Source organism: Citrobacter sp. CK194 (genome assembly GCF_030333395.1).
GTDB classification, from domain to species: Bacteria; Pseudomonadota; Gammaproteobacteria; order Enterobacterales; family Enterobacteriaceae; genus Citrobacter_B; species Citrobacter_B koseri.
Map to the genome: position 1 here is coordinate 1 of NZ_JAOWGA010000018.1, position 115343 is coordinate 115343.

Annotated in this window: 100 protein-coding genes, 1 rRNA gene and 2 pseudogenes (1 of these 103 running past the window's edge); 52 read left to right on the forward strand and 51 right to left on the reverse strand. The window is 55.6% G+C overall.

Annotation, left to right across the window (positions count from 1 at the left end):
* The first annotated feature begins 269 nt into the window (after positions 1–269).
* A 5S ribosomal RNA gene (rrf, locus tag OGX80_RS11790) occupies positions 270–385 on the forward strand.
* 258 nt (positions 386–643) lie between these two features.
* Here rrf and OGX80_RS11795 read toward each other — a convergent pair.
* Positions 644–1081, reverse strand: a complete 438-nt coding sequence (locus OGX80_RS11795; RefSeq protein WP_058668401.1) for an acetyltransferase — start codon at positions 1079–1081, stop codon at positions 644–646.
* Positions 1082–1237: 156 nt separating this feature from the next.
* On the opposite strand from OGX80_RS11795, the gene metA reads away from it, so the two are divergent.
* From metA to aceK, 4 genes are all read left to right on the forward strand, one after another.
* Complete coding sequence (gene metA, locus OGX80_RS11800; protein WP_012134677.1) at positions 1238–2167, forward strand: homoserine O-acetyltransferase MetA; 930 nt, start codon at positions 1238–1240, stop codon at positions 2165–2167.
* A gap of 268 nt (positions 2168–2435) precedes the next feature.
* Positions 2436–4037: a malate synthase A gene (gene aceB, locus OGX80_RS11805; RefSeq protein ID WP_115182237.1), complete on the forward strand. Its 1602-nt coding sequence runs from the start codon at positions 2436–2438 to the stop codon at positions 4035–4037.
* Between the two features lie 31 nt (positions 4038–4068).
* Positions 4069–5373, forward strand: a complete 1305-nt coding sequence (aceA, locus tag OGX80_RS11810) for an isocitrate lyase (protein WP_024130843.1) — start codon at positions 4069–4071, stop codon at positions 5371–5373.
* 97 nt (positions 5374–5470) lie between these two features.
* Positions 5471–7198, forward strand: a complete 1728-nt coding sequence (aceK, locus tag OGX80_RS11815) for a bifunctional isocitrate dehydrogenase kinase/phosphatase (protein ID WP_115182236.1) — start codon at positions 5471–5473, stop codon at positions 7196–7198.
* A gap of 83 nt (positions 7199–7281) precedes the next feature.
* Here the strand turns inward: aceK and iclR are convergent, their stop codons facing one another.
* Positions 7282–8106, reverse strand: a complete 825-nt coding sequence (gene iclR / locus OGX80_RS11820) for a glyoxylate bypass operon transcriptional repressor IclR (protein ID WP_047459716.1) — start codon at positions 8104–8106, stop codon at positions 7282–7284.
* Between the two features lie 197 nt (positions 8107–8303).
* On the opposite strand from iclR, the gene metH reads away from it, so the two are divergent.
* A complete protein-coding gene (metH, locus tag OGX80_RS11825) occupies positions 8304–11987 on the forward strand; it encodes a methionine synthase (protein ID WP_112001367.1) in 3684 nt (1227 codons plus the stop codon).
* 226 nt (positions 11988–12213) lie between these two features.
* Positions 12214–13845: a Na/Pi cotransporter family protein gene (locus OGX80_RS11830; RefSeq protein ID WP_115182235.1), complete on the forward strand. Its 1632-nt coding sequence runs from the start codon at positions 12214–12216 to the stop codon at positions 13843–13845.
* 116 nt (positions 13846–13961) lie between these two features.
* Here the strand turns inward: OGX80_RS11830 and pepE are convergent, their stop codons facing one another.
* A complete protein-coding gene (pepE, locus tag OGX80_RS11835) occupies positions 13962–14651 on the reverse strand; it encodes a dipeptidase PepE (protein WP_012134669.1) in 690 nt (229 codons plus the stop codon).
* Between the two features lie 227 nt (positions 14652–14878).
* On the opposite strand from pepE, the gene rluF reads away from it, so the two are divergent.
* Positions 14879–15754 carry a 23S rRNA pseudouridine(2604) synthase RluF gene (rluF, locus tag OGX80_RS11840; protein WP_012134668.1) on the forward strand — a complete coding sequence of 292 codons (876 nt, stop codon included), beginning with the start codon at positions 14879–14881 and terminating at the stop codon, positions 15752–15754.
* Here the strand turns inward: rluF and OGX80_RS11845 are convergent.
* The 3 genes from OGX80_RS11845 to lysC form a co-directional block, all read right to left on the reverse strand.
* Positions 15751–16023, reverse strand: coding sequence for a YjbD family protein (locus OGX80_RS11845; protein ID WP_012134667.1), 273 nt, complete (start codon positions 16021–16023; stop codon positions 15751–15753). The genes rluF and OGX80_RS11845 overlap by 4 nt on opposite strands.
* 130 nt (positions 16024–16153) lie before the next feature.
* Positions 16154–17092, reverse strand: a complete 939-nt coding sequence (gene panS / locus OGX80_RS11850) for a ketopantoate/pantoate/pantothenate transporter PanS (RefSeq protein ID WP_101744391.1) — start codon at positions 17090–17092, stop codon at positions 16154–16156.
* 92 nt (positions 17093–17184) lie between these two features.
* Positions 17185–18546, reverse strand: coding sequence for a lysine-sensitive aspartokinase 3 (gene lysC / locus OGX80_RS11855; protein WP_047459700.1), 1362 nt, complete (start codon positions 18544–18546; stop codon positions 17185–17187).
* 430 nt (positions 18547–18976) lie between these two features.
* Here lysC and pgi point away from each other — a divergent pair, with 430 nt between their 5' ends.
* From pgi to psiE, 7 genes and pseudogenes are all read left to right on the forward strand, one after another.
* A complete protein-coding gene (gene pgi / locus OGX80_RS11860) occupies positions 18977–20626 on the forward strand; it encodes a glucose-6-phosphate isomerase (protein WP_012134663.1) in 1650 nt (549 codons plus the stop codon).
* A gap of 459 nt (positions 20627–21085) precedes the next feature.
* Positions 21086–21328, forward strand: coding sequence for an exopolysaccharide production protein YjbE (gene yjbE / locus OGX80_RS11865; protein ID WP_012134661.1), 243 nt, complete (start codon positions 21086–21088; stop codon positions 21326–21328).
* Positions 21329–21435: 107 nt separating this feature from the next.
* Positions 21436–22074, forward strand: coding sequence for a YjbF family lipoprotein (locus OGX80_RS11870; RefSeq protein WP_049012005.1), 639 nt, complete (start codon positions 21436–21438; stop codon positions 22072–22074).
* The gene (locus OGX80_RS11875; protein ID WP_115182234.1) at positions 22071–22808 is read left to right on the forward strand and encodes a capsule biosynthesis GfcC family protein; all 738 of its coding nucleotides are present in this window, start codon (positions 22071–22073) and stop codon (positions 22806–22808) included. The genes OGX80_RS11870 and OGX80_RS11875 overlap by 4 nt, the downstream gene beginning before the upstream one ends.
* Positions 22808–24904 carry a YjbH domain-containing protein gene (locus tag OGX80_RS11880; protein WP_071257660.1) on the forward strand — a complete coding sequence of 699 codons (2097 nt, stop codon included), beginning with the start codon at positions 22808–22810 and terminating at the stop codon, positions 24902–24904. Before OGX80_RS11875 ends, OGX80_RS11880 begins: the two co-directional genes overlap by 1 nt.
* Before the next feature lie 15 nt (positions 24905–24919).
* A pseudogene (locus OGX80_RS22415) lies at positions 24920–25162 on the forward strand (hypothetical protein); the annotation flags it as partial.
* A gap of 16 nt (positions 25163–25178) precedes the next feature.
* The gene (psiE, locus tag OGX80_RS11885; RefSeq protein ID WP_012907714.1) at positions 25179–25589 is read left to right on the forward strand and encodes a phosphate-starvation-inducible protein PsiE; all 411 of its coding nucleotides are present in this window, start codon (positions 25179–25181) and stop codon (positions 25587–25589) included.
* Between the two features lie 105 nt (positions 25590–25694).
* Here the strand turns inward: psiE and malG are convergent, their stop codons facing one another.
* From malG to malE, 3 genes are all read right to left on the reverse strand, one after another.
* Entirely contained in the window at positions 25695–26585 is an 891-nt protein-coding gene (gene malG / locus OGX80_RS11890; RefSeq protein WP_012134654.1) for a maltose ABC transporter permease MalG, read from the reverse strand.
* A 14-nt stretch (positions 26586–26599) separates the two neighbouring features.
* A complete protein-coding gene (gene malF, locus OGX80_RS11895; protein ID WP_115182233.1) occupies positions 26600–28144 on the reverse strand; it encodes a maltose ABC transporter permease MalF in 1545 nt (514 codons plus the stop codon).
* A 128-nt stretch (positions 28145–28272) separates the two neighbouring features.
* Positions 28273–29463 (reverse strand): maltose/maltodextrin ABC transporter substrate-binding protein MalE, encoded by a 1191-nt coding sequence (gene malE, locus OGX80_RS11900; RefSeq protein WP_049012001.1) that lies wholly within the window; start codon positions 29461–29463, stop codon positions 28273–28275.
* A 371-nt stretch (positions 29464–29834) separates the two neighbouring features.
* Between malE and malK the strand changes: the two genes are divergently transcribed.
* The 5 genes from malK to ubiA all read left to right on the forward strand — a co-directional run bounded on the left by malK (position 29835) and on the right by ubiA (position 35086).
* Positions 29835–30944, forward strand: a complete 1110-nt coding sequence (gene malK / locus OGX80_RS11905) for a maltose/maltodextrin ABC transporter ATP-binding protein MalK (protein WP_012134650.1) — start codon at positions 29835–29837, stop codon at positions 30942–30944.
* A gap of 132 nt (positions 30945–31076) precedes the next feature.
* Positions 31077–32429 (forward strand): maltoporin, encoded by a 1353-nt coding sequence (locus tag OGX80_RS11910; protein WP_024130837.1) that lies wholly within the window; start codon positions 31077–31079, stop codon positions 32427–32429.
* A gap of 154 nt (positions 32430–32583) precedes the next feature.
* Complete coding sequence (gene malM / locus OGX80_RS11915) at positions 32584–33525, forward strand: maltose operon protein MalM (RefSeq protein ID WP_115182232.1); 942 nt, start codon at positions 32584–32586, stop codon at positions 33523–33525.
* 181 nt (positions 33526–33706) lie between these two features.
* Complete coding sequence (gene ubiC / locus OGX80_RS11920) at positions 33707–34204, forward strand: chorismate lyase (protein ID WP_012134646.1); 498 nt, start codon at positions 33707–33709, stop codon at positions 34202–34204.
* A 12-nt stretch (positions 34205–34216) separates the two neighbouring features.
* The gene (gene ubiA, locus OGX80_RS11925) at positions 34217–35086 is read left to right on the forward strand and encodes a 4-hydroxybenzoate octaprenyltransferase (RefSeq protein WP_049011994.1); all 870 of its coding nucleotides are present in this window, start codon (positions 34217–34219) and stop codon (positions 35084–35086) included.
* A gap of 91 nt (positions 35087–35177) precedes the next feature.
* Here ubiA and plsB read toward each other — a convergent pair whose 3' ends face one another.
* A complete protein-coding gene (gene plsB, locus OGX80_RS11930) occupies positions 35178–37598 on the reverse strand; it encodes a glycerol-3-phosphate 1-O-acyltransferase PlsB (protein ID WP_115182231.1) in 2421 nt (806 codons plus the stop codon).
* Positions 37599–37768: 170 nt separating this feature from the next.
* On the opposite strand from plsB, the gene OGX80_RS11935 reads away from it, so the two are divergent.
* The 4 genes from OGX80_RS11935 to OGX80_RS11950 all read left to right on the forward strand — a co-directional run bounded on the left by OGX80_RS11935 (position 37769) and on the right by OGX80_RS11950 (position 40831).
* Complete coding sequence (locus OGX80_RS11935) at positions 37769–38137, forward strand: diacylglycerol kinase (protein WP_012134643.1); 369 nt, start codon at positions 37769–37771, stop codon at positions 38135–38137.
* A gap of 123 nt (positions 38138–38260) precedes the next feature.
* Positions 38261–38869, forward strand: a complete 609-nt coding sequence (gene lexA / locus OGX80_RS11940) for a transcriptional repressor LexA (protein WP_012134642.1) — start codon at positions 38261–38263, stop codon at positions 38867–38869.
* Positions 38870–39164: 295 nt separating this feature from the next.
* Complete coding sequence (gene dinF / locus OGX80_RS11945) at positions 39165–40484, forward strand: MATE family efflux transporter DinF (RefSeq protein ID WP_115182230.1); 1320 nt, start codon at positions 39165–39167, stop codon at positions 40482–40484.
* 137 nt (positions 40485–40621) lie between these two features.
* Positions 40622–40831: a CsbD family protein gene (locus OGX80_RS11950; protein ID WP_024130835.1), complete on the forward strand. Its 210-nt coding sequence runs from the start codon at positions 40622–40624 to the stop codon at positions 40829–40831.
* Positions 40832–40924: 93 nt separating this feature from the next.
* Here OGX80_RS11950 and zur read toward each other — a convergent pair whose 3' ends face one another.
* Positions 40925–41440 (reverse strand): zinc uptake transcriptional repressor Zur, encoded by a 516-nt coding sequence (gene zur, locus OGX80_RS11955; RefSeq protein WP_012134638.1) that lies wholly within the window; start codon positions 41438–41440, stop codon positions 40925–40927.
* Positions 41441–41595: 155 nt separating this feature from the next.
* Here zur and dusA point away from each other — a divergent pair, with 155 nt between their 5' ends.
* The gene (dusA, locus tag OGX80_RS11960) at positions 41596–42591 is read left to right on the forward strand and encodes a tRNA dihydrouridine(20/20a) synthase DusA (RefSeq protein ID WP_047459672.1); all 996 of its coding nucleotides are present in this window, start codon (positions 41596–41598) and stop codon (positions 42589–42591) included.
* 162 nt (positions 42592–42753) lie between these two features.
* Positions 42754–42996, forward strand: a complete 243-nt coding sequence (gene pspG, locus OGX80_RS11965; protein WP_012134631.1) for an envelope stress response protein PspG — start codon at positions 42754–42756, stop codon at positions 42994–42996.
* 176 nt (positions 42997–43172) lie between these two features.
* Here pspG and OGX80_RS11970 read toward each other — a convergent pair whose 3' ends face one another.
* The gene (locus tag OGX80_RS11970; protein ID WP_115182211.1) at positions 43173–44156 is read right to left on the reverse strand and encodes a quinone oxidoreductase; all 984 of its coding nucleotides are present in this window, start codon (positions 44154–44156) and stop codon (positions 43173–43175) included.
* A gap of 81 nt (positions 44157–44237) precedes the next feature.
* Between OGX80_RS11970 and dnaB the strand changes: the two genes are divergently transcribed.
* The 5 genes from dnaB (at position 44238) to OGX80_RS11995 (ending at position 49756) form a co-directional block, all read left to right on the forward strand.
* Positions 44238–45653, forward strand: a complete 1416-nt coding sequence (dnaB, locus tag OGX80_RS11975; RefSeq protein WP_012134629.1) for a replicative DNA helicase — start codon at positions 44238–44240, stop codon at positions 45651–45653.
* A 118-nt stretch (positions 45654–45771) separates the two neighbouring features.
* Entirely contained in the window at positions 45772–46851 is a 1080-nt protein-coding gene (alr, locus tag OGX80_RS11980; RefSeq protein WP_115182210.1) for an alanine racemase, read from the forward strand.
* Positions 46852–46999: 148 nt separating this feature from the next.
* Positions 47000–48193 (forward strand): aromatic amino acid transaminase, encoded by a 1194-nt coding sequence (tyrB, locus tag OGX80_RS11985; RefSeq protein ID WP_115182209.1) that lies wholly within the window; start codon positions 47000–47002, stop codon positions 48191–48193.
* Positions 48194–48483: 290 nt separating this feature from the next.
* Positions 48484–49197 (forward strand): acid phosphatase AphA, encoded by a 714-nt coding sequence (aphA, locus tag OGX80_RS11990; RefSeq protein WP_012134616.1) that lies wholly within the window; start codon positions 48484–48486, stop codon positions 49195–49197.
* Between the two features lie 202 nt (positions 49198–49399).
* Positions 49400–49756 carry an MmcQ/YjbR family DNA-binding protein gene (locus OGX80_RS11995; protein ID WP_012134615.1) on the forward strand — a complete coding sequence of 119 codons (357 nt, stop codon included), beginning with the start codon at positions 49400–49402 and terminating at the stop codon, positions 49754–49756.
* 95 nt (positions 49757–49851) lie between these two features.
* Here the strand turns inward: OGX80_RS11995 and uvrA are convergent, their stop codons facing one another.
* A complete protein-coding gene (gene uvrA / locus OGX80_RS12000; protein ID WP_012134614.1) occupies positions 49852–52674 on the reverse strand; it encodes an excinuclease ABC subunit UvrA in 2823 nt (940 codons plus the stop codon).
* Positions 52675–52924: 250 nt separating this feature from the next.
* Between uvrA and ssb1 the strand changes: the two genes are divergently transcribed.
* Positions 52925–53461 (forward strand): single-stranded DNA-binding protein SSB1, encoded by a 537-nt coding sequence (gene ssb1, locus OGX80_RS12005; RefSeq protein WP_047459655.1) that lies wholly within the window; start codon positions 52925–52927, stop codon positions 53459–53461.
* Positions 53462–53722: 261 nt separating this feature from the next.
* Positions 53723–54154, forward strand: coding sequence for a universal stress protein (locus OGX80_RS12010; protein ID WP_012134612.1), 432 nt, complete (start codon positions 53723–53725; stop codon positions 54152–54154).
* On the opposite strand, the gene OGX80_RS12015 is transcribed toward OGX80_RS12010, so the two are convergent.
* From OGX80_RS12015 to OGX80_RS12060, 10 genes are all read right to left on the reverse strand, one after another.
* Positions 54144–54452 (reverse strand): hypothetical protein, encoded by a 309-nt coding sequence (locus OGX80_RS12015; RefSeq protein ID WP_142757168.1) that lies wholly within the window; start codon positions 54450–54452, stop codon positions 54144–54146. The genes OGX80_RS12010 and OGX80_RS12015 overlap by 11 nt on opposite strands.
* A 397-nt stretch (positions 54453–54849) precedes the next feature.
* Positions 54850–57558 carry a cation-transporting P-type ATPase gene (locus tag OGX80_RS12020; protein WP_115182207.1) on the reverse strand — a complete coding sequence of 903 codons (2709 nt, stop codon included), beginning with the start codon at positions 57556–57558 and terminating at the stop codon, positions 54850–54852.
* A 464-nt stretch (positions 57559–58022) separates the two neighbouring features.
* On the reverse strand, positions 58023–58790 hold the full coding sequence (gene fecE, locus OGX80_RS12025) for a Fe(3+) dicitrate ABC transporter ATP-binding protein FecE (protein ID WP_012134609.1): 768 nt from the start codon (positions 58788–58790) through the stop codon (positions 58023–58025).
* Positions 58791–59747, reverse strand: a complete 957-nt coding sequence (gene fecD / locus OGX80_RS12030) for a Fe(3+) dicitrate ABC transporter permease subunit FecD (RefSeq protein ID WP_115182206.1) — start codon at positions 59745–59747, stop codon at positions 58791–58793.
* Positions 59744–60730 carry an iron-dicitrate ABC transporter permease FecC gene (fecC, locus tag OGX80_RS12035; protein WP_114848701.1) on the reverse strand — a complete coding sequence of 329 codons (987 nt, stop codon included), beginning with the start codon at positions 60728–60730 and terminating at the stop codon, positions 59744–59746. The genes fecD and fecC overlap by 4 nt, the downstream gene beginning before the upstream one ends.
* Positions 60727–61629, reverse strand: a complete 903-nt coding sequence (locus OGX80_RS12040; RefSeq protein ID WP_114647569.1) for a Fe(3+) dicitrate ABC transporter substrate-binding protein FecB — start codon at positions 61627–61629, stop codon at positions 60727–60729. Before OGX80_RS12040 ends, fecC begins: the two co-directional genes overlap by 4 nt.
* A gap of 100 nt (positions 61630–61729) precedes the next feature.
* Complete coding sequence (gene fecA, locus OGX80_RS12045; RefSeq protein WP_071257682.1) at positions 61730–64045, reverse strand: TonB-dependent Fe(3+) dicitrate receptor FecA; 2316 nt, start codon at positions 64043–64045, stop codon at positions 61730–61732.
* 97 nt (positions 64046–64142) lie between these two features.
* On the reverse strand, positions 64143–65099 hold the full coding sequence (gene fecR, locus OGX80_RS12050; RefSeq protein WP_115182205.1) for a ferric citrate uptake sigma factor regulator FecR: 957 nt from the start codon (positions 65097–65099) through the stop codon (positions 64143–64145).
* On the reverse strand, positions 65096–65614 hold the full coding sequence (gene fecI / locus OGX80_RS12055) for a ferric citrate uptake sigma factor FecI (protein ID WP_114848698.1): 519 nt from the start codon (positions 65612–65614) through the stop codon (positions 65096–65098). The genes fecR and fecI overlap by 4 nt, the downstream gene beginning before the upstream one ends.
* Positions 65615–65770: 156 nt before the next feature.
* Entirely contained in the window at positions 65771–66052 is a 282-nt protein-coding gene (locus tag OGX80_RS12060) for a YjcB family protein (protein ID WP_012134601.1), read from the reverse strand.
* Positions 66053–66627: 575 nt separating this feature from the next.
* On the opposite strand from OGX80_RS12060, the gene pdeC reads away from it, so the two are divergent.
* Positions 66628–68214, forward strand: a complete 1587-nt coding sequence (pdeC, locus tag OGX80_RS12065) for a cyclic di-3',5'-guanosine monophosphate phosphodiesterase PdeC (RefSeq protein WP_012134600.1) — start codon at positions 66628–66630, stop codon at positions 68212–68214.
* Between the two features lie 2 nt (positions 68215–68216).
* Here pdeC and soxS read toward each other — a convergent pair whose 3' ends face one another.
* Positions 68217–68540, reverse strand: a complete 324-nt coding sequence (soxS, locus tag OGX80_RS12070) for a superoxide response transcriptional regulator SoxS (protein ID WP_012134599.1) — start codon at positions 68538–68540, stop codon at positions 68217–68219.
* 86 nt (positions 68541–68626) lie between these two features.
* Here soxS and soxR point away from each other — a divergent pair, with 86 nt between their 5' ends.
* From soxR to OGX80_RS12090, 4 genes are all read left to right on the forward strand, one after another.
* Positions 68627–69085: a redox-sensitive transcriptional activator SoxR gene (soxR, locus tag OGX80_RS12075; protein WP_115182204.1), complete on the forward strand. Its 459-nt coding sequence runs from the start codon at positions 68627–68629 to the stop codon at positions 69083–69085.
* Between the two features lie 318 nt (positions 69086–69403).
* Positions 69404–70072 (forward strand): glutathione S-transferase family protein, encoded by a 669-nt coding sequence (locus OGX80_RS12080; protein ID WP_012134597.1) that lies wholly within the window; start codon positions 69404–69406, stop codon positions 70070–70072.
* 324 nt (positions 70073–70396) lie between these two features.
* Positions 70397–71746 (forward strand): guanine/hypoxanthine transporter GhxP, encoded by a 1350-nt coding sequence (gene ghxP / locus OGX80_RS12085; protein ID WP_024130830.1) that lies wholly within the window; start codon positions 70397–70399, stop codon positions 71744–71746.
* A gap of 152 nt (positions 71747–71898) precedes the next feature.
* Positions 71899–73545, forward strand: coding sequence for a Na+/H+ antiporter (locus tag OGX80_RS12090; protein WP_049011571.1), 1647 nt, complete (start codon positions 71899–71901; stop codon positions 73543–73545).
* On the opposite strand, the gene OGX80_RS12095 is transcribed toward OGX80_RS12090, so the two are convergent.
* Positions 73539–73697, reverse strand: coding sequence for a hypothetical protein (locus tag OGX80_RS12095; RefSeq protein ID WP_155645612.1), 159 nt, complete (start codon positions 73695–73697; stop codon positions 73539–73541). The two genes, OGX80_RS12090 and OGX80_RS12095, sit on opposite strands and share 7 nt — an antisense overlap.
* Before the next feature lie 47 nt (positions 73698–73744).
* On the opposite strand from OGX80_RS12095, the gene OGX80_RS12100 reads away from it, so the two are divergent.
* Positions 73745–74239, forward strand: a complete 495-nt coding sequence (locus OGX80_RS12100; RefSeq protein ID WP_049011572.1) for an REP-associated tyrosine transposase — start codon at positions 73745–73747, stop codon at positions 74237–74239.
* A 122-nt stretch (positions 74240–74361) separates the two neighbouring features.
* Here OGX80_RS12100 and OGX80_RS12105 read toward each other — a convergent pair whose 3' ends face one another.
* Positions 74362–75249, reverse strand: a complete 888-nt coding sequence (locus tag OGX80_RS12105) for a LysR family transcriptional regulator (protein WP_012134592.1) — start codon at positions 75247–75249, stop codon at positions 74362–74364.
* Between the two features lie 103 nt (positions 75250–75352).
* Between OGX80_RS12105 and OGX80_RS12110 the strand changes: the two genes are divergently transcribed.
* Both OGX80_RS12110 and OGX80_RS12115 read left to right on the forward strand, forming a co-directional pair.
* A complete protein-coding gene (locus OGX80_RS12110; RefSeq protein ID WP_012134591.1) occupies positions 75353–75763 on the forward strand; it encodes a CidA/LrgA family protein in 411 nt (136 codons plus the stop codon).
* Positions 75756–76445 (forward strand): LrgB family protein, encoded by a 690-nt coding sequence (locus tag OGX80_RS12115; protein ID WP_012134590.1) that lies wholly within the window; start codon positions 75756–75758, stop codon positions 76443–76445. Before OGX80_RS12110 ends, OGX80_RS12115 begins: the two co-directional genes overlap by 8 nt.
* 39 nt (positions 76446–76484) lie before the next feature.
* Here the strand turns inward: OGX80_RS12115 and actP are convergent, their stop codons facing one another.
* From actP to acs, 3 genes are all read right to left on the reverse strand, one after another.
* A complete protein-coding gene (actP, locus tag OGX80_RS12120) occupies positions 76485–78134 on the reverse strand; it encodes a cation/acetate symporter ActP (RefSeq protein ID WP_012134589.1) in 1650 nt (549 codons plus the stop codon).
* Positions 78131–78445, reverse strand: a complete 315-nt coding sequence (locus OGX80_RS12125; RefSeq protein WP_024130828.1) for a DUF485 domain-containing protein — start codon at positions 78443–78445, stop codon at positions 78131–78133. Before OGX80_RS12125 ends, actP begins: the two co-directional genes overlap by 4 nt.
* 136 nt (positions 78446–78581) lie before the next feature.
* Positions 78582–80540, reverse strand: coding sequence for an acetate--CoA ligase (gene acs, locus OGX80_RS12130; RefSeq protein WP_012134587.1), 1959 nt, complete (start codon positions 80538–80540; stop codon positions 78582–78584).
* A 435-nt stretch (positions 80541–80975) separates the two neighbouring features.
* On the opposite strand from acs, the gene nrfA reads away from it, so the two are divergent.
* From nrfA to gltP, 7 genes and pseudogenes are all read left to right on the forward strand, one after another.
* Positions 80976–82412, forward strand: coding sequence for an ammonia-forming nitrite reductase cytochrome c552 subunit (gene nrfA, locus OGX80_RS12135; protein WP_012134584.1), 1437 nt, complete (start codon positions 80976–80978; stop codon positions 82410–82412).
* Positions 82413–82524: 112 nt separating this feature from the next.
* Positions 82525–83091, forward strand: coding sequence for a cytochrome c nitrite reductase pentaheme subunit (gene nrfB / locus OGX80_RS12140; RefSeq protein ID WP_024130827.1), 567 nt, complete (start codon positions 82525–82527; stop codon positions 83089–83091).
* Entirely contained in the window at positions 83088–83759 is a 672-nt protein-coding gene (gene nrfC, locus OGX80_RS12145; protein WP_012134582.1) for a cytochrome c nitrite reductase Fe-S protein, read from the forward strand. The genes nrfB and nrfC overlap by 4 nt, the downstream gene beginning before the upstream one ends.
* Positions 83756–84712, forward strand: a complete 957-nt coding sequence (gene nrfD / locus OGX80_RS12150; RefSeq protein WP_012134581.1) for a cytochrome c nitrite reductase subunit NrfD — start codon at positions 83756–83758, stop codon at positions 84710–84712. The genes nrfC and nrfD overlap by 4 nt, the downstream gene beginning before the upstream one ends.
* Before the next feature lie 18 nt (positions 84713–84730).
* Positions 84731–86942 (forward strand): annotated as a pseudogene (gene nrfF, locus OGX80_RS12155) (heme lyase NrfEFG subunit NrfF).
* Positions 86943–87674 carry a heme lyase NrfEFG subunit NrfG gene (gene nrfG, locus OGX80_RS12160; protein WP_370662153.1) on the forward strand — a complete coding sequence of 244 codons (732 nt, stop codon included), beginning with the start codon at positions 86943–86945 and terminating at the stop codon, positions 87672–87674. It begins immediately after the preceding pseudogene.
* Between the two features lie 346 nt (positions 87675–88020).
* Positions 88021–89334 (forward strand): glutamate/aspartate:proton symporter GltP, encoded by a 1314-nt coding sequence (gltP, locus tag OGX80_RS12165; protein ID WP_024130825.1) that lies wholly within the window; start codon positions 88021–88023, stop codon positions 89332–89334.
* Between the two features lie 103 nt (positions 89335–89437).
* Here the strand turns inward: gltP and yjcO are convergent, their stop codons facing one another.
* Positions 89438–90127, reverse strand: coding sequence for a Sel1 family TPR-like repeat protein YjcO (gene yjcO / locus OGX80_RS12170; protein ID WP_012134575.1), 690 nt, complete (start codon positions 90125–90127; stop codon positions 89438–89440).
* Positions 90128–90309: 182 nt separating this feature from the next.
* Entirely contained in the window at positions 90310–92457 is a 2148-nt protein-coding gene (fdhF, locus tag OGX80_RS12175; protein WP_077956844.1) for a formate dehydrogenase subunit alpha, read from the reverse strand.
* A 289-nt stretch (positions 92458–92746) separates the two neighbouring features.
* Between fdhF and OGX80_RS12180 the strand changes: the two genes are divergently transcribed.
* Positions 92747–93478 (forward strand): response regulator transcription factor, encoded by a 732-nt coding sequence (locus tag OGX80_RS12180; RefSeq protein WP_012134571.1) that lies wholly within the window; start codon positions 92747–92749, stop codon positions 93476–93478.
* Between the two features lie 68 nt (positions 93479–93546).
* On the opposite strand, the gene OGX80_RS12185 is transcribed toward OGX80_RS12180, so the two are convergent.
* The 6 genes from OGX80_RS12185 to OGX80_RS12210 all read right to left on the reverse strand — a co-directional run bounded on the left by OGX80_RS12185 (position 93547) and on the right by OGX80_RS12210 (position 99775).
* Positions 93547–94542, reverse strand: a complete 996-nt coding sequence (locus OGX80_RS12185; RefSeq protein WP_286471336.1) for a carbohydrate kinase family protein — start codon at positions 94540–94542, stop codon at positions 93547–93549.
* The gene (locus OGX80_RS12190) at positions 94539–95399 is read right to left on the reverse strand and encodes a ketose 1,6-bisphosphate aldolase (RefSeq protein WP_012134569.1); all 861 of its coding nucleotides are present in this window, start codon (positions 95397–95399) and stop codon (positions 94539–94541) included. Before OGX80_RS12190 ends, OGX80_RS12185 begins: the two co-directional genes overlap by 4 nt.
* A gap of 14 nt (positions 95400–95413) precedes the next feature.
* On the reverse strand, positions 95414–96094 hold the full coding sequence (locus OGX80_RS12195) for a D-lyxose/D-mannose isomerase (RefSeq protein ID WP_024130824.1): 681 nt from the start codon (positions 96092–96094) through the stop codon (positions 95414–95416).
* A gap of 125 nt (positions 96095–96219) precedes the next feature.
* Positions 96220–97161: an ABC transporter substrate-binding protein gene (locus OGX80_RS12200; RefSeq protein WP_012134567.1), complete on the reverse strand. Its 942-nt coding sequence runs from the start codon at positions 97159–97161 to the stop codon at positions 96220–96222.
* A 101-nt stretch (positions 97162–97262) separates the two neighbouring features.
* Positions 97263–98258, reverse strand: coding sequence for an ABC transporter permease subunit (locus tag OGX80_RS12205; RefSeq protein ID WP_047459617.1), 996 nt, complete (start codon positions 98256–98258; stop codon positions 97263–97265).
* The gene (locus tag OGX80_RS12210; protein WP_012134564.1) at positions 98255–99775 is read right to left on the reverse strand and encodes a sugar ABC transporter ATP-binding protein; all 1521 of its coding nucleotides are present in this window, start codon (positions 99773–99775) and stop codon (positions 98255–98257) included. Before OGX80_RS12210 ends, OGX80_RS12205 begins: the two co-directional genes overlap by 4 nt.
* Before the next feature lie 114 nt (positions 99776–99889).
* Between OGX80_RS12210 and OGX80_RS12215 the strand changes: the two genes are divergently transcribed.
* Positions 99890–102160 (forward strand): hybrid sensor histidine kinase/response regulator, encoded by a 2271-nt coding sequence (locus OGX80_RS12215; RefSeq protein WP_114848694.1) that lies wholly within the window; start codon positions 99890–99892, stop codon positions 102158–102160.
* A gap of 14 nt (positions 102161–102174) precedes the next feature.
* On the opposite strand, the gene alsK is transcribed toward OGX80_RS12215, so the two are convergent.
* The 6 genes from alsK to OGX80_RS12245 form a co-directional block, all read right to left on the reverse strand.
* On the reverse strand, positions 102175–103089 hold the full coding sequence (gene alsK, locus OGX80_RS12220) for an allose kinase (RefSeq protein ID WP_049011255.1): 915 nt from the start codon (positions 103087–103089) through the stop codon (positions 102175–102177).
* Positions 103073–103768, reverse strand: coding sequence for a D-allulose-6-phosphate 3-epimerase (gene alsE, locus OGX80_RS12225; protein ID WP_114848693.1), 696 nt, complete (start codon positions 103766–103768; stop codon positions 103073–103075). Before alsE ends, alsK begins: the two co-directional genes overlap by 17 nt.
* Positions 103769–103778: 10 nt before the next feature.
* Positions 103779–104759 carry a D-allose ABC transporter permease gene (gene alsC / locus OGX80_RS12230; RefSeq protein ID WP_012134559.1) on the reverse strand — a complete coding sequence of 327 codons (981 nt, stop codon included), beginning with the start codon at positions 104757–104759 and terminating at the stop codon, positions 103779–103781.
* Complete coding sequence (gene alsA, locus OGX80_RS12235; protein WP_012134558.1) at positions 104738–106270, reverse strand: D-allose ABC transporter ATP-binding protein AlsA; 1533 nt, start codon at positions 106268–106270, stop codon at positions 104738–104740. The genes alsC and alsA overlap by 22 nt, the downstream gene beginning before the upstream one ends.
* A gap of 250 nt (positions 106271–106520) precedes the next feature.
* Positions 106521–107456 (reverse strand): D-allose transporter substrate-binding protein, encoded by a 936-nt coding sequence (alsB, locus tag OGX80_RS12240; protein ID WP_012134557.1) that lies wholly within the window; start codon positions 107454–107456, stop codon positions 106521–106523.
* A gap of 53 nt (positions 107457–107509) precedes the next feature.
* Positions 107510–108400, reverse strand: a complete 891-nt coding sequence (locus OGX80_RS12245) for a MurR/RpiR family transcriptional regulator (protein ID WP_012134556.1) — start codon at positions 108398–108400, stop codon at positions 107510–107512.
* Between the two features lie 359 nt (positions 108401–108759).
* On the opposite strand from OGX80_RS12245, the gene rpiB reads away from it, so the two are divergent.
* Positions 108760–109209 (forward strand): bifunctional allose-6-phosphate isomerase/ribose-5-phosphate isomerase RpiB, encoded by a 450-nt coding sequence (gene rpiB / locus OGX80_RS12250; RefSeq protein ID WP_024130821.1) that lies wholly within the window; start codon positions 108760–108762, stop codon positions 109207–109209.
* Between the two features lie 69 nt (positions 109210–109278).
* The gene (gene yjdP, locus OGX80_RS12255; protein WP_012134552.1) at positions 109279–109611 is read left to right on the forward strand and encodes a DDRRRQL repeat protein YjdP; all 333 of its coding nucleotides are present in this window, start codon (positions 109279–109281) and stop codon (positions 109609–109611) included.
* A gap of 55 nt (positions 109612–109666) precedes the next feature.
* Here the strand turns inward: yjdP and phnP are convergent, their stop codons facing one another.
* The 8 genes from phnP to OGX80_RS12295 form a co-directional block, all read right to left on the reverse strand.
* Complete coding sequence (gene phnP, locus OGX80_RS12260) at positions 109667–110425, reverse strand: phosphonate metabolism protein PhnP (protein WP_049011829.1); 759 nt, start codon at positions 110423–110425, stop codon at positions 109667–109669.
* An 8-nt stretch (positions 110426–110433) separates the two neighbouring features.
* Positions 110434–110868, reverse strand: a complete 435-nt coding sequence (phnO, locus tag OGX80_RS12265; RefSeq protein WP_012134549.1) for an aminoalkylphosphonate N-acetyltransferase — start codon at positions 110866–110868, stop codon at positions 110434–110436.
* A complete protein-coding gene (phnN, locus tag OGX80_RS12270; protein ID WP_012134548.1) occupies positions 110855–111409 on the reverse strand; it encodes a ribose 1,5-bisphosphokinase in 555 nt (184 codons plus the stop codon). The genes phnO and phnN overlap by 14 nt, the downstream gene beginning before the upstream one ends.
* A 2-nt stretch (positions 111410–111411) precedes the next feature.
* Positions 111412–112548 carry an alpha-D-ribose 1-methylphosphonate 5-triphosphate diphosphatase gene (phnM, locus tag OGX80_RS12275; RefSeq protein WP_233644219.1) on the reverse strand — a complete coding sequence of 379 codons (1137 nt, stop codon included), beginning with the start codon at positions 112546–112548 and terminating at the stop codon, positions 111412–111414.
* The gene (gene phnL / locus OGX80_RS12280) at positions 112545–113225 is read right to left on the reverse strand and encodes a phosphonate C-P lyase system protein PhnL (protein WP_047459594.1); all 681 of its coding nucleotides are present in this window, start codon (positions 113223–113225) and stop codon (positions 112545–112547) included. Before phnL ends, phnM begins: the two co-directional genes overlap by 4 nt.
* Positions 113226–113332: 107 nt before the next feature.
* Positions 113333–114091, reverse strand: coding sequence for a phosphonate C-P lyase system protein PhnK (gene phnK / locus OGX80_RS12285; RefSeq protein ID WP_047459591.1), 759 nt, complete (start codon positions 114089–114091; stop codon positions 113333–113335).
* Complete coding sequence (phnJ, locus tag OGX80_RS12290; RefSeq protein ID WP_174234025.1) at positions 114088–114879, reverse strand: alpha-D-ribose 1-methylphosphonate 5-phosphate C-P-lyase PhnJ; 792 nt, start codon at positions 114877–114879, stop codon at positions 114088–114090. Before phnJ ends, phnK begins: the two co-directional genes overlap by 4 nt.
* Positions 114880–114925: 46 nt before the next feature.
* Positions 114926–115343 carry the end of a carbon-phosphorus lyase complex subunit gene (locus tag OGX80_RS12295; protein ID WP_115182200.1) on the reverse strand. It continues 650 nt past the right edge of the window, so only the last 418 of its 1068 coding nucleotides appear in the window; its start codon lies off the right edge, out of view — the gene reads right to left on this strand; it ends in the stop codon at positions 114926–114928.

Below are 115343 nucleotides of genomic sequence, written 5' to 3' on the forward strand. Positions count from 1 at the left end.
AGGCCGGGTGTGTAAGCGCAGCGATGCGTTGAGCTAACCGGTACTAATGAACCGTGAGGCTTAACCTTACAACGCCGAAGGTGTTTTGGCGGACTGAGAGACGATTTTCAGCTTTGATTACAGATTTTGCGAAAACGAAAGATTTTACGCTGAGACAAGGCGGCAAGCGAAGGAAAGGAAGGAGCATACACAGGTATGTGACTGAGTTTACGAGCGCAGCCAACGCAGTATCAGGGTAAAAGATTCGTTTTAAGGGCACAAAGAATTTGCCTGGCGGCCGTAGCGCGGTGGTCCCACCTGACCCCATGCCGAACTCAGAAGTGAAACGCCGTAGCGCCGATGGTAGTGTGGGGTCTCCCCATGCGAGAGTAGGGAACTGCCAGGCATCAAATAAAGCAAAGGGCTCAGTCGGAAGACTGGGCCCTTTGCTTTATCTGTTGTTTGTCGGTGAGCGCTCTCCTGAGCAGGACAAATCCGCCGGGAGCGGATTTGAACGTTGCGGAGCAACGGCCCGGAGGGTGGCGGGCAGGACGCCCGCCATAAACTGCCAGGCATTAATTAAGTGAAGAGGCCATCCTGAGGGATGGCCTTTTTGCGTTTATGCGTCCGGGCGCAGCCGGATGGCGGCTGCGCCTTATCCGGCCTACGTATGAACCAGATTCAATAACGGATACGGTCTGCCAAGATCGTCTACCTCTGAACGTCCTGTCACTTTAAATCCCATCTTTTTGTAGAACCCAACCGCTTGTTCATTCTGTTCGTTAACGTTGGTTGTTAACTCGGGGGCCAGCGTAAACGCATGCTCAACCAGCAATTTCCCTACGCCGCAGCCACGAACGTCGGGATCGACAAACAGGGCATCCATGTGCTGCCCGGTCAGCAGCATAAACGCGACAGGCTCATCCTGCTCTGTCACTGCCACCCATAACGGCGCTTCTGGTAAAAAAGAACGCACCAGCTCTTCCAGCTCGCTCCGATAGGATGCAGACAGAAAATGGTGCGTAGCATCAACAGAACGACACCAGATAGCAATCAGTTTTTCCCCTTCATCCTGCCGCGATCGGCGAATGCTAATAACCATATTATCTCCTTTTCTTTGTGCTTATATTCTATCGTAAACACCGCCGTGAAACTTTCTCACCTTCAACATGCAGGCTCGACATTAGAAGAATTTCTGGGTATCTTCAGCTATCTGGATGTCTAAACGTTTAAACGTATGTAGTGAGGTTATCAGGTTATGCCAATTCGCGTGCTGGACGAGCTACCCGCCGTCAATTTCTTACGTGAGGAAAACGTCTTTGTTATGACGACATCCCGCGCTTCTGGCCAGGAAATTCGTCCGCTGAAGGTGCTTATCCTCAACCTGATGCCGAAGAAGATCGAAACGGAAAACCAGTTCCTGCGCCTGTTGTCAAACTCACCGCTTCAGGTCGATGTTCAGCTCTTGCGGATTGATGCCCGTGAATCGCGTAATACACCGGCAGAGCATCTGAACAACTTCTACTGTAACTTCGAGGATATCTGCGATCAGAATTTCGATGGGCTGATTGTCACCGGCGCGCCTCTGGGTCTGGTGGAGTTTAATGATGTTGCGTATTGGCCGCAGATTAAGCAGGTGCTGGAGTGGGCGAAAGATCACGTCACCTCAACGCTGTTTGTCTGTTGGGCGGTACAGGCCGCGCTTAATATTCTCTATGGCATTCCGAAGCAAACCCGCACAGATAAACTTTCCGGCGTCTACGAACATCACATCCTTCATCCTCATGCTTTACTGACTCGTGGTTTTGATGATTCATTCCTTGCTCCGCACTCACGCTATGCCGACTTCCCGGCGGCGCTGATTCGGGACTATACCGACCTTGAGATCCTCGCGGAAACCGAAGATGGAGATGCCTACCTGTTCGCCAGCAAAGATAAACGAATCGCGTTTGTAACCGGTCACCCGGAGTACGATGCCCATACGCTGGCCAGTGAATATTTCCGGGATGTTGAAGCAGGTTTAAGTCCGAATGTACCGTACAACTATTTCCCGAAAAACGATCCGCAAAACAAACCTCGCGCGACCTGGCGCAGCCACGGTAATTTGCTGTTTACCAACTGGCTCAACTATTACGTCTACCAGATCACGCCATATGATCTGCGTCACATGAATCCAACGCTGGATTAATCTTCTGTAGCGCACGATCCTAAAGCGTTTCAGCATGTTGAAACAGGCACCTTCGGGTGCCTTTTTTATTTCTGAAATGCCGCTCATCTTGTAATTAAACTTTATTTTTATTGTTATCAATAAGTTAACTGATAATTAAATTAAAAATGGAAATTGTTTTTGATTTTGAAATTTAATTGAGTAGTCTTAGTTGTGCTGAACGAAAACCACACAACGATCCTTCGTTCGCATTGGGGATGTATTCGGATCAATGACGAGGAGCTGCATAATGAATCAACAGGCAACGACAACCGATGAACTGACCTTTACCAGGCCTTATGGTGAGCAGGAGAAGCAAATTCTGGCCGCAGAAGCGGTAGAGTTTCTGACCGAACTGGTGACGCGTTTTACGCCAAAGCGTAACAAACTCCTCGCTGCTCGTATTCAGCAACAGCAGGATATTGATGACGGTAAGTTGCCTGATTTTATTTCGGAAACAGCTTCCATTCGTGAAGGTGACTGGAAAATTCGCGGTATTCCTGACGATTTACAGGATCGTCGCGTGGAAATCACCGGCCCGGTAGAACGTAAAATGGTGATTAACGCGCTGAATGCTAACGTGAAAGTGTTCATGGCTGACTTTGAGGATTCACTGGCGCCGGAGTGGAGCAAAGTGATTGATGGCCAGATCAACCTACGTGATGCGGTGAACGGCACCATCAGCTACACCAACGAAGCCGGGAAAATCTATCAACTCAAGCCGGACCCGGCGTTACTGATTTGTCGCGTACGCGGTTTACACCTGCCGGAAAAACATGTGACCTGGCGTGGTGAAGCCATTCCTGGCAGCCTGTTTGATTTCGCTCTCTACTTTTTCCACAACTATAAAGCGTTGCTGGCAAAAGGCAGCGGCCCGTATTTCTACCTGCCGAAAACTCAGGCCTGGCAGGAAGCCGCCTGGTGGAGCGAAGTCTTCAGCTATGCCGAAGACCGTTTTAATCTGCCGCGCGGCACCATCAAAGCCACCTTGCTGATTGAAACGCTGCCTGCCGTCTTCCAGATGGATGAGATCCTGCATGCGCTGCGTGACCATATTGTTGGTCTTAACTGCGGCCGCTGGGATTACATTTTCAGCTATATCAAAACACTGAAAAATCACCCGGATCGCGTCCTGCCGGACCGTCAGGTGGTGACAATGGATAAACCGTTCCTCAGCGCCTATTCACGGCTGTTGATCAAAACCTGCCACAAGCGCGGTGCATTTGCGATGGGCGGCATGGCGGCGTTTATCCCGAGCAAAGACGCCGAGCGCAACAATCAAGTGCTCAACAAAGTGAAAGCGGACAAAGCGCTGGAAGCCAATAACGGTCATGACGGCACCTGGATCGCGCACCCGGGGCTGGCGGACACCGCGATGACGGTCTTTAACGAGGCGCTGGGCGAAAACCAGAACCAGCTGTTTGTTACCCGTGATGAAGATGCGCCCATTACTGCCGAACAGCTGCTGGCGCCCTGCGAGGGCGATCGTACCGAAGAGGGAATGCGCGCCAATATTCGCGTGGCGGTGCAGTACATCGAAGCATGGATCTCCGGCAATGGCTGCGTACCGATTTATGGCCTGATGGAAGATGCGGCAACGGCTGAAATCTCCCGTACCTCTATCTGGCAATGGATTCATCACGAGAAAACCCTGAGCAACGGCAAACCCGTCACGAAAGCGCTATTCCGCCAGATGCTGGCCGAAGAGATGCTGGTGATCCAGGACGAGCTGGGAGAGCACCGCTTCAGCAGCGGGCGCTTTGATGAAGCCGCGCGCCTGATGGAGCAGATCACTACCTCTGATGAACTGATCGATTTCTTGACCCTGCCAGGCTACCGCCTGCTGGCTTAACTCACCACATAACAATATGGAGCATCTGCACATGAAAACCCGTACCCAACAAATCGAAGAGTTACAGAAAGAATGGACGCAACCGCGCTGGGAAGGCATCCGTCGCCCGTATAGCGCGGAGGAAGTGGTGAAATTACGCGGCTCGGTCAACCCGGAATGTACGCTGGCGCAGCTTGGCGCGGCCAAAATGTGGCGTCTGCTGCATGGCGACGCGAAAAAAGGCTACATCAACAGCCTCGGCGCACTGACCGGCGGCCAGGCGCTGCAACAGGCGAAAGCGGGCATTGAGGCGGTCTATCTGTCCGGCTGGCAGGTGGCGGCGGACGCTAACCTGGCCTCCAGCATGTACCCGGATCAATCGCTGTACCCGGCAAACTCTGTTCCGGCGGTCGTGGATCGGATCAACAACACTTTCCGTCGTGCGGATCAGATCCAGTGGGCGTCCGGCATTGAGCCTGGCGATCCGCGCTTTGTCGATTACTTCCTGCCGATCGTTGCCGATGCGGAGGCCGGTTTTGGCGGCGTACTGAACGCGTTTGAACTGATGAAATCGATGATCGAAGCCGGTGCAGCGGCTGTTCACTTCGAAGATCAGCTTGCGTCGGTGAAGAAGTGCGGCCATATGGGCGGCAAAGTTCTGGTGCCGACGCAGGAAGCCATTCAGAAACTGGTGGCTGCGCGTCTGGCGGCTGACGTGATGGGCGTACCGACGTTGCTGATTGCCCGTACCGACGCGGATGCGGCAGATCTGATAACCTCCGACTGCGACGCGTACGACAGTGAATTTATTACCGGCGAACGCACCAGCGAAGGCTTCTTCCGCACGCGTGCCGGTATTGAGCAGGCGATCAGCCGTGGGCTGGCGTATGCGCCTTACGCAGACCTGGTGTGGTGCGAAACCTCCACGCCGGACCTTGAACTGGCGAAGCGCTTTGCCGATGCCATCCATGCGAAATACCCGGGTAAACTGCTGGCCTACAACTGCTCACCGTCGTTCAACTGGCAGAAGAACCTGGACGATAAAACCATCGCCAGCTTCCAGCAGCAGCTGTCGGACATGGGCTACAAGTACCAGTTCATCACCCTGGCGGGCATCCACAGCATGTGGTTCAACATGTTCGACCTGGCACATTCCTATGCGCAGGGTGAAGGCATGCGCCACTACGTTGAGAAGGTTCAGCAGCCAGAATTTGCGGCGGCCAAAGACGGTTACACCTTCGTGTCCCATCAGCAGGAAGTGGGGACAGGCTACTTCGACAAAGTGACCACCATTATTCAGGGTGGCACCTCCTCAGTGACGGCATTAACGGGTTCTACTGAAGAATCGCAGTTCTGATCCATGCCGGATGGCGCTTACGCTGATCCGGCCTACCCCGAACCGTAGGCCGGATAAGGCGCTTGCACCGCCATCCGGCAACCGATGAGGACAAACCATGTCGCGTGGCCTGGAATTACTGATTGCTCAAACCATCCTGCAAGGCTTTGACGCGCAGTATGGTCGATTTCTGGAAGTGACTTCCGGCGCGCAGCAGCGCTTTGAACAGGCCGACTGGCATGCCGTGCAGCAGGCGATGAAAAGCCGTATCCATCTCTACGATCATCACGTTGGTCTGGTGGTGGAACAGTTGCGCTGCATTACTGACGGCAAAAGCACCGATGCGGCTTTTTTACTGCGTGTCAAAGAGCATTACACCCGGCTGTTGCCGGATTACCCGCGCTTCGAGATTGCGGAGAGCTTTTTTAACTCCGTCTACTGTCGGTTATTTGACCACCGCTCGCTCACTCCCGAGCGGCTTTTTATCTTTAGCTCCCAGCCTGAACGCCGGTTTCGCACGATCCCGCGCCCGCTGGCGAAAGATTTCTTCCCCGATCACGGCTGGGAACCGCTGTTGACGCGTATTCTCAGCGATCTACCGCTGCGTTTGCCCTGGCAAAACAAAAGCCGTGATATTCATTACATCATTGCTCACCTGACGGAAACGTTCGGAGCGGAGGCTTTGCACCGCAGCCATTTGCAGGTGGCGAATGAGCTGTTTTATCGCAATAAAGCCGCCTGGCTGGTGGGGAAGTTGCTGACCCCTGCCGGCACGTTGCCGTTTTTGCTGCCGATTCATCGCACCGATGAAGGCGAACTGTTTGTCGATACCTGCCTGACCACCACGGCTGAGGCCAGTATCGTGTTTGGTTTTGCCCGTTCCTACTTCATGGTGTACGCGCCGTTGCCTGCCGCGCTGGTTGAGTGGCTGCGTGAGATCCTGCCAGGTAAAACCACCGCTGAGCTGTACATGGCGATTGGCTGTCAGAAGCATGCGAAAACCGAGAGCTATCGCGAGTATTTACTGTATCTGGCGAACAGCGATGAGCAGTTTATTGAAGCGCCCGGTATTCGTGGCATGGTGATGCTGGTGTTTACGCTGCCGGGCTTTGACCGGGTGTTTAAGATCATCAAGGATACGTTTGCCCCACAAAAGGAGATGTCGGCCGCCCATGTGCGCGCCTGCTATCAACTCGTTAAAGAACACGATCGCGTCGGGCGGATGGCCGATACGCAGGAGTTCGAGAACTTTGTGCTGGAGAAGCGGCGAATCGCGCCAGCGCTGATGACGCTGTTGCGCCAGGAGGCGCCGGAGAAAATCATCGACCTTGGCGATCAGATAGTGATTCGCCATCTCTACATTGAGCGTCGTATGGTGCCGCTGAATATCTGGCTGGAGCAGGTGGAGGGCCAGCAACTGCGTGACGCGATTGAAGAGTACGGCAATGCGATTCGCCAGCTTGCCGCCGCCAACATCTTCCCCGGCGACATGCTGTTTAAAAACTTTGGCGTCACCCGCCACGGGCGCGTGGTGTTCTACGATTACGATGAAATTTGCTATATGACGGAAGTGAATTTCCGCGACATTCCGCAAGCGCGCTACCCGGAAGATGAGCTGGCCAGCGAGCCCTGGTACAGCGTTTCGCCAGGGGATGTTTTCCCGGAAGAGTTTCGCCACTGGCTGTGCGCTGACCCAAGAATTGGGCCGTTATTTGAGGAGATGCACGCCGACCTGTTCCGCGCCGACTACTGGCGGGCGTTACAGACGCGTATCCGCGAAGGACATGTGGAAGATGTTTACGCCTATCGGCGCAAACAGCGGTTTTGCTTCAGATTTGCGGCTTGACGCCCGGTGGCGCTGCGCTTACCGGGCCTACACGTGACTGTAGGCTGGATAAGGCGCTTGCGCCGCCATCCGGCAAGCCTTGCTTATCTAAACCCGCCGTATGCCAGCGTGACTTCTTTCGCCGCTTTAATCACCATCGCGCCAAACTCGGTGACGCGATCGTCAGTGATGCGGGAAATCGGCCCGGAAATTGAGATCGCAGCAAACGGCTCGCGGTGCTCGTCGTAAATGCACGACGCAACGCAACGCAGGCCAAGCGCGTGCTCTTCATCATCAAAGGAATAACCGCGCTTGCGCGTCTGGGCGAGGTCGTCTTTCAGATGTACCGGCGACACCAGCGTGGCGTGGGTATAGGCATGCAGCCCTTTACGGTGCAGCAGGCCAGTCACCTGCTCTTCGCTGAGTTGCGCCAGAAACGCTTTCCCGGCGCCGGAAGCGTGCATTGGCAGTTTGCCGCCGATGGGCGCAGACATGCGCATCAGCTGTGTGCACTGTACCTGGTCGATAATAATCGCCTGGTGATCGCTCTGATCCAGTACCGCCAGATTGACCGTCTCACCGGAGTCTTCCATCAGTTTGCGCAGGATAGGATGGACAATCGCCAGCAGATTACGGCTCTGCAAAAAACTGCTGCCGACGATAAACGCATGGGCGCCCACGGCCCAGTGGCCCAGCTCTCCCACCTGCCGCACAAAGCCCTGCTGCTGCATGGTGGTTAACAAACGGTGTGTCGTGGAGTTCGGCAGGCCCGCCTGCTGCGCCAGTTCGGTCAGCGCGACGCTGCCGTTGGATTCGGCAATCCACTCCAGCAGCTTCAGGCCACGGGTCAACGACTGAACCTGCCCGGTTGCGGGCGCAGTGGCAGCGGCGGGTTTTCTACCGCGTTTCGCGGGGACAGGGGCAACCATGGCGGACTCCTTTTCTGTATCGTGGAAATCATTTTCGTTTTATTAAAATATAATGCAAGAATTCCTGCACTGATCGGAGGAGTGAAGCTGAACATGTCTCATGTTGCCCGTTGTTCTCTTTTCCGCCTGTCGTGTTTATGCCAGTATGGTTTGTTGGCCTTTTTTCGGTCCAGGTTGAGTGTTGTCGGGAGCAAGTCGTGAGCAGCAAAGTTGAACAACTGCGTGCGCAGTTAGATGAACGTATTCTGGTTCTGGATGGTGGCATGGGGACAATGATCCAGAGCTATCGCCTGAGTGAAGAGGATTTTCGCGGCGAGCGTTTTGCTGACTGGCCCTGCGATTTGAAAGGCAACAACGACCTGCTGGTACTCAGCAAGCCGGAGGTGATTACCGCGATTCATCACGCTTACTTTGAGGCGGGTGCGGATATCATCGAAACCAACACGTTTAACTCCACGACGATTGCGATGGCGGATTACCAGATGGAATCCCTGTCGGCGGAAATCAACTTTACCGCTGCGAAACTGGCCCGCGCCTGCGCCGATGAATGGACGGCGCGCACGCCGGAAAAACCGCGCTACGTTGCGGGCGTGCTTGGCCCAACCAACCGCACCGCATCCATCTCGCCGGACGTGAATGACCCGGCGTTTCGCAATATCTCCTTCGATCAGCTGGTCGCGGCCTATCGCGAATCCACTAAAGCGCTGGTGGAAGGCGGGTCAGACCTGATTCTGATTGAAACCGTCTTTGACACGCTGAATGCGAAAGCCGCCGTTTTTGCGGTGAAAGAAGAATTTGAAGCGCTGGGCGTCGAGCTGCCGATTATGATCTCCGGCACGATCACCGATGCGTCCGGGCGCACGCTCTCCGGCCAGACTACCGAAGCGTTTTATAACTCGCTGCGCCACGCCGAAGCGCTCACCTTTGGTCTTAACTGCGCGCTGGGGCCGGATGAACTGCGCCAGTATGTGCAGGAACTGGCGCGCATTGCCGAATGCTATGTCACCGCGCACCCGAATGCCGGTCTGCCTAACGCCTTCGGCGAATACGATCTTGATGCTGATACGATGGCGAAGCAGATCCGCGAGTGGGCGGAGTCGGGCTTTCTCAACATTGTCGGCGGCTGCTGTGGGACGACGCCGGAACACATTGCCGCGATGAGCCGCGCGGTTGATGGTTTAGCGCCGCGTAAACTGCCCGATATTCCGGTTGCCTGTCGCCTCTCTGGCCTTGAGCCGTTGAATATTGGCGATGACAGCCTGTTTGTAAACGTGGGGGAGCGTACTAACGTCACTGGTTCCGCTAAATTTAAGCGGCTGATCAAAGAAGATAAATACAGCGAAGCGCTGGATGTCGCCCGCCAGCAGGTGGAGAGCGGCGCGCAGATTATCGATATCAACATGGATGAGGGGATGCTCGATGCCGAAGTCGCGATGGTGCGCTTCCTCAACCTGATTGCCGGTGAGCCGGATATCGCCCGCGTACCGATCATGATCGACTCCTCAAAATGGGAGGTCATCGAAAAAGGGCTGAAATGCATTCAGGGTAAAGGCATCGTTAACTCCATTTCGATGAAAGAGGGCGTGGAAACCTTTATCCACCATGCGAAGCTGCTGCGTCGCTATGGTGCGGCGGTGGTGGTAATGGCCTTTGATGAACAAGGGCAGGCCGATACCCGCGCGCGTAAGATCGAGATTTGCCGCCGGGCGTACAACATTCTCACCAAAGAGGTGGGCTTCCCGCCGGAAGACATTATCTTTGACCCGAACATTTTTGCCGTAGCGACCGGTATCGACGAACACAACAACTACGCGCAGGACTTTATCGGCGCCTGTGAAGATATCAAACGCGAACTGCCGCACGCGCTGATCTCCGGCGGCGTCTCTAACGTCTCCTTCTCGTTTCGCGGCAACGATCCGGTGCGCGAAGCGATTCATGCGGTGTTCCTCTACTACGCCATCCGTAACGGCATGGACATGGGGATCGTCAACGCCGGGCAACTGGCGATTTATGACGACCTGCCCGCCGAACTGCGCGACGCGGTGGAAGATGTGATCCTCAATCGCCGCGACGATAGCACCGAGCGTCTGCTGGCGCTGGCGGAAAAATACCGTGGTAGCAAAGCCGATGATTCAGCCAATGCGCAACAGGCGGAATGGCGCAGTTGGGAAGTGAAAAAACGCCTTGAGTATTCGCTGGTAAAAGGCATTACCGAGTTTATCGAACAGGATACCGAAGAAGCCCGTCAGCAGGCGACGCGTCCGATCGAGGTTATCGAAGGGCCGCTGATGGACGGTATGAACGTGGTGGGCGACCTGTTTGGCGAAGGCAAAATGTTCCTGCCGCAGGTGGTGAAATCGGCCCGCGTCATGAAGCAGGCGGTGGCGTATCTGGAACCGTTTATTGAAGCCAGCAAAGAGCAGGGCTCCAGCAACGGTAAAATGGTTATCGCCACCGTGAAGGGCGACGTGCATGACATTGGCAAAAACATTGTTGGCGTCGTTTTACAGTGCAACAACTATGAAATCATCGATCTTGGCGTCATGGTGCCGGCAGAAAAAATCCTCAAAACCGCGAAAGAAGTGAATGCGGATTTGATTGGTCTCTCCGGCCTGATTACCCCGTCGCTGGATGAAATGGTCAACGTGGCGAAGGAGATGGAACGTCAGGGCTTCACCATCCCGCTGCTGATTGGCGGCGCGACCACGTCCAAAGCGCACACGGCGGTGAAGATTGAGCAGAACTACAGCGGCCCGACGGTCTATGTCCAGAACGCCTCGCGTACCGTGGGCGTCGTGGCGGCGTTGCTGTCTGAAACCCAGCACGATGAGTTTGTCGCCCGTACCCGTAAAGAGTATGAAACCGTGCGCATCCAGCATGCGCGTAAGAAACCGCGCACGCCGCCAGTGACGCTGGCCGCCGCGCGTGATAATGACCTGGCATTTGACTGGGAAAGCTATACACCGCCTGTCGCTCATCGTCTGGGCGTGCAGGACGTTGAGGCCAGTATCGAAACGCTGCGCAACTACATCGACTGGACGCCGTTCTTTATGACCTGGTCGCTGGCCGGGAAATATCCGCGCATTCTCGAAGACGAAGTGGTGGGCGAAGAGGCGAAACGCCTGTTTAAAGACGCCAACGACATGCTGGATAAACTGAGTGCCGAGAAGACGCTCAACCCGCGTGGCGTGGTGGGGCTGTTCCCGGCAAACCGTGTGGGTGATGATATCGAAATTTACCGCGATGAGACGCGTACCCATGTGCTGGCGGTCAGCCATCATCTGCGTCAGCAAACGGAGAAGGTGGGTTTCGCCAACTACTGCCTGTCTGACTTTGTTGCGCCGAAACAGAGCGGCAAAGAGGATTACATCGGCGCCTTCGCCGTCACGGGCGGTCTGGAAGAGGATGCGCTGGCAGAGGCATTCGAGGCGCAGCATGATGATTACAACAAGATTATGGTCAAAGCGATCGCCGACCGTCTGGCGGAAGCCTTTGCGGAATACCTGCATGAGCGGGTGCGTAAAGTTTACTGGGGCTATGCGGCGAATGAGAACCTCAGCAACGAGGAGCTGATCCGCGAAAACTATCAGGGGATTCGTCCGGCGCCAGGCTATCCGGCCTGCCCGGAGCACACTGAGAAGGGCACCATCTGGCAACTGCTGGACGTGGAAAAACACACCGGCATGAAGCTGACCGAATCTTACGCCATGTGGCCGGGCGCTTCCGTTTCCGGTTGGTACTTCAGCCATCCTGACAGCAAGTACTACACCGTCGCGCAAATACAGCGCGATCAGGTGGAGGATTATGCGCAGCGTAAAGGGATGACGGTCGCGGAGGTGGAGCGCTGGTTGGCTTCCAACCTGGGCTATGATGCCGACTAGTTCATAAAACTGTCATTTTTCCTTACAACAAACAGGGTGCTCATCGGGCGCCCTGTCTCTTTATTGTTTTGAAACCCTTATACTGGAAGAAGGTTCACGGGGCAGCTTGCCGGATGGCGGCGTAAACGCCTATCCGGCCTATAAATATCCCCGTAAGCCGGATAAGCGCAGCGCCATCCGGTAAAAAGGCTGAACATCATAATAATGATAAGGAGTACCTGATTCTGTGTTAACTCTGCTACACCTGCTTTCTGCTGTTGCCCTGCTGGTGTGGGGCACCCATATTGTGCGTACCGGCGTGATGCGCGTTTTCGGCGCCCGTCTGCGTACCGTTCTCAGCCGCAGTGTTGAAAAGAAACCGCTCGCCTTCTGCGCGGGTATCGGCGTTACTGCGCTGGTGCAAAGCAGTAACGCCACGACTATGCTGGTGACGTCATTTGTCGCCCAAGATCTGGTCGCCCTGACGCCTGCACTGGTGATTGTGTTGGGGGCCGACGTGGGGACCGCGCTGATGGCGCGTATCCTTACCTTTGATTTGTCATGGTTATCGCCGCTGCTGATTTTCATCGGCGTTATCTTCTTTTTGGGGCGTAAGCAGTCACGCGCCGGACAACTGGGGCGAGTGGGGATCGGTCTTGGCCTGATACTGCTGGCGCTGGAGCTGATTGTGCAGGCGGTGACGCCGATTACTCAGGCGAATGGCGTACAGGTCATCTTCGCCTCGCTGACCGGCGACATCATGCTGGATGCGCTGATTGGCGCCATGTTTGCCATCATCAGCTATTCCAGCCTGGCAGCCGTCCTGCTGACGGCCACGCTGACGGCGGCGGGTATCATATCGTTCCCGGTCGCGTTGTGCCTGGTCATCGGCGCCAACCTCGGTTCCGGCCTGCTGGCGATGCTCAACAACAGCGCAGCCAATGCCGCCGCTCGCCGCGTGGCGCTGGGCAGTCTGCTGTTTAAGCTGGTGGGCAGCCTGATTATCCTGCCGTTTGTCCATGTGCTGGCCGATACGATGGATGCGTTACCGCTGCCAAAATCCGAACTGGTTATCTACTTCCACGTTTTTTACAACCTGGCGCGGTGTCTGGTGATGATTCCGTTCGCCGAACCGATGGCGCGTTTCTGTAAACGTATTATCCGCGATGAACCGGAACTGGATGCCCATCTGAAGCCTAAACATCTGGATGTCAGCGCGCTGGACACGCCAACGCTCGCGCTGGCCAATGCCGCCCGGGAAGCGCTACGCATTGGTGATGCGATGGAGCAGATGATGGAAGGTCTGAAAAAGGTGATGCACGGCGAGCCGCGCGAAGAGAAAGAGCTGCGCAAGCTGGCGGATGATATCAACGTGCTTTACACCGCCATCAAACTCTATCTGGCGCGGATGCCGAAAGAGGAACTGGCGGAGGAAGAGTCGCGGCGCTGGGCGGAAATCATCGAGATGTCCCTGAACCTGGAGCAGGCCTCGGATATCGTCGAACGGATGGGCAGCGAGATTGCCGACAAGTCGCTGGCGGCGCGGCGGGCGTTTTCCATTGAAGGGCTGAAAGAGCTGGATGCGCTGTATGATCAGTTACTCAGCAACCTGCAACTGGCGATGTCGGTGTTTTTCTCCGGCGACGTCACCAGCGCCCGACGTTTGCGTCGCAGCAAACATCGTTTCCGTATTCTCAATCGTCGTTATTCACATGCGCATGTGGATCGCCTGCACCAGCAGAACGTACAGAGCATCGAAACCAGCTCATTGCATCTGGGACTGCTGGGCGATATGCAACGCCTGAATTCGCTGTTTTGTTCGGTGGCTTACAGCGTGCTGGAGCAGCCGGATGAAGACGACGTGCGGGATGACTATTGATTGCTGATTGCCGGATGGCGGCGTGAAATGCCTTATCCGGCCTACGTTATAAACACTATCCTGTAGGCCTGATAAACGTAGCGCCATCAGGCATTTTACATTCTACATGGCGACGATCAGAAGCGATGACCGGCTTCAAGAGGAACCGCTTCTTCACCCGCGTTGAACACATACGTCGTGTTCGGGCCGCCGAGCGTCGCCTGCCCCTTGCTCACCTGAATCCAGTTGCCTTCCGGCAGGCCAATCACCGTTAACTCTGGCGCGACCACCAGCAGCTCGCGAATACGCTGTTCGCGGGTTTCGCCTTTGTGACCTTCCGGCAACGCGTTAGTGAAGTGCGGGTTAATCTGCAACGGGAACAGACCCAGCGCATCAAATCCTTGTGGGTCAACGATTGGCATATCGTTGGTGGTGCGAATAGTCGGACAGGCAAGGTTCGCGCCCGCGCTCCAGCCGATATACAACGCGCCACGCTTAACGGCAGCCACGATGGGCGCCAGCAGCCCACGTTCACGGCTCTCTTTTAGCAACTGGAAAGTGTTCCCACCGCCGACAATCACCACTTCCGCATCGGCAATCGCTGCGACCGGATCGGCGACGCTATGAATACCGGTCACTGAAACGCCGAGCGGCGCAAGGACTGCGGCGGTTTTCGCTGTGTAGTCGTCCCAGGTTTGCGTGACGCCAGCAAACGGGAGAAACACCGCTGAACGGCGGCCATGCAGTTGTTCCGCCACCAGCGGCAGCGCGTGTTCCAGCCAGGCTTTTCCCGGCAGAGTGGAGTTACTCAATAACAGCAGTTCCATGACATCTCCAGTAATCAAAAAGTAAAAACATCCGTGATGCTACCACCGCTCATCTTACCGCTTGCTGATGTGGCTCACGATGTGGTTATCGATATTCTGGAACGCGTCTCGCAGGGGGATTTCGTGATGTCATCGACTTTATGAGCAGCGGTGAGCCGCACTCCTGTCATTCGACGCTTTTTCCCTGACCGCAAGGTGCGGTATATTTCGCTTTTACAGGAGAATTTATGCTGCCCGACTCATCTGTCCGATTAAATAAATACATCAGTGAAAGCGGAATTTGCTCGCGTCGCGAGGCGGATCGCTACATTGAACAAGGGAATGTCTTCATTAATGGCAAACGCGCCACCATTGGCGATCAGGTGATGCCTGGCGACGTGGTGAAGGTGAATGGTCGGTTGATTGAGCCGCGCGAAGCGGAAGATCTGGTCTTTATCGCGCTGAACAAGCCGGTAGGGATTGTCAGTACCACGGAAGACAGCGAACGCGATAACATCGTGGACTTCGTGAACCATAGCAAACGTATTTTCCCGATTGGCCGCCTGGATAAAGACTCCCAGGGGCTTATCTTTCTTACCAATCACGGCGATCTGGTCAACAAAATCCTCCGTGCCGGTAACGATCACGAGAAAGAGTATCTGGTCACGGTTGATAAGCCGGTAACGGATGACTTTATTCGCGGTATGGGCGCGGGCGTCCCGATCCTCGGCACGGTGACCAAAAAGTGCAAGGTGAAGAAGGAAGCGCCGTTTGTTTTCCGCATTACCCTGATTCAGGGGCTGAACCGCCAGATCCGCCGCATGTGCGAGCACTTTGGCTATGAAGTGACGAAACTCGAACGCACGCGCATTATGAACGTGAGTTTATCCGGTCTGCCGCCCGGCGAGTGGCGGGATCTGACGGATGACGAACTCATCGCTCTGTTTAAGCTGATCGAAAACTCTTCATCAGAAGCCAAACCGACGTCGAAGGCGAAAGCGAAGCCGAAAACGGCGGGCATTAAGCGTCCGGTGGTGAAAATCGAAAAAACCAATGAGAAAGCGCGCCCGGCGTCAAACGGAAAACGCTTTACCTCGCCGGGGCGGAAGAAGAAAGGGCGTTAACGTCTGCCGCGCGTCGGCGTATTGGCCGACCAGGAAAACGACGCCTCAGTATCTGGTTTATAAGCCTGCTTTTTCTTCAACTGGCGGGCTTTTTTGGCCTCTGCTTCGCGCAGCGCCATTAACTTATCAATGTACTCCTTTTTCACGCTGTTGGTTTCCGCATTCGTGAGCGGACGGCCATGTGCAATGCGCGCGCGGTCGAGCAGCGTTTTCAGTTCACGCTGCTCGCGCTCGGTCATCTCTTTTTGGGTGATGCGTGGGAGTGCCATAAATGTACCCTCGGTCAGTCAGATAACCCAGTGTACGGCAAAGTGCAGAGGCTGTGTAGGCCGGATAAGACGTTAGCCACCATCCGGCGACGTACACGGGTTGCGCCTGATGGCGCTACGCTTATCAGGTCTACACCTTCACCCTATCACGCGGCTTCTCGGCAATCGGCTTGCCTGACCAGTAACCGGCCAGCAGTGAGCCGGAGAGGTTATGCCAGACCGAGAACAGCGCGCCGGGGAGCGCGGCCAGCGGAGAGAAGTAAATTTTACCGAGCGCCGCCGCAAGGCCGGAGTTCTGCATTCCAACTTCAATCGCCAGCGTGCGGCAGGTGGACTCATCAAAGCCAAACAGGCGACCGCCCCAGTAACCGCCGAGCAGACCAATGGTGTTGTGCAGGATCACCGCCACAATCACCACAAAACCAACGGATGCGATATGCGAGGCGGAACCGGCCACCACTGCGCTGATGATCGCCAGAATGCACACCATTGAGAACGCAGGCAGATAAGGCTCCACGGTTTTTACCACGCGAGGAAACAGGTGGTGAATGACCAGCCCAAGCGCGATTGGAATCACGACGATCTGTAAAATGCTGAGCAGCATCCCCATCACATCCACCTGAATATGCGCATCCACATACAGGCGCGTCAGCAGCGGTGTCGCGACCACGCCAACCAGCGTGGAAACCGATGAGATAGTAACCGAAAGCGCCACATCCCCTTTCGCCAGATAGATCATGACGTTAGATGCCGTTCCGCTGGCGACGCTGCCCACCAGTACCATCCCGGCAGAGAGGTCCGGCGGCATGTTAAACAGTATCGCCAGTAGCCAGGCGGCGAGCGGCATCACCAGATAATGCAGGAAAATACCGGCAGCGACAGGCGCCGGGCGGGAAAGCACGCGTTTAAAGTCGTCGAGCTTAAGGTGTACGCCCATGCCGAACATAATCAGCATCAGCAGCGTGGTCACCCACGAGCCAATGGGGGTGAAGGTCGATGGCGTGTAATACGCAATAACAGAGAGCAGCAGCGCCCATAACGGGAACAGCCGGGTGATAACGGATAACATAATAAATTCCTTGCAGTATTGTCGTGTTGTTTAGTTATAAAAAAGCCGGGTTCGAGCCCGGCTATAGGTATTATTTATCGCGTGAGGAAATTTTATTCAAACAAATTATGATGAAGCTTCTGCACGACCTGCTCCGCTTCGGCGCCAGGCACCAGGAAACAGAGGTTATGGCTGGATGCGCCATAGCAAATCATGCGGATGTTGAACGGTTCCAGTACGCCGAACACTTCTTTACCGACGCCGCAGGCTTTAGACAGATCGTTGCCAATCAGCGCGACCAGCGCGAGATTTTCTTCCACTTCTACCCGGCATAGCGCGGAAAGCTCCATCAGCAAAGACTGCGTCAGCAGCGTGTCGCCCGTTGAAGTGGAACCGGTGGTATCCAGCGTCAGCGCCACGCTCACTTCCGAGGTGGTGATTAAATCTACGGAGATATTGTGCCGCGCCAGAATGCCGAACACTTCCGCCAGGAAACCACGCGAATGCAGCATATTCAGGCTGTGCAGCGTTAACAGCGTCTGTTTGCGACGTAGCGCCAGCGCGCGGAAGAGCGGTGGGTTTTGGGTTTTATTGCATACCAGCGTCCCGCCCGCTTTTGGATCTTTACTGGAGCCGACGAAAACCGGGATATCGCTGCGTACGGCGGGCAGCAGCGTTGCAGGATGCAGCACCTTCGCGCCAAAGGTCGCCATTTCCGCCGCTTCTTCAAAGGCGATTTCATCGATACGCTGCGCGGCAGGCACCACGCGCGGGTCGGTGGTGTAGATACCCGGTACATCCGTCCAGATATCGACGCGCGCCGCGTGCAGCGCTTCTGCAAGCAGCGCCGCCGTGTAGTCGCTGCCGCCGCGTCCCAGCGTCGTTGTGCGGCCTTTGCTTTCGCTGCCGATAAAGCCCTGGGTGATGACCAGACCCTCTGCCAGGCGTGGGGCAAGCTGTAGCGTGGCCAGCTCCGACAGCGCTGCGATATCCGGTTCCGCGCGGCCAAAACGATCGCTGGTGCGCATCACCTTACGCACGTCAAACCACTGCGCCTGAATATTGCGCTCGCGCAGGATCTCCACAAACAGCAGGGTGGACATCAGCTCGCCGTGACTCACCAGCTCGTCGGTCAGGGCCATTGACGTCGCCAGTGAAGCCGCTTCGGCAAGCGTGGTAATGTTTTCCAGCAGACGCTCGATCTCTTCGCGGATAACGTTCGGGTAACGCAGACGCTCCAGAATATCGAACTGAATTTTACGGATGGCGTCGAGTTTTTCGAAGCGCTCTGGCGGTTCCAGCCCTTCTGCCAGCGCTACCAGCAGATTGGTGACGCCCGCAGAGGCGGAAAGCACCACTAAGCGTGCGTTAGCATCGGAAAGCACCACGTCGGCGCTGCGGTTCATGGCGTCAAAATCGGCGACGCTGGTTCCGCCAAATTTGGCGACGACGAGCGGGGAAACAGCAGTTGTCATATCAACCTCGTGTCAGGGAATGAAAAAAGCGACCATGGCACAAGGGCAGAACAGAAACCGGTGCAGGCGCAAATACCGTATTTATAAATAAAATGTGTGGCTGGGACTGTCAACGCCGGGATTATGCGGATTTTTTATGCTGTCCTGGCCCTCAGTAACAGTGCTTATAACGACTATACCCGTCATACTTCAAGTTGCAGATGTGTTGGCTGCACTCAGAAACCCCAGTCACATAGTTATCTATGCTCCTGGGGATTTCTTCCCTTGCCGCCTTCCTGCAACTCGAATTATTTAGGGTATATACTTTTCGCTGCTTTTTATCCGCGTTTGATTCGCGTTCGGGCTAACGGCACTAAAACAATCACACTTTTTTGTGACTGGCGTTACAATCGATCTCAGTCACAATTCTCAAATCAGAAGAGTATTGCTAATGAAAAACATCAATCCGACGCAGACTTCTGCCTGGCAGGCACTACAAAAACACTACGACGACATGAAGGACGTTACTATCGCGGATCTTTTCGCGAAAGATAGCGACCGTTTTACCCGATTTTCCGCGACGTTTGACGATTTGATGCTGGTGGATTTCTCTAAAAACCGCATCACCGAAGAGACGCTGGCGAAATTGCAGGATCTGGCGAAAGAGACCGATCTGGCCGGTGCGATTAAGTCCATGTTCTCTGGCGAAAAAATCAACCGTACCGAAGACCGTGCCGTGCTGCACGTTGCGCTGCGTAACCGTAGCAATACCCCGATTATCGTTGACGGCAAAGATGTGATGCCGGAAGTGAATGCGGTGCTGGAGAAGATGAAAGCCTTCTCTGAAGCGATTATTTCAGGTCAATGGAAAGGTTACACCGGTAAAGCGATCACTGACGTGGTCAACATCGGTATCGGTGGTTCCGACCTGGGGCCGTTCATGGTGACTGAAGCGCTGCGCCCGTACAAAAACCATCTGAATATGCACTTTGTGTCTAACGTCGATGGCACCCACATCGCCGAAGTGCTGAAGAAAGTAAACCCGGAAACCACCCTGTTCCTGGTGGCGTCTAAAACCTTCACAACGCAGGAAACCATGACCAACGCCCACAGCGCGCGCGACTGGTTCCTGAGCACCGCAAATGATGAAAAACACGTCGCGAAACACTTTGCGGCGCTTTCCACTAATGCAAAAGCGGTGGGTGAGTTTGGTATCGACACCGCCAACATGTTCGAGTTCTGGGACTGGGTCGGCGGTCGTTACTCTCTGTGGTCGGCGATTGGCTTGTCTATCATCCTGTCCGTCGGCTTTGACAACTTCGTTGAACTGCTGTCCGGCGCGCATGCGATGGATAAACACTTCTCCACAACACCGGCTGAGAAAAACCTGCCGGTGCTGCTGGCGCTGATCGGTATCTGGTACAACAATTTCTTTGGCGCAGAAACCGAAGCGATTCTGCCGTACGACCAGTATATGCACCGTTTTGCGGCCTACTTCCAGCAGGGCAATATGGAGTCCAACGGCAAGTATGTTGACCGTAACGGCAATGCCGTAGACTACCAGACTGGCCCAATCATCTGGGGTGAACCGGGCACCAACGGCCAGCACGCGTTCTACCAGCTGATTCACCAGGGGACGAAGATGGTGCCTTGCGACTTTATCGCCCCGGCGATAACCCATAACCCGTTGTCCGATCACCATCAGAAACTGCTGTCTAACTTCTTCGCTCAGACCGAAGCGCTGGCGTTCGGCAAATCCCGCGAGGTGGTTGAGCAGGAATATCGCGATCAGGGGAAAGATCCGTCTCAGCTTGAGCATGTGGTGCCGTTCAAAGTGTTCGAAGGCAACCGCCCGACGAACTCCATCCTGCTGCGTGAAATCACGCCGTTTAGCCTGGGGGCGTTGATTGCGCTGTATGAGCACAAAATCTTCACTCAGGGCGCGATCCTGAACATCTTCACCTTCGACCAGTGGGGCGTTGAGCTGGGCAAACAGCTGGCTAACCGTATCCTGCCGGAACTGGGTGATGATAAAGCGATTTCCAGCCATGACAGTTCAACTAACGGTCTGATTAACCGTTATAAAGCATGGCGTGCCTGATGGCGTAACGCCCGGTGGCGCTACGCTTACCGGGCCTACAAATGGTGCGTCCTGTAGGCCGGATAAGGCGTTCCGCCGCCATCCGGCAGAAAAGTGATATATCTGCAATTAAAGCCGATATTATTATCGGCTTTTTTTATAAGATAATTCCGGTTGTCTGTGCTATTCCGCAAAAATTTATATTGAGCTTAATCCTAAAATAATGAATGACCCGTAAGTTACTCGGTGTTATTTTCAGAGTATACGGATAATAAATATTGCATTGTTTTATTTTAATATGATGTTTTTAAAACATATTTAATTAGCATATAAATGCCATTCCAGCCAAAAGTTTAATTATCCTAAAACCGCCTCGCTATTTAGACCTGTCGCAATCCACATGCTTTAGTTGTGTATACTCGATCCCGCCTGAATCGTTTTTCGGGTAAATCTCCATTCATTCAATGAAGGGATATTGTGATGAAAAAAGCTCTGTATGGCATTTTTGCCATATCTGCGCTTGCGGCGACTTCTGTCTGGGCCGCCCCCGTTCAGGTGGGTGAAGCAGCAGGGTCGGCGGCGACGTCGGTATCAGCGGGAAGTTCCTCCGCGACCAGCGTCAGCACCGTAAGCTCGGCGGTGGGCGTCGCTCTGGCGGCGACCGGCGGTGGCGATGGTTCTAATACCGGAACCACTACCACCACAACCACCAGTACCCAGTAACACCGGTACGTTTAATCATAACCACACTTCGGTGTGGTTATTTTAGCTTGCCTGAGCCTGTGGGACTTCCTGGCCGGGGCCTCCCGGCAATAATGCGGAGAAGAGTCGTGAAGCGACCTGGAATTATCATCATTTGCCTGCTGTTACAGGCTTGCTCAGCCACCACTAAAGGTCTGGGTAATTCGCTGTGGGACAGTCTGTTCGGTACGCCGGGCGTACAACTGACGGACGATGACATTCAAAACATGCCTTATGCCAGCCAGTACATGCAGCTCAATGGCGGGCCGCAGCTGTTTGTGGTGCTCGCTTTCGCAGAGAACGGGCAGCAGAAATGGGTGACGCAGGATCAGGCCACCATCGTGACCCAGCATGGTCGCCTGATTAAAACCCTGCTCGGCGGCGACAATCTGATCGGTGTGAATAATCTGGCGGCTGACCCATTGGCCAGACCGGCACAAATCGTAGATGGCGCAACGTGGACGCGCACGATGGGCTGGACGGAACATAAACAGGTGCGTTACGCCACCGCCCGCTCGGTCTTCAAATGGGATGGCACTGACAGCATTAAGGTCGGTAGCGATGTAACCGCCGTTCGCGTACTGGATGAAGAGGTTACAACCGACCAGGCGCGCTGGCATAACCGCTACTGGATCGATAGCGAAGGGCAAATCCGCCAGTCGGAACAGTATCTGGGGGCGGACTACTTCCCGGTGAAAACCACGCTCATTAAGGCGGCAAAACAATGATGAAACAGACCATTGCAGCGCTGGCCCTGAGTTTGTGCGCTTCCTCATCTTTTGCCGCAGGCACCGTGAAGGTGTTTGCCGCAGGCAGCACTGAACCGAAGACGCTCACCGGCGCGGAACATCTGATCGATCTGGTCGGGCAGCCGAGACTGGCGAACAGCTGGTGGCCTGGCGCGGTTATCAGCGAAGAGCGGGCTACCGCCACGGCGCAGCGCCAGCAGCAGGAATTATTGAGCCGCCTGGCTGCGTTTGGCGCAGAGAAAAGCGGAGATGACGCCGCCGCAATCAATACGCTGCGCCAGCAGGTGCAGACATTGAAAGTGACTGGCAGACAGCTCGTTAACCTTGACCCGGATACCGTGCGCGTCAGCGAACGGGGCAATCCGCCGTTGCAGGGCCATTACACGCTGTGGGTTGGCGGGCAGCCGACAGATATTACGCTGTTTGGATTGGTTAGCCAGCCGGGTAAACGGCCCTTCAGCCCGGGGCGGGACGTAGCCAGCTACCTTGATGAGCAAAGCCTGCTCAGCGGGGCGGATCGCAGCTATGCGTGGGTTGTCTATCCCGACGGACGCACGCAGAAAGCGCCGGTCGCTTACTGGAATAAGCGTCACGTTGAGCCGATGCCAGGCAGCATCATTTTTGTCGGTCTTACGGATTCTCTATGGAGCAACACGCCGGATGCGCTTAACGCCGACATTCTTCGTACTCTGACGCAGCGGATACCCGAATAATGAAAAAAACACATCTGCTCAGCTTACTGGCGCTGGGCATCAGCGCAGCCTGCCATGCCGAAACATATCCGGCCCCCATTGGGCCGTCACAATCTGACTTCGGCGGCGTGGGGCTGCTGCAAACGCCAACGGCGCGAATGGCGCGGGAAGGGGAGATGAGCCTGAACTATCGTGATAACGATCAGTATCGCTACTACTCCGCGTCGATACAGTTGTTCCCGTGGCTGGAAACCACGCTGCGCTATACCGACGTGCGTACCAGACAATACAGCAGCGTGGAGTCGTTTTCCGGCAACCAGACCTACAAAGACAAAGCCTTCGACCTGAAACTGCGGTTATGGGAAGAGAGCTACTGGATGCCGCAGGTGGCGGTCGGCGCAAGGGATATCGGCGGGACGGGGCTGTTCGATGCGGAATACATTGTGGCGAACAAAGCCTGGGGGCCGTTTGATTTCTCGCTCGGTCTTGGCTGGGGTTATCTGGGCACCAGCGGCAACGTGAGCAATCCGTTTTGCTCATACAGCGATAAATTCTGTCACCGCGATAACAGTTATAAACAGGCCGGTTCCGTCAACGGCAGTGATATGTTCCACGGGCCAGCGTCGCTGTTTGGCGGGGTGGAGTATCAAACGCCCTGGCAGCCGCTGCGCCTGAAACTGGAGTATGAAGGCAACAATTATCAGCAGGATTTCGCGGGTAAGCTGGAGCAGAAGAGCAAGTTTAACGTCGGCGCCATTTACCGCGTCACCGATTGGGCCGACGTTAACCTCAGCTATGAACGCGGCAACACCTTCATGTTTGGCGTGACGCTGCGGACAAACTTCAACGATTTGCGCCCATCGTATAACGATAACGCGCGACCGAAATATCAGCCTGAGCCGCAGGACGCCATCCTGCAACACTCGGTCGTCGCTAACCAGTTGACGCTGCTGAAATACAACGCCGGACTGGCGGACCCTAAAATTCAGGTGAAAGGCGATACGCTGTACGTCACCGGCGAGCAGGTGAAATACCGTGACTCGCGGGAAGGGATCGAACGCGCGAATCGGATCGTCATGAACGATCTGCCAGAAGGGGTTCGCACGATCCGCGTGACGGAAAACCGTCTCAATATGCCGCAGGTCACTACGGAAACCGATGTCGCCAGCCTGAAACGCCATCTGGAAGGCGAGCCATTAGGACACGAGACCCCACTGGCGCAAAAACGTGTGGAGCCGATCGTGCCGGAAACAACCGAGCAGGGTTGGTATATCGATAAATCGCGCTTTGATTTCCATATCGATCCGGTGTTGAACCAGTCTGTCGGCGGCCCGGAAAATTTCTATATGTACCAGCTTGGCGTGATGGGGACGGCGGATCTGTGGGTAACGGATCATCTGCTTACCACCGGCAGTTTGTTTGCCAATATCGCCAACAATTACGACAAATTTAACTACACCAATCCACCGAACGATTCGCATCTTCCGCGTGTGCGTACCCATGTGCGTGAATATGTGCAGAACGATATCTATGTGAATAACCTGCAAGCCAACTACTTCCAGTACCTCGGCAACGGTTTCTACGGCCAGGTTTACGGCGGTTATCTGGAGACCATGTACGGCGGCGCAGGGGCGGAGGTGCTGTATCGCCCGGTCGACAGCAACTGGGCGTTTGGTCTTGACGCTAACTACGTGAAACAGCGTGACTGGCGTAGCGCGCAGGATATGATGAAATTCACCGATTACAGCGTGAAAACCGGCCACTTGACCGCCTACTGGACGCCGTCGTTCGCGCAGGATGTGCTGGTGAAAGCGAGCGTCGGTCAATATCTGGCTGGCGACAAGGGCGGTACGCTGGAAATCGCGAAACGCTTTGACAGCGGCGTGGTGGTTGGCGGCTATGCCACGATCACCGATGTGTCGCCGGACGAGTACGGGGAAGGGGATTTCACCAAAGGCGTGTACGTGTCGGTACCGTTGGATCTCTTCTCGTCCAGCCCAACCCGCAGCCGCGCAGCGATTGGCTGGACGCCGCTGACGCGTGACGGCGGTCAGCAGCTTGGCCGGAAGTTTGGTCTGTACGATATGACCAGCGACCGCAACGTGAATTTCCGCTGATCGAGCCGTTGCCAGCCGGATGGCGCTACGCTTATCCGGCCTACAAACCGCATTCATTGTAGGCCGGATAAGGCGTTTACGCCGCCATCCGGCAATTTACCACGCTTCCCGCGCCGATCACTGTGCCGTCGCTTTTCCCTTCTCTTTGAAACATGCCATGACAGAGATAATTCTCCGCTGACCTTTGCTGCACAAAACATAAACAAAAAATATAGATCTCCGTCACATTTTTGCGTTATACAGGAACCTTGCTACTGAGAAAGAGGGTGCTGCTATGACGTCACTATCTCGTCCACGCGTGGAGTTTATCTCCACGATCCTACAGACCGTGCTGAATCTTGGGCTGTTAAGTCTGGGCCTGATCCTGGTCGTTTTCCTCGGTAAAGAGACCTTACATCTGGCGGATGTGCTGTTCGCGCCGGAGCAAACCAGCAAATACGAGCTGGTGGAAGGGTTGGTGGTCTACTTTCTCTACTTTGAGTTTATTGCGTTGATTGTGAAGTACTTCCAGTCAGGTTTTCATTTCCCGCTGCGCTACTTTGTCTATATCGGGATCACCGCGATTGTGCGCCTGATCATCGTCGATCATAAATCGCCGATGGATGTGCTGATCTACTCTGCGGCGATCCTGTTATTGGTGATCACCCTGTGGTTATGTAATTCGAAACGGTTAAAACGGGAATAAAAAAAGGCGCTCCGAGGAGCGCCGAAGAACAGTCACAAGTTGGGATAATATAAGTTGAGGGTTGCAGTGGCATTGCCCGTTTCCGGGCAGGTACATCAATGAAACTTAGCCTTTCACACCGCCTGCCGTCAGGCCGTTGACCAGCCAACGCTGGGCCAGCAAGAACACCAGCGTGATCGGGATGGCGGACAACACGGCAGCGGCGGCAAAATCGCCCCACAGATAGTTTTGCGGGTTGAGGTACTGCTGCATACCTACCGCCAGGGTATAGCTGTTTACATCACGCAGTAACAGCGAGGCGACAGGAACTTCAGTGATGGCGGCAATGAACGACAGAATAAAGACCACCGCCAGAATCGGCACCGAGAGCGGCAGCAGCACCAGACGGAAAGCCTGCCACGGCGTCGCGCCATCCAGCGCCGCCGCTTCTTCCAGCGAACCGTCGATGGTTTCGAAATAGCCTTTAATCGTCCAGACGTGCAGCGCAATCCCGCCCAGGTAAGCGAAAATCACCCCGCCGTGGGTATTCAGACCGATAAACGGAATGTACTGGCCGAGACGGTCGAACAACGCGTACAACGCCACCAGTGACAGCACCGCCGGGAACATCTGGAAAATCAGCATCCCTTTGAGCAACGTCGCTTTGCCGGGAAAGCGCATACGGGCAAACGCGTAAGCACAGGTCGTAGAGAGCGCCACGATGCCAATGGCGGTGATCGCCGCGACTTTGATCGAGTTCCACAGCCATAACAGAACCGGGAAGGGGGGCGGCGTGACACGGCCATCAGCGTGTTCCACGCTGAAGCCCAATGCCAGCCGCCAGTGCTCCCAGGAGATGCGTTCCGGGATCAGGCTCCCGGTTGCGAAGTTGCCTTCACGCAGCGAAATGGCGACGACCATCAGCAGCGGGAACATGATTGCCGCGATAAAAATCAGCAGCCCTAAGTGCGTGATGAAGAGACGCAGCTTTTGAGATTTGGGTTGAACCATTGCCATTGTTGTTATCTCCCTTAATCAAACTTCATACGCGTGGCTTTCAGGTTCACGATGGCCAGCGCGCCGACCAGCAGGAAGATCAGCGTGGCGATCGCGGCCGCCAGACCGAAGTCCTGGCCCCCGCCGCCTTCAAAGGCGATGCGGTAAGTGTAGCTCACGAGCAGGTCGGTATAACCGGCTGGCGTAGTGGTGCCGAGGCGGTCCGGGCCGCCGTTGGTCAGAAGCTGAATCAGTACGAAGTTGTTAAAGTTAAAGGCAAAGCTGGCGATCATCAGCGGCGTCAGCGGCTTAATCAGCAGCGGGAATGTAATCTTAAAGAAGTTCTGGAACGGCCCCGCGCCGTCCATTGCCGACGCTTCGTACAGATCGTCTGGAATCGCTTTCAGCAGGCCCATGCAGAGGATCATCATGTACGGATAGCCCAGCCAGGTGTTGACGATAATGACCATCGTGCGGGCGGTGTTCGGGTCGCTGAACCAGGCCGGTTTGAGGCCAAACAGCGCGCTCAGCATCATGTTGATCTCACCAAAGCTCTGGTTGAACAAACCTTTGAAGATCAGAATCGAGATGAACGACGGCACCGCATACGGCAGAATCAGCAGCACGCGGTAAATCGCTTTACCTTTCAGCGCTTCCCACTGTACGAGGCAGGCCAGCACCATCCCAACCGCCACGGTCAGCAGCACGGTGAGAACGGAGAACACCACGGTCCAGACGAAGATCGCGAAGAACGGTTTCTGGATGCCCTCGTCAGTAAAGACGCGGGAGAAATTGTCCCAGCCGATGGTCACGGTGTAGCCTGGGCTCAGTTTTTCGTCGCCCCAGTTGCCGTCCGCGTTGATGGCCTGATAGTAGCCAATATCGTTGTTTGGCCGATACGCCACGCCGCTCTGGTTATTTGTCAGCGTGCCGTCGCTGGCGAGGGTATAGAGCGGCTGGGTGCCGGAAAACTGGCGCAGCGAGCTCATGATGACCTTGCTTTCATCGGGCAAAACGGCGGTAAGCTGGTTCAGCGCCTGACGATTTTGGGTGATGATGCGCAGGTTGGCGCGTTCACCGGCCGGCAGCGCGTCAGCCTCTTTCAGTTGCAGTTTTTGTTCGCCGCCGAATTTAAAGGCGTCGGAGAGATAATTCTTGCCGGTTTCGCCGTCGGTGAGGGCCAGTTGCCACTCGTCACCCGCCGGATACAGGCCAAAGTTATAGGTTTTGCCCGCCTGATAAGAACGATCCATCAGCACCTGCTGGGCGCGTTCAAAGGTGAGCTGGTTGGTGCTGCTGTAGTTGGTAAAGGCGATGGCGATAGTGCAGACCAGCGGGAACAGGACAAACAGCCCCATACCGGCCATGCCCGGATAAACATAGCGCCAGGCATAGGTTTTACGATTCGCGAAAATATACAGGCCAGCAGAGCTTAAAATCAGCGTCATGATGGCAAACAGGTACTCCCCTTGTGCGTACATTAAAACTACAAGGTAACCCACCAGCAGACCCAGCAGACCAATCGCTGACCACTTCAGCGAGTCGCTTTGCCACCAATGTTTCTTTTTAATGACATCCATGGGGATCTTCCTCTACAACTTTGAAATCCTGTAGGTCAGCGTGCCTGATGGCGCTGCGCTTCTCCGGCCTACCTGTTCTGTAGGCCGGAGAAGGCATTGATGCCGCCATCCGGCACACGACCTGAACATTACTTGGTGATACGGCCCTGCGCGTCTTTCAGCGCGGCGTCGACAGTCTGACGACCGCTGGCAGCGTTGATAACTGCCGTACGAACCGCATACCAGAAGGCTGACATCTGCGGAATGTTCGGCATGATTTCGCCTTTCTGGGCGTTATCCATCGTGGCGGCGATACGCGGATCTTTCGCTAACTGATCCTGGAAGGATTTCAGCGCAACCGCGCCCAGCGGTTTGTCCTTGTTCACGACGTCCAGACCCTGATCGGTCAGCAGGTAGTTTTCGAGGAACTCTTTCGCCAGCTCTTTGTTCGGGCTGGCGGCGTTAATGCCCGCGCTCAGCACGCCAACGAACGGTTTAGACGGTTTGCCTTTGAATGTCGGCAGCAGTGTCACGCCGTAATTGATTTTGCTCTTGTCGATGTTTGACCACGCCCACGGACCGTTGATGGTCATCGCCGTTTCGCCTTTGTTAAAGGCGGCTTCCGCGATGGAGTAATCGGTATCGGCGTTCATGTGTTTGTTTTTGATCATATCGACCAGGAAGCCCAGACCGGCTTTCGCCCCTGCGCTGTCTACGCCGACATCTTTCACGTCATACTTACCGTTCTCAAACTTGAACGCGTAACCGCCATCGGCAGCAATCAGCGGCCAGGTGAAGTACGGTTCTTGCAGGTTGAACATCAGCGCGCTCTTACCTTTCGCTTTCAGCTCTTTATCCAACGCCGGGATCTCTTCCCAGGTTTTCGGCGGGTTCGGAACGAGGTCTTTGTTGTAAATCAGGGACAGCGCTTCAACGGCGATCGGGTAGGCGATCAGCTTGCCATTGTAACGCACCGCATCCCAGGTGAACGGATAGAGCTTGTCCTGGAACGCCTGGTCCGGGGTGATCTCAGCCAGCAGGCCAGACTGTGCGTAGCCGCCAAAACGGTCATGCGCCCAGAAGATGATGTCCGGGCCGTCACCGGTGGCCGCAACCTGAGGGAATTTCTCTTCCAGCTTGTCCGGGTGCTCAACGGTGACTTTAATGCCGGTGTCTTGTTCGAATTTTTTGCCCACTTCAGCGAGGCCGTTGTAGCCTTTGTCGCCGTTAATCCAGATAACCAGCTTACCTTCTTCAATCTTGGCGAGAGCCGAGGCGGAAAACATCATCGTCGTCAGTGCGGACAATGCGAGGATGCGTGCGCCAGTTTTGATTTTCATATCTCCCATCCTTTTTGGTGATGTGCTCGTGGATACACAGAGGTGGCTTAACGGTATCTAGTTTCTTTATACGGCAACCTCTTTCCATCCTCCTTACCCCTACGCCCCACCCCTTCTTTATGTGATCTGTGTTGCATAAATGTGAGTAATGCGTGTTGGCGCACATAAAAACACCGCGATTTTTGCAGGTGACATCACGAAATTCCTCGGCGGGGCGCGGCCCGGGTCTCAGACGCTGCTCCCTCATCCTCCCGCCTCCTCCCCCATAAAAAAGCCGGGGGGTGGAGGATTTACGCAATCAAGGGATCACGCATAGTCAGGCCATCATGAATGTTGCTGTCGATGACAGGTTGTAACGAAGGGAGAAGGGCATGGCGAGCGTACAGCTGCGAAATGTAACGAAAGCCTGGGGTGACGTGGTGGTATCGAAAGATATCAATCTCGACATTCACGAAGGGGAATTCGTGGTGTTTGTCGGACCGTCAGGCTGCGGGAAATCGACCTTGCTGCGTATGATCGCCGGACTTGAAACCATCACCAGCGGAGATCTGTTCATTGGGGAAGCCCGTATGAACGACATCCCGCCCGCCGAACGCGGCGTGGGGATGGTTTTCCAGTCCTATGCGCTCTATCCCCACCTGTCCGTGGCAGAAAACATGTCTTTTGGTTTGAAGCTGGCGGGGGCCAAAAAAGAGGTGATGAATCAGCGTGTGAATCAGGTGGCGGAAGTGCTGCAACTGGCGCACCTGCTGGAGCGCAAGCCGAAAGCGCTCTCCGGCGGCCAGCGCCAGCGCGTGGCGATAGGCCGCACGCTGGTGGCGGAACCGCGCGTGTTCCTGCTTGATGAGCCGCTGTCTAACCTTGATGCCGCCCTGCGCGTGCAGATGCGTATCGAAATCTCCCGCCTGCATAAGCGTCTGGGCCGCACGATGATTTACGTCACCCACGATCAGGTCGAAGCGATGACGCTGGCCGACAAAATCGTGGTGCTGGATGCCGGCCGCGTGGCGCAGGTCGGTAAGCCGCTGGAGCTGTACCACTATCCGGCGGATCGCTTCGTCGCAGGTTTTATCGGTTCCCCGAAAATGAACTTCCTGCCGGTGAAAGTCACCGCGACCGCTATCGAGCAGGTGCAGGTTGAGCTGCCGAACCGCCAGAACGTCTGGCTGCCGGTAGAAAGCAACGGCGTTCAGGTCGGGGCAAATATGTCTTTAGGTATTCGTCCAGAGCATCTGCTGCCCAGCGACATCGCCGATGTCACCCTGGAAGGCGAGGTTCAGGTCGTCGAACAACTTGGTCACGAAACACAAATTCATATCCAGATCCCCGCCATTCGTCAAAACCTGGTTTACCGCCAGAACGACGTGGTGTTGGTAGAAGAGGGTGCCACATTCGCTATCGGTCTGCCGCCAGAGCGTTGCCATCTGTTCCGTGAAGATGGTTCCGCATGCCGTCGGCTGCATAAGGAGCCGGGCGTTTAAGGTCCCCATTAAAAAACAAAACGCAAAACCATTCGAGGATGCATCGAGGCGGCAAGTGAAAAAACACCGCCAACAAAGAGGCAGTCCGAAGGGGGACGCGTTTAAAGAAAAGCAATGATCTCAGGAGATAGAATAATGATTACTCTGCGCAAACTTCCTCTGGCGGTTGCCGTCGCAGCAGGCGTTATGTCTGCTCAGGCAATGGCAGTGGATTTTCATGGTTATGCTCGTTCCGGTATCGGCTGGACGGGTAGTGGCGGCGAACAACAATGTTTCCAGGCAACTGGCGCTCAAAGTAAATACCGTCTTGGTAACGAATGTGAAACCTATGCGGAATTGAAACTGGGTCAGGAAGTGTGGAAAGAAGGCGACAAGAGCTTTTATTTCGACACTAACGTGGCCTACTCCGTAGCGCAACAGAATGACTGGGAAGCAACCGATCCGGCGTTCCGTGAAGCCAACGTGCAGGGTAAAAACCTGATTGACTGGCTGCCAGGCTCCACCATCTGGGCGGGTAAGCGCTTCTATCAGCGTCATGACGTTCACATGATCGACTTCTACTACTGGGATATTTCTGGTCCTGGTGCGGGTATCGAAAACATCGACCTGGGCTTCGGTAAACTGTCTCTGGCAGCGACCCGCTCTCAGGAAGCCGGTGGTTCCTACACCTTCAGCAGCCAGGATATTTACAACTCTTCTAAAGACACCGCCAACGACGTCTTCGACGTGCGTTTAGCCGGTCTGGAAACGAACCCGGACGGCGTGCTGGAACTGGGTGTCGACTATGGTCGCGCAAACACCACTGACGATTATCGTCTGGCTGACGGCGCATCTAAAGACGGCTGGATGTTCACTGCTGAACATACCCAGAGCATGCTGAAGGGCTACAACAAGTTTGTGGTTCAGTACGCCACTGACGCGATGACCACGCAGGGTAAAGGTATTCCTCAGGGTTCTTACGGCTCGACTTTTGATATCGGCGAAGGCGACGATCAGCTCCACTATGTCGATCGTTACGTCAATAACAACGGTAAGCTGTGGCGTATTCTGGACCACGGGGCGATCTCTCTGGGCGACCGTTGGGACCTGATGTACGTCGGTATGTTCCAGAAACAGGACCTGGATAACGATCTGGGTACTGACTGGTGGACCGTAGGCGTTCGTCCGATGTTCAAATGGACGCCGATCATGAGCACCCTGCTGGAAGTCGGTTACGACAACGTCAAATCTCAGCAGACTGGCGATCGCAACAACCAGTACAAAATCACCCTGGCGCAACAATGGCAGGCTGGCGACAGCATCTGGTCCCGCCCGGCCATCCGTCTCTTCGCAACCTACGCGAAGTGGGATGAGAAATGGGGTTACATCAAAGACGGCGATAACACATTGCGTTATGCCGCATCGAATAACTCCGGCTTCAACACAACCAGCCGTGGCGACAACGATGAGTGGTCCTTCGGCGCCCAGATGGAAATCTGGTGGTAATACGTGACATAACGAGGGGGGCGCAAGTCCCCCGGTAACGAGATGCAGGCCGGATAAGGCGTAGCCGCTATCCGGCATTATCTGCACCGTTTCTCGCGGTTTAGCGCGCTATTGCCTGGCCACCGCTGAACCCGTGCTATCTGAGGTGATAACAATGAAAATGAAGAAAAGTCTCGTCGCCCTTTGTTTATCTGCGGGGTTGCTGGCAAGCGCACCAGGCATCAGCCTGGCGGAGGTAAACTATGTTCCGCAAAACACCAGCGCAGCGCCTGCGATTCCGACCGCCGCACTACAACAACTCACCTGGACGCCTGTCGACCAGTCCAGTACGCAGTCCACACAGCTTTCTACCGGTGGTCAGCGGCTTGACGTCGCCGGTATTACAGGCCCGGTTGCCGCGTATAGCGTACCGGCGAACATCGGTGAGCTCACGCTGACATTGAGCAGCGAAGTTAACAAACAAACCAGCGTATTTGCACCGAACGTGCTGATTCTCGACCAGAACCTGACGCCTTCAGCGTTTTTCCCCAGCAGCTACTTTACCTACCAGGCCCCCGGCGTAATGAGCGCGGATCGTCTGGAAGGGGTGATGCGCCTGACGCCTGCGCTGGGCCAGCAGAAGCTGTACGTTCTGGTGTTTACTACCAATAACGATCTCCAGCAGACCACCACGCTGCTTGACCCGGCAAAAGCGTATGCGAAAGGCGTGGGTAATGCCGTCCCGGATATTCCCGATCCGATCGCGCGCCACACGACTGATGGCCTGCTGAAACTGAAAGTGAAAACCAACAGCAGCTCCAGCGTACTGGTTGGCCCGCTGTTTGGTTCTTCCGGTCCGGGACCGGTCACCGTCGGCAATACTGCGGCACCGGCGACCGCCTATACCGCACCAGCCGTTGCCGCGCCAGCGCCTGCCCCGGCGAAGAAAAGCGAGCCAATGCTGAACGACACGGAAAGCTACTTCAACAATGCGATTAAGGACGCGGTAGCGAAAGGTGACGTTGATAAAGCTCTGAAACTGCTTGATGAAGCCGAACGCCTGGGATCGACATCTGCCCGTTCCACGTTTATCAGCAGTGTAAAAGGCAAGGGGTAAGCGTCTCCCCACATTGCTGATTTTGCAACAACTGGTGCGTCTCCTGGCGCACCTTTTTTTTAGCATTCCATGCGAGTTGTTACACTTCTGTTGCGCAACCGATCACTTAATTATGTTTACGCCTCCCGTAATCTCTTTTCTGCGATACAATGCCTTTACGTTATGAAACGGAGAGTACGGCATGTCACACCCTGCGTTAACGCAACTGCGTGCGCTGCGCTATTTTAAAGAGATTCCTGCGCTGGATTCCCGGTTGCTCGACTGGTTACTTCTGGAAGATTCCATGACCAAACGTTTTGAGCAAGAAGGGAAACGGGTAAGCGTGACATTGCTTCGGGAAGCGTTTGTTGGTCCACATGAAGTGGCTGAAGAGGTGGCGCTGCTACCGGTCGAATCTCGCTACTGGTTACGTGAAATTTTGTTATGTGCAGACGGCGAACCCTGGCTTGCCGGGCGTACCGTCGTGCCTGAATCAACGTTGTGCGGCCCTGAGCTGGCCTTACAAAATCTGGGAAAAACGCCGTTAGGGCGCTACCTGTTTACATCATCAACGTTGACCCGAGATTTTATTGAGATTGGTCGTGATGCCGCACTGTGGGGGCGTCGTTCCCGCCTGCGTCTGAGCGGTAAGCCGCTGATGCTTACCGAGCTGTTTTTGCCCGCATCACCGTTGTATTAAGAGGAAAACAAAATGGAGTGGAGTCTGACGCAGAATAAGCTGTTGGCGTTTCACCGCCTGATGCGTACGGATAAGCCAATCGGCGCCTTACTGCTGCTCTGGCCGACATTATGGGCGCTGTGGGTAGCGACGCCGGGAGTACCGCAACTGTGGATTCTGGCGGTGTTTGTCGCCGGGGTCTGGTTAATGCGCGCCGCCGGTTGCGTGGTCAACGATTATGCCGATCGTAAGTTTGATGGACATGTGAAACGCACGGCCAACCGACCGTTGCCCAGCGGGGCGGTTACGGAGAAAGAGGCGCGCACGCTGTTTGTCGTACTGGTAGCGCTCTCCTTCCTGCTGGTGTTAACGCTGAATACGATGACCATTCTGCTGTCGATTGCGGCGCTGGCGCTGGCGTGGGTCTATCCCTTCATGAAGCGTTACACCCATTTGCCGCAGGTTGTGCTGGGCGCGGCGTTCGGCTGGTCTATTCCTATGGCGTTTGCGGCGGTGAGTGAGTCCGTGCCGCTGAGCTGCTGGCTGATGTTCCTGGCCAATATCCTCTGGGCGGTGGCCTACGACACGCAGTATGCGATGGTTGACCGGGACGACGATCTGAAAATCGGCATTAAATCGACGGCCATTCTGTTCGGGCGACATGACAAACTTATTATCGGGATTTTGCAGATTGCGGTGCTGGCGCTAATGGCGCTGATTGGCTGGCTGAACGGGCTGGGCTGGGGGTATTACTGGTCGGTGCTGGTGGCCGGCGCGCTGTTTGTGTATCAGCAGAAACTGATTATCGGGCGCGAACGTGAAGCCTGTTTTAAAGCGTTTATGAACAATAACTACGTCGGCCTGGTGCTGTTTTTAGGGCTGGCGATGAGTTACGTTGGCTGAAAAAAAGCCCGGTAGCGCTTACCGGGCCTACATAACATATTGCGCAGAACGTAGGCCGGGTAGGGCGAAGCCGCCACCCGGCTTTTTATTGTCACTCGCCCTGCGTTGCGCTCTCAATGGTCAGACGCACATCCGACGTGATCAAATCGGCCAACATCTGATACACCTTCATCGTCTGCTCAGGCTCGGCGTCTCCGGTATCGCTGATGTATTTCTCATCACGCAGAGTCAGCACCAGAGAACTGAACACCGCTTTATCGAAGAACTCCGGCGCGTTAATGCCGTGCAGAACGGAAAGACGTTGCGCGACCGTGCGGCTCTCTTTTTCCAGCGTACTGCGGTTGATCGACGGATTCGCGCTCAGCAGCCAGAAGGTGATGGCATAGCGTTGCAGTGTTTCGCGCGCGCCAGCCGCCAGCAGTTGCAGCGTGCGAGAATGTGCCGGATTGATATGCAGCTCATCGTTCTGCACGGCGATCAGCCCCTGACGTTGCATCTCACTGCTCAGCGCGTCAATCACGCTGGCAAGCTCATCGTGTTCCCAGCGCAGGAACAGTTCCGCTTTCAGCATCGGATAGAGCACGTCAACATGCTGCATCAGCGCGTCACGCGAGATGTGGCGGTGCTGGGTAATGATGGCCGCCATCAGGGAAGGCAGAACCAGCATATGCGCGATGTTGTTGCGATAGTAGGTCATCAACACGGCCTGCTCGCGCGGTAGAATGATGATATCGCCGATGGTGTCTTTCTCGACCTCAAACTTGTTCATCTGCAAGGCGTGGTCGATCAGTTCACTGGCGCTCTGCGCAGGAACCGTAGAATCCGCCGCGTACGGCACGTTGCGCAGCAGACTCAGATAGCAGTCGAGCTGTTCAGTCAGTTGCTCACGGGTCAGAGAGCGCTGGCGGGAAGCCAGCAGCGCGGTGCAGCACAGGTTCATGGCGTTGGCCGCGCCTGCGTTGTTAATGCGCACCATCAGATCGGCGGCAATGTTATTCACCGTCGGCGTCAGCCAGGCCGGGCGGATAGACTCGATAGGATCGATGGATTCACGCCACTCCGGCACATGCTGGTTGAGGTAAGTCATCAATGGCATCGGTTCGCCAAAGTTGACGTAACCCTGGCCCAGATTACGCAGCTTGCTTAAGCCGCGCAGCATCTGCGGCAGGCTCTCTTTCTCTTTCGTCGCGCCACGCAGTTCTTTGGCGTAAGTGCCCACTTCCATCACATGCTCATAGCCGATGTAGATCGGCACCAGTGTGATAGGACGTGTGCCGCCGCGCAACATCGCCTGAATGGTCATCGACAGCGTGCCGGTTTTCGGGTCGAGCAGACGACCGGTACGCGAGCGACCGCCTTCCACGAAATATTCGACCGAGTAACCACGGCTGAACAGCTCGCCCAGGTATTCACGGAAAACGGTGGAGTAGAGCTTGTTGCCCTTGAAGGTACGACGAATAAAGAACGCGCCCAGACGGCGGAAAATCGGACCCGCCGGCCAGAAGTTCAGGTTGATGCCCGCAGCGATATGCGGCGGCACCAACCCCTGGTGATACAGCACGTAGGAAAGCAGCATATAGTCCATATGGCTGCGGTGGCAGGGCACATAGACAATTTCATGCCCGTCGTGCGCCAACTGACGAACGCGCTCGGCGTTATGGACGTTAATCCCCTGATAAAGACGGTTCCAGGTAAAGCCCAGAATACGGTCGGTCAGACGGATCATCTCGTAGGAGAAGTTGGCGGCAATCTCTTCCATCAGCGCAATGGCGTTTTGCTGCGCCTTTTCATGGGAGATTTTTTTGCTGCGCGCTTCATCTTCCACGGCGCGAGCGATGGCTTTTGAAGCCAGCAGCTTGTTAAACAGATCCTGACGGGCTGGCAGACGCGGCCCGACCGCCGCCAGACGTTGACGGGCGAAGTGCATACGCGCCACGCGCGCCAGTTTCTGCGCTATTGTCTTGTCAGTGCCGTGTTCGTCAGCCATCCGACGCAAAGACACGGACGGCGAGAAACGAACAAAGCTGTCGCGTCCCAGCCAGGAGACGGCAAAGAATTTCTGCACGCCGTTCAGCATACGTAAAGGCGGGTTCTCTTCTCCTTTTTCGCGCCCCGGAGAGCGGCCAAACATCACCGATACCGGCACCATTTGCACATCCAGATCGGGATTGCTGCGGTGGAGATCGAGATAGTTGTGGAAAAGCTTAATGGACTCTTCTTTTGGCGTGTAATAGGTGAAGACACGCGGCCCGCCGTGAATAAAGACATAACGCGGCAGCAGCGTTCCGTCGATCTCCAGCGGCTCCAGCGGGTCGGGAAGATCGTGCGCCAGGCACTGGGCGCGCAGCGTCAGCAGGTCTGCTTTGGAGTTGTACGGCAATACGTACATAATAGGGCGCGATGTATCAAGCCCCAACTCCGGGGCAGGATCTGCCGGAATAGACTTGCTTTTTACCAGCACGCTTAATGGTAAATTCAGTAATTTGTAGTAAATTCGTGGCCAGCCGGACATAAACGATGTAAAGCCTCTGGTTAATAATGCAAATGCGCTGCAAGGATATCAGAAAGTCTGGTGAATTTCTGGTGTATCCCGTCATACTTCGCGCTGCGTTGCCGTCGCCCGAATCATACGGGCCAACGATATAATTTCATTGACGCTAATAATGCAAAAAGGTTCTTTTAATGGCCAATAATACCACTGGATTCACCCGAATCATTAAAGCCGCAGGCTATTCCTGGAAAGGTTTTCGCGCCGCATGGGTCAACGAAGCGGCGTTTCGCCAGGAAAGCATCGCCGTGCTGGCAGGTGTGCTGATTGCCTGCTGGCTGGATGTGGATGCCATTACTCGCGTATTGCTGATTGGTTCCGTGATGCTGGTGATGATTGTTGAAATCCTTAACAGCGCCATTGAAGCTGTTGTTGACCGTATTGGCTCTGAATACCATGAACTCTCCGGCCGCGCGAAGGACATGGGGTCTGCGGCGGTGCTGCTGTCTATTTTCGTCGCGCTGATGACCTGGGGTCTCCTGCTATGGTCACATTTCCGCTAAGGTTTTTTCGATAAAGATTCCATAACGGTATAAAACTCCTGTTTTCTGCGCAGTTTATGGTTCCAAAATCACCTTTAGCTGTATATACTCACAGCATAACTGTATATACACCCAGGGGGCGGAATGAAAGCGTTAACGGCCAGGCAGCAAGAGGTGTTTGATCTCATTCGGGATCACATCAGCCAGACAGGTATGCCACCAACGCGTGCGGAGATCGCGCAGCGTTTGGGGTTCCGTTCCCCAAACGCCGCTGAAGAACACCTGAAAGCGCTGGCGCGTAAAGGGGTGATTGAAATTGTTTCCGGCGCATCGCGCGGTATTCGCCTGCTTCTGGACGAAGAAGAAGGGTTGCCGTTGGTCGGTCGTGTCGCCGCCGGTGAACCGCTGCTGGCGCAGCAGCATATCGAAGGCCATTATCAGGTCGATCCCTCGCTGTTTAAACCCAATGCTGATTTTCTGCTGCGTGTTAGCGGCATGTCGATGAAAGATATCGGAATTATGGACGGCGATCTGCTGGCGGTGCATAAAACCCAGGATGTCCGTAACGGCCAGGTGGTTGTGGCGCGTATTGACGATGAAGTCACGGTAAAACGCCTGAAAAAACAGGGCAATAAAGTTGAACTTTTGCCAGAAAATAGCGAATTTAAACCGATTGTGGTTGACCTGCGTGAGCAGAGCTTCACCATCGAAGGACTGGCGGTAGGCGTTATCCGTAACGGTGAATGGTTGTAATCAGGTGCCGGCACAACGCCTGATGGCGCTGCGCTTATCAGGCCTACAAATATCCCCGTAGGCCGGATAAGGCATTTACGCCGCCATCCGGCAAATGTACCCGTAGAACCGTAGGCCGGATAAGGCGTTTACGCCGCCATCCGGCAAATGTACCCGTAGTACCGTAGGCCAGATAAGGCGTTTATGCCGCCATCCGGCAAATGTATCCGTAGTACCGTAGGCCGGATAAAGCGTTTACGCCGCCATCCGGCGATTAATCGATTGGTTTATTTGACTTTTTCTCAGGCTCATCTGCATGCCTTTCTTCACATCCTCTGATAAAGCACTCTGGCGCCTCGCCTTACCCATGATTTTTTCCAACATCACTGTCCCCTTACTGGGTCTGGTGGATACGGCTGTTATTGGTCATCTCGATAGCCCCGTCTACTTGGGTGGTGTTGCCATTGGCGCAACCGCAACCAGCTTCCTTTTCATGCTGTTGCTCTTCTTACGCATGAGCACTACCGGGTTAACGGCGCAGGCCTTTGGCGCGAAAAATCCGCAAGCGCTGGCGAGAGCGTTGGTGCAACCACTCATCCTGGCGCTGAGCGCGGGGGCACTGATTGCGCTGCTGCGCACGCCGATTATCGATCTGGCATTGCATATCGTTGGCGGTAGCGAAGCGGTGCTGGAGCAGGCAAGACGCTTTCTGGCGATCCGCTGGCTGAGCGCCCCGGCATCTCTGGCGAATCTGGTTTTGCTTGGTTGGCTGCTTGGCGCCCAGTACGCCCGTGCGCCGGTTATCCTGCTGATTGTCGGGAATATCCTGAACATCGTCCTCGACCTGTGGCTGGTTATGGGGCTGCACATGAACGTGCAAGGAGCTGCGCTGGCGACGGTCATCGCTGAATATGCCACGCTGTTAATTGGTCTGCTGATGGTACGCAAAGTCCTTCGTTTGCGCGGTGTCTCTCCCGGTATGTTGAAACAGGCCTGGCGCGGGAACTTCCGTCGTTTGCTGGCGCTTAATCGCGACATCATGCTGCGTTCGCTGCTGCTGCAACTCTGTTTTGGCGCAATCACGGTACTGGGCGCCCGTATGGGAAGCGATATCATTGCGGTGAATGCCGTTCTTATGACGTTGCTGACCTTTACTGCCTATGCGCTGGACGGCTTCGCCTATGCGGTAGAAGCCCATTCGGGTCAGGCTTATGGCGCGCGGGACGGCAGCCAGCTACTGGACGTATGGCGGGCGGCGTGTCGCCAGTCGGGAATTGTGGCGCTGCTGTTTGCGCTGGTTTATGTGCTGGCGGGTGAGTACATCATCGCACTGCTGACTTCGCTGCCGCAGATTCAGCTTCTGGCCGATCGCTATCTTATCTGGCAGGTGATTCTGCCGTTGGTGGGCGTCTGGTGCTATTTGCTGGACGGTATGTTTATCGGGGCGACGCGGGCGGCTGAAATGCGTAACAGCATGGCTGTCGCCGCAGCCGGGTTTGCGCTCACCCTACTGACGATACCGCTGCTGGGGAACCACGGACTGTGGCTTGCGCTAACCGTTTTTCTGGCGCTTCGTGGGCTTTCTCTGGCATTTATCTGGCGGCGACACTGGCGAAAAGGGACCTGGTTTGCCTGAGTCCGGTGGTTAAAAACTCTGAATTAAAAAACGAAGGCTGAATCACTGACTACAATTAATCTCACGTTCAGCAGAAAACGTAATGCGTTTGAGCGACGTTCTCCCGCTATTCACAACCGAACGATGAGGACTTGATGATGAATAAAGACGAAATCGGCGGCAACTGGAAACAGTTTAAAGGTAAAGTGAAAGAGCAATGGGGCAAACTGACCGATGACGATATGACAGTCATCGAAGGTAAGCGTGATCAACTGGTGGGTAAAGTCCAGGAACGCTATGGTTACGCAAAAGATGAGGCGGAAAAAGAAGTGAAAGAATGGGAAAACCGTAACGACTACCGCTGGTAATCAACTTCTCCTGCCCGTGAGTACAAGGACGTACTCCCCTCTGTTCAACGTACTTGCTTTGGGCGGCGTCTGCGGATTAGCCGCCCGATTTATTTAACGTGGTTTCTTCTTCACCAGAATAGAATGGTCGTGCTGGCACTCGCCGGGGTGGCGACAGGCTTCGACTTCCACACACGCCGGGCATAACCCGTGTGCTTCAATCACGTTATGGCGCAGAGCGAACCCCATTTTTGCCGCCAGCGTATGCATAATGTCTTCCACGCCTTCAGCACACTCCTCTTTTACCACACCACAACGGTCGCAGATAAACATGGCCGAGCTATGGGTCGGCTGATCGAACAGGTGACAGAGCACGTAGCTGTTGGTGGATTCGACCTTGTGAACAAAACCCTGCTCAAGCAGAAAATCGAGCGCACGATACACCGTCGGCGGTTTGGCCTGCGGCTCCGTTTCACGCAGCAGATCCAGCAGGTCATAGGCGCTGATCGCGCCTTCCTGCAGGCTCATCAGACGCAACACTTCGAGGCGCTGGGGTGTCAGCCGCACATTGCGTTGCGCACAGAGCTTTTCAGCTTGCGCTAAAAGCTCTTGCGTGGTGGTCTTTTCCATGTGGCACCTCGGATTGCGTGAAAGGTTAATCTTCTACTTTACCATGTTCTGCGTAAAACGCCGAGAAGCAGCCCTAACGATATATCGTCAGCTAATCTTTCAGTGGGCTGTGCTATAGTAGCGCCCCAAATTCACCAGATGCTTAAAATTTCGCCATGTCTACAGAATCACAGTTCGCTTTTCCTGCTCATCGTTTTTCTATCGCGCCGATGCTCGACTGGACGGACAGACATTGTCGCTACTTCCTGCGTCTGCTGTCTCGCCAGACGTTGCTCTATACCGAGATGGTAACTACCGGGGCGATCATTCATGGCAAAGGCGACTATCTGGCATACAGCGAGGAAGAGCATCCGGTGGCGTTGCAGCTTGGCGGCAGCGATCCGGCTGCGCTGGCGCAATGCGCGAAACTGGCGCAGGCGCGAGGATATGACGAAATTAACCTTAACGTAGGCTGCCCGTCTGACCGTGTACAAAACGGCATGTTTGGCGCCTGTCTGATGGGAAATGCGCAACTGGTGGCGGATTGCGTGAAGGCGATGCGGGATGTAGTGTCGATCCCGGTAACGGTCAAAACCCGTATCGGTATTGACGATCAGGATAGCTACGAATTTCTCTGTGACTTCATCAATACGGTCGCCGGTAAAGGCGAATGCGAGATGTTTATTATCCACGCGCGCAAGGCATGGCTCTCCGGGCTCAGTCCGAAGGAAAACCGCGAGATCCCGCCGCTGGATTACCCGCGCGTTTACCAGTTAAAGCGTGACTTCCCGCATCTGACCATGTCCATCAACGGCGGTATTACGTCGCTGGAAGAGGCGAAAGCGCATCTGGAGCATATGGATGGCGTGATGATCGGGCGCGAAGCCTATCAAAACCCGGGTATTCTGGCCTCCGTTGACCGTGAAATCTTTGGCGCGACCACGGCGGATGCCGATCCTGTGGCTGTCGTTCGCGCCATGTATCCGTACATTGAGCGTGAACTGAGCCAGGGGACATACCTCGGGCATATTACCCGTCATATGCTGGGGCTGTTTCAGGGGATTCCTGGCGCGCGCCAGTGGCGCCGTTATCTGAGCGAAAATGCCCATAAAGCAGGCGCCGACATTGACGTGCTGGAACATGCGCTGAAACGGGTGGCGGATAAGCGTTAAGTTCTCACTAAAAGTTAGTCAATTTCACCACGCCCTGCGCACAGTCGCGGGGCGTTTTGTTTGCAAATCAATAGATTAATTTTGGCATGTTTCTTGTAATGGTCTGAATATGTCGGCCCGCAAAGCGCTACGCCACCGGGCATTCCATATTCAGGGGGAATCATGCTGGAACTACTTTTTGTGATGGGCTTTTTTATCATGCTGATGGCCACCGGCGTGTCATTGTTGGGAATTCTGGCCGCGCTGATGGTGGCGACCGCCGTGATGTTCCTGGGCGGGATGTTTGCGTTGGTGATCAAACTGCTGCCGTGGTTGCTGTTGGCTGTTGCCGTGGTGTGGGTCATCAAAGCGGTAAAAACGCCAAAAATCCCACAGTATCAGCGCAATAACCGTCGGTTTTACTAAGGTATTGTGCAGAGGATCACAACCTGTAACTTTCTTCTTAGAAGCAAATAGGAATTGATTATCAAATCTGTCACTATTGCGCGGCTAATGAATTCATCGAGCTGTACCCTACATACAGCCGAACTAAAAAAGAAAGGGCTTCCCATGTGGAAGCCCTAATTCTTTTCCCTGTCATACTACGGAATGAGCAGGCTCGATCCCTGCGTTGCCCGGCTTTCCAGCACCTCATGCGCGCGCTGCGCATCTTTCAACGCGTATTTCTGATTCTCCGCGACCTCGACTTTTATCACGCCGCTGGCAATCAGTGAAAACAGCTCGTTGCTGGCTTCGGTCAATTCATCGCGACTGGTGATATAACCCTGAAGAGAAGGGCGAGTGACGTACAGCGAGCCTTTTTGGTTCAGGATGCCTAAGTTAACGCCGGTCACCGGGCCGGAAGCGTTACCAAAACTCACCATCAGCCCCCGGCGTTGCAGGCAATCCAGCGACGCTTCCCAGGTATCTTTCCCGACTGAATCGTAAACCACCCGTACTTTTTTGCCGCCGGTAATCTCTTTCACCCGTTCAGCGATATTTTCTTCACGATAATTAATCACTTTCCATGCGCCAGCCTGTAAGGCAATTTGCGCTTTCTGCGCGCTGCCTACCGTGCCGATAAGTTTCGCGCCCAGCGCTTTAGCCCACTGGCAGGCGATAAGGCCCACGCCCCCGGCGGCGGCATGGAACAAAAACGGTTCGTCGGGTTTAACCTCATAGGTCTTGCGCAGCAGATAAAAGACCGTTAACCCTTTCAGAAAAGAGGCGGCAGCCTGCTCGAAAGAGATCGCTTTAGGGAGAATGGCGGCCTTATCGGCGGGAACATTGTGTACCGAACTGTAAGCCCCGAGCGCAGACTGGGCATAAACGACGCGGTCGCCTGCTTTAATATGTTTAACGTTGCTGCCGACTTTACTCACCACGCCCGCCGCTTCGGTGCCCAACCCGCTGGGCAGGGATGGCGGTGGATAGAGCCCGCTGCGAATATAGGTATCAATGTAGTTGATGCCAATCGCTTTATTTTCGACCTGGATTTCGTTTTCTGCCGGGTCTACAGGGGAAAAGTCCACTGCTTTCAGGACGTCAGGGCCACCGTGCTTGTGAAATTCAATTCGTGTTGCCATGCTTCCTCCAGAACGTATCGTAAGGGTCCACTTATATGGTAAAGTTTCGACCCATTCTTTATCTCGGTAACTCCATTCACTATGGCAGGAAATAAACCCTTCAACAAACAACAGACTGATGCGCGTGACCGTGATTTGCAGGTTGACGGGCTGAAAGTGCCGCCGCACTCGATTGAAGCGGAACAGTCGGTGTTGGGCGGTTTAATGCTGGATAACGAACGCTGGGACGATGTCGCCGAACGCGTAGTGGCGGATGACTTTTATACCCGGCCGCACCGGCATATTTTTACCGAAATGCACCGTTTACAGGAAATGGGGAAACCCATTGACTTGATCACGCTGGCGGAGTCGCTGGAAATTCAGGGGCAGCTGGACAGCGTTGGTGGTTTTGCTTACCTGGCGGAGTTATCCAAAAATACGCCAAGTGCGGCGAACATCAGCGCTTATGCGGATATTGTCCGCGAACGTGCCGTTGTTCGCGATATGATTTCCGTCGCCCATGAAATTGCCGATGCGGGTTACGATCCGCAGGGGCGCAACAGCGACGAGCTGCTGGATCTCGCGGAATCTCGCGTTTTCCAGATTGCGGAAAACCGCGCCAATAAAGACGAAGGCCCGAAAAGCATCGATCAAATCCTCGATGCGACCGTGGCGCGCATTGAAACCCTTTTCCAGCAGCCGCATGACGGTGTGACAGGGGTCGATACCGGTTATCAGGACTTAAACAAAAAAACCGCCGGTTTGCAGCGCTCGGATCTGATCATCGTTGCGGCGCGTCCGTCGATGGGTAAAACGACATTTGCGATGAACCTCTGCGAAAACGCCGCGATGTTGCAGGAGAAACCGGTACTGATCTTCAGTCTGGAGATGCCCGGCGAACAGATTATGATGCGTATGCTGGCGTCGCTGTCGCGCGTGGACCAGACGCGCATTCGTACGGGTCAGCTGGATGACGAAGACTGGGCACGTATTTCCGGTACGATGGGCATCCTGCTGGAGAAGCGCAATATGTATATTGACGATTCATCCGGCCTGACGCCGACGGAAGTTCGCTCGCGCGCCCGTCGTATCTACCGTGAACATGGCGGGTTAAGCCTGATCATGATCGACTACCTGCAACTGATGCGCGTGCCGTCGCTCTCCGATAACCGTACGCTGGAAATCGCGGAAATCTCCCGCTCGCTGAAAGCGCTGGCAAAAGAGCTACAGGTGCCGGTGGTGGCGCTGTCGCAGCTTAACCGCTCTCTGGAACAACGCGCCGATAAACGCCCGGTCAACTCGGATCTGCGTGAATCCGGCTCCATCGAGCAGGATGCCGACTTGATCATGTTTATCTATCGTGACGAGGTTTATCACGAAAACAGCGACTTAAAAGGCATCGCAGAAATTATTATTGGTAAACAACGTAACGGCCCAATCGGTACGGTACGTCTGACGTTTAACGGGCAATGGTCGCGTTTCGATAACTATGCGGGACCGCAATACGACGACGAGTAAATCTCCTTCATCATTCACGCCGCAGATGCGTTGACTGCGCCCGCTTACCCCTTCGGGGACAGCGCGTTTTGTCCTGCAACGCGAATGATTTTGGCGATTCTTTTTATAAGGAATTCAAATGCAAGCGGCAACTGTAGTCATTAACCGCCGCGCTCTGCGACACAATCTGCAACGTCTGCGTGAACTGGCGCCTGCCAGCAAGCTGGTTGCGGTCGTGAAAGCGAACGCTTACGGACACGGTCTTCTGGAGACCGCGCGAACGCTCCCTGATGCCGACGCGTTCGGCGTCGCCCGCCTTGAAGAAGCCCTGCGCCTGCGGGCGGGCGGGATCACGCAGCCCATTCTGTTGCTGGAAGGTTTTTTTGAAGCCACCGATCTGCCAGTCATCTCTGCGCAGCATCTGCATACCGCCGTGCATAATGAAGAACAGCTTGCCGCGCTGGAAGCCGCCGGGCTGGATGAACCGGTAACGGTGTGGATGAAACTGGATACGGGAATGCATCGTCTGGGCGTGCGTCCTGAAAAAGCCGAAGCGTTTTATCAACGGCTTACGCAGTGTAAAAACGTGCGCCAGCCGGTAAATATCGTCAGCCATTTCGCCCGCGCCGATGAGCCGGAATGCGGTGCGACCGAGCAGCAACTCGATATTTTTAATACCTTCTGCGAAGGTAAACCGGGGCAACGTTCCATCGCCGCTTCCGGCGGCATCCTGCTGTGGCCACAGTCTCATTTTGACTGGGCGCGACCGGGCATCATCCTCTACGGCGTCTCGCCGCTGGAAAATCAGTCAACTGGCGAAGATTTTGGCTGCCAGCCGGTCATGTCGCTAGCCTCCAGCCTCATTGCCGTTCGCGAGCATAAAGCGGGCGAACCGGTGGGCTACGGCGGCACATGGATCAGCGAGCGCGATACGTGTCTGGGCGTGGTTGCTATGGGCTATGGCGATGGTTATCCGCGTGCGGCGCCGTCCGGTACGCCGGTGCTGGTTAACGGTCGGGAAGTGACGATTGTCGGTCGCGTGGCGATGGACATGATCTGCGTCGATTTAGGCCCTCAGGCGCAGGACAAAGCAGGCGATCCGGTCATTTTGTGGGGTGAAGGTCTGCCCGTTGAGCGCATTGCGGAAATGACAAAAGTGAGTGCTTACGAACTTATCACACGCCTGACATCAAGGGTTGCGATGAAGTACATCGATTAATGCGTGCCGGGTGGCGCATTGATCCCAGGCCGGATAAGGCGGATACCCCCGCCATCCGGCGATATTCACATCAACATCCTCTCGATCTTCTCTCGCTTCCGGTTTATTGTGTTTTAACCCCCTGCCTGTAAACCTGGAGAACCACAGCGTGTTTCAAAAAGTTGACGCCTACGCTGGCGACCCGATTCTTTCGCTTATGGAGCGTTTCAAAGAGGATTCGCGTAGCGACAAAGTGAATCTCAGCATCGGTCTGTATTACAACGAAGAGGGCATTATTCCTCAGCTTAAAGCCGTTGCCGAAGCGGAAGCCCGGATTAATGCGCAGCCGCACGGCGCGTCGCTGTACCTGCCAATGGAAGGTCTCAATACCTATCGCCATACCATTGCGCCGTTGCTGTTTGGCGCCGATCATCCGGTTCTTCAGCAGCAACGCGTGGCGACAATTCAGACGCTGGGCGGTTCCGGCGCGCTGAAGGTAGGGGCGGATTTCCTGAAACGTTATTTTCCTGAATCCGCCGTGTGGGTCAGTGACCCGACCTGGGAAAACCACATCGCAATTTTTGAAGGCGCAGGTTTCGAAGTAAGTACTTACCCCTGGTATGACAACGCCACTAACGGCGTGCGTTTCAACGACTTGCTGACGACCCTCAACACCTTGCCTGCTCGCAGTATTGTGCTGCTGCATCCGTGCTGCCATAACCCGACCGGTGCCGATTTAACCCATTCGCAGTGGGACGCGATTATTGAGATCCTGAAAGCGCGCGAGTTGATTCCGTTCCTCGACATTGCCTATCAGGGATTTGGCGCAGGTATGGAAGATGATGCCTACGCAATTCGCACTATTGCCAGCGCCGGATTGCCCGCGCTGGTCAGTAACTCTTTCTCGAAGATCTTCTCGCTGTATGGCGAGCGTGTGGGCGGGCTTTCGGTGGTCTGTGAAGACGCTGAGGCCGCTGGCCGCGTGTTGGGTCAGCTCAAAGCCACCGTGCGCCGTAACTACTCCAGCCCGCCGAATTTTGGCGCGCAGGTGGTTGCCGCCGTACTGAACGATGAGGCGCTCAAAGCCAGCTGGCTGGCGGAAGTGGAAGCAATGCGCACGCGTATCCTGGCGATGCGTCAGGAACTGGTGAATGTCCTGAACGCCGAGATACCGGGCCGTAACTTTGATTATCTGCTGCAACAGCGCGGCATGTTCAGCTATACCGGCCTGAGCGTTGCACAGGTGGACCGTCTGCGTGATGAGTTCGGCGTCTACCTGATCGCCAGCGGGCGCATGTGCGTAGCGGGTCTGAATTCCGGCAATGTCCAGCGCGTGGCGAAGGCGTTTGCTGCGGTGATGTAAGTGATTGTGTTGCCGGATGGCGGCGTTGCCTTATCCGGCCTACAAAGCAGCCCGTAGGCCCGGGGGCGACCTGCCGGATGGCGGCGTTGCCTTATCCGGCCTACAAAGCAACTCGTAGGCCCGGTAAGCGGTAGCGCTGCCCCCTCCATTCATATGTGATCATCCTCTTTTTCTGTAACAAAACCGCAGAAAATTCTTCCTTTCACCTGCCGCTGGGGTTATGGTCAGAGAGTTTTTTGACCAGTCAATATAATTAAAAATCATAACTAACTGACTATTTAGGGAAAAATATGCGCAAGATAACCCTGGCCTTGAGCGCCTTTTGTTTACTTTTCACGTTAAATAATTCAGCAATCGCCCTGGCGTCCTCGCCGTCGCCGCTAAATCCTGGCACCAACGTTGCGAAACTCGCCGAGCAGTCTCCCATCCACTGGGTTTCTGTCGCGCAGATCGAAAATAGCCTGGCGGGTCGTCCTCCCATTGCTGTCGGGTTTGATATTGATGACACCGTGCTGTTTTCCAGCCCTGGCTTCTGGCGCGGCAAAAAAGTCTATTCGCCAGAAAGTGAGGATTATCTGAAAAATCCGGCATTCTGGGAGAAGATGAACAACGGTTGGGATGAGTTCAGCATTCCGAAAGAGGTGGCGCGTCTGCTTATTGATATGCACGTCCGGCGTGGCGACAGCATCTTTTTTGTCACGGGGCGGAGCCAGACGAAAACCGAAACCGTCTCGAAAACGCTGGCTGATGATTTCCACATTCCCGCAGCCAATATGAATCCTGTGATTTTTGCAGGCGACAAGCCGGGCCAGAACACCAAAACGCAGTGGCTACAGGAGAAAAATATCCGCATCTTCTACGGCGACTCCGACAATGACATTACGGCAGCCCGTGACGCGGGCATTCGTGGCATCCGCATCCTGCGCGCCTCCAACTCTACCTATAAACCGTTGCCACAGGCCGGCGCGTTTGGGGAAGAGGTGATTGTGAACTCGGAATATTAAAACCGGCGGAACCTTTTGCCCCAGGACTGATAAAACGCATTAGCGTCGCCATCAGGCCTACAGTGGCATCATCCGGTAAGATTCTCAATCGCTGTTTTTTTGAACAAAATTGAGCTGCTGGCTTTTACCTTTGGCGGACTTGCTGCAAACTGAGTAAGAGACGTTCTCAGTGGGGCAATATGCTTAAAAGGGGAATAAGAAGATGACCAATTCGGAGTTACTGCAATATTGCATGGCAAAAACAGGCGCGGAACAGAGCGTTCACAGTGACTGGAAAGCCACACAAATCAAGGTTGAAGATGTGCTTTTTGCCATGGTGAAAGAGGTGGAAAATCGCCCGGCGGTATCTTTGAAAACCAGCCCTGAACTGGCGGAGTTGCTGCGCCAGCAACACAGCGATGTGCGACCAAGCCGACATCTTAATAAAGCGCACTGGAGCACCGTCTACCTGGACGGTTCGCTACCGGATTCGCAAATCTATTATCTGGTGGATGCCTCTTATCAACTGGCGGTAAGTACCCTGCCGGAGGACAAGCGTAAGCTGTTGGTGCAGCCGTGAGCCGTTTTGCCGGATGCGGCGCAAGCGCCTTATCGGGCCTACAAACTATTACGCATATTCTGTAGGCCCGATAAGCGCAGCGCCATCGGGCATTATTACAGCATTGGCTTGAGGAAACGGGCAGTATGTGACGCTTCACACTCTGCGACCGTCTCCGGCGTCCCGGAAACAAGAATTTCGCCGCCGCCGCTGCCGCCTTCCGGGCCGAGATCGACAATCCAGTCCGCCGTCTTAATGACGTCCAGGTTGTGCTCAATCACCACAATGGTGTTGCCCTGGTCGCGCAACTGGTGCAGCACGTCCAGCAGTTGCTGAATATCGGCAAAATGCAGACCGGTGGTCGGTTCATCCAGAATGTACAGCGTCTGCCCGGTGCCGCGTTTCGACAATTCACGCGCCAGCTTCACGCGCTGTGCTTCACCGCCAGAGAGCGTGGTGGCGGACTGACCGAGACGGATGTAGGTCAGACCCACGTCCATCAGCGTTTGCAGCTTACGCGCCAGCGCCGGAACGGCGTCAAAAAATTCGCGCGCTTCTTCGATGGTCATATCCAGCACTTCGTGGATAGTCTTGCCCTTGTACTTAATCTCCAGCGTTTCGCGGTTATAGCGCTTGCCTTTGCACTGGTCGCACGGTACGTAAATATCCGGCAGGAAGTGCATTTCAACCTTGATGACGCCGTCGCCCTGACAGGCTTCACAGCGCCCGCCGCGCACGTTAAAGCTGAAACGTCCCGGCGTATAGCCGCGTGAGCGTGATTCCGGCACGCCAGCGAACAGCTCACGTACGGGAGTAAACACGCCGGTATACGTTGCCGGGTTAGAGCGCGGCGTACGGCCAATCGGACTCTGGTCGATGTCGATGACTTTGTCGAAATGCTCCAGCCCCTGAATATCACGATACGGCGCAGGTTCCGCAATGGTCGCCCCGTTTAACTGGCGCTGGGCAATCGGGAACAGCGTGTCGTTGATAAGCGTAGACTTACCCGACCCGGATACGCCGGTAATACAGGTAAACAGGCCAACCGGCAGCGTCAGGGTGACGTCTTTCAGGTTGTTGCCGCGCGCGCCGGTCAGCTTCAGCACTTTCTCCGGGTTCGCGGGAACGCGCTGTTTCGGCACTTCAATCTTGCGTTTGCCGCTCATGTACTGGCCGGTGAGGGATTCCGGCACCGCCATAATCGCCTCCAACGGCCCTTCGGCCACGACCTGACCGCCGTGTACGCCAGCGCCGGGGCCGATATCGATCACATGGTCGGCGGCGCGGATGGCGTCTTCGTCATGCTCCACCACAATCACGGTATTGCCGAGGTTACGCAGGTGAATCAGCGTTCCCAGCAAACGTTCGTTATCGCGCTGATGGAGACCGATAGACGGTTCATCCAGCACATACATCACGCCTACCAGCCCGGCGCCAATCTGGCTGGCCAGACGGATACGCTGGGCTTCGCCGCCGGACAAGGTCTCTGCCGAACGGGACAGCGTCAGGTAGTTGAGGCCGACGTTTACCAGAAACTTGAGGCGGTCGCCAATCTCCTTGAGGATCTTCTCCGCAATCTTTGCACGCTGGCCTGCGAGCTTGAGATTGTTGAAGAAGTCCATCGCATGGCCGATGCTCATGTCGGAGATCGCAGGCAGCGGAGTATTCTCGACGAAGACATGACGTGCTTCACGGCGCAGACGCGTGCCTTCACAGCTGGCGCACGGACGGTTGCTGATGAATTTAGCTAACTCTTCACGTACCGCGCTGGACTCCGTCTCTTTGTAACGGCGCTCCATGTTGTGCAGTACGCCTTCGAACGGATGGCGGCGCACGGAGGTGTCGCCACGATCGTTGATGTATTTGAACTCGATGCTCTCTTTGCCGGAACCGTACAGAACGACTTTATGCACGTTCTGACTCAGACTTCCCCACGGCGCTTCCACGTCGAACTTATAGTGTTCCGCCAGCGATTTCAGCATCTGGAAATAATAGAAGTTACGGCGATCCCAGCCGCGAATCGCGCCGCCAGCCAGAGAAAGCTCCGGGTTCTGGATCACGCGATCGGGATCGAAATATTGCTGTACGCCGAGGCCGTCGCAGGTCGGGCAGGCTCCCGCCGGGTTGTTAAACGAGAACAGACGTGGTTCCAGCTCGCGCATACTGTAGCCGCAAATTGGGCAGGCGAAGTTGGCGGAAAAGAGCAGCTCTTCCGCTTTCGTATCGTCCATATCTGCGACGATCGCGGTGCCGCCGGAGAGTTCCAGCGCGGTTTCAAAAGATTCCGCCAGGCGCTGGGACAGATCGCTACGGACTTTGAAACGATCGATCACGACCTCAATGGTGTGTTTCTTTTGCAGCTCCAGCTTCGGCGGATCGGAGAGATCGCAGACCTCGCCATCAATACGGGCGCGGATGTAGCCCTGGCTGGCCAGGTTTTCCAGCGTTTTGGCGTGCTCGCCTTTGCGCTCTTTAATAATGGGCGCCAGCAGCATCAGGCGTTTGCCTTCCGGCTGAGACAGCACGTTATCCACCATCTGGCTGACGGTTTGCGCCGCCAGCGGGACGTCATGATCCGGGCAGCGCGGTTCACCCACGCGGGCGAACAGCAGACGCAGATAGTCATGTATTTCGGTAATTGTACCTACCGTAGAGCGCGGGTTATGGGATGTCGATTTCTGCTCAATTGAGATAGCGGGCGACAGCCCCTCAATATGGTCGACATCTGGTTTTTCCATCAAAGACAGAAACTGACGCGCATACGCGGAAAGGGATTCAACGTAGCGACGCTGCCCTTCGGCATACAAGGTGTCAAAAGCGAGCGAGGATTTGCCAGAACCCGAAAGCCCGGTGACGACAATCAGTTTGTCGCGCGGGATGACGAGGTTGATGTTTTTGAGATTATGGGTGCGGGCGCCCCGAACTTCGATCTTATCCATTCACCTTTCCCGGATTAAAACGCTTTTTCCCGGCCGCATGGCGCTACCGGCGATCACAAACGGTTAATTATGACACAACTCAACCTGAATGGATATACAGTATTGGAATGCAAAACACAGGCTACTGTGTAACAATGTCCGCCCAAGGTTGTTTACTGGAATCAGCCTCGCATCGTAGTAAAAACGCTATTGGTAATGCTACAATCGCGCGTTTACACTTATTCAGAAACGTTTTTCAGGAGACTCGATCATGGCCAGCAGAGGCGTAAACAAGGTGATTCTCGTCGGTAATCTGGGCCAGGACCCGGAAGTACGCTACATGCCAAATGGTGGCGCAGTTGCCAACATTACGCTGGCTACTTCCGAATCCTGGCGTGATAAGCAGACCGGTGAGATGAAAGAGCAGACGGAATGGCACCGCGTTGTGCTGTTCGGCAAACTGGCGGAAGTGGCCAGCGAATATCTGCGTAAAGGTTCTCAGGTTTACATTGAAGGTCAGCTGCGTACCCGTAAATGGACCGATCAGTCCGGTCAGGACAAATACACCACTGAAGTGGTGGTCAACGTTGGCGGCACCATGCAGATGCTGGGTGGCCGTCAGGGCGGCGGCGCTCCGGCTGGCGGCAATATGGGCGGCGGTCAGCAGCAGGGCGGTTGGGGTCAGCCTCAGCAACCGCAGGGCGGCAACCAGTTCAGCGGCGGCGCGCAGTCCCGTCCGCAGCAACAATCTGCTCCGGCACCGTCTAACGAACCGCCAATGGATTTCGACGACGACATCCCGTTCTGATGAATTAAAAAAGCTCCCTTTTCGGGAGCTTTTTTTTGGGCTGAAATAGCGTGCAATTAAATAGCAGGCTTGTCAGTTTTGTCACCGGACGTAAATATATCTACAGACTTTATGGGTTATTTCCTTTCTTGCTTATGATCAAAAAATACAGGGTATTATTGATTATTATTCCCCCGTTATTTTGGTCAAATGAATGCTGAATCTTGCCAGGTCTTTTCAGGGATATGTGATTGACCTGTCAGCTAACTTAAGGAAATCATCATGAATAAAGTCATTTTAATGCCCGTTGATATTCTGGCGATGGATCTCTCTGACAAAGCCATTGCCTACGCTGATCATATGGTGGACAAAGAAAACGGCGTGATCCATCTGCTGCATGTTTTCCCTAAACTGGGTACCTCCCCAATGCGTGGTTTTGCCTCGGATATCAGAAAATACGAGGAATACATGACGAATGACGCGCAAGAAAAAATGCTTAACCTTGCGAGAAAATTCAAAACGCCGTTGGAGAATATTCGTTTTGAAGTCCGTCATGGCAATATTCGTGATGAAGTAAATAACGCGGTAGAAGCGCATAACGCCGAGATGATTATCATCGGTTCGCGCAAGCCGGGTATTGCAACGCATTTGCTCGGTTCGGCTGCGGCGAATATTTTGCGATACGCGAAAATTCCGGTGATGGTCATTCGTTAATCTGCCTGCCCGGTGGCGCTTTGCTTACCGGGCCGACAAAACCTCTCTCCCGTAGGCCGGATAAGGCGCTTGCGCCGCCATCCGGCGTTATGCCCGGTGGCGCTTCGCTTACCGGGCCTACAAAATCCCTCTCTCGTAGGCCGGGTAAGGCGCTTGTGCCGCCATCCGTCGCCATGCCCGGTGGCGCTTTGCTTACCGGGCCTACAAAATCCCTCTCTCGTAGGCCGGGTAAGGCGCTTGCGCCGCCATCCGGCGTCATGCCCGGTGGCGCTTCGCTTACCGGGCCTACAAGATTCACTCCCGTAGGCCCGGTAAGGCGCTTGTGCCGCCATCCGGCGCTATGCCCGGTGGTGCTTCGCTTACCGGGCCGACAAAACCTCTCTCCCGTAGGCCGGATAAGGCGCTTGCGCCGCCATCCGGCGTCATGCCTGGTGGCGCTTCACTTACCGGGCCGACAAAACCTCTCTCCCGTAGGCCGGATAAGGCGCTTGCGCCGCCATCCGGCGTTATGCCCGGTGGCGCTTTGCTTACCGGGCCTACAAAACTTCTCTCCCGTAGGCCGGATAAGGCGCTTGCGCCGCCATCCGGCGCTATGCCCGGTGGCGCTTTGCTTACCGGGCCGACAAAATGCCTCCCCCATCGGCAAAAAAAAGCCTCCGCTACGGGAGGCTTTTTGCTTCGCGGTGAACCGCTGGCTATTTCCGGCGGAATTTACGGGTGAGCGGTTTCTCTATCTCCACAATGCAGAACAGCACTGCGCCGATAGCGAAGGTTATGCCCCAGTAACGCAGCGGCAGCGCTTCTGTGCCAAACAGCATCTGCATGAAAGGCATATAGATAATCGCCAGCTGTAACAGCAACAGAATGCCGCTGACCATCCAGATGCCTTTATTCATCAGCAGCCCGCGTCCCAGCGAGAAACCATCCGAAACCCGGCAGTTGAGCATATATACCCACTGTGCGGTGACCAGCGTCTGCAACAGCACGGTACGGATAAACTCCGGGCTGTGGCCGCGAGGCTGCAACCAGGCTTCCAGCGCAAAGGCGCAGGCCGCAATTAACGTTCCGACAAAACCGACGCGCCAGATAGCAAAGGCATCCATGACGTTCTCATTACTCTGGCGTGGCGGGCGTCGCATGATGTTGCGCTCACCGGCTTCAAATGCCAGCCCGAACGACAGCGTGGCGGAGGTCGCCATATTCATCCACAGAATCAGTACCGGCGTGAGCGGGATCAGGTTCCCAGCCAACAGGGCAATGATGATCAGCAGACCCTGTGCCAGGTTGGTGGGCATGATGAACAGAATCGTTTTCTTCAGGTTGTCGTAAACGCGACGCCCCTCCTGCACGGCGCTGGCGATGGTGGCGAAGTTATCGTCCGTCAGTACCATGTCAGCGGCTTCTTTTGTCACTTCCGTGCCTTTGATGCCCATCGCGATGCCGACGTCCGCCTGCTTCAACGCGGGGGCGTCGTTGACTCCGTCGCCGGTCATACCGACAATCTCGCCTTTGTTTTGCAGCGCCTTCACCAGACGCAGTTTATGTTCGGGGCTGGTGCGGGCAAAGATGTCGTAAGTGACAGCGGCTTCGGCTAATGCCGCATCGTCCATCTGCTCCAGTTCGTAGCCCGTTACCGCGTGGGTGCTGTTATGAATCCCCAGCATGCCGCCGATACTCATGGCCGTTTGCGGGTGATCGCCGGTGATCATCTTCACGCGAATCCCCGCCTGCTGGCAGGCCTGGATTGCGTCAATGGCCTCTGGACGCGGCGGGTCCATCATACCTGCGATGCCCAGGAAGATCAGGCCGTCATTCAGGCACTCATGGGTGAGAGAGGCGGCTTCTGCACGCCCTGGCTTCCAGGCTGCCGCAACCATGCGCAGACCTTCTTTCGCATAGCGCGCGATCTCCGCTTCCCAGTGATTTTGCGTAAAAGCTTCAGTACCGGTAGCGGTTTGCTGTAGCTGGCACAGTTTAAACAACACATCTGGCGCGCCGGTCACCAGTACGCGCTCTTCATTTCCAATGCGATGGTGCGTCGCCATGTATTTGTACTGCGAATCGAACGGGATTTTGCTGCGCAGTTCAGTTTCAATGGCGGGAAGGCGCGCTTTTGCCGCCAGCACTTTTAAGGCCCCTTCCGTTGGCCCGCCAGTGATGCCCCAGTGACCGTTTTCGTCCTGAATCAATTGGCTGTCATTACACAGGTCGATAGTGCGAAGGTAGTTCTCCAGCAGGCTGCCGGGCAGGATCTCTACCGCAGTGTCGCTCTCCTCAGTATGGATCTCGCCCATTGGCTCATAGCTGTTGCCCTGAACGCGGTAATTTTTGTCCGCCGTAATAATGGCTTTTACCGTCATCTCATTCATGGTCAGGGTGCCCGTTTTATCGGAACAGATCACGGACATTGCACCCAGCGTCTCGACCGTTGGCAGCTTGCGGATAATGGCGCGTTTGCGGGCCATTGTCTGTACGCCGAGCGACAGAATAATCGAGATGATCGCGGGCAGCCCTTCCGGTACGGCCGCGACGGCAAGGCTAATCAGAGAAAGCAGCAGTTCGCCCATCGGCATATCGCGCAGCAGCAGGCTGAACACAAATAGTCCTGCCATCATGGCGACGATAATGGCGAAAATGGCTTTGCCGAGTTTATCCATCTGAACCAGCAGCGGGGTACGGTGCTTCTCAATGCCCGTCATCATCTGGTTGATGTGGCCGAGTTCAGTCTCTTCACCGGTGGCGATAACCACGCCCAGCCCGGCGCCTGCGCTGATGGTGGTGCCGGAGAACAGCAGATTTTTACGATCGCCTAACGGCAGTTCGCCGGTAAGGGTGTCGGCTGTTTTATCGACAACGGTGGACTCACCCGTCAGGATGGCCTCTTCAACCCGCAGATTATGGGCTTCCATAACGCGAAGATCTGCCGGGATGCGATCGCCTGCGCGCAGCACGACGATATCGCCCACCACCAGTTCGGTTGTGGGGACGGTTTCATGTTGACCGTTGCGGATCGCGACCGCTGAGTTCGACAGCATATTGCGGATGCTTTTCAGCGACTTTTCCGCGTTATTTTCCTGAATGTGGCCAATCAGGGCGTTGATAACGGCAACACCCAAAATGACGGCCGTATCCACCCAATGACCCATGACCGCAGTCAGCACCGCCGCAGCGATCAGGACATAAATCAGAACATCGTGGAAATGCGCCAGGAAGCGTAACCATGCCGGTTTGCCTGCTTTTTCTGGCAGCGCGTTAGGCCCATGCTGCGCGAGGCGCGCGCTGGCTTCATTTTGCGTCAGCCCGGAAGGCTGACTCTGCTTTTTTTCAAGTACCTCGTTAACAGATTGCTGGTACGGTTTTTTTTCAACGCATGGCGCAGAATGGAGACGATTTTTATTCGGCATTCTGGTCAATTTAAAATTCCTCGAAGTATAAAATGCATAATGTTTTGAATCGCGCTTATACTATTAAAATAAAGAGTCTGAATTATTGACATTAATCAATGGCGTTTCTTTAAAGATTATTTTATCTTGATGGTTAGATAACGCTTGTAGCGTATATTTTCAGTGTTTTGATGGAAGTGTAAATTTAGTAAAGGAGGTAATTATGTTAGGAATATATAGCGGTAGGCGATTGATGTTACTGGTTATTTTTGCAATCATCATCGCGGTAATTAGCGGGATTTCAACCTACGCCTTCGTTAAATACCTGGGTTGAAAAACACTAAATATAGTGTTCCTTACATAACTTTTAAATATTTAAAGTTAATGACAGAGAATAAAAATAAAGGGCATAAGAATATATTTTTGATGAGCAGTCTGACAGGATGAACAGACTGCTCTGGACAGGTAAAAATATGGCTAGCAGACTAACGAATAATACACATTGGTTTTCCTGTCAGCGGTTCAGGGTGAATTTCCGCATCAACCTGAAATACCTTGCGTAATAATTCTGGTTGCATCACATCAACAGGTTGCCCTTGCGCAATCACATTCCCCTGCGCCAGCACGACAAGATGATCGCAATAGCGACTTGCCTGATTCAGATCGTGCAGTACCGTCACGACCGTTTTTCCCGCCTGTTTTAGCATCTGCATGAGCGCCATCAACTCCACCTGATGATTAATGTCGAGCCAGGTGGTGGGTTCATCCAGTAATACAATGGGCGTATCCTGCGCTAACACCATCGCCAGAAACACGCGCTGCCGCTGACCGCCGGACAGCTCCGTCAGCCGCCTTTCTGCCAGCGCGTCAGTGTGCGTCTGCGCCATTGCCCGGTTGACATGCTGATGGTCGTCGCGAGAAAGCCGCCCCCACAGCGGCAGCCACGGGCTGCGGCCATAGCTGACCAGTTCCCGCACGGTGATCCCTTCCGGCGTCATGTGCTGTTGCGGCAGTAGCGCCAGGTGACGCGAAAGCGCGCGGGGTGAGAAGGCCGACAGCGGCTTACCCGCAATGTGCAAGGTGCCGGATTGCGGTATGAGCAGGCGGGCAAGGCATTTCAGCAGCGTCGATTTGCCGCAGCCATTAGGCCCCAGTAATGCGGTGATCTGCCCGGCGGGTAGCGTAACCGACAGGCCGTCAAGAATGCGTTTATCACCGTATCCGGCAGTCAGGTTTTCACATCTGATATCCATTTAGCGCATCCTCACAAGCAACCAGATAAACCACGGCGCGCCGATAATGGCGGTGAGCATGCCTGCCGGAAGCTCCGTGGGAGGGTTAATGATCCTTGCCAGCAAATCGGCCAGCGTTAAGACAAATGCGCCGATTAGCGCAGCGCCGGGCAGTAGCCAGTGATGGCGCCCTCCCAGCAGGCGTCGGGTCAGGTGGGGCACGACCAGGCTGACGAAAGCCATCGGCCCGCAAACTGCCACGCTGGTGGCTGCCAGCGCGACGGCGAGGAGCAATCCCAGGCGCTGCGCCCGCCTGACCGGGACGCCGAGCGTGCTGGCGCGATCATCGCCCAGCGCCAGCAGATCCAGATCGCGGCAAAACCAGGCGCTGAGTGGAATAAGCGCCAGCATTACCGGCAGCGCCACATACACAAACGACCAGCCGCGTCCCCATAAACTGCCGGTCAGCCACAGCAGCGCGTTGTTAACGTCCTGCGGGCGGGAGAGCATCAGGTAATCCGTCAGGCTGGCCCAGGTTGCCGACAACGCCACGCCGATTAACGCCAGACGCAGGGGGGAGGAGCGACCCGCAATCGCACGCAGTAAGATCAGCGCACAAAGCCCGCCCACAAATGCCAGCAGCGGCAGCCAGACGACCGACAGCGATGGCAGCAGCATGAGTGCGCTTACCGTTGCCAGACTGGCGGCATGGTTCACCCCTAAAATATCCGGCGAGGCCAGCGGATTACGCACGATGCCTTGCACCAGTACGCCGGAAATCGCCAGGGCGGCGCCGACGAATATCGCCAGCAGCAGTCGCGGCAGACGATACTGAGTCAGAACATAGTGGTGCTCGTGACCGGTATGCCAGCCATCGATCAGCGCGGACCAGGGCAGGGGAACCACGCCCAGACGCAATGACAGCAGCGCGGTGATGCTCAGCAGGAACAACGTGATGAGCAGAATAAAGGCTTTCATCCACGCCTCCTTGCCAGCCAGACAAAACACGGCGCGCCAATCAGCGCCAGCACTGCGCCTGCCGGAAGCTCGCCCGGCCAGGCCAGCGCTCGCGCCAGAATATCCGCCAGCAGCATAAACGTTGCGCCCATCAGCAGGCTCATCGGCAGCAACTTACGCTGGTCGTGACCTGACCACGCCCTGGCCAGATGCGGCATTAACAGGCCGATAAACGCCACCGGCCCCGCCACGCTGACGCAGGCGCCGACCAGCACCAGCACGCCGATATTGACGGTAAGCCGCAGCCGAAACAGGTTTACGCCGAGTGTGTGTGCGGCGACATCGCTGACGTTGAGCAGATTAAGGGCGTTCGCCAGCAGCAGCATGACGGGAATAATCACCAGAACAAAAGGAAAGAGCTGCCAGAACTCGGCCCAGCGCACATGGGCAATACCGCCCGCCAGCCATGAAAAAATGCCGTAAGCGTGGTCTTCCGCCAATAACAGCGTGATGCGGGTCAGCGCCATACACAGCGCGGAGAGCGCGATTCCGGCGAGAATCAGTTTGTTGCGGTCGGGCTCCTGTCGCCAGCCGCCGCCAGCCAGCATCACCAGAAGCCAGGCGAGGCCTCCGCCTGCGGCGGCGATAAACGCGATGGAATACCCGCTGAGCAACATGGGGCTGAATGCGCTGGTTAACGCTATCGCCAGTGCCGCACCGCTGTTAATGCCGGTCAGAGAAGGGGAGGCTAGCGGGTTATGGGTCAGGGTTTGCAGCAATGTTCCCGCCAGGGCAAGGCTGGCGCCAATCAGCAATGCCACCAGGCTGCGCGGCAGACGTAAATTACGTACCAACGCCTCCGAAAGCGGAGGCGTTGAAGAAGGAAACAGGGCATGCAGAGCACTGACGGGTGAAATCGGGATCGCCGAGTAGCAGAACAGGCTCAGCCAGAACGCTGCCAGGAGCGCCAGTACGGGCGCTCCCCAAATGATCAATGTCCTCATTGCGTGGTATCAGGCGTCTGGTGATGAAAGATTTTCACCGTATCGCCGGCAATGCGTTCCGCAGCGAAAATCCCGCGCATCCGCGCCCAGCTATTGCTATCGACAGCGGCAACCTGGTGGTGTTGCGACGCCTGGAGCATGGACCACAACGTATCCTGCTGCCAGCGTTTAACGATGCTCTCCTGGCGGTAGTGCGCGACAATCAGCCACTGCGGATCGAGCGCCAGTAGCCGCTCCAGATTAATCGTGGTCATTGGCGCAGAGTTGATTGCCTCCGGCACGCGCAGACCCAGCGCAGCGAGCACGCCGCCCGTATACGATTCGCGGCTGTGCAGATTAAACTGCTGTTCGCGTGAGGTGCCGAATACCACGCTGGCCCCTTTCGGCAAGTGGGCGGCAAACGCGCGCATACGTTCCCGATGCAACGTCAGCCGTTTTTGCATTTCCGCATCTTTACCTGATACTTTCCCGATGATCGCGGCGGATTGCAGATTTTCTGCGTACGTTTCATTGCGGGATTTGAGCAACAACACGGGGGCGATCTCTTGCAGCGCGGCGTAAATCCCTGCGTGGCGGCTGCTGTCAGCGATAATCAGGTCAGGCTTTAGCGCGCCGATCGCCTCAAGACTCGGCTGAGCGCGGGTGCCGACGGACTGCCATTGCCCGATAATCTGGCGCACTTCCGGTAGCAGACGCGTGGGATCGTTGTCATCGGCGATCCCCACCGGACTGACGTTCACCGCCGCCAGCGCATCGGCAAACGACAGTTCCAGTACGACAATCCGTTGAGGCGTTTTATTCAGGGTAAAGGCGCCGTGTTCATCCTGCACCGTCACAGCAAAAACCGGCGCTGCCAGGACGATCAGGCTGAAAAAATAAACGCGAATAAAAGCAAACATAGTCAACTCCGGTTGCCGGATGGCGCTGCGCTTACCTGGCCTACGTCACTCTGTAGGCCAGGTAAGGCATTTACGCCGCCACCCGGCAACAAATGAACAATCAGAACTTCAGTGACCCTTGCAGATACAGCGTTCGCGGCTGTCCGGCATAGATGCCTTTGTTGTTGTCATCATACGAGCGGGTGTAATACTCGTGGTCGAAGATATTCTTCACGCCAAACGCCAGGTTCAGGTTGGCCATCTCGGGGCCGAAGTCATACGCCACGCGCGCGCCCCACAACATGTAACCCGGAATACGCCCGGTGCTGCCGTCCGCGCTCTCTTTCCTGGTATTGGCGTTGTCGGCAAACTGGCTGGACTGGAAATCGCTGTTCAGGTTGAACGTCCAGTTGCCGGGTTTGTAATCCACGCCCAGCGTCCCTTTATGCTTCGGTGAGAACGGCACCTGATTGCCGTAAGTGTCGCCTTTTTCGCGAATTTCGGCGTTAACGTACGCGTAGTTAGCGTAAACGGCGACATTTTCCAGCGTGGGCGTCATATCGCCGAGATCGTAACGTACCTGCGTTTCCAGCCCGGTATGACGGGTTTTGCCACGGGCGGTGACCGTATCGTTAGTCTGGTTGGAGTCGTACTGATTATTAAAGTTAATCAGGAACAGCCCCATTTCCGCCGTCAGCGCGCCGTTGTCGAATCGGGTTCCGACTTCCCAGGTTCGCGCTTTTTCCGGTTCCACATTGCCGCTTTGCACAGCCTTGCCAATTTGACTGTACTGTACGGTGCCGAACGAGCCTTCAGTGTTGGCATAAAGATTCCAGCTGTCAGTGAGGTGGTAGAGGACGTTAAGCGCCGGAAGCGGGGCGTTGTAGCTCACCTCTTCGTGCGTACCTTTAACGTTGTTGTCCTGGTAGGATTCAATGTGCTCAAAACGCATACCTGGCGTAATGGTCCAGTTGCCGATATCAATTTTGTCATCGAGATACCAGGCGTGAGCTTCGGTCCCTGAACGCGTATCACGGTCATAAGGGCTGGATGTTGACGGCAACTGACCGCTGGTGGTTGCGGTGTAGTAGCGCATTTCATGCGTGGATTCATTGACATAGCGATAGCCTACGCCGACTTCATGCGCAGACGGGCCAATCATAAAGCTCTGGCTGTAGCGCGGTTCAATGCCGCGAACCCAGTAGTAGCGCGGTGAGAGCGTAATGCGTTTTCCTTGCTCTAAATAACCGCTGCGCAGGGTGCGGGTGTAGAAACCCTGAATATTGAATTTGTGCTGGCTGTCGGGCTGGTATTGATATCCCAGACTGGCAAGCTGGCGGCGGCCCCAGAAGCTGTCATACGGGCGCGTGGACTGCCAGCGATCGGCGTCGTAGTCGGCGCGGGACAGACCGCCGGGCATATCGGCGTGACCGTCATAGTATTGCAGCAGGCTATTGAAGGTGTGTACCTCGTCAGGCGCATATTTGCTTTTCAGCATCACGTCGTCGATACGGGTGTTGCTGTGTTCGCGCCAGTCGCTGCCGCGCGTGCCGGAGTAGAGCAGGGCCGTGCCGAAACCGTTATCCGCCGTTCCGCCTACCATCAGGTTGTGCGTCTCTTTTGGATTGTTTTGCGACGAGGTGGGGCTGAGTTGCCCTTCAACGCCGGCTTCAATACCGAAATCCTGCGGAATCGCGCGGGTCACGAAGTTCACCACGCCACCCACGCTTTGCGGCCCATAGCGCACCGCGCCGCCGCCGCGCACCACGTCAACGGCATCCATATTGCCCAGAGAGACCGGCGCGAGCGATAGCTGCGGCTGACCGTATGGCGCAAAAGGTACGGGGATGCCGTCCATCAATACCGTAGAGCGGCTGGCCAGGCGTGGGTTAAGGCCGCGAATACCGAAGTTCATCGCCAGGTCATGGCTGCCGGTGCCGTTGTTTTCCGGGGCGTTGACGCCGGGGATACGGTTCAGCGCTTCGCGCATGGTCGTCGCGCCGGTTTTGGTGAAATCATCCCGACGGATAACGTCACGCGCGCCGGCATGTTCGAACACGTCGTTTTCCCGGGCTTCACCCAGCCAGTCGCCGACTACGGTCAACGAGTCCTCGCTGGCAACCGGGGCGGCTTCCAGCGTCCAGGTGTTATCGCCTAACGATTTTTCCTGTAGGCCGCTCCCCTTTAGCAGCGTGCGCAGGCCATCTTCAAGCGCGTAGTCGCCGTGCAGCCCGTCACTGTGTTTGCCCCGCGTGAGCGAAGCATCCACTGACATAATAATGCCGCTGCGGGCAGCGTATTGATTAAGTGCTTTGTCTAAGTCTCCGGCGGCAATATCGAACTGCGTAGCAAATGCAGGCAGTGAAGCCAGTCCGGCAAGCGGAAGCAGGCTTAAACGAATCGCCATCACCAGAGGTGCTGTGTTATGAAAGGCCATCACGTCTCCATCATCATTTCTTTATTTGTATTCAGTTATGAAGTCGAACGAGCGGGGTAAAAGGGACAATAAAAATGATAATTTTTTTCGTTATCGTTTAAATGGCGGGAGACAGTGTGACCCAGTAGCGCGTAACAAAATGAATTTTCACAGGAAGCGTTTTCGCGATCGCATTCAGTACGGCATCGGTGTTGCCGAGCGGGAACGTCCCTGTCAGGCGTAATCCGGCAACGGCCGGGTCACAACGCAGTATGCCGTGCCGGTAGCGCGAGAGTGTGGCGATGACGTCGCCCAGAGGTTTGTCGCTGAAACTTAATACGCCCTGCGTCCAGCTTGCAGACTCATCATTCAATGATGCGACGTCGCCAAACTGCGAGGCGCTGAAGCGCACCGTTTCACCTTGCTGAATAACCCGTTTTTGTTGTGGATCTCCGGCGAGAATCGCTTCGACGGCATGTTGGCGGACGCTAAGGACGGTTTCATCGCCGTCCTGGCGTACGGTAAATTCCGTACCCAATGCGGTGAGCTGGCCCTGGCGCGTCTGTACACGAAACGGGCGTTGCAGCGCGTCTTTACCGGTGGTAATGGCGATCTCGCCGTACCAGAGCTGGATCTGGCGCTGGCTACTGTCAAATCGCACGTTAACCGCGCTGTCGGTATTCAGCGAAAGCAACGTGCCATCCTCCAGCGTCTGCTGGCGAGTCTGCCCCCGGGCGGTACGATAATCAGCACGCAGGCCTTCGCCCAACTCCGATCGCCAGAGCTGCCAGCTGCCGCCCGCGCAGACCAGCAACAGCAACCCTTTCAGTACGTGGCGGCGCGTCAGGCGGCTGTCTTTCAGCGTGTGGCTGGCGAGTTTGCCGGGGACGCTGCTCATCTGGCAGCGCAGGTTTTCGACCTGCTGCCAGGCCCATTGATTATCCTGATCTTGTTCATACCACTGCTGCCAGCGCGCTTCCTGCTGGGGGCTTACGCGCTCCCCGCTTAAAACGGCATACCAGTGTGAGGCTGAACGTAGCGCCTGGCGGCGGGCATCGGTGAGGGAGGTTTTCACAGGCCATGCTCCAGGCGGAACAGCAGGCAGTGTTCCGTGGCTTTCGCGACGTACTTTTTCACCGAGCTGACGGAAACATTCAGACGTTGCGCGATGGCGCTGTAGGTCAGCCCGTCAAGCTGAGAAAGCAGGAAGGCCGTTCTCGCTTTGGCGCTCAACCCGTCCAGCATCCTGTCGACAAGTTGCAGCGTTTCGAGATGCGACTGCTTTTCTTCAGCGGAAGGCGCCAGCGTTTCGGGTAACTGCGCAAGCATCTCCAGATACGCTTTTTCCAGCGCATTGCGGCGGAAAAGGTCGATCATCACCCGTTTGGCGACGGTGCAGAGAAACGACTTTGGGTCGCGAATCGCCGTCAGAGATTCACCGTTAATAATACGCAGGAAGGTGTCCTGGGCGACGTCGTCGGCGTCGAACGCCGACTGTAACTTTCGCGCCAGCCAGTGCGTCAGCCAGCCGTGATGCGCGCGATACAGCGATTCAAACGTTAAAGGAGCGCACTGAACTGGAGTCGGCATAGCGGAAAAGTATCAAAAGTTAATCATCACGGCGGGGATGTTAATATGAGAATAGTTCTCATTACAATAAATGATACGGCGATTTTAGCGGGAGAAAGGTTAACTGGCTGTTTTTGAGAGAATAAAAAAGCCTCCGGGCGGAGGCTTTTATCAGCATCAGGTCAACACCATCGGCCACTCTGGCGGGGTATGGCTCATGGCTTCCACCATCACGGCTTCGATATTGTTCCAGATTGCGGAGACATCCATCAGAGTGATGCCGAGTAACCCGGTTGCAAACCAGCAGGCCGATACGACGCCAAGGCCGCTACTGATCACCGCGAGTCCGATATAGTCGGATTTACGAAAGCGAATATTGAGCGTGCTGGCTAAAAACATGAGCACAGCGCTCAGCAGTTGCCAGCGGAGAAGAACCACGCCAGTGGTTATGGTAGCCATGAAACATTTCCTCTGAGAATAGCAGGTGCCCTGGACAGCGCGGCGTTGCTCACGGAAGGCGTGGTACACTCTGGCTATCGACGGGCATGACATCGACACTGAATGAAACAACGTTTCTGTTTCATCATTTTTGTGAACTATATCACAATAAATTGTTTGTTAGCCAGTGCAGGGCACCCTTTTTTGTGTGTTTTATAACCATAAATTAAGTATGGGTATCTGGAGGGGCTATACCGGAAGATTATGGAGCTGGTTATTGAAGATGTATTTTTATTACCATTTTATTAGCGCCGGAAAATTAACCAGCCTGGAAATTTAACTTAATTTTTCTGCATTAATCGGAAAAAACCCTGGAAAATTCTTACTCCTTTTGGATTAGAATATTCCCTAATAAAAATAAGCATAACTTTAAGTTTGCCTTACGGGAAAATATTATCGTCATCCGTCAATATCAGACTTTTACCAGGAAAAGTCTGTTGCTAATGTCGCTTAATTCATGCAACGTAATCACCTGTTTGTTATAGCATCCGCCTTGATGATGACAGGCACAGACAATTCAGGGATACAGGGCCGAAATGAATCATAGCGCGCAACGAAAGTTGCTGAGATTCCTTGGAACAATCATGGTGGTATTACTCCCCGTGATGCTGGCGCTATGGTTTGCCCACATGCGGGCGGTGTCTGAAACCCGTAATCAACTGCACTCTTTTGCCGAGCTGGCATTAGAAAAAACGGAACTGGTTGTCCAGCAGGTGGAGCTGGCCCGCGACGCGATACAGCAGTATCAGGGAAAAGCCTGTACTCCTGCGCATCAAAAACGAATGCAGGATATTATTCGCGGTCGTCTGTATATCAGCGAGTTAATTTATGCGCAAGACGATCATTTTTTATGCTCTACGGTAATGGCGCCTGCCAGTCCTTATATTATCCCTGCCGCAGATTATAAACGAGAACCAGATGTTTCTATTTATTACTATCGTGATACGCCGTTCTTTGCTGGCTACAAAATGACGTATATGCAAAGAGGACACTATGTCGCGGTAATAAATCCGTTGTCTTACAGCGAGGTGATGTCAGACGATCCCACTCTGGCCTGGGGCGTATATGACACGGTGACGAACTCCTTTTTCTCCGTGAGCGAGCAGGCAAACGTCGAACAATTATTACCGTTGCTACACCGTGATGAATCTACCTTTCAGCAAAATAATCGCTTCTATACTATTGCTCATTCAGAAAAACGTCCGATCGCGATAATTGTTTCCACTGATAACGCGCGTTTCTATCAGAACCTGTACCATCAGGCGACGTTAACGCTGCCGTTAGGCATTATCTGTAGTATCATTGTGTTATTGATGTGGTCGCGTACGCGCGAGGAATATCATTCACCGCGCCGTTTGTTGCAGCGAGCGATCGATAAACGTCAACTGCGTCTTTATTATCAGCCCATTATTGATATTCAAAATGAAAAATGCGTGGGGGCGGAGGCGCTATTGCGCTGGCCTGGTTTTGAAGGGCAGGTGATGAGCCCGGCAGAGTTTATCCCGCTGGCTGAAAAAGAGGGGATGATTGCGCAGATTACCGATTACGTGGTGGAAGAAGTATTCAACGATCTGGGACATTTTCTCGCCTCGCAACCTCATCTTTATATCTCTATTAATCTCTCCGCTTCTGATTTCCACTCCTCCCGGCTTATCGCGTTAATTGCGGAGAAAGCCCGCCAGCATTCCGTTCTTGCGCAACAAATTAAGGTGGAAGTGACGGAGCGCGGCTTTATTGACGTGCCGAAAACCACGCCGGTTATTCAGGCATTTCGTCAGGCAGGTTTTGAAGTGGCGATTGATGATTTTGGAACAGGGTATTCAAACCTGCACAACCTGTATTCATTGAATGTCGATATTCTGAAGATTGATAAATCCTTTATCGACACGCTGACCACCAATAGCACCAGCCATCTGATCGCGGAACATATCATCGAAATGGCGCAAAGCTTACACCTGAAGGCCATTGCCGAAGGCGTGGAAACGGCAGATCAGGTGAACTGGCTGTTCAAGCGCGGCGTTCAGTATTGTCAGGGATGGTATTTTGCGAAGGCGATGCCGCCGCAGGCGTTTATTCAGTGGCTGCAACAGTCGCCCGCACTCCTGATGCAGCGCGGGCAGTAAGGTTACAGACGATGACGGTAGTCGCTGGGCGTGCGGTCAAACTCGCGGCGGAAGACGCGCGAAAATGTCTGTTGCGACACATATCCCAGATCCATCGCGATATCAAAAATGGGGCGCTCGGTCGTTCGTAGCTCTACGGCGGCCAGCAGGAGTCGGCGCTGACGAATATAGTCGCCCAGCGTCTGATGCATCACCGTGCGGAACATCCGCTGTAAATACCACTTCGAGTAACCTGATTTTTTTGCGACCACATCAATGTTCAGCGGTTGGTCGATATGTTCATCAATCCATTCAATAAGGGTCTGAATTATCTGCTGATGGGACATATTGCTGCCTCTTTCTCAGTGTTCGATTCGTCGTTTTGTCTGCGGGCGAGTATAATTCCTCAAGTTAACTTGAGGTAAAGCGATTTATGGAAAAGAAATTACCGCGTATAAAGTCCCTGCTTACGCCGGGTGAGGTGGCGAAACGTAGCGGTGTGGCGGTATCGGCGCTGCACTTTTATGAGAGCAAAGGGCTTATCAGCAGTGTCCGTAACAGCGGCAATCAGCGGCGATATAAGCGCGATGTGCTGCGCTATGTGGCGATCATCAAGATTGCTCAACGTATTGGCATTCCGCTGGCGACCATTGGCGAAGCGTTTGGCGTATTGCCTGAGGGGCATACGCTGAGCGCAAAGGAGTGGAAGCAGCTTTCTTCGCAATGGCGCGAGGAGCTGGACAGACGTATTCATACTCTGGTGGCGTTGCGCGATGAGCTGGACGGCTGCATCGGCTGCGGCTGTTTGTCGCGTAGCGATTGCCCGCTGCGCAACCCTGGTGATCAGCTCGGCACGCAGGGAACAGGGGCGCGATTGCTGGAAGATTATTAAATGTCGTTTCGCCGGGACGCGCGTAGGCCGGATAAGCGAGCGCCATATCGCCGCGCATAAAACTAAAGCGCCGCAAGGGCGCTTTAGTTTGTTTCCGGTCTTTGTCTTTCGCTCTATCCCGTTGGTTCACGGGAGGGTTTCCCCCGACATCAACACCCCTCAGTCGAGCACGTGGTGGAGGTTCCGGTTTGTGTTGATACTGTAATTGTATGCCATGCCCGCCCGTTTGCCAGTGTATTGTCTGTTTTTTAGCCGAAATTTTTACGCCATCTCTCGCTCTTTTCTATAGTTAATTTGAATGAAAAACAGGAGACAGCCATGCTGACGGTGCATCATTTGAATCAATCTCGTTCCCAGCGCGTGCTCTGGGCGCTGGAGGAGCTGTCGCTGCCCTACCAGATTGTTCGCTACCAGCGTGAAAAAACCATGCTTGCGCCACCGGCGCTGAAAAAAATCCACCCGCTTGGAAAATCGCCCGTTATTGAAGATAACGGTGAGATCCTCGCCGAATCCGGCGCCATCCTGGAGTATTTGCAGGAAACCTATGACCACGCAGGGCAGTTTAAACCTGCCGATGCCCGGCAAAAACGGCAGTATCGGTTCTGGCTGCATTATGCGGAAGGCTCGTTAATGCCAATGCTGTTAATGAAACTGGTGTTTGTCAGCCTGGGTAAACCGCCGGTGCCATTTGGGTTACGCACGCTGGGCGGCATTCTGGGGCAGGGCGTGCAAAAAGCGTATCTCAACCCGCAACTGGAGACGCATGCGCGCTACATTGATGCGCATCTTGCCGCGCAGCCCTGGTTTGCCGGGGAACATATCAGCATGGCGGATATCCAGATGAGTTTTCCTCTGTTTGCGTTACTGAGCCGAGGCGGAATTAACGACCTGACGCACATTAGCGCCTGGAAGAAGCGCGTAGAGATGCGCCCGGCGTGGCAAAGGGCTATCCAGCAAGGCGGTCCTTTTGAGATCCCTGGCGGATAGACGGATGTGTCAGTCGTCCGCCCGAGAAAAAATGTTATCAGATTGCGCATTGACGATAACGTTTGCGCATCGACTGGCGATTTATTGAGCGTGATGAAAAGAAATAAGCAAAAAGCCGCAAAGTTTAGTTGAAAAGCCCCGTATTATCGCTGGATAATCGTTTGCTTTTTTTACTACCCGTTTTGTATGCGCGGAGTTAAACGTTTGCTTTTTTGCGACACCCCTTATTGTTGCAAACGTAGCACAAGGAGATGACGTTTCGCTGGCAGTGGATTGTCCACCACGCATACTCGACGAAAAATAAACTCTCAGGGGATGTTTTCTATGTCTACGCCTTCAGCGCGTACCGGCGGTTCACTCGACGCCTGGTTTAAAATTTCACACCGTGGAAGCACCGTCCGTCAGGAAGTGGTTGCCGGATTAACGACTTTCCTGGCGATGGTCTACTCCGTTATCGTGGTTCCGGGGATGCTGGGTAAAGCCGGATTCCCGCCTGCCGCCGTATTTGTGGCGACCTGCCTGGTGGCTGGCGTCGGTTCTATTGTTATGGGTCTGTGGGCGAACCTGCCGTTGGCTATCGGTTGCGCCATCTCGCTGACCGCCTTCACCGCGTTTAGCCTGGTGCTGGGTCAGCACATTAGCGTTCCGGTAGCGTTGGGTGCGGTATTCCTGATGGGCGTGCTGTTTACCATCATCTCGGCGACCGGTATCCGTAGCTGGATCCTGCGCAATCTGCCGCATGGCGTGGCGCACGGCACCGGCATCGGTATCGGCCTGTTCCTGTTGCTGATCGCCGCGAATGGCGTGGGTCTGGTGATTAAGAACCCGCTGGACGGTCTGCCGGTCGCGCTGGGTAACTTTGATTCTTTCCCGGTTATCATGTCGCTGATTGGTCTGGCGGTCATTATCGGCCTGGAAAAACTGAAGGTGCCGGGCGGCATTCTGCTGACCATTATTGGTATTTCGGTTGTGGGTTTGATCTTCGATCCATCCGTCCATTTCTCCGGCTTTTTTGCTATGCCGTCTTTAAGTGATGAACACGGCAACTCGCTGATTGGCAGCCTGGATATTATGGGCGCGCTGAACCCGATCGTCCTGCCGAGCGTGCTGGCGCTGGTGATGACCGCTGTTTTCGACGCCACCGGCACGATTCGCGCGGTCGCTGGCCAGGCGAACCTGCTGGATAAAGACGGGCAGATTATCGATGGCGGCAAAGCGCTGACCACCGACTCCCTGAGCAGCGTGTTCTCTGGTCTGGTTGGCGCAGCGCCTGCGGCGGTATACATTGAATCGGCGGCGGGTACGGCGGCAGGCGGTAAAACGGGTCTGACGGCGATCACCGTCGGCGTCCTGTTCCTGCTGATCCTGTTCCTCTCTCCGCTCTCTTATCTGGTTCCGGTCTACGCGACCGCGCCCGCGCTGATGTACGTCGGTCTGCTGATGCTGAGCAACGTGGCGAAAATCGACTTCGCTGACTTTGTGGATGCGATGGCGGGTCTGATCACGGCGGTGTTTATCGTCCTGACCTGCAACATCGTAACCGGCATTATGATTGGTTTTGCTACGCTGGTGATCGGCCGCATTGTGTCGGGAGAATGGCGTAAGCTGAACGTCGGCACCGTGGTGATTGCCGTAGCGCTGGTCGCCTTCTATGCGGGCGGCTGGGCTATCTGATTCCTGGCGTCCTCTAAAAACGGGTGGCTTTTGCCGCCCGTTTTTATTTTCAGGACACATCCCGTTGTCTTTTGCGTTACTCTGAGGAAGATAGAATTGAGGCACGACGCCTCACGTTTTAAAACATAAGAAATATCGCAAACAGGGAACGCATGGAAATCTTCTTCACAATACTCATCATGACCCTTGTGGTCTCGCTGTCGGGGGTATTTACTCGTGTATTGCCCTTCCAGCTTCCTTTACCCCTCATGCAAATCGCCATTGGCGCGCTGCTGGCATGGCCGACGTTTGGTTTGCATGTGGAATTTGACCCTGAACTGTTCCTGGTGCTGTTTATTCCGCCGCTGTTGTTCGCAGACGGCTGGAAAACGCCGACCCGGGAGTTTCTCGAACATGGGCGAGAGATTTTCGGCCTGGCGCTGGCGCTGGTGCTGGTTACGGTGGTCGGAATTGGCTTTATGATTTACTGGCTGGTGCCGGGTATTCCGCTGATACCGGCCTTCGCGCTGGCTGCCGTACTGTCGCCGACCGATGCGGTTGCGCTTTCCGGCATTGTCGGCGAGGGGCGCATTCCGAAGAAAATTATGGGCATCCTGCAAGGCGAGGCGTTGATGAACGACGCGTCCGGCCTGGTGTCGTTGAAATTTGCCGTCGCAGTGGCGATGGGGACGATGGTGTTTACCGTCGGCGGGGCGACGGTGGAGTTCTTCAAAGTCGCAGTGGGCGGTATTCTGGCGGGCTTTGTCGTCAGTTGGTTATACGGTCGCTCCCTGCGTTTCCTGAGCCGTTGGGGCGGGGATGAGCCAGCGACGCAAATCGTCCTGCTGTTCCTGCTGCCGTTCGCCTCCTACCTGATTGCGGAACATATCGGCGTATCCGGCATTCTTGCCGCTGTGGCGGCCGGGATGACCATCACCCGCTCCGGCGTTATGCGTCGCGCGCCGCTGGCGATGCGTCTGCGCGCCAACAGCACCTGGGCGATGCTGGAGTTTGTCTTTAACGGCATGGTCTTTCTGCTGTTGGGTCTGCAACTGCCAGGGATTCTGGAGTCGTCGCTGGTGGCGGCGGAAGCCGATCCCAACGTTGAAACCTGGATGCTGTTCACCGATATCGTGCTGATTTATGCCGCGCTGATGCTGGTGCGCTTTGGCTGGCTGTGGACGATGAAGAACTTCAGTAATCGCTTCCTGAAGAAAAAGCCGATGGAGTTTGGCGCCTGGACGATGCGTGAAATCCTCATCGCCTCCTTTGCGGGGGTACGCGGGGCGATTACGCTGGCCGGTGTGCTCTCTATCCCGCTATTGTTGCCGGATGGTAACGGCTTCCCGGCGCGCTATGAGCTGGTATTCCTTGCGGCGGGCGTGATTTTGTTCTCGCTGTTTGTGGGGGTCGTGATGCTGCCGATTCTGCTGCAACATCTGGAAGTGGGCGATCACTCACAGCAGCAGAAAGAGGAGCGAATCGCCCGCGCCGCCACGGCGGAAGTGGCGATTGTCGCGATTCAGAAGATGGAAGAGCGTCTGGCGGCGGATACCGAAGAGAACATCGATAACCAGTTGCTCACCGAGGTCAGCTCCCGCGTGATTGGTAACCTGCGTCGCCGCGCCGATGGGCGTAACGATGTGGAAAGCTCAATGCAGGAAGAGAACCTCGAACGGCGCTTCCGCCTGGCGGCGCTACGCTCGGAACGTGCAGAGTTGTACCACCTGCGCGCGACGCGTGAGATCAGTAACGAAACCCTGCAAAAACTGCTGCATGACCTGGATTTGCTGGAAGCATTGTTGATCGAAAATCAGTAAGCACCCGTATCGCCCGGTGGCGCTTCGCTTACCGGGCCTACAGGGGGTGGAAATTGCCCGGTGGCGCTTTGCTTGCCGGGCCTACAGGGGGCGATATTGCCTGGCGGCGCAACAATTTTGCGAGCCGTTTTCCTGAATTTACCTCTGCTCATTGCTGGCTTTCTCCTTTTCCCTCTACGCTCGGAGAAAAGGAGCCAACATGTCCAACTATCGTCGTTATTACATTAATGGTGGAACGTGGTTTTTCACCGTTAATCTTCAGGATCGTAAAAGCGGTCTTCTTACGTCCCATATCCATGCGCTTCGTCATGCCATCGCCAGCGTTAAACAGCGTAAACCTTTTCATATCAACGCTTGGGTTGTATTACCCGAACATATGCATTGTGTATGGACCCTTCCTGAAAACGAGCACGATTTCTCCTCTCGCTGGCGCGAAATTAAAAAACATTTCTCTAAATCGCTGGGTTTGCGTCAGGTCTGGCAACCTCGATTCTGGGAACACACGATTCGGGATGAATACGATTATCGCCAGCATGTTGATTATAGTTATATCAATCCGGTTAAACATGCCTGGGTTAAACAGGTAAAGGATTGGCCCTTTTCAACATTTCATCGCGATGTTCGCCACGGGATATACCCTGCGGATTGGGCGGGAGAGATTACCGGGCTTAATGTTGGTGAACGCGGTGATTAAATTGCCCGGTGGCGCTTTGCTTACCGGGCCTACAGGGGTGGAAATTGCCCGGTGGCGGGCCTACAAAATGTACTCCCGTAGGCCGGATAAGGCGCTTGCGCCGCCATCCGGCGAGCGAGGCGTTATTCCTGCGTTAACCAGAACCCTTCGCAACACGTCAACCACGCTCTGGCGCTGTGGGACAAATAAACGCCTTCGCGCCAGATCATGCCCAACTGCCAGCGTAAATCACTCTCCAGCGGGAGCCAGCGCAGGGTTTGTTTATCCAGCCGTTGGCAAATCGGCTCCGGCAAAATCGCAATTCCGACGCCGGCCTGCACCATAGCGGCCAGGAAATCCCACTGACCGCTGCGTACCGCAATACGCGGCTTCACATCATGCTGCTTAAAAAGCCGCATCAGCTGGCGATTCAACGCAAAATCTTCGTTGTAGATAAGCAGAGGATGCTCCGCCAGCGCTTCGGGGGAAATCGACTCGCACGCCATCCACTTACCGGAACGCGGCACCAGCACGCATAGCGGGTGGCTGAACAGCGGCAAGGTCGTCAGTCCGCTCTCTTCCTCCACCGGCAGCGCGGTCATCGCCACATCCAGCTCGCCGTTCATTACCGCCTGCTGTACCGTCAAGCCGCCAAATTCTGCAATCTTCAGTTCCACACCCGGATAACGCTGGCGAAACAGGCTAATCGGCCCGGCCATCAACATGCCGACCATCGGCGGGATGCCAAGCCGCAGCAGCCCTTTATTGAGATGGTTAATATCGCCCAGCTCCGCTTCCAGCTGGCGAAATTCAGCAAGGATCGCCAGGCCGCGCTCGAACACCACGCGCCCGGTATCCGTCAGCAGCAGACGTCGCCCATCGCGGATCAGCAGCGTGCAATTAAGCTCATCTTCCAGATTCTTCAGCATCTTGCTGATGGTGGGCTGAGTGACAAATAACTTCTCCGCTGCGCGGGTGAAACTCTGCTGGCGCACCACCTCGACAAAATAACGCAGCGTTCTGATATCCATGATTATTCCTTAAGACTATGCCTGCAATGAGTTTAATTCATTTCAGTAGCGGACGGGTGCTCTCTATACTGGCGTTCCGTTTTATTTTTCAGGACATTCCCTCATGGCTGTGGCGATAAGCCGCGTTACGCCTGCTGTTATGCAACGACTCCAGATACCGGTTCAGGTACTGCTGTATGCAGGTTTATTTGTTTTTGCTCAATATCTTGTTTCATGGCTGCATCTGCCGCTTCCCGCCAATCTGGTTGGGATGGCGCTGATGCTGGCGCTGATTGTCTGTCGGGTGATCCCGCTTAACTGGGTTCGTGCGGGCGCACGCTGGCTGTTGGCGGAGATGCTGTTGTTCTTTGTCCCCGCCGTAGTAGCGGTCGTTAACTATGCGCAACTGCTGTTGATGGACGGCTGGCGCATCTTCGCCGTGATTGCGATCAGCACGCTGATGGTGCTTGGCGCAACCGCATGGGTGGTGGATAACGTGTACCGCTATGAGATGAGCAGGGTAAACCGTGAGTAATTTTCAGCTAAGCGTACTGTGCCTGGTCATCACGCTGGGGATCTATTTCGTCAATAAGCGGCTGTACCGTCGCTTTCGTAAGCTGCCGTTGATGCCGCTGGTGCTCACGCCCGCGCTGTTGGTATTGATACTGGTGTTTGGCCATATCTCCTGGCAGAACTACATTGGCGAATCGCACTGGCTGCTGTGGTTGTTAGGCCCGGCGACCATCGCGTTTGCCGTTCCGGTTTACGATAATCTCGCCATCATTAAACGCCACTGGATGTCGCTGACGGCGGGCGTGGTAACGGCAACCGTGGTGGCGGTCACCAGTTCCGTCTGGCTGGCGCGCCTGTTTACGCTGCCGGATGAGATTCAGCGCAGCCTGGCCGTGCGTTCCGTCACCACGCCATTTGCGCTGGCGGCGGCAGAGCCGCTGGGCGGTCAGCCGGATTTAGTGGCGCTCTTTGTGGTAGTGACTGGCGTGTTCGGGATGGCGGTTGGCGATGCGCTGTTTTTGCGCCTGTCTATTCGTGAAGGAATGGCGAAAGGCGCCGGGTTTGGCGCGGCATCACATGGGGCCGGTACGGCGCGTTCGTATGAACTGGGTCAGCAGGAGGGCGTCGTCGCCAGTCTGGTGATGATGCTGTCCGGTGTGATGATGGTGCTGGCGGCGCCGCTGGTCGCAAAAGTGATGTTCTGATGTTGTCCTCCGACCCGAGGGCCGGAGGAGTGCGCTGAATTAATGCGCGCGGCCTTGCTCAACGCCGTACCCGGTCTGGGAACGGATGAACTGGGCGCGGAACTGCTCACGCTCGCGATTACCTTCCGCAGAATTATCGGTAGCGGAGAAGAACCAGATCCCAATAAAGGCAACGCTGATGGAGAACAGCGCCGGATACTCATACGGGAAGATGGCTTTTTCGTGGCCGAGGATTTGCACCCAAATCGTTGGGCCGAGAACCATCAGCACGACAGCCGTCACCAGGCCTAACCAGCCGCCCATCATCGCGCCGCGCGTGGTCAGCTTCGACCAGTACATGGAGAGCAGGATGATTGGGAAGTTGCAGCTCGCCGCGATGGCAAACGCCAGGCCGACCATGAAGGCGATATTCTGGTTTTCAAACAGCACGCCCAGAATGATGGCAATTACGCCCAGCACCAGTACGGTAATTTTCGATACCCGCAATTCTTCGCGTTCGGTCGCGCCTTTACGAAACACGTTCGCGTACAGGTCATGAGATACCGCCGATGCGCCTGCCAGCGTCAGACCGGCCACGACCGCCAGGATCGTTGCGAAGGCTACCGCAGAGATAAAGCCGAGGAACAGGTTGCCGCCTACCGCGTTCGCCAGATGAACCGCCGCCATGTTGTTGCCGCCGATTAACGCGCCTGCGGCATCTTTATACTCCGGGTTCGCGCCGACCAGCATGATCGCGCCGAAGCCGATAATAAAGGTCAGGATGTAGAAATAACCCATAAAGCCAGTGGCGTAGAACACGCTTTTACGCGCTTCGCGGGCATCGCTGACGGTAAAGAAACGCATCAGAATGTGCGGTAAGCCTGCCGTACCGAACATCAGCCCCAGGCCTAATGACAGCGCGGAGATCGGGTCGTTGACCAGACCGCCAGGGCTCATAATGGCTGAACCTTTCGGGTGTACCGCCATCGCTTCGGTGAACAGGTTGTTGAAGCTAAAGCCGACGTGCTTCATGACCATGAACGCCATAAAGCTGGCGCCGAACAGCAGCAGTACGGCTTTGATAATCTGTACCCATGTCGTTGCCAGCATGCCGCCGAACAGGACGTACATCATCATCAGAACGCCCACCAGCACGACCGCAATGTGGTAGTTCAGACCGAACAACAGCTCGATCAGTTTACCTGCCCCCACCATCTGGGCGATGAGGTAAAGCGCCACGACCACCAGCGAACCACAGGCAGACAGAATGCGGATCGGCCCCTGTTTCAGTCGGTAAGAGGCGACGTCGGCAAAGGTATAGCGACCCAGGTTACGCAAGCGCTCGGCGATCAGGAACAGAATGATAGGCCAGCCCACCAGGAAGCCAAGGGAGTAGATCAGCCCGTCGTAGCCGGAGGTGAACACCAGAGCGGAAATCCCGAGGAACGACGCGGCGGACATATAGTCGCCGGCGATCGCCAGCCCATTCTGGAAGCCGGTAATATTCCCGCCTGCCGTGTAATAGTCGCTGCGTGAACGGACGCGTTTAGAGGCCCAGTAGGTGATGCCGAGCGTAAACACCACGAAAATCAGGAACATAACGATTGCCTGCCAGTTGGTTGGCTGGCGTTCTACTGCACCGCTAATGGCATCCGCTGCGTTTGCAGCGAAGGGTAGTGTGGCGGCAAGCGCCGTCAGGACTCTCTTCATGATGCTTTAACCTCGTGCAGTACGGCGTTGTTAAGACGGTCGAATTCACCATTCGCCCGCCAGATGTAAATACCGGTCAGGATGAAGGAGATCAGAATGACGCCCACCCCAATTGGAATACCCCGGGTGACATTGGTGCCGGCGTGTAGCGGAGTGCCCAGCCAGCCCGGCGCGAAGGCAATCAGTAGAATAAAGCTGATATAAACCGCCAGCATGATGACCGACAGGATGGTGGCAAACCGTTGCCGTTTTTCGACTAACTCCCTGAAACGCGCACTGTCTTCTATCCGTTGATAAATATTGTCATTCATCACAGAGTCTCCAGAGATAAGGTAGGGGGATTTTTTGATTTTGCCGGATGGCGGCTGAAGCCTTATCCGGCCTACAAGCGATGTTGAACCTGTAGGCCCGATAAGCAGCGCGCCATCGGGCATTTCACGGTTAGGGTTATGAAGGCATTGCGATGGCCTGCTTCTCTTCGAGCAGTTTCTCGACCACGCCAGGATCGGCGAGGGTTGAGGTATCGCCCAGATTGCTGGTATCGCCCGCTGCGATTTTGCGCAAAATACGGCGCATGATTTTGCCGGAACGCGTTTTCGGCAGTGAGTCTGTCCAGTGCAGCACGTCCGGTGTTGCCAGCGGGCCAATTTCTTTACGTACCCAGTTGCGTACTTCGGTATACAGCTCCGGCGACGGATCTTCGCCGTGATTCAGCGTGACATAGGCGTAGATGGCCTGGCCTTTGATGTTGTGCGGAATACCGACCACCGCGGCTTCGGCAATCTTCGGATGCGACACCAGCGCGGATTCAATCTCCGCCGTGCCCAGACGATGGCCGGAAACGTTCAGTACGTCATCGACGCGCCCGGTGATCCAGTAGTAACCATCTTCGTCACGACGCGCGCCGTCGCCGCTGAAATACATGTTTTTGAAGGTAGAGAAGTAGGTCTGCTCAAAACGCTCGTGATCGCCAAACAGGGTACGCGCCTGACCCGGCCAGGAGTCGGTAATCACCAGATTGCCTTCGGTCGCCCCTTCCTGCGGGTGGCCTTCGTTATCCACCAGCGCGGGCTGCACGCCAAAGAACGGACGCGTGGCGGAACCGGCTTTCAGTTCAGTCGCGCCGGGCAGCGGCGTGATCATGAATCCGCCGGTTTCGGTCTGCCACCAGGTGTCCACTACCGGGCATTTTTCGTTACCGATCTTCTTCCAGTACCATTCCCACGCTTCCGGGTTGATCGGTTCGCCGACGGAACCGAGGATGCGCAGCGAAGAGCGATCGGTGCCTTCAATCGCCTTATCGCCTTCCGCCATCAGAGCGCGAATAGCGGTTGGGGCGGTGTAGAGAATAGTAACCTGGTGCTTATCCACCACCTGCGCCATCCGCGCTGGCGTCGGCCAGTTTGGCACGCCTTCAAACATCAGGGTGGTTGCGCCGCAGGCCAGCGGCCCATACAGCAGGTAGCTGTGCCCGGTCACCCAGCCTACGTCTGCGGTACACCAGTAGATATCGTCCGGGTGATAGTCAAAGACATACTTAAAGGTGGTGGCGGCATAGACCAGATAGCCGCCGGTGGTATGCAGCACGCCTTTTGGCTTGCCGGTTGAACCGGAGGTGTAGAGGATAAACAGTGGGTCTTCCGCATTCATCTCTTCCGGCTGATGGTCAGCGCTGGATTTCTCAATCACGTCGCTCCACCACAGATCGCGGCCTTCATGCCAGTCGACTTTCCCGCCAGTACGTTTTAAAACCACCACATGTTCAACGCTGTTCACATTCGGGTTTTTCAGCGCATCATCGACGTTCTTTTTCAGCGGGATGCCGCGTCCGGCACGCACGCCTTCATCGGCGGTGATCACCAGACGTGAGCTGGAGTCGATGATTCGCCCGGCAACCGCTTCCGGCGAGAAGCCGCCGAAGATCACCGAATGCACCGCGCCAATGCGCGCGCAGGCCAGCATCGCCACCGCCGCCTCCGGCACCATCGGCATATAAATAGCCACGACGTCGCCTTTCTTAATGCCCAGCTCCAGCAGCGTATTGGCGAAACGACAAACATCGCGATGCAATTCGCGATATGAAATGTGTTTGCTCTGGGTGGCGTCATCGCCTTCCCAGATGATGGCGGTACGGTCGCCGTTTTCTTGCAGATGGCGGTCAAGGCAGTTTGCCGCCAGGTTCAGCGTGCCATCTTCATACCATTTAATCGACACGTTGCCGGGCGCAAAGGAGGTGTTCTTCACTTTTTTATACGGTGTAATCCAGTCGAGAATCTTTCCCTGTTCACCCCAAAAGGTATCTGGCTCGTTAATAGATTGTTGATATTTCGCCTCATACTGCTCCGGGTTTATCAGGCAACGATCCGCAATGTTTGCGGGAATAGCGTGTTTATGTATTTGGCTCATGGCTTTTGTTCTCCTTGTAAGATGTTAATAATATGTCTCACAAAAGTTAAATGTAGGGGCTTTGGCAGTTTTGTTTAGTATTTGCGCGGCAGATCACGCAATAACGGAACTGTGCAAATAAACGGCAAAGTGATTTTTGAAGGAATCTCGCAAAAATGGATTAATACCCGCGATAACATGCAGTTACAGGCGAGTTGTTGAAAAAGTGATCCGCGTCGAATGCTAACGAAAGGAGTAGGTTTAAGGAGAGGTGTATAACTCTAAAGTGGTATTTTACATGCACTTACAATTGATTAAAGACAACATTTTTAATGGGGTTTTTTGTTACACATAGAGGGGAGCAATGTCATGACAGTATTCGTGCGGTTGCTGTTGTGGAAAAACAAAATAAAGAACCGCCATTGAAGGCAATGGCGCAATCTGGATGAGACCTCTATGGCAAGGACAATATTACGCGCACGCCGTTTCTTCAGCCTGATATTACCGTTTTTTTTCATTTCCTCTGTATACGCTGAACAAACGTCCGTTCCCGCAAAGACCGTCACCGTTGAAGCGAAGAATGAAACCTTCGCCCCTCAGCATCCCGATCAATATCTCTCATGGAAAGCGACGTCAGAACAGTCAACGCGTGAAGATGCGCTGGCAGAAGACCCACGTCTGGTGATCCTGTGGGCGGGATACCCCTTCTCGCGTGACTACAATAAGCCGCGCGGGCACGCTTATGCGGTTACCGATGTGCGTGAAACTCTGCGTACCGGCGCACCGAAAAATGCCGAAGATGGCCCATTGCCGATGGCCTGCTGGAGCTGTAAAAGCCCGGATGTGGCGCGTCTGATCCAGAAAGATGGCGAAGACGGCTACTTCCACGGTAAATGGGCGCGCGGCGGCCCGGAAATCGTCAATGCCCTGGGCTGCGCCGACTGCCATAACACCGCCTCAGACGATTTCGCCAAAGGCAAACCGGCGTTAACGCTCTCCCGTCCTTATGCCGAGCGCGCGATGGAAACCATCGGCAAACCGTTTGATAAAGCCAGTCGTTTTGACCAGCAATCTATGGTGTGCGGGCAGTGCCATGTGGAGTACTACTTTGACGGTAAAAACAAAGCCGTCAAATTCCCGTGGGACGAGGGAACAAAAGTCGAGGATATGGAGAAATATTACGACGCCATCGCCTTCTCTGACTGGACAAACCCGCTGTCGAAAACGCCAATGCTGAAAGCGCAGCACCCGGAATATGAAACCTGGAGCGTGGGCATTCACGGCAAGAACAACGTGACCTGTATTGATTGTCACATGCCGAAAGTGCAGAACGCCGAAGGCAAACTCTACACCGACCATAAGATTGGCAATCCGTTTGATAACTTCGCCCAGACCTGCGCCAACTGCCACACCCAGGATAAAGCCTCCCTGCAAAAAGTGGTTGCTGAGCGTAAACAGGCCATTCATGACCTGAAAATCAAGGTTGAAGATCAGTTAGTACACGCGCATTTCGAAGCGAAAGCAGCGTGGGATGCGGGCGCGACAGAAGCGGAAATGAAACCGATTCTGGACGATATTCGTCATGCGCAGTGGCGCTGGGATCTGGCGATTGCCTCGCACGGCATCCATATGCATGCCCCGGATGAAGGTCTGCGTATGCTGGGCGGCGCGATGGATAAAGCGGCGGATGCCCGTACCAAACTGGTGCGTCTGCTGGGCAGTAAAGGCATCACTCATGAAATCCCGCTGCCGGATATCTCCACCAAAGAGAAAGCCCAGAAAGCGATTGGTTTGAACATGCAGCAAATCAACGCCGAGAAGCAGGACTTCATCAAGACGGTGATTCCGCAATGGGAAGATCAGGCGCGTAAAAACGGTCTGTTAAGCCAATAACCTCACATGTGACAAATTTGCCGGATGGCAGCGCAAGCGCTTTATCCGGCCTACGGAAGTCTTGTAGGCCTGATAAGCGTAGCGCCATCAGGCATTATGCAACGGAGTGAATATGAGCGTATTACGTTCGTTATTAACTGCTGGGGTGCTGGCGTCAGGTCTGTTCTGGAGCCTGTGTGGGATAACCGCTACCCCAACGCCGCAGGACTCAGAGCAACGCTGGACGGTCACCCAGCAGCGTAATCCAGATGCTGCTTGTCTGGATTGCCACAAGCCGGATACCGAGGGTATGCACGGTAAGCACGCTTCTGTCGTTAACCCGAACAACAAGCTGCCGGTTACGTGCACCAACTGTCACGGTCAGCCATCGCCTAAACACCGCGAAGGGGTGAAAGATGTGATGCGCTTTAACGACCCGATGTATACGGTAGAGCAGCAGAACAGCGTCTGTATGTCCTGCCACCTGCCTGAGCAGCTGCAAAAAGCGTTCTGGCCGCATGATGTCCATGTGACCAAAGTGGCGTGCGCCAGCTGTCACTCGCTGCATCCACAGCAAGACACGATGCAGACGCTCAATGAGAAAGGACGGATTAAGATTTGCGTCGATTGCCACAGCGATCAGCGCACCAATCCGCACTTTAACCCGGCGTCCGTTCCCTTGCTTAAGGAGCATCCATGAGTTGCTCTCGTCGCCAGTTTATCACCCGCGTCGGCGCGCTGGTGGCGGTCAGCGGAACAGCAGGACGCGTGGTGGCGAAAACGTTGAATATCAACGGTGTGCGTTACGGCATGGTGCATGATGAGTCATTATGCATCGGCTGTACCGCCTGCATGGATGCCTGTCGGGAAGTGAACCAGGTGCCGGAGGGCGTGTCGCGTCTGACGATTATCCGCAGCGAGCCGCAGGGGACGTTTCCTGACGTGAAGTATCAATTCTTCCGTCATTCGTGCCAGCACTGCGACCATGCGCCCTGCGTCGATGTTTGCCCGACCGGGGCCTCATTCCGCGATGCCGCCAGCGGTATCGTTGATGTGAACCCGGATCTGTGCGTCGGCTGCCAGTATTGCATTGCGGCGTGTCCTTATCGCGTACGCTTTATCCATCCGGTCAGCAAGACGGCAGATAAGTGCGATTTCTGCCGGAAAACCAACCTGAAAGCGGGTAAGTTGCCCGCCTGCGTCGAGTCCTGCCCGACAAAGGCGCTGACGTTTGGCAACCTGGACGATCCCAACAGCGATATCTCTCGTCTGCTGCGGCAGAAAACTACCTACCGCTACAAGCTGGCGCTGGGTACGAAACCGAAGGTCTACCGCGTTCCCTTTAAATTTGGGGAGGTGAGCCAATGACGCACGCTTCTGCTTTCCATTTTGAATCGCTGGTGTGGGACTGGCCCATCGCCATCTATCTGTTTCTGATTGGTATTTCTGCCGGGTTAGTGACGCTGGCTATTTTGCTGCGCCGCATTCACCCGGAAGCGGGCGGGGCGGACAGCACGCTGCTGCGTACGACGCTGGTGGTGGGGCCGGGGGCAATTATTCTTGGCCTGCTGATCCTGATCTTTCACCTGACGCGCCCGTGGACCTTCTGGAAACTGATGTTCCACTACAGCTTCACGTCGGTGATGTCGATGGGCGTCATGCTGTTCCAGCTCTATATGGTGGTGCTGGTTCTGTGGCTGGCGAAAATCTTTGAAAAAGAGGTGCTTGCCCTGCAACAGCGCTGGTTGCCGCGTCTGGGGATGGTGCAAAAAGCGTTGACGTTGCTGACGCCGTTCCATCGCCTGCTTGAGACGGTAATGCTGGTGCTGGCGGTACTGCTGGGGGCGTATACCGGCTTCCTGCTGTCGGCGCTGAAGTCCTATCCGTTCCTTAATAACCCGATCCTGCCGGTGCTGTTCCTGTTCTCGGGGATCTCTTCCGGGGCGGCGGTGGCGCTGATTGCGATGGCCTTGCGTCATCGCAGCAATCCGCACAGCACTGAAGCGCATTTTGTGCATCGCATGGAAACGCCGGTCGTCTGGCTGGAAATCTTCCTGCTGGCGGCGTTCTTCGTTGGGCTGGCGTTGGGCGATGACGGTAAAATGCGCGCGCTGACTGCGGCGTTGGGCGGCGGATTCTGGACATGGTGGTTCTGGCTTGGCGTCGCGGGGCTGGGGCTGATTGTGCCAATGCTGCTGAAGCCCTGGGCGAATCGCGGTTCGACGTTTCACGGCGTGCTGGCGGTATGCGGCGCCAGCCTGACCGGTGTCCTGCTGCTGCGCTTTTTCATTCTTTATGCGGGACAGCTAACGGTCGCGTGAGCTTAGGCAGGGTGATCTCTGGACGTATTCCTTCCTGAAGCCGGTTTTCTGGCATTACTGCTGAGTCTTGGGGTCAACGTGTTGACCCCACTTGCCACGCTGGTGGGGTTGCGCCAGCGCTGGCAGGGCATCAGACGTCTGGCGATAATCGGCGTCCTGGCGCAATTCGCGCTGTTATTACTGGCGTTCGCTATTCTGGTTTTCTGCTTTCTTACCAGCGATTTTTCGGTTGTCTACGTTGCACAGCATAGCTACAGCCTGCTGCCGTGGGGATTAAAACTGGCGGCGGTGTGGGGCGGTCATGAAGGATCGCTGCTGCTGTGGGTGCTGTTCCTTTCCGGCTGGAGCGCGCTGTTTGCCTGGCGGTGCAAAGGCGAGCGTGATGCGCTCTTTCCGCTAACGCTCTGTATTCTGTCGATGATGACCGCCCTGCTGCTGCTGTTTGTCGTGGTCTGGTCGGACCCGTTTGTGCGTATCTTTCCGCCCGCGATTGAGGGGCGCGATCTCAATCCGATGCTGCAACACCTGGGGCTGATTCTCCATCCACCGCTGCTTTATCTGGGCTATGGCGGCCTGATGGTCGCCGCGGGCGTTGCGCTGGCGTCATTGCTGCGCGGCGGCTTTAGCGCGGCCACTGCCTGGGTCTGCTGGCGCTGGGCGCTCCCCGGCTGGTGCGCGCTGACGCTGGGCATCATTCTCGGGTCGTGGTGGGCGTACTGCGAACTGGGCTGGGGCGGCTGGTGGTTCTGGGACCCGGTGGAAAACGCTTCTTTATTACCCTGGCTTTCCGCCAGCGCGCTACTGCATAGCCTGTTCGTTTCCCGCCAGCGCGGAATCTTTCGCCACTGGTCTTTGCTGCTGGCGATTCTGACGCTGATTTTATCCCTGCTGGGCACGCTGATTGTGCGCTCCGGCATTCTGGTTTCTGTCCATGCCTTTGCGTTGGACAACGTGCGTGCGGTACCGCTGTTCGCGCTGTTTACCGTGTTGAGCCTGGCGTCGCTCGGGTTGTACGCGTGGCGAGGCCAGCAAGTCCGCCAGAATGCGCGTTTTGGCAGTTGGTCGCGTGAGATGATGATTCTGGCCGCGCTGCTGCTTTTTAGCGCCGTGCTGCTGATTGTGCTTATCGGGACGCTCTATCCGATGATTTACGGCCTGTTCGGCTGGGGGCGACTCTCCGTCGGCGCGCCCTATTTTAATCGCGCCACGCTGCCGTTTGGGCTGCTGATGCTGTTAGTTATCGTACTGGCGACAATCAGAAGCCGGAAAGTGTCTGTGCGTCGCCAGCTTCCGGCGCTACTGGCGCACACCGGCGTATTGGTTGTCGCCGCCGGGATTATTTTCTCCAGCGGCAGTCGGCATGAGATCAGCCTTAATCTGCGCCCCGGAGAGCAGGTGGAACTGGCAGGCTACACGTTTCGTTTTGAACGTCTCGATCTGGAGGCGAAAGGCAATTACACCACCGAGAAGGCGCAGATCGCCATTGAGCAGGATAAACGGCACATCGGGCGCGTCACGCCAGAGCGGCGTTTTTACGCGGCGCGCCGTCAGCAGATGATGGAGCCGGGGATTCGCTGGAATCTGCTGCATGACTGGTATGCGGTAATGGGCGAAAAAACCGGGCAGGATCGCTATGCCATGCGCCTGTATGTCCAGACCGGCGTGCGCTGGATCTGGGGCGGAGGGCTGTTGATGATTGCAGGCGCGGCGCTCAGCGGCTGGCGTGGGAGGAAGCGTGATGAGTAAATTAATCAACGCGTTGCCGGATGGCGGCGTACGGGGTGCGCAACACATTGTAGGCCAGATAAGCGCAGCGCCATCCGGCAGAATAGGTTTACTCTTGGCTATCATCTTGTTTTTCATCACCTTCGCAACGCATGCCCAGGTTGTGGACACCTGGCGCTTTGAAAACGCGCAACAGCAGGAAAAATCACTATTTATTGCCAGCCAGCTGCGCTGCCCGCAGTGCCAGAATCAAAACTTGCTGGAATCCAACGCGCCGGTAGCGGTCAGTATGCGCCATCAGGTCTATACCATGGTGGCGGAAGGTAAAAGCGAAGAGGAAATCACCGCCTGGATGACCGAACGCTACGGTGAGTTCGTCCTCTACAACCCGGCGCTAACCGGGCAAACGTTGCTGCTATGGGCGCTGCCTTTCCTGCTGTTGCTGCTGGTGGGCGTGGCGCTGTGGCGAGTGATAGCGCGTCAGCGTAAAGAGGAGGGGGAGTGAATGAGTCTGCATCAGGTGAGCGTACTGCTGCTGCGTCACAGCCAGCGCCAGGCGCAGCAGGCGCTGGCGGGTCAGGACGCGGCGCAGCTACAACAGGAATTGCATCATGATTTGGCGGAGCCTGTGGCTTCGGACGCGCCGTCGCGCCCGCTGCCGGTGAAAGCGCTGCTGGCCGTTGCGATCGTCATGGTGATGGCTTGCGTCGGCGGCTATCTGGCGTCGTCAAAATGGCAGGCCGTTCGCCAGGAGCAGCAGCGTCTGGCCGATCCGCTGCGGGCGTTTACCGATGAACCGACGGCGGAAAAGCAGTTACTGACGTTGCAGGCGGCGATTCGCGCAAACCCACAGGACAGCGCGCAGTGGGCGACGCTGGGCGAGTACTACCTCTGGCGTAATGCCTATGACAATGCTCTGCTGGCGTATCAGCAGGCGCTGCGCCTGCGGGGAGAGAACGCGGAGCTCTATTCGGCGCTGGCGACGGTGCGCTATTACCAGTCCGGGCAGCATATGACGCCGGAAACGCGTGAAATGATCGATAAAGCGCTGGCGCTTGATGCTTCGGAAGTCACCGCGTTAATGCTGCTGGCCGCTGATGCGTTTATGCAGGCTGATTATGTGCAGGCCATCGCATTCTGGCAAAAATTACTGGATTTGAACTCGCCAAGGGTTAATCGCGTGCAACTCATTGACGCTATTAATATGGCGAAGTTGTTGCAGAATCGTCAGAAATAATTTTGTTTTTTTGTGATTTGTGTCGTTTTTGCTGTTTAAAAAGTAAGCGAATGAACGGTGGCGTTAAAATAATTCCAGAAAGGTATTATTCGTTTTTGAGGAAATAAAAATCTTTCCATAACAAATAGTTATTCATGATGATCGCGATAAACTCGCGTTATTATGCAGAAAATCAGTTAGATGCCCTGTTCTGAAAGGGTTGCGCAGTATGCCATGCAAATGGTACTGATTATGCGCGTTAAAAAACTCCACAAACGAACGCAACACAATTCATACCCTTTCAGTATGTACTGTTCTCATCCTTTTTTGAATGCAGAACGGCGCTTCATTGAGGAAGTCTGTTGTTATGAAAAACTTGAAAATCAGCCTGGCCTGGCAGATTTTGCTGGCCATGGTGCTGGGTATTCTTCTGGGCAGTTATCTGCATTATCACAGCGACAGCCGCGAATGGCTGGTTGCCAACCTGCTGTCACCGGCGGGCGATATCTTTATCCATCTGATCAAAATGATCGTCGTTCCGATTGTTATTTCCACCCTGATTGTCGGTATTGCCGGTGTCGGCGATGCGAAACAGTTAGGACGTATCGGTGCCAAAACCATTATCTATTTCGAAGTGATCACGACCGTCGCCATTATCCTCGGTATTACACTGGCGAACGTGTTTCAACCCGGTTCCGGGATTGATATGTCGCAACTGGCGACCGTGGATATTTCGAAATACCAAAGCACGACGGCAGAAGTACAAAGCCATGCGCACGGTTTGATGGGCACGATTTTGTCACTGGTTCCGACCAATATTGTCGCGTCGATGGCGAAGGGCGACATGCTGCCGATTATCTTCTTCTCGGTGCTGTTTGGCCTGGGTCTGTCTTCCCTGCCTGCGACTCACCGTGAACCGCTGGTCACCGTGTTCCGCTCCATCTCAGAAACCATGTTTAAAGTGACCCACATGGTGATGCGTTACGCGCCGGTTGGGGTGTTTGCGCTGATCGCCGTGACCGTGGCGAACTTTGGTTTTGCGTCGCTGTGGCCGCTGGCGAAACTGGTGCTGCTGGTACACTTCGCGATTCTGTTCTTCGCGCTGGTGGTGTTGGGCATCGTGGCGCGTCTGTGCGGTCTGAGCGTCTGGATTCTGATTCGTATCCTGAAAGATGAACTGATTCTGGCTTATTCCACTGCCAGCTCTGAGAGCGTGCTGCCGCGCATTATCGAGAAGATGGAGGCCTATGGCGCTCCGGCGTCGATCACCAGCTTTGTGGTGCCGACCGGGTACTCCTTCAACCTTGATGGCTCAACGCTGTACCAGAGTATTGCGGCGATCTTTATTGCGCAGCTGTACGGTATCGACCTGTCGCTGTGGCAGGAAATCATACTGGTGCTGACGCTGATGGTCACCTCGAAAGGGATTGCGGGCGTGCCGGGCGTTTCCTTCGTGGTGCTGCTGGCGACGCTGGGTAGCGTAGGCATTCCGCTGGAAGGGCTGGCGTTTATCGCCGGTGTTGACCGTATCCTCGATATGGCGCGTACCGCGCTGAACGTGGTGGGTAATGCGCTGGCGGTGCTGGTTATCGCCAAGTGGGAACACAAGTTTGACCGTAAGAAAGCGCTGGCGTATGAGCGCGAGGTATTGGGCAAATTTGATAAGACCGCGAATCAGTAATTCATGACAGATTGCCGGATGGCGCTACGCTTATCCGGCCTACGGGAAGCTGTGGTCTGTAGGCCGGATAAGGCGCTTGCGCCGCCATCCGGCAATATTACATTCACCCGTTGGTTAACTTATCAAACTCTTCGCAGCCGGTATCAAACCCTTCCGTACAGCTCAGATTCAACCAGTGCAGCGCCTTCTGTTTATTCTTCTCAATAAAGCCCTGTTCGCCGTTTAAGAACAACATTCCGGCCCAGTATTCGGAGTAGCCGGTACGGGAAATGGCGGAACTGCGTTTGAAATACCAGGTCGCCTTATCGTCATCGGCAGGAATGCCCACGCCGTTGGCATAAATCAGCCCGAGCAGCATCTGCGCATCGGCGGCAGAATCACTCTCCAGGTTTTCTGAGGCGTTTTGCAGCAGTGAAATGGCTTTTGGATAGTCAGGCGTCCCCGCCTGGGTGTTGACCAGAATGCGCGCCAGAGTGATTTCTCCGGCTTTGCTGCCCGCTTGTGCCGCCTTTTCGGCCAGCGTTTTAGCCTGCGGATAATCCAGACTGACGGGGTTGGTGATTTTGATTTGCGCCAGCAATGCGCAGGCATCCGCATCACCATTGTCTGCGGCTTTTTGCGCCCAGTATTCCGCTTTGCTGAGATCGCCGGAACTGAACCAGGTATCGGCAAGAAAATACTGTGCGCGTCGGTCTCCGCCCTCCGCCGCCTTCAGATACTGGCTGCCAGGCTCAGTATCGGTGGCATGGGCAAAGAATGTCATTAAGAACATCAATGCAAGAAGTGGTTTCATTTTGAGTTTTATTTAGGGTACGGAGTAGACAGTATAAAGAGATCGTATGGATAAAAAAACAGCCTCCGGCGGAGGCTGTTGCAAGGAAAATGTCTGATGGCGATGCTCACGCATCTTATCAGGCCGACGGTGGAAACAGGTCGTAGGCCGGATAAGGCATTCTCATGCCGCCATCCGGCAGATTACCCCATTGCGCTTTCGCGCAGACGGGTTTTCAACTTGCTGTACTCATCAATCACATACTGCTCGGCGGCGCGCTGATCGGCGATCGGCTCGACGCGCACGGCGCAGTACTTGTACTCCGGCGTTTTGGTAATCGGGCTTAAGTTCTCCGTCACCAGCTCGTTACAGGCGCCAATCCACCACTGGTAGGTCATGTAAATCGCCCCTTTGTTCGGACGATCGCTGACCTGCGCACGGGTGATAATTTTGCCTTTACGTGAATGAACCCAGACCAGCGCTTCATCTTCAATGCCCAGACGCGCGGCGTCGGCCGTGTTGATTTGCGCATAGCCAGGCTCATCCGCCAGCGCCGCCAGCGCGGCACAGTTCCCGGTCATCGAGCGACATGAATAGTGGCCGACTTCACGCACCGTAGACAGCACCATTGGGTACTCTTCGGTGAGTTTGTCGATCGGCGCGACCCAGTCGCAGGTGAAGAACTGCGCCAGACCGTTCGGGGTGTCGAATTTCTCTTTGAAGAGATAAGACGTCCCCTGATCGGCATCCGACGTGTCGCGGCAAGGCCACTGAATGAAGCCCAGCTCGCCCATCTTCTCGTAAGTCGCCCCATAGAAATCCGGGCACAGATGACGCAACTCATCCCAGATCTCCTGGGTGTTGTTGTAGTGCATCGGGTAGCCCATACGGGTGGCGATTTCACTGATGATTTGCCAGTCCGTTTTCAGATCCCACTTCGGTTCAACGGCTTTAAAGAAGCGCTGGAAACCACGGTCAGCAGCGGTAAACACCCCTTCATGCTCGCCCCACGACGTAGACGGTAAAATAACATCCGCCGCCGACGCGGTTTTGGTCATAAAGATGTCCTGCACGATGACCAGTTCCAGGTCTTCAAACCCTTTGCGCACCGCAGAGAGTTCCGCATCGGTTTGCAGCGGATCTTCACCCATAATGTACGCCGCGCGAACTTCGCCATGCGCAGCACGGTGTGGCAGTTCGCTGATGCGATAGCCGGTATGCGCTGGCAGGCTTTCCACGCCCCAGGCTTTGGCGAATTTTTCGCGGTTAGCCGGGTCTTTCACGTACTGATAGCCCGGATAGGTATCCGGCAGCGCGCCCATGTCACATGCGCCCTGAACGTTGTTCTGGCCGCGAACCGGGTTCACGCCCACGCTTGGCTTACCGAGGTTGCCGGTCAGCATGGCGAGACTGGTCAGCGAACGCACGGTTTCCACGCCCTGATAGAACTGGGTCACGCCCATGCCCCACAGGATTGCGGCGCTTTTCGCTTCGGCGTACATACGCGCCGCCTTGCGAATATCGTGCGCGCTCACGCCGGTGATATCCTCAACGGATTCCGGCGTGTAGCCTTCGACAATCTTACGGTACTCTTCAAAGCCTTCAGTACGGGAGGCGACGAACGCCTGGTCGTACAGATTTTCTTCAATAATGACATGACCCATAGCGTTGAGCAGCGCGATATTCGAGCCGTTTCTCAACGCGATGTGGATGTCGGCAATGCGCGCGGTTTCAATTTTGCGCGGATCGCAGACGATAATTTTCGCGCCGTTGCGTTTAGCGTTAATCACATGATTCGCCACGATAGGGTGGGAATCCGCCGGGTTATAGCCGAAGATAAACACTAAATCGGTGTTATCAATTTCGTTAATCGCATTACTCATTGCGCCGTTACCGACCGACTGGTGCAGACCTGCAACCGATGGGCCGTGTCAGACGCGAGCGCAGCAGTCAACGTTATTGGTACCAATAACGGCGCGCGCGAATTTTTGCATTACATAGTTGGTTTCGTTACCTGTGCCGCGAGACGAACCGGTCGTCTGGATGGCGTCCGGGCCATACTTCGCTTTGATGGCGCTCAGGCGATCGGCGACGTAGTTCAGCGCTTCATCCCAGGAAACGGATTCCAGTTTGCCGCCACGCTGGCGACGAATCATAGGGGTTTTCAGGCGCGGGGTCAGGATCTGGGTATCGTTAATAAAATCCCAGCCATAGTAGCCCTTCAGACACAGAGTACCCTGATTGGTTTTCCCCTGCGCCGCCTCTGCCCGGACGATTTTGCCGTTATCGACCACCAGGTTGATTTTGCAACCTGATGCGCAATACGGGCAAACCGTGACGACTTTTTTCATCGGTCTCGCTCCAGTTAATCAAATCGCGCATACGCGCTGTCGGCCTCATTATGCATCTTTTATGCCATGTTTTTATTGGGGTCTTTCCCTGATATTACGGGTAAAATTTGGTCAAAACCCTGACGAAAAACAGGCTGTCGTCAGTTTTGACGTGACGAACAGGAAAAGCGGTGACGGCCCGGCAGTGTGACCAGGGTTATGTTTCCTGCATCTCCTGCTGCGCAATATCTGTCACTCCGGGCAGAATCAATCACACTCATCTGTAGGGGATGTGAAATGGGGAAGGGTGATGAAACCAGCCATACTGGTCGTGGATGATGACGCGGCGGTCTGCGCATTGTTGCAGGATGTCCTGAACGAGCACGTTTTTGCGGTGACGGTCTGCCATACCGGGCAGGCTGCGCTGGCGTGCGTCGAAACCCAGCCGGAGATTGCGCTGGTGTTGCTGGATATGATGCTGCCCGACACGAACGGTTTGATGGTGTTGCAGCAGGTACAGAAGATCAGGCCTACGCTGCCGGTGGTGATGCTCACGGGGCTGGGGAGCGAGTCGGATGTGGTGGTCGGGCTGGAGATGGGCGCTGATGATTACATCAGCAAACCGTTTAACCCGCGCGTGGTGGTGGCGCGAATGAAAGCCGTACTCCGTCGGGTTGGCGTGCTGATCGCCGAAGGCGGAAGCGTGCAGACGTCCGGCCTCTCTTTCAATGGCTGGCATCTGGATACCGCGCGCTGTCAGTTGCACAATCCGCAGCAGCAGGCGGTGGATCTCACCCAGGGGGAATACAGTTTGCTGCTGGCGCTGGCGCAAAACGCCCGTCGGGTGCTCAGCCGTGAGCAGTTGCTGGAATTAACGCACAGCGACAGCGTTGAGGTGTTTGATCGCACCATTGATGTGTTGATTATGCGTCTGCGCCGCAAAATTGAAATCAATCCGCATCAGCCGACGTTGATCAAAACCCTGCGCGGCCTTGGGTATGTTTTTGCCGCCGATGTGCAGCACCACGATAAAGCCGCGTAATCAGGCGCAGTTGCCGGATGGCGGCGTATTTGTAGGCCTGATAAGCGCAGCGCCATCAGGCGAACTGGCTACAAAAGCGTTCGCAACTCCTCAAGCGTTTTCGCGCCATCAATTGCATTGGCGCACAACAGGCTGACCCGCGCGCAGGCGTGCGCCAGCTTAATGCTCTCGGCCAGCGGCCATACTTCGTGGCAGCCATACAAAAAACCGGCGCAGAACGCATCTTCCGCACCAACGCTACCGACAATCTCCCTCTGCTCCAGCTTTTGCGACGGTATCCAGACGCCAGGCTGATCCGGCGTTTCGCCCCAGGCGCCTTCCGGGCAATGAATCACCACCCGCTGGCGGACGCCTGCATCCAGCAATTCGCGGGCGGCTGCGGCGATGTGCGGAATATGCGGTTCGCCGTTGGGCTGGCGGATCTCCAGACCGCTGAACTCCCCGGCCTCCAGCTCGTTGATCACCAGATAATCCAGATGGCGTAGCGCGGGCAAAACCAGCGGCTGATAGCGCGGATCGCCTTTGCGGGACACCAGATCCAGCGAAGTCTCAAAGCCCTCCTCATGCATCTGCGCCATCAGCCGTGCGCTGCGGGTGCCGTAGTCATCATCCGGCATATCCAGACTGTCGAGCAGCAGCAGATAGCCCAGGTGGAAAATCTTCATCGAGGCATCAAGCTCATCGAACGCAGGCAGATCCAACAGACGGTTAGCGCCGGGGGAGTGGAAAAAGGTGCGCTGCCCGCTGGGATCGGTCATCACCTGCGACATCGACGTGGGGGCAAACGTGGTGCGCTGGACATGCTGGCGATTGACGTGATACTGCTCCAGCATCGCCATAATGTAGTCTCCGTCGGCGTCCTGGCCGATTAATCCCACAGCCTGCAACGGCAGTCCGGTGTGCATCTTTGCCAGCGTCAGCAGGACATTAAGCGGCGCGCCGCCCGTCGAACGTTCGCTATGGGTGATCTCCGCCAGCCAGCCGCGCTCCGGCCACTGTACGATTTGGTGCACATGGTCGACCAGCATATTGCCCGCCGCGATAATGCCTTTACGTTCCATCAGATCTGCCCCGCGCTGCCAAAAATGCGCATCTGTTCCGATACCGTATCGGTAATCGCTTCTTCAATGCCCAGCAGCAGTTCGGCGAACTCATCATACAGCGGCTGGCGGTTAGTCATCCGTGATTCCACCGCCGCCAGCGCAGCCTGCGACATACCGGTGTAGAAATTGATTTTGTGAATGCCCAGCGTAATGGCGCGACGAAAATCCTCATCGCTGATGCCGGAACCGCCGTGCAGCACCAGCGGTAGCGCCGTTTGCTGGCGAATGGCGTCCAGACGTGGGAAATCGAGTTTGGGCTCGCCTTTATATTTGCCGTGAGCGTTGCCGATGGCGACGGCCAGGGCATCAATACCGGTGCGGTCAACAAAATCGCGCGCCAGCTGCGGATCGGTAAACAGCGATTCGTCGGCATGACCATACAGCGCACCGCCCTCATCGCCGCCAACCGCGCCAAGTTCCGCCTCTACCGACACGCCAACGGCGTGGCACATCTTCACCACTTCCCGGGTCTGGCGGATGTTTTCCTCATACTCCAGCGTGGAACCATCAAACATTACCGAGCTGAAGCCCAGACGTAACGCCCGCACCACGGATTCAAAATGCAGCCCGTGGTCGAGGTTAAGCACCACCGGAATATCGTGTCGGGCGGCTTCGAATTTTACCGCTTCGACCAGCGAGTCCAGCGAAACATACTTAAAATGGACTTCGGCAATGTTAATGATAAACGGCGAGCGTTCCTGCCTGGCGGCGGCGAACAGCGCGCGTAAAAAATGGGAATCCAGAACGTTAAACGCCCCCAGCGCATAGCGATGCTTGCGGGCATGGTCGAGTCCATCGGCAAGAGAAATCAACGGCATAATGTGCTCCTTGTTCAGCAGAACAGGCGGTACTCGTTACACAACACCAGTTGCGCCGGTTCATCTTCTTCAATGTCGTTATAGCGGGCGATCGGCTGGAGAAAATGGTTGTCATGGTCATCGTCATTGACGGAAGAAACTTCGCCGACCAGCACGTCGCCAAACCCTTTTTCCGCCCAGAAGCTGTGATACAGGCCCGGCGTCAGGCAAATGCTTTCTCCTGGCGAAAGGCGCAGCTGGCTGCCTGCCGCATGGGTCTGTCGACAGCCGTCTATCACAATGGTGACGTCGGTATTGTCGGTCTGGTCCCGGGAGTCGGCGTTCCACAGCTCAACGATTAAATTACCGCCGCCGCGATTGATAATGTCTTCACGCTTGCGCCAGTGGAAATGCATCGGCGTAACCTGCGCGTCGCGCACATGCATGATTTTTTCCGCGTAGCATTTCTCATAAGGCATACCTTTGGGCGAGCCGTTGCGCAGGGTAAACAGCGTCAGTCCCTGAGCGGCAAAATCTGTCCCGCCGAACGCGGTAACATCCCAGCCGAGCCTGAGATCGAATACTTCGCTCCAGGCGGCATCAAGCTGACGCCATTGCGATGGGGCAAAGCTGGCGAAAGGCGGCAGGTGGACGTCATGCATGGAAAAGAATTGCCGCGTGTGGCCGAGAATTTCGTTTATTTCGGAGCGTTTCATTGAAAGAATTCTCCTTATTGTGATGTAGCCTTGTAGGCCAGATAAGGCATTTTTGCCGCCATCCGGCATGAGTTTACTGCCTGATGGCGCTGCGCTTATCGGGCCTACGCAGAGGCCGCTTTCCGTTATTTCACCGTCCAGCCCTTGTAGCTGCCGATGTTGTTTTTATCGATCATCGTCACCGGAATCAGTACAGGTTCACCAGGCGCCGGTTTGCCCTGTAGAATGTCATAGCCGATCTCCACCGCTTTTGCCGCCATCACCTGCGGATCTTGTGCGGGGGTCGCTACAAACAGGGAATTTTCACGCTTCAGCGCCTCTTCGCCATCGGGCGAACCATCCACACCGACGATAAAGAACTCATTGCGCTGTGCCTGTTTTGCCGCCAGATCGGCGCCGATCGCCGTCGGATCGTTGATCGCAAATACGCCGTCGATCTTCGGATTCGCAGCCAGCAGGGCGGTCATCACTTCCAGCCCGCCTTCGCGACTGCCTTTGGCATTCTGGTTCCAGGAGAGCACCTTGATATCCGGGTGGCGTTTGAACTCGGTCTGGCAGCCCTCGACACGGTTCTGCACGGCGGAAACCGGCGGCCCGTTGATGATCACCACATTGCCTTTGCCTTTCAGACGATCGGTAATGTATTTACAGGCCATTTCGCCCGCCTGGGTGTTATCAGAGGTGATGGTGGCGTCTGCGCCTTCGGCAGCCACGTCAACCGCGACCACCACGATCCCGGCGTCTTTCGCCCGTTTCACCGCCGGGCCGATCCCTTTTGAATCTGCGGCGTTAAGGATGATCATATCCACCTTCGCGGCAATAAAGTTGTCGATCTGCGAAACCTGCTGACCCAGATCGTAGCCGCTGGAGACCAGCGTCACTTTTACGCCATCACCGGCCAGTTTGCGTGCTTCCAGCTCCGCCCCTTTTGTTATCTGCACGAAGAACGGGTTGGCAAGATCGCCCACCGTCACGCCGATGGATTTCAGTTCTTTGGCCTGTACAAACGGCGATGCGGCCAGTAACGCGCCAGCACAGAGCGCGGTCACTAATGGTTTCAAACGCATACTCTTTTCCTCACGTAGGGTATTGTTGTTATAAGCCTGATGGCGCTGCGCTTATCCGGCCTGCGAACGGGCAGGCCTGCGCCGCCATCCGGCAAGCTTGTCTATGCACTTTGATGGTGTCGGGTACGGTATTTGTCGATCAGCACCGCTATGATGATCACCGCCCCTTTGATCACCAGTTGCCAGAAGTAAGAGACGCCCATCAGCGTCATGCCGTTATTCAGGGTGGCGATGATCAGCGCGCCCACCAGCGTGCCGGTGATCGTGCCGATCCCGCCGACAAAACTGGTGCCGCCGAGGATCACCGCCGCGATGGCGTCCAGCTCATACCCCATGCCTAAGTTGCCGTTGGCGCTGTAGAGACGCGAGGCGCTCATTACTCCGCCCAGCCCGGAGAGCAGGCCGCTCATGCCGTACACAAACAGCAGCACCAGCCACACTTTGATGCCGGTTAAACGCGCCGCCTGCATGTTGCCGCCCACGGCATAAATATGTACGCCCAGCGTGGTGCGGCGCAGAATGAACCAGCACAGCACGATCACCGCGAGGGCGATAACCACCAGCCACGGAATCGGGCCAAGATAGTTATTGCCAATCCACTCGAAGCTGATGTTGGAGTTGATCACCGTGGTGCCGTCCGCCAGCAGGTAGGCCGCGCCGCGCAGCGCCGTATAGGTGCCGAGCGTGACAATAAAGGGCGGCAGCCCGGCGAAGGCCACCAGCGCGCCGTTAATCAGCCCCAGCCCCAGGCCGAGCATCAGCGCCGCCGGAATCGACAGCATGGCGAACTCGGGTATCAGAGAGACCACCATCGCCGCCACGGCGGTGGTGCCGAGAATCGACCCCACGGAGAGGTCGATGCCGCCAGTCAGAATGATGAACGTCATCCCCGCTGCTAGCACGATGTTGATCGACGCCTGGCGGGTGATGTTCAGCAGGTTGCTTTCAGTGAAAAAGTTAGGTGCGATAAAGCCAAATACCGCCACGATCAGCACTAAAATCGGTAAAATACCGACCGTTTGCATAAGATCGCTCATCAACATCTTTTTTGCGGAGGCGGACTTCGCCACCTGCTGGGGAGTGGTTGGGTTATTCATGATTTCACCGCCTCAAGGTGGGAGTCGTTTACGCCGGTCGCCAGCCGCATGATGTTTTCCTGTGTGATGTCCTGGCTGTGCAATTCCCCGGCAATGCTGCCTTCATGCATGACGTAGACGCGATCGCTCATGCCGACGATTTCCGGTAATTCACTGGAGATCATCAGGATCGCCACGCCCTTACGTGCCATTTCGTTCATGATGCGATAGATCTCGCTTTTCGCGCCGACATCCACACCGCGCGTCGGTTCGTCCAGAATCAGAATGCGCGGGCCGATGGCGACCCAGCGTGAGATCAGAAGCTTTTGCTGATTGCCGCCGGACAAACCTCCGGCGCGAACCTGGGCATGCGGCACGCGAATGTTGAGCAACTGAATGGCGTCATCGGAGATGCTTTGGGCTTTTTTACGGTTCAGCATCCCCCAGTTGGCGTCGCGCTCCAGCGTCGCCATCGTAATGTTCTCCGCCGCCGCCAGTTCTAAAAACAACCCTTGTTCTTTGCGGTTTTCGGTGAGGTAGCCAATACCGTGCTCAATGGCCTCACGCGGGGAGTGGATCACCACCGGCTCGCCATCCACCTCGATCATCCCGCCGGTGGCTTTACGCACGCCGAAAATCAGGTGCGCCAGTTCGGAACGCCCGGCGCCGACCAGCCCGGCCAGGCCGACGATTTCGCCGGAACGTACCAGCAGGCTGCACGGCTGCACTTTACCGCCGTCGGTAAGGTGATGAACGTTCAGACGCGGTTTACCGAGCGGGATGTCGCGTTCTTTGTTGAACAGGTCGCTTAACGGACGCCCCACCATCATGCGCACCAGTTCGGACGCGTTGAGTTTGTCGCGGGTGAGGCTGCCCACGTACTGTCCGTCGCGTAGGACGCTGACGCGATCGGACAGCTCATACACCTCCGCCATACGGTGGCTGATATAGATAACCGCCATCCCTTCATCGCGAAGGCGCATGATCAGCTCAAACAGACGGTGGGTTTCACGAGATGAGAGGGCGGCGGTAGGTTCATCCATCACCAGGATACGGCTGTTGCGATGCAGGGCGCGGGCGATCTCCACCTGCTGCTGTTCGGCGATGGTCAGCCGCATTACCCGATCGCTGGCTTTAAACTGCGCGCCGAGCCGGTCGATGACCTTTTGCGCCTGCAACACCATCTCTTTACGCTGCACGATGCCGCCGCGCGACAGTTCGCTGCCGAGGAAAATATTTTCGGCGACGGTAAGGTTAGGCGCAAGCTGCATCTCCTGATAAATCAGAGTGATGCCTGCGCTCAGGGCATCTTTCGGCCCACGAATATGAAAGGGCTGACCGTCGATCAGAATCTCGCCGCTGGTGGCGGTATACGCACCGGCGAGAATCTTCATCAGGGTGCTTTTACCGGCGCCGTTTTCGCCCATCAGCGCGTGGATTTCACCGGGGTATACCGTCAGATCGACCCCTTTCAGCGCGTAAAATTTGCCAAACGCTTTGGCAATATTGCGCATCTCCAGAACCGGTGTCCTGCTCATGGCGGATCTCCTGCGGGGTTAGCGATATCAGCACTCCATCACAGGAAAGTAAATGCAAAATGTCAGAAGCCGTTCATATTTGTCATATTGCGATTTTTCTTCATGGAGCGTGATATGCCGCAGCACAGACGTCACTTTTTCGCCAGTGCGCGCGGGCGACTGCTGTTTTTTAATCTGCTGGTAGTGGCGGTGACGCTGATGGTGAGCGGCGTGGCGGTGCTGGGCTTTCAGCATGCGAGTCAAATACAGGAGCAGGTGCAGCAGCAAACCGTCGATGACATGACCGGCAGTATGAACCTGGCGCGCGATACGGCGAACGTGGCGACGGCGGCGGTGCGGCTGTCGCAGGTGGTTGGCGCGCTGGAGTACAAGGGCGAAGCGGAGCGGTTGCAGGAGACTCAGCGGGCGCTCAGGCATTCACTCGAACAGCTGGCGACCGCTCCGCTGGCACAGCAGGAACCGGGGCTGGTGGCCCGCATTATTCAACGCAGCAACGAGTTGCAGACCAGCGTGGCGGGCATGTTGCAGCGCGGGCAGCGGCGGCATCTGGAACGTAATACGCTGCTGAGTTCGCTGTATCAGAATCAGAGTTACTTGCGGCATCTGCAACAGCTTGATGCGGCGCAGGATGCGGCGTTGTTCAGTCAAATGGATCGCCTGATTAGCGCCGCCATCGAAACGCCGACGCCGCGCGCCGTCATTAAACAGCTGGATGGCGTGATGCGCGACCTGCCTGAGCAACATGCCGATCCGCTGGTGAACGTGATTCTGTCTGACTTTAACCAGGAGTTACGCAAACTTGAACCGCTCTCGGCGGCGCTGGAGCAAAGCGACCTGGCCATCAGCTGGTACATGTTCCACATCAAAGCGCTGGTGGCGATTTTAAACAGCGACATCAATCAGTATGCGGCGCAGGTGGCGATCATCTCAGAACAGCGGGTGGCGCAAAGCCATCAGGAATTGCGCTCCGGCGCGTTGTTTATCATGACCTTCGCCCTGCTGGCGGTGGTGATTACCGGCTTTGCCGGGTGGTATATCTACCGCAACCTCGGTTCTAACCTGACGGCGATTTCGCGCGCCATGACCCGGCTGGCGCACGGCGAATCGGATGTCAGCGTCCCCGCCTTGCAGCGGCGGGACGAGCTGGGGGAACTGGCGCGCGCGTTTAACGTTTTTGCCCGCAATACGGCGTCGCTGGAGCGCACCTCCCGCCTGCTGAAAGAAAAGACCTCCCAGATGGAGATCGACCGAACGGAGCGTCAGGGGCTGGAAGAGGCGCTGCTGCACAGCCAGAAACTGAAAGCGGTAGGGCAACTGACGGGCGGGCTGGCGCATGATTTTAACAACCTGCTGGCGGTGATTATCGGCAGTCTGGAGCTGGTCAGCCCCGACTCGCCGGATGCGCCGCGCATTACCCGCGCGCTGAAGGCCGCCGAGCGCGGGGCGCTGCTGACGCAACGCCTGCTGGCATTCTCCCGTAAACAGTCGCTGCACCCGCACTCGGTGGAACTGAAAACGCTGCTGGAAAACCTGAGCGAACTGATGCGTCACTCGCTACCGGCCACGCTGACGCTGGAGATAGAAGCCCAGTCGCCCGCCTGGGCCGCATGGATAGACGTCAGTCAACTGGAGAACGCGATCATCAACCTGGTGATGAACGCCCGCGATGCGATGGAAGGGCAGACAGGGACGATCAAAATCCGCACCTGGAATCAGCGGGTTACGCGCAGTGACGGACGTCGTCAGGATATGGTGGCGCTGGAGGTGATCGATCACGGTTGCGGTATGTCGCAGGAGGTGAAAGCGCAGGTGTTCGAGCCGTTCTTCACCACCAAACAGACTGGCAGCGGCAGCGGGCTTGGGTTATCGATGGTTTACGGCTTTGTGCGCCAGTCAGGCGGTCGTGTCGAAATTGAGAGCGCGCCGGGGCAGGGGACGACGGTCAGATTGCAGCTTCCCCGCGCCATCGCGCCTGCGGTGGCAAACCTGGAGCCGGTTGCGGTGCAAAGTACCGCCAGCGACGAGAAACTGGTGCTGGTACTGGAAGATGAGGCGGATGTTCGTCAGACGTTGTGCGAGCAACTGCATCTGCTGGGGTATCTGACGCTGGAGGCCGCCAACGGCGAGCAGGCGATGCAGATGCTGGCGTCATCCGGCGAGATTGATGTTCTTATCAGCGACTTAATGCTGCCAGGCAGTCTGAGCGGTGTGGAGGTGATCAACCATGCCCGCAAGCATTATCCCCGCCTGACGCTGCTGCTTATCAGCGGGCAGGATTTACGCCCGGCGCATAACCCCGCGCTACCGGATGTGGCGCTGCTGCGTAAACCGTTTACCCGGGCGCAGCTCGCGCAGGCGCTGCGGGCGGCGCATGTGCAGGCCTGATAAGCGTCGCGATATCACCGCGACGACAGAAAACGGCAGCGCGCCAGCGTTGCCGCGCCCTGCGCGCCGTTAAACGCGGAGGACGAGGCGGCAATAAAACGTACGGCCTGATACGGCAACGGTCGGCGCAGGTATTTTTGGATCAGGGTAATTAATTGTTCGCGCGGGAAAGCCTGCATATCCATCACGCCGCCGCCCAAAATCACCGCATCGGGATCGAACAGATTTATGCTGGTGGCAATCGCGCGGGCGGCGCTTTCCAGCAGCGCCTGGACGAATGGCGCCTCTCCGGCGTGGACAAACAGTGCGTCCAGCGCGAAATCCCGTGGCTGTTGTTCGTACCAGCGTTTCAGCGCCAGCCCGGAACAGACCGTTTCGAGGCAACCTGGATTGCCGCAGGCACAGGTCTGCGTCATGTCGCCCTGGGGAATGTGCCCCAGTTCGCCCGCCACGCCATGCGCTCCGGTCCAGGGCGCGCCGTTCATCCACACCGCGAAGCCCATTCCCGTGCCGAGGTAGGCGGCCAGCACCTGCTGCTGTGTGAGATGGTTTTCCACGACGTCATACGACAGCTGTAAGTTAACGTCGCGGGAAAACGCGACCGGGCAGCCCAGCGCATCCTCCAGTTTTCCCGCGAGGTCATGCACTTCTTCAGGTTGCAGCGGCAAATTGGGTGTCGAAATGATGGTGCGGTTGTCTTTGCCGACCAGCGCCGGAAATCCCATCACCAGACCACGGCAGCGCGCCTCGTAGCGTGCGATCTGTTCGCTAATCATCTGTGCAATACCGGCCACCACGCCGGGCGCGATCACCTCCGCCGTACGCTGTTTCTCACAGTGCAGAGTCTCACCGCTTGCCGTTTGCAGGCAAAAACGGATATGGGTTGCCCCCATATCCACACCCGCCACAACGCTATGCTGTTTTTGCATGAGGCAGTACCTCGTTTTTCGCCGTCAGGATCTGCGCCGTCATTACTTGCCATGCGTCGTCGATATTCTCCGCGTGGTTAAACAGCCCGGAGGTGCCGACGATAAAGACATCCGCGCCTGCCGCCATCAATTTTTCGTAGGTGGCCTGATTGCAGGAACCATCCACTTCAATTTCGTAATGCAGCCCTTCACGCTCGCGCCAGGCTTTCAGCTCGGCGATTTTATCCAGCATTTCCGGGATGAACGGTTGCCCGGCAAAGCCGGGATCGACGGTCATCACCGTCACTTTATCAGCCTTATGGATATAGTATTTCATCGCCTCAACCGGTGTTTCCGGGTTGAGAATCAAGCCCACTTTCATACCGTGGCGGCGGATTTCGTCAATCAGACGGAACGCCTGACCGTTGATGGTTTCCGGGTGCAGCGTGATGAAATTCGCACCGGCGCGCGCCAGTTGACCAATATAATCCTGCGGACGCGTCACCATCAGATGACAATCAAGAGGTTTGCTCGCCAGTTTCTTGACCTGGCTGACGAAGAAGGGGGACAGCGTCAGATTCGGCACAAAGTGGCCGTCCATAATATCAATATGAAAATAGTCTGCATGGCTGTCGATAAATTCGATCTGTTCTTTAAACTTCAGCAGATCCATACACATTAAAGAGGGAGAGATTTTCATGATCCATTCCTTACTTACTGATAAGACGGTCAAGGGCGACAGCCGCGATAATTAATCCGCCCATCACCACCAGTTGGTAATAGGTTTGTACCTGCAAAATATTCAGGCCGTTGTTGATGGTGCCGATGATTAAGCCGCCAATCACCACCGAGAAGATGCGCCCCTTGCCGCCGAAGAAGCTGGTGCCGCCAATGATGGCGCTGGCGATGGCGTAGGTTTCAAACCCCATTCCGGCTAAGGGTTCTGCGGCGCCGAGTCGCGCAGTAGAAACCACGCCCGCCAGTCCCGCGCAAATGCCGGAGATGATAAACACCACCAGGATGTGAAACTTCACGTCAATCCCGGAATAGAACGCCGAGTTTTTGTTGCCGCCGAGCGCGTAGATGTTGCGCCCAAGCCGCATCCGAGTAGTGAGGAACCAGAGGATCACCGCGACAATCAGCGAGAAGATGACCGGCACGGGAACACCTAACACGCTGGCGGCGAAGAAGTTCACGAAGTCGAATGAGAAGCCGTATACCGAGTTGGCGTCAGAAATCACCAGCGTGATACCACGGAAAATCGCGTTAGTGCCAAGGGTGATAATGAACGGATGCAGGCCGGTCCAGTTCACCAGGCAGCCGTTAATCGCCCCCAGCGCACCGCCGACCAGCACGCCGCCAATCAGCGCCGCAAAGAACGGATCGACGCCTGCCAGCATCAGTTTGGCCGTCACCATCCCGGACAGCGCCAGAATCGCCCCGACGGACAGGTCGATACCGGCGACCAGGATGGCAAAAAATTCACCCATGCCGATCAGCACCGTTACCGAACTCTGAACAAAAATCTGGGTGATGTTGTTGGTGGTCAGAAAATATTCTGACGACAGCGAACCGAAGATGGCGACGATAATCGCCAGAATGAAGAAGGTGCCGTATTTATCCCAGAACAGCGCAAAGTTGAACGGTTTCTTCCCGTTCACGTCACCTTTTACTCTTGTGGTAATGCCCATGCCATAATCTCCTCTTCGCTCATGTCATCGCGATTGGTCAGGATTTGCGTCAGTCGTCCTTCGCAGAACACGGCGATGCGGTCGCAGACGGCGATAATTTCAGGAAGTTCAGATGACACCATCAGGATGACTTTTCCGTCGTCCGCCAACTGGCGCATCACTTTATAAATTTCGGCTTTCGCACCGACGTCGATACCACGGGTCGGCTCGTCGAAAATGATCACCTCCGGGCTACAGCACAACCATTTGGAAATCAGCACTTTCTGCTGGTTTCCGCCGGAGAGTTCGGTGATGTTCTGGTTAACGGAATGACACTTCAGCGCCAGCAGTTCGCGCTGCGCTTCGGCGGTACGCTGCTCGTCGCCTTCGTGGAACAGGCCCATCGCCCCCTTAAAGCCGCCGCTTTTCAGGCTGCGGCCGATCGCCATGTTCTGGGCGATAGAGAAATTGGGGAAGAAGCCGTTATCCCGGCGGCTTTCGGTGATGTAAGCCATCCCTTTTTTCACCGCATCCAGGGGTGAGCGCGGGGAGATGGTTTTCCCGTTCAGACGGATCTCGCCGCTTGCGCGTTTATCGACGCCGAACAGGCAATCCATCAGCTCGGTGCGCCCGGAGCCGACCAGTCCGGCGAAGCCTAAAATTTCGCCCCGGCTGACGCTAAAGGAGATATCGCGAACCTTTTTCTTGTCGCGGCTGGTGACGTTTTTCACCTCGAATACCGTATCGCGCTCGATGTTGCCGGTGCTCTCTTTCATGGCGTTAAAGCGGTTTTGCAGTTCGCGGCCAACCATCAGGCGGACGATATCGTCGTTGCTGACGTCGCTCACCATCCCGCTGCAAACGCTGCTGCCGTCTTTCATCACCGTATAGCGGTCGCAGATGCGGCGAATTTCCGCCAGCTTATGCGAGATGTAGACGATGGCGGTGCCCTCTTTGCGTAGCTGGTTCATGATCAGAAACAGGTAGTCCACCTCTTTATTGGTGAGCGAGGAGGTGGGTTCGTCCATGATGATCACTTTGGCGTTGAGCATCAGCGTCTTGGCGATTTCCAGCATTTGCTTATGGCTGATGGATAAGTTCGCCACCTTTTCGTCTAAATCGACTTTTAAACCGACGCGCAGCAACATCATGGCGGCTCGTACGCGCATCTCTTTCCAGTCAATCATATTGACGCCACAGACTTTTTTCGTCAGATGACGACCAATATATAAATTCTCCAGCACGGTTAATTCATCAATCACGCTGAGTTCCTGATAAATAATGCCGATGCCGAGTTGTGCCGCTAATTTATGATCCAGCTTGTCGTAATTAACGTTATTAATCGTAATGGTGCCTTTGGTCGGTTCATGTATTCCCGACAGAACCTTCATCAACGTTGATTTACCGGCGCCATTTTCTCCTAATAATGCGTGTATTTCATAAGGATAAACCGTTAAATCAACCGATTTTAATGCGTGAACCGGACCAAAGGATTTGCCGATCCCCGCCATCGAGATATATGGCGTGACCATAATTAACCTCTTTTACACTTCATCCTTCAAGCTGTCTCTTTGTTGGCTACCTTCGCTCACCCCAGTCACTTACTTATGTAAGCTCCTGGGGATTTACTCAGTTGCCGCCTCGATGCATCTCGAATGATTTTGTGTAAGAAAAATATTGACTAAATCAGTGCCATTGCCTGATGGCGCTACGCTTATCAGGCCTACGTTCGGGTCGGCCGGATAAGAGGCTTTCGCGTCGCCATCCGGCCTATTTACGGACTTACTTTGCGACCAGGATGGAATCGACCAGCTTAAATTCCGGCGCTTTATCCAGCGGGATCACGTTGCCTGATTTCGCGGCATCAACCATCAGCCTGAGCCCTGTCGCGCCGATATCCGCAGGGTTCTGAGCGATTGTCGCCGTCATCTGTCCGGCCTCCACCATTTTGCGGGCTTCCGGGATACCGTCTGTACCCACTACCAGCACTTTTCCGCTTTTCCCGGCGTTAGCCACGGCCTGGGCGACGCCCATTGCCATGGTGTCGTTAGCGCAATAAATCGCTTTGATATTCGGGTTGCGTTGCAGAACGTTGGTGGCAACGTCTAACGCTTTGATTCGGTCCCAGTCTGCGGGTTGGCTGGCGACCAACTTGATTTGGCTTGCCTTTTTGAAAGCCTCGGTTGCGCCATTGCGACGCGCCTCGCCGGAGGCGTTACCGGCTTTACCTTCAATAATGGCGACTTCACCGCCCTCGGCGCCCAGTTTCTCAATAATGAACTCCGCGCCTTTGGCGCCCACGGCGACGTTATCGGTGGTGACAAACCCTTCGACGTTACCGCCCGCTTTTTTCAGGTTATCCATATCGATTTTTTCATCGAGATTGACCAGATAAATCCCTTTCTTCCACGCGCGGGCGACGGGCATCACCAGGTTTACTGAGGATAATGGCGCAAAGGCGATACCTTTGTAATTTTTATTGCTGAGATCTTCGAATAGCTGCAACTGAGACTGAAAGTCGCCTTCCGAAGGCGAGGCAAAAATATCGACGCTGACACCCAGCGTTTTTGCTTCATCTTCAATACCTTTTTTCATATCCACCCAGAATGGATTGGATAATGTTTTTAATACTACGGCATATTCGGCGGCGGCAAATGCGCTGGTGGACAACATTAAGCCCATAGCCGCACCGCTGAAATATTTCAGATATTTATTCATAGCAGTATTCTCAGTGTAGGGTGTTGCTCCCGAAAATGAGAGCAACGAGCATTTTATTTCAGCGCGCCTGGTGAAAAGAAATCAACAATTGCGCCAGTTTTTTGCATATTAATGGTTGCCTGTTCGATATTCAGTTGGGCGACGGAAACAAAAAATGCATCCAGTAGAGTGAGTTGTAATATGCGTGCGGAAGCATTACGCCCTAATAACGGTGTTTCTGGTGCTGGCGAACAAATAATATAGTCAGCCAATTTGGCGATAGGTGAATGGTAGCTGTGGGTGATACAGATAATTTTGGCACCATTCTTTTTCGCCAGTTCAACCGCGGCTTTTACATCACTGGTGCGCCCGGAATGGGTCACCACCAACACGACATCGCCTTCTTTTAATAGCGATGCGGACATCATCATGATGTGCGCGTCCGGGTAAGTCTGGCAGCGCACGCCGATGCGTAAGAACTTATGCTGTACGTCCGCGCAGATGGCATTCGACCCGCCAGCGCCATACAAATCACGCTGCTTCGCCTGATAAAAGAAGCGTGCGGCGCGATGAATCTCATCCACGTTGACGATTGACTGACCTTCCATAATGGTGCGTAAGGTAATGTTGAATACCTTATTCACCACATCCTGCGGCGCTTCATCAAAGGCCAGTTCGGCAGGCAATACCTGCTCAGACTGAGAAAAATAGTCTTCCAGCGCGCTGCGTAAGTTGCGAAACCCGCTGAAACCCAGCAGTTTCGATACCTTAACAATCATGGCTTCAGATACCGCCAGCGCCTCTGCGACATCTTTAATGGCTGGCGCGCTACTGAGATTACCCGGCTTGAGTAACCACTCGACGATACGGCTCTCGTTCTCCGTCATGCCTTCCTGCTTCATGCGCAGGTAAGGCGCAAGCCCGATGCCGTTTGGAAGCCCTGAATCAAATTCTGACTGACTCATTACGTTCTCTTGTCCTTGAAATGAAGACGCCACTATATCACCACAGCAGGAACAGAAAAGATGCTGACTACTTCACAAAATAGTTAAATTTATAAAGTTTGTCATTTTGTGAATTTAATAACGTTGATAAAAATACGGAATGAAAATAAGTCAATATAAAACAATGAATTATAGTTTTGACTTGTTCAGGCGCAGCCTGTGTAAGCATCAAGGTCGGGTATTTATCGCTCTTGCTTTGCCGAACGGAGGTGTGTAGAACAGGCCCATACAGCGTCTTTCTGTCGATTTATTGTTCTTTTAAATTCATTTAAATCACAAATATTTTTTATTCGTAAAGTTTGGTCGGGGCGAGAATGAGTATGAAAAAGATTGCATTTGGCTGTGATCACGTTGGTTTTATCCTGAAACAGGATATTTTGACGCACTTAACCCAGCGCGGTATTACGGTGATTGATAAGGGAACCTGGTCGCCGGAGCGCACGGATTACCCGCATTATGCCAGCGAGGTGGCACAAGCCGTTGTCTCTGGCGAGGTTGATGGCGGTATTCTGGTGTGTGGCACCGGTGTGGGGATTTCGATAACGGCAAACAAGTTCGCCGGAGTCCGCGCCGTCGTTTGCAGCGAACCCTATTCGGCACAGCTTTCGCGCCAGCATAATGATACCAACGTGCTGGCTTTTGGCTCGCGGGTTGTTGGGCTGGAGCTGGCAAAAATGATCGTGGATGCCTGGTTGGATGCGGGGTTTGAAGGGGGGCGCCATCAAAAGCGCGTGGAGGCGATTATGGCGATAGAACAGCAGGGCAAATGAGATTCCTCCGCTACACGTCGAACAGGCCATTCGCTACCGTGAGGGGAAGATCTCTGCGAGGCTGGTTTTATGAAACGCTATTCTACGCTCATTGCTCTGGGCCTGTTGTCGCTGACGACGCTTCCTGCGCATGCCGATATTGTTGATGACACCATCGGTAATATTCAGCAGGCGATCAATGACGCGTATAAATCTGACAACGGGCGGGATTATGAGGATGACCGCCGTGATGAAGAGTGGCAGCGCCAGATGAGCGACGATCGCCGCAGACAATATGACGACAGACGCCGTCAGTTTGAAGATCGGCGTCGCCAGTTGGACGATCGCCAACGCCAGCTCGATCAGGAACGTCGTCAGCTGGAAGATGAAGAGCGCAGAATGGAAGACGAGTACGATCGTTAACCGCGCGGCAATCGTAGGCCGGATAAGGCGCAATGCGCCGCCATCCGGCGTAAGGCTACTCCAGCACAATCTCCATCCCGTCATATCCGGCTTCAATACCGCCCGGCAGGGGGTTATCCATCAGCCATACGTCGAACGAGTGGCTGATGTGGGTGAGAATGACCCGTGGGCAGTGAATCACCTCATTGAGCGCGATAACCGTGTTTACATCGCAGTGATTACGCGGTGCTTCCGCGCGTGGCGCGTGACTACAGTCGATGACGATCGTCTGCGGCTGGTTATTCAGCAGAAATTTTACTGTCTTGTCCGGCAGCGCTGCGGTGTCCGACAGCCACGCGACGCGGCTGTGCGCAGATTCCAGCAGATAGCCAAACGTCAGTTTTGAATGGTTAAGCGGCAGCGGCGTTACCTGTAATCCCTGGAGATCGAAGACCACAAATGGTTCGACGGTGTGGCTGAAATCAAGGATGCCGGGATGTTTAAACAGATCGTCGCAGCCCTGTTCATCCGGCGGACCATAAACCGGAATTGCGGCGCCCACGCCCCAGCGCAGGGGGAACAGCCCCTGAACATGATCCATATGATAATGCGTGAGCAGAAACTGCTGAAAAGATCCGGCGGGCCAGCGATCGGTAAGATCGTGCAGGCCCGCATCAAGCAGCGTTACCGCGTCATTGAATTTGACGACGCCGCTACAGGGGCGGCGGCGATACTGCTCCTGTAAGCGTGCCCGACGGCAGGCGAGACAATCGCAGCCGTATGCTGGCACGCCCTGTGCGCCGCCGGTTCCTGTAAGCGTAATCGTCAGGCTCATTAGTCACCTCAAAGCGCTTTGGTAAAACGAAAATGGCTTTGCGCATACCCTTCACGCAGATAAAACCGGTGCGCATCATGGCGTTTCACGCTGGTGGACAGCTCCGTCATCTCCGCGCCGGCCTGGCGGGCTTCTTCTTCCGCCCATGCCAGCAACCGGCTGCCGACTTTCAGACCTCGCGCCTGCGGCATCACCACCAGTTCCTGGATCTCCCCGATCCAGTTAGCGTGATGCAGGTGGTACTGCATATGCAGGCCGATCATCCCGACAACCTGCCCGTCGCGCAGCGCCAGCTGGTAGCGTATCGTGCGATCCTGCAAATTTGAGGCAAACCCGGCGCGAAAGGCCTGGCGATCGAACTCCGCTTGTTTCAGTTCGCAGATCAGTTGATACACCGCGTCGGTATCGTCCGGCGTGGCCCGGCGTAGTTCACAGACAGGCATGGCTTTTCTCCTGGCGGCCCATTAACGTTAACAAGGTATCGACTGACTGTAGCAAACTTCCGTCATTATTGAGGATATGACAGTTAAAAGGGGCGTAACGGGCCGCACGCGCCAGGCGAGCGGCAATCTCGGTTTCGCTTTCACGCCCGCGCGCCTGTAGACGCTGGCGCAAAATATCGGGAGAGACCTGTAAACAGATGGGCAGCAGCGCTTTGCCGTAGCGGGCCTGCGCCTGCGGCAGATGGGCGCGTGAGCCGTTAACCACCACGTCAAAACCGGCGTGCAGCCACAGATCGATCTCCACGCCAACGCCATAGTACAGGCCATTAGCGTGCCAGCTCAGCGCCAGTAAATTTTGCCCTGCCCGAGTGAAAAACTCCTGCTCGCTCAGCGCAATATGGTTCTCGTTGCCCGCGTTAGCCGCACGCGTGATATAGCGGTGCGCAACCAGCAACTGCGTATGTTCCCGCTGGCGGAGCGCCGCCAGCAAACTGTCCTTACCGGAGCCGGACGGCCCCATCAGCCAGATCAGTTTTCCCATAGTCAGAACACCCTTTTACCCTGACGCCAGACGTGATCGATATGAATGTGATCGCCTTTACGGTGCGCCAGCACCAGGTCGGCGCGCCTGCCTTCGGCGATGATGCCGCGATCGTCGAGATTCAGCGTGCGCGCCGGGTTGCGTGTCACCAGGCGCATTGCCTGCGGCAGCGTAAATGTGTTGGCCTCGTCGTCCGCCACGCGGAATGCCGCGTCGAGCAGGCTGGCGGGGTAATAGTCGGAGGAGAGGATATCCAGCAACCCCATTTCTGCCAGCTTATGCGCCGCCACGTTGCCGGAGTGCGAACCGCCGCGCACGATGTTGGGCGCGCCCATCAGTACGTTCATCCCATGCTTGCGTGACGCCTCTGCCGCCTCGAACGTGGTGGGAAATTCGGCGATCACGCTGCCAAGCTGATGCGATTCCAGCACATGATCGGGCGTTGCGTCATCGTGGCTCGCCAGCGCGAGATGACGTTCGCGGCACATCTGCGCGATGGCGGCGCGGTTCGGCTGCGACCAGCGCGCCGCAAGCTGAAGCTGTTCCTCTTCGTAGTGGGCCATCTGCTCATCATTGAGTGAATATTTGCCCTGATAGTATTCACGGTACTTCTCGCGGTTAGCGAACTGGCGCTGACCCGGCGAGTGATCCATCAGCGAGACCAGCGTTACCGGCTCGCGATCCACCAGCTTTTCGAACAGCGGCAGGGTGGTGTGATGGGGCAATTCACAGCGCAGATGCAGACGGTGTTCGGCGCGGTTAACGCCGCGTTTCTGCGTCTCTTCGACGGCATTGATCATCTTTTCCAGATTTTCCAGGCGATCGCCGCCGTCGCGGACATCGCCAATCGCAACGGCATCCAGCACTGTGGTGATACCGCTGGCGACCATCAGCGCGTCGTGGCTGCTCATGGCGGAATGGGCGGGCCAGTCCACCTTCGGGCGCGGGGTGAAGAATTTGTCGAGATTATCGGTATGCAGCTCAATTAAACCCGGCAGCAGCCAGCCGCCTTCGCCATCCAGCGCCTCGGGGTGACGGCTCTGACTTTCCGCAAAGGCGCGGATAATCCCATCCTGCATTTCCAGCGATCCCTGCACCACTTCGTCTTCCAGCACCAGCTTTACGTTGTTGATAATCATGATGTGGTTCCCATCAGATGCAAACGATCCGCTACGCGATCGCGTACGGTTTGATCGTGAAAAATGCCGACAATCGCCGCGCCGCGCGCTTTGGCTTCTTCAATCAGCGCGACCACGGCGGCGCTGTTTTTGGCGTCCAGTGAGGCGGTGGGTTCATCAAGCAGCAGGATCGGGTAATCGACGATAAACCCGCGCGCGATATTCACGCGCTGCTGCTCGCCGCCGGAAAAGGTGGAGGGCGCGAGATGCCATAGCCGTTCCGGGACGTTCAGGCGCGTCAGCAGGTTCGCGGCTTTCGCGGCGCACGTTTCGCGGGCGACGCCCAGATCCAGCAGCGGCTGCATCACCACATCCAGCGCGGAGATCCGGGGGATCACGCGCAGAAACTGGCTCACCCAGCCGATCGTCGAACGACGCACTTCCAGCACCTTGCGCGCCGGGGCCTGCACCAGATCGATCCACTCATCGCTATGACGAATGTGGATGTGCCCTTCGTCCGGCAGATAGTTGGCATATAGCGAGCGCAACAGCGTCGATTTACCGCTCCCGGAGTGGCCGTGCAGCACCACGCATTCACCGTTTTGTACCTCCAGAGAGGCGTTTTGCAGCACCGGCAGGCGCACGCCATTTTGCTGGTGCAGCACAAAGGTTTTACTGACGTTTTCTACGCGAATCATTTTGGCCTCTTAATTCTGATTGCCGGATGGCGGCTTCGCCTTATCCGGCCTACAGGTGCGCTTTTTGTAGGCCGGGTAAGCGAAGTGCCACCCGGCAAAACAAAAAATCAGTTCTGCAATACCGACGACACCAGCAACTGGGTATAAGGGTGGTGTGGATCGTCGAGCACGCGGTCGGTTAATCCACTTTCCACCACCTGACCCTGCTTCATCACCAGCAGACGGTCTGCTAACAGGCGCGCCACGCCCAAATCGTGGGTGACAATCACCACTGCCAGATCCAGTTCCACCACCAGGCCGCGCAGCAGGTCCAGCAGCTTTGCCTGTACGGAAACGTCCAGCCCGCCGGTGGGTTCGTCCATAAACACCAGCTTCGGGTGAGTGACCAGGTTGCGGGCGATCTGCAAACGCTGCTGCATCCCGCCGGAAAAGGTGGTCGGCAGGTCGTCGATGCGCGAGGCCGGAATTTCCACCTCCTCCAGCCAGCGCTTCGCCGTGGCGCGAATTTCACCATAGTGACGCGCGCCGGTGGCCATCAGGCGTTCGCCGATATTGCCGCCCGCCGAGACCTGGCGGCGCAGTCCGTCCATCGGATGCTGATGCACCACGCCCCATTCCGTGCGCAGCAGGCGGCGGCGGTCGGCTTCGCTCATGCCGTACAGTGAACGGTTCTGGTACAAAATGTCGCCGGACTGCGGCGTCAGGCGCGAGGAGATGGATTTCAGCAGGGTGGTTTTGCCGGAACCGGACTCCCCGACAATGCCCAGCACTTCACCAGGCCACAGGTCAAAAGAAACATCGCTGAAGCCTTTGCCCGGCGCGTAGAGATGGGTCAGGTTATTGACTGAAAGCAGCGGTTGCGTCATTTGCTGAGTGCCTCGCTCTGTTGGCGGCAATAATCGGTGTCGGAGCAGACAAACATCCGTTTGCCGGTGTCATCCAGCACCACTTCGTCGAGATAGCTGTGCGTTGAACCGCAGATGGCGCAGGGCTCATCCCAGGTTTGTACGGTGAACGGGTGATCGTCGAAATCGAGGCTTTCCACGCGGGTCCAGGGCGGCACGGCATAGATGCGTTTTTCGCGCCCCGCGCCGAACAGTTGCAGCGCGGGCATCATATTCATCTTCGGGTTGTCGAATTTCGGGATCGGCGACGGGTCCATGACGTAGCGGTCATTGACCTTCACCGGGTAGGCGTAGGTGGTGGCGATATGGCCGAAGCGGGCGATATCTTCGTACAGCTTCACCTGCATGACGCCGTACTCTTCCAGCGCGTGCATGGTGCGGGTTTCGGTTTCGCGCGGTTCGATAAAACGCAGTGGTTCAGGGATCGGCACCTGGAAGATAATGATCTGATCTTCGGTCAGCGGCGTTTCCGGGATCCGGTGACGGGTCTGGATCAGCGTCGCGTCTTCGGTGCGTTCGGTGGTGTTCACGCCGGTCACGCGCTTAAAGAAATTGCGGATCGACACGGCGTTGGTGGTGTCATCCGCCCCCTGGTCGATCACTTTCAGAATGTCCGGCTCGCCAATCACGCTGGCGGTAAGCTGAATGCCGCCCGTTCCCCAGCCGTAGGGCATCGGCATTTCACGCCCGCCGAACGGCACCTGATAACCGGGGATCGCCACCGCTTTTAAAATAGCGCGGCGGATCATGCGTTTGGTTTGCTCGTCGAGATAAGCAAAGTTGTAGCCGGAGAGGTTAGTCGTCACGGGCGGCCTCCTGTTGCAGGCGTTTGAGCAGTTCCAGTTCAGCCTGGAAATCGACGTAGTGGGGGAGTTTGAGGTGCGAAACAAAACCCGCCGCCTCGACGTTATCCGCATGCGCCAGCACGAACTCTTCGTCCTGCGCCGGTCCCGTGACCGTTTCATCGTATTCGGGTGCCTGTAGGGCTCTTTCCACCAGCGCCATCGCCATTGCTTTACGTTCGCTCATGCCGAACACCAGTCCGTAGCCGCGGGTAAAGTGCGGCGCGTCGTTTTCCGGTGCGACAAAGCCGTTGACCATTTCGCATTCCGTCATCAGCAGTTCGCCGACGTTCACGGCAAATCCCAGCTCCTCCGGCACCGTTTCCAGCCCGACGTAGCCGCTGCGGATCTCACCGGCAAACGGGTGGTTG

What these genes read in the sequence shown, in the direction of transcription:
- OGX80_RS11995 (WP_012134615.1), top strand. Translation starts at nt 49,400, where the DNA reads ATGACCAATTCGGAGTTACTGCAATATTGCATGGCAAAAACAGGCGCG.
- fecD (WP_115182206.1), bottom strand. Translation starts at nt 59,747, where the DNA reads ATGAAAGCCTTTATTCTGCTCATCACGTTGTTCCTGCTGAGCATCACC.
- alsA (WP_012134558.1), bottom strand. Translation starts at nt 106,270, where the DNA reads ATGGTCACGCCATATATCTCGATGGCGGGGATCGGCAAATCCTTTGGT.
- acs (WP_012134587.1), bottom strand. Translation starts at nt 80,540, where the DNA reads ATGAGCCAAATACATAAACACGCTATTCCCGCAAACATTGCGGATCGT.
- alr (WP_115182210.1), top strand. Translation starts at nt 45,772, where the DNA reads ATGCAAGCGGCAACTGTAGTCATTAACCGCCGCGCTCTGCGACACAAT.
- OGX80_RS12200 (WP_012134567.1), bottom strand. Translation starts at nt 97,161, where the DNA reads ATGCGTTTGAAACCATTAGTGACCGCGCTCTGTGCTGGCGCGTTACTG.
- metA (WP_012134677.1), top strand. Translation starts at nt 1,238, where the DNA reads ATGCCAATTCGCGTGCTGGACGAGCTACCCGCCGTCAATTTCTTACGT.
- pepE (WP_012134669.1), bottom strand. Translation starts at nt 14,651, where the DNA reads ATGGAACTGCTGTTATTGAGTAACTCCACTCTGCCGGGAAAAGCCTGG.
- phnJ (WP_174234025.1), bottom strand. Translation starts at nt 114,879, where the DNA reads ATGATCCGCCGCGCTATTTTAAAAGCGGTGGCGATCCCCGGTTATCAG.
- ghxP (WP_024130830.1), top strand. Translation starts at nt 70,397, where the DNA reads ATGTCTACGCCTTCAGCGCGTACCGGCGGTTCACTCGACGCCTGGTTT.
- pspG (WP_012134631.1), top strand. Translation starts at nt 42,754, where the DNA reads ATGCTGGAACTACTTTTTGTGATGGGCTTTTTTATCATGCTGATGGCC.
- OGX80_RS12060 (WP_012134601.1), bottom strand. Translation starts at nt 66,052, where the DNA reads ATGGCTACCATAACCACTGGCGTGGTTCTTCTCCGCTGGCAACTGCTG.
- yjdP (WP_012134552.1), top strand. Translation starts at nt 109,279, where the DNA reads ATGAAACGCTATTCTACGCTCATTGCTCTGGGCCTGTTGTCGCTGACG.
- OGX80_RS11880 (WP_071257660.1), top strand. Translation starts at nt 22,808, where the DNA reads ATGAAAAAAACACATCTGCTCAGCTTACTGGCGCTGGGCATCAGCGCA.
- panS (WP_101744391.1), bottom strand. Translation starts at nt 17,092, where the DNA reads ATGTTATCCGTTATCACCCGGCTGTTCCCGTTATGGGCGCTGCTGCTC.
- nrfD (WP_012134581.1), top strand. Translation starts at nt 83,756, where the DNA reads ATGACGCACGCTTCTGCTTTCCATTTTGAATCGCTGGTGTGGGACTGG.
- OGX80_RS12040 (WP_114647569.1), bottom strand. Translation starts at nt 61,629, where the DNA reads ATGTTTGCTTTTATTCGCGTTTATTTTTTCAGCCTGATCGTCCTGGCA.
- OGX80_RS12090 (WP_049011571.1), top strand. Translation starts at nt 71,899, where the DNA reads ATGGAAATCTTCTTCACAATACTCATCATGACCCTTGTGGTCTCGCTG.
- ssb1 (WP_047459655.1), top strand. Translation starts at nt 52,925, where the DNA reads ATGGCCAGCAGAGGCGTAAACAAGGTGATTCTCGTCGGTAATCTGGGC.
- phnL (WP_047459594.1), bottom strand. Translation starts at nt 113,225, where the DNA reads ATGATTCGCGTAGAAAACGTCAGTAAAACCTTTGTGCTGCACCAGCAA.
- malM (WP_115182232.1), top strand. Translation starts at nt 32,584, where the DNA reads ATGAAAATGAAGAAAAGTCTCGTCGCCCTTTGTTTATCTGCGGGGTTG.
- OGX80_RS11950 (WP_024130835.1), top strand. Translation starts at nt 40,622, where the DNA reads ATGAATAAAGACGAAATCGGCGGCAACTGGAAACAGTTTAAAGGTAAA.
- pdeC (WP_012134600.1), top strand. Translation starts at nt 66,628, where the DNA reads ATGAATCATAGCGCGCAACGAAAGTTGCTGAGATTCCTTGGAACAATC.
- aceB (WP_115182237.1), top strand. Translation starts at nt 2,436, where the DNA reads ATGAATCAACAGGCAACGACAACCGATGAACTGACCTTTACCAGGCCT.
- yjbE (WP_012134661.1), top strand. Translation starts at nt 21,086, where the DNA reads ATGAAAAAAGCTCTGTATGGCATTTTTGCCATATCTGCGCTTGCGGCG.
- uvrA (WP_012134614.1), bottom strand. Translation starts at nt 52,674, where the DNA reads ATGGATAAGATCGAAGTTCGGGGCGCCCGCACCCATAATCTCAAAAAC.
- yjcO (WP_012134575.1), bottom strand. Translation starts at nt 90,127, where the DNA reads ATGAAACCACTTCTTGCATTGATGTTCTTAATGACATTCTTTGCCCAT.
- malE (WP_049012001.1), bottom strand. Translation starts at nt 29,463, where the DNA reads ATGAAAATCAAAACTGGCGCACGCATCCTCGCATTGTCCGCACTGACG.
- ubiA (WP_049011994.1), top strand. Translation starts at nt 34,217, where the DNA reads ATGGAGTGGAGTCTGACGCAGAATAAGCTGTTGGCGTTTCACCGCCTG.
- rpiB (WP_024130821.1), top strand. Translation starts at nt 108,760, where the DNA reads ATGAAAAAGATTGCATTTGGCTGTGATCACGTTGGTTTTATCCTGAAA.
- alsK (WP_049011255.1), bottom strand. Translation starts at nt 103,089, where the DNA reads ATGCAAAAACAGCATAGCGTTGTGGCGGGTGTGGATATGGGGGCAACC.
- plsB (WP_115182231.1), bottom strand. Translation starts at nt 37,598, where the DNA reads ATGTCCGGCTGGCCACGAATTTACTACAAATTACTGAATTTACCATTA.
- malK (WP_012134650.1), top strand. Translation starts at nt 29,835, where the DNA reads ATGGCGAGCGTACAGCTGCGAAATGTAACGAAAGCCTGGGGTGACGTG.
- aceA (WP_024130843.1), top strand. Translation starts at nt 4,069, where the DNA reads ATGAAAACCCGTACCCAACAAATCGAAGAGTTACAGAAAGAATGGACG.
- OGX80_RS12100 (WP_049011572.1), top strand. Translation starts at nt 73,745, where the DNA reads ATGTCCAACTATCGTCGTTATTACATTAATGGTGGAACGTGGTTTTTC.
- OGX80_RS12245 (WP_012134556.1), bottom strand. Translation starts at nt 108,400, where the DNA reads ATGAGTCAGTCAGAATTTGATTCAGGGCTTCCAAACGGCATCGGGCTT.
- dnaB (WP_012134629.1), top strand. Translation starts at nt 44,238, where the DNA reads ATGGCAGGAAATAAACCCTTCAACAAACAACAGACTGATGCGCGTGAC.
- OGX80_RS12180 (WP_012134571.1), top strand. Translation starts at nt 92,747, where the DNA reads ATGAAACCAGCCATACTGGTCGTGGATGATGACGCGGCGGTCTGCGCA.
- OGX80_RS12020 (WP_115182207.1), bottom strand. Translation starts at nt 57,558, where the DNA reads ATGCCGAATAAAAATCGTCTCCATTCTGCGCCATGCGTTGAAAAAAAA.
- phnM (WP_233644219.1), bottom strand. Translation starts at nt 112,548, where the DNA reads ATGATTATCAACAACGTAAAGCTGGTGCTGGAAGACGAAGTGGTGCAG.
- soxS (WP_012134599.1), bottom strand. Translation starts at nt 68,540, where the DNA reads ATGTCCCATCAGCAGATAATTCAGACCCTTATTGAATGGATTGATGAA.
- phnK (WP_047459591.1), bottom strand. Translation starts at nt 114,091, where the DNA reads ATGACGCAACCGCTGCTTTCAGTCAATAACCTGACCCATCTCTACGCG.
- OGX80_RS12215 (WP_114848694.1), top strand. Translation starts at nt 99,890, where the DNA reads ATGCCGCAGCACAGACGTCACTTTTTCGCCAGTGCGCGCGGGCGACTG.
- nrfA (WP_012134584.1), top strand. Translation starts at nt 80,976, where the DNA reads ATGGCAAGGACAATATTACGCGCACGCCGTTTCTTCAGCCTGATATTA.
- OGX80_RS12125 (WP_024130828.1), bottom strand. Translation starts at nt 78,445, where the DNA reads ATGAATGACAATATTTATCAACGGATAGAAGACAGTGCGCGTTTCAGG.
- phnP (WP_049011829.1), bottom strand. Translation starts at nt 110,425, where the DNA reads ATGAGCCTGACGATTACGCTTACAGGAACCGGCGGCGCACAGGGCGTG.
- alsC (WP_012134559.1), bottom strand. Translation starts at nt 104,759, where the DNA reads ATGGGCATTACCACAAGAGTAAAAGGTGACGTGAACGGGAAGAAACCG.
- aceK (WP_115182236.1), top strand. Translation starts at nt 5,471, where the DNA reads ATGTCGCGTGGCCTGGAATTACTGATTGCTCAAACCATCCTGCAAGGC.
- OGX80_RS12190 (WP_012134569.1), bottom strand. Translation starts at nt 95,399, where the DNA reads ATGCCGTTGATTTCTCTTGCCGATGGACTCGACCATGCCCGCAAGCAT.
- dusA (WP_047459672.1), top strand. Translation starts at nt 41,596, where the DNA reads ATGTCTACAGAATCACAGTTCGCTTTTCCTGCTCATCGTTTTTCTATC.
- OGX80_RS11845 (WP_012134667.1), bottom strand. Translation starts at nt 16,023, where the DNA reads ATGGCACTCCCACGCATCACCCAAAAAGAGATGACCGAGCGCGAGCAG.
- fecI (WP_114848698.1), bottom strand. Translation starts at nt 65,614, where the DNA reads ATGCCGACTCCAGTTCAGTGCGCTCCTTTAACGTTTGAATCGCTGTAT.
- phnO (WP_012134549.1), bottom strand. Translation starts at nt 110,868, where the DNA reads ATGCCTGTCTGTGAACTACGCCGGGCCACGCCGGACGATACCGACGCG.
- nrfG (WP_370662153.1), top strand. Translation starts at nt 86,943, where the DNA reads ATGAGTCTGCATCAGGTGAGCGTACTGCTGCTGCGTCACAGCCAGCGC.
- nrfB (WP_024130827.1), top strand. Translation starts at nt 82,525, where the DNA reads ATGAGCGTATTACGTTCGTTATTAACTGCTGGGGTGCTGGCGTCAGGT.
- OGX80_RS12080 (WP_012134597.1), top strand. Translation starts at nt 69,404, where the DNA reads ATGCTGACGGTGCATCATTTGAATCAATCTCGTTCCCAGCGCGTGCTC.
- psiE (WP_012907714.1), top strand. Translation starts at nt 25,179, where the DNA reads ATGACGTCACTATCTCGTCCACGCGTGGAGTTTATCTCCACGATCCTA.
- zur (WP_012134638.1), bottom strand. Translation starts at nt 41,440, where the DNA reads ATGGAAAAGACCACCACGCAAGAGCTTTTAGCGCAAGCTGAAAAGCTC.
- alsE (WP_114848693.1), bottom strand. Translation starts at nt 103,768, where the DNA reads ATGAAAATCTCTCCCTCTTTAATGTGTATGGATCTGCTGAAGTTTAAA.
- aphA (WP_012134616.1), top strand. Translation starts at nt 48,484, where the DNA reads ATGCGCAAGATAACCCTGGCCTTGAGCGCCTTTTGTTTACTTTTCACG.
- fecE (WP_012134609.1), bottom strand. Translation starts at nt 58,790, where the DNA reads ATGGATATCAGATGTGAAAACCTGACTGCCGGATACGGTGATAAACGC.
- nrfC (WP_012134582.1), top strand. Translation starts at nt 83,088, where the DNA reads ATGAGTTGCTCTCGTCGCCAGTTTATCACCCGCGTCGGCGCGCTGGTG.
- OGX80_RS12210 (WP_012134564.1), bottom strand. Translation starts at nt 99,775, where the DNA reads ATGAGCAGGACACCGGTTCTGGAGATGCGCAATATTGCCAAAGCGTTT.
- ubiC (WP_012134646.1), top strand. Translation starts at nt 33,707, where the DNA reads ATGTCACACCCTGCGTTAACGCAACTGCGTGCGCTGCGCTATTTTAAA.
- fecC (WP_114848701.1), bottom strand. Translation starts at nt 60,730, where the DNA reads ATGAGGACATTGATCATTTGGGGAGCGCCCGTACTGGCGCTCCTGGCA.
- OGX80_RS12095 (WP_155645612.1), bottom strand. Translation starts at nt 73,697, where the DNA reads ATGAGCAGAGGTAAATTCAGGAAAACGGCTCGCAAAATTGTTGCGCCG.
- gltP (WP_024130825.1), top strand. Translation starts at nt 88,021, where the DNA reads ATGAAAAACTTGAAAATCAGCCTGGCCTGGCAGATTTTGCTGGCCATG.
- phnN (WP_012134548.1), bottom strand. Translation starts at nt 111,409, where the DNA reads ATGGGAAAACTGATCTGGCTGATGGGGCCGTCCGGCTCCGGTAAGGAC.
- alsB (WP_012134557.1), bottom strand. Translation starts at nt 107,456, where the DNA reads ATGAATAAATATCTGAAATATTTCAGCGGTGCGGCTATGGGCTTAATG.
- dinF (WP_115182230.1), top strand. Translation starts at nt 39,165, where the DNA reads ATGCCTTTCTTCACATCCTCTGATAAAGCACTCTGGCGCCTCGCCTTA.
- soxR (WP_115182204.1), top strand. Translation starts at nt 68,627, where the DNA reads ATGGAAAAGAAATTACCGCGTATAAAGTCCCTGCTTACGCCGGGTGAG.
- actP (WP_012134589.1), bottom strand. Translation starts at nt 78,134, where the DNA reads ATGAAGAGAGTCCTGACGGCGCTTGCCGCCACACTACCCTTCGCTGCA.
- OGX80_RS11795 (WP_058668401.1), bottom strand. Translation starts at nt 1,081, where the DNA reads ATGGTTATTAGCATTCGCCGATCGCGGCAGGATGAAGGGGAAAAACTG.
- OGX80_RS12105 (WP_012134592.1), bottom strand. Translation starts at nt 75,249, where the DNA reads ATGGATATCAGAACGCTGCGTTATTTTGTCGAGGTGGTGCGCCAGCAG.
- OGX80_RS11935 (WP_012134643.1), top strand. Translation starts at nt 37,769, where the DNA reads ATGGCCAATAATACCACTGGATTCACCCGAATCATTAAAGCCGCAGGC.
- iclR (WP_047459716.1), bottom strand. Translation starts at nt 8,106, where the DNA reads ATGGTTGCCCCTGTCCCCGCGAAACGCGGTAGAAAACCCGCCGCTGCC.
- OGX80_RS11875 (WP_115182234.1), top strand. Translation starts at nt 22,071, where the DNA reads ATGATGAAACAGACCATTGCAGCGCTGGCCCTGAGTTTGTGCGCTTCC.
- OGX80_RS12110 (WP_012134591.1), top strand. Translation starts at nt 75,353, where the DNA reads ATGGCTGTGGCGATAAGCCGCGTTACGCCTGCTGTTATGCAACGACTC.
- lysC (WP_047459700.1), bottom strand. Translation starts at nt 18,546, where the DNA reads ATGACAACTGCTGTTTCCCCGCTCGTCGTCGCCAAATTTGGCGGAACC.
- OGX80_RS12195 (WP_024130824.1), bottom strand. Translation starts at nt 96,094, where the DNA reads ATGAAACGCTCCGAAATAAACGAAATTCTCGGCCACACGCGGCAATTC.
- pgi (WP_012134663.1), top strand. Translation starts at nt 18,977, where the DNA reads ATGAAAAACATCAATCCGACGCAGACTTCTGCCTGGCAGGCACTACAA.
- malG (WP_012134654.1), bottom strand. Translation starts at nt 26,585, where the DNA reads ATGGCAATGGTTCAACCCAAATCTCAAAAGCTGCGTCTCTTCATCACG.
- fecA (WP_071257682.1), bottom strand. Translation starts at nt 64,045, where the DNA reads ATGGCCTTTCATAACACAGCACCTCTGGTGATGGCGATTCGTTTAAGC.
- OGX80_RS12010 (WP_012134612.1), top strand. Translation starts at nt 53,723, where the DNA reads ATGAATAAAGTCATTTTAATGCCCGTTGATATTCTGGCGATGGATCTC.
- OGX80_RS11970 (WP_115182211.1), bottom strand. Translation starts at nt 44,156, where the DNA reads ATGGCAACACGAATTGAATTTCACAAGCACGGTGGCCCTGACGTCCTG.
- malF (WP_115182233.1), bottom strand. Translation starts at nt 28,144, where the DNA reads ATGGATGTCATTAAAAAGAAACATTGGTGGCAAAGCGACTCGCTGAAG.
- rluF (WP_012134668.1), top strand. Translation starts at nt 14,879, where the DNA reads ATGCTGCCCGACTCATCTGTCCGATTAAATAAATACATCAGTGAAAGC.
- lexA (WP_012134642.1), top strand. Translation starts at nt 38,261, where the DNA reads ATGAAAGCGTTAACGGCCAGGCAGCAAGAGGTGTTTGATCTCATTCGG.
- OGX80_RS12205 (WP_047459617.1), bottom strand. Translation starts at nt 98,258, where the DNA reads ATGAATAACCCAACCACTCCCCAGCAGGTGGCGAAGTCCGCCTCCGCA.